This window comes from Hymenobacter sedentarius (genome assembly GCF_001507645.1).
GTDB classification, from domain to species: Bacteria; Bacteroidota; Bacteroidia; order Cytophagales; family Hymenobacteraceae; genus Hymenobacter; species Hymenobacter sedentarius.
In genome coordinates this window covers 1892123-2004910 of sequence record NZ_CP013909.1, presented here as the reverse complement: position 1 = coordinate 2004910, position 112788 = coordinate 1892123, and the positions used below count along the sequence as shown (strand labels likewise).

At 59.4% G+C, this 112788-nt stretch carries 110 protein-coding genes and 4 tRNA genes (2 of these 114 only partly in view); 17 read left to right on the top strand and 97 right to left on the bottom strand.

The window, feature by feature from the left end:
* The 5 genes from AUC43_RS08360 to AUC43_RS08340 form a co-directional block, all read right to left on the bottom strand.
* Positions 1–380, bottom strand: the start of a protein-coding gene (locus AUC43_RS08360) for an alpha-amylase family glycosyl hydrolase (RefSeq protein ID WP_199243519.1). 982 nt of this gene lie to the left of the window's left edge; the window shows 380 of its 1362 coding nt (coding positions 1–380); the start codon lies at positions 378–380; its stop codon lies beyond the left edge, outside the window.
* A gap of 55 nt (positions 381–435) precedes the next feature.
* Entirely contained in the window at positions 436–1308 is an 873-nt protein-coding gene (locus AUC43_RS08355) for a cyanophycinase (protein ID WP_068191843.1), read from the bottom strand.
* 97 nt (positions 1309–1405) lie between these two features.
* Positions 1406–2980, bottom strand: coding sequence for an FAD-dependent oxidoreductase (locus tag AUC43_RS08350; protein ID WP_068191841.1), 1575 nt, complete (start codon positions 2978–2980; stop codon positions 1406–1408).
* Positions 2981–3287: 307 nt separating this feature from the next.
* A complete protein-coding gene (locus tag AUC43_RS08345; RefSeq protein ID WP_068191839.1) occupies positions 3288–4241 on the bottom strand; it encodes a bestrophin family protein in 954 nt (317 codons plus the stop codon).
* A gap of 152 nt (positions 4242–4393) precedes the next feature.
* Positions 4394–4816: a RidA family protein gene (locus AUC43_RS08340; RefSeq protein ID WP_068191838.1), complete on the bottom strand. Its 423-nt coding sequence runs from the start codon at positions 4814–4816 to the stop codon at positions 4394–4396.
* Between the two features lie 165 nt (positions 4817–4981).
* Between AUC43_RS08340 and AUC43_RS08335 the strand changes: the two genes are divergently transcribed.
* From AUC43_RS08335 to AUC43_RS08325, 3 genes are all read left to right on the top strand, one after another.
* Positions 4982–5797, top strand: coding sequence for an energy transducer TonB (locus AUC43_RS08335; protein ID WP_068191837.1), 816 nt, complete (start codon positions 4982–4984; stop codon positions 5795–5797).
* Positions 5798–5896: 99 nt separating this feature from the next.
* Complete coding sequence (locus tag AUC43_RS08330) at positions 5897–7420, top strand: DNA integrity scanning protein DisA nucleotide-binding domain protein (RefSeq protein WP_068191836.1); 1524 nt, start codon at positions 5897–5899, stop codon at positions 7418–7420.
* Between the two features lie 329 nt (positions 7421–7749).
* The gene (locus AUC43_RS08325; RefSeq protein ID WP_199243518.1) at positions 7750–8811 is read left to right on the top strand and encodes an alpha/beta fold hydrolase; all 1062 of its coding nucleotides are present in this window, start codon (positions 7750–7752) and stop codon (positions 8809–8811) included.
* A gap of 158 nt (positions 8812–8969) precedes the next feature.
* Here AUC43_RS08325 and AUC43_RS08320 read toward each other — a convergent pair whose 3' ends face one another.
* From AUC43_RS08320 to AUC43_RS08295, 6 genes are all read right to left on the bottom strand, one after another.
* The gene (locus AUC43_RS08320) at positions 8970–10562 is read right to left on the bottom strand and encodes an amidase family protein (protein ID WP_068191834.1); all 1593 of its coding nucleotides are present in this window, start codon (positions 10560–10562) and stop codon (positions 8970–8972) included.
* A gap of 179 nt (positions 10563–10741) precedes the next feature.
* Positions 10742–11236, bottom strand: a complete 495-nt coding sequence (locus tag AUC43_RS08315; RefSeq protein ID WP_068191831.1) for a PaaI family thioesterase — start codon at positions 11234–11236, stop codon at positions 10742–10744.
* A gap of 23 nt (positions 11237–11259) precedes the next feature.
* Entirely contained in the window at positions 11260–11805 is a 546-nt protein-coding gene (locus tag AUC43_RS08310) for a PPC domain-containing DNA-binding protein (RefSeq protein WP_068191829.1), read from the bottom strand.
* A gap of 52 nt (positions 11806–11857) precedes the next feature.
* The gene (locus AUC43_RS08305; RefSeq protein WP_068191828.1) at positions 11858–13135 is read right to left on the bottom strand and encodes a hypothetical protein; all 1278 of its coding nucleotides are present in this window, start codon (positions 13133–13135) and stop codon (positions 11858–11860) included.
* The gene (locus AUC43_RS08300) at positions 13132–13914 is read right to left on the bottom strand and encodes a hypothetical protein (protein WP_068191826.1); all 783 of its coding nucleotides are present in this window, start codon (positions 13912–13914) and stop codon (positions 13132–13134) included. The genes AUC43_RS08305 and AUC43_RS08300 overlap by 4 nt, the downstream gene beginning before the upstream one ends.
* Before the next feature lie 138 nt (positions 13915–14052).
* A complete protein-coding gene (locus AUC43_RS08295) occupies positions 14053–14625 on the bottom strand; it encodes an RNA polymerase sigma factor (protein WP_068191824.1) in 573 nt (190 codons plus the stop codon).
* Between the two features lie 138 nt (positions 14626–14763).
* Between AUC43_RS08295 and AUC43_RS08290 the strand changes: the two genes are divergently transcribed.
* Complete coding sequence (locus AUC43_RS08290; RefSeq protein ID WP_157780991.1) at positions 14764–15303, top strand: hypothetical protein; 540 nt, start codon at positions 14764–14766, stop codon at positions 15301–15303.
* A gap of 107 nt (positions 15304–15410) precedes the next feature.
* Here AUC43_RS08290 and amaB read toward each other — a convergent pair whose 3' ends face one another.
* The 8 genes from amaB to deoC form a co-directional block, all read right to left on the bottom strand.
* A complete protein-coding gene (gene amaB / locus AUC43_RS08285) occupies positions 15411–17018 on the bottom strand; it encodes an L-piperidine-6-carboxylate dehydrogenase (protein ID WP_068191819.1) in 1608 nt (535 codons plus the stop codon).
* 149 nt (positions 17019–17167) lie between these two features.
* Entirely contained in the window at positions 17168–17623 is a 456-nt protein-coding gene (locus AUC43_RS08280) for a hypothetical protein (RefSeq protein WP_157780990.1), read from the bottom strand.
* A 264-nt stretch (positions 17624–17887) separates the two neighbouring features.
* Positions 17888–19390 carry a Do family serine endopeptidase gene (locus AUC43_RS08275; RefSeq protein ID WP_068191816.1) on the bottom strand — a complete coding sequence of 501 codons (1503 nt, stop codon included), beginning with the start codon at positions 19388–19390 and terminating at the stop codon, positions 17888–17890.
* A 236-nt stretch (positions 19391–19626) separates the two neighbouring features.
* The gene (locus AUC43_RS08270) at positions 19627–20148 is read right to left on the bottom strand and encodes an Hsp20/alpha crystallin family protein (protein ID WP_157780989.1); all 522 of its coding nucleotides are present in this window, start codon (positions 20146–20148) and stop codon (positions 19627–19629) included.
* Between the two features lie 243 nt (positions 20149–20391).
* Positions 20392–21243 (bottom strand): hypothetical protein, encoded by an 852-nt coding sequence (locus AUC43_RS08265; RefSeq protein ID WP_068191811.1) that lies wholly within the window; start codon positions 21241–21243, stop codon positions 20392–20394.
* Between the two features lie 30 nt (positions 21244–21273).
* Positions 21274–22464: a M20 metallopeptidase family protein gene (locus tag AUC43_RS08260; protein ID WP_068191809.1), complete on the bottom strand. Its 1191-nt coding sequence runs from the start codon at positions 22462–22464 to the stop codon at positions 21274–21276.
* 198 nt (positions 22465–22662) lie between these two features.
* Positions 22663–23226, bottom strand: a complete 564-nt coding sequence (locus AUC43_RS08255; protein WP_157780988.1) for a hypothetical protein — start codon at positions 23224–23226, stop codon at positions 22663–22665.
* The gene (gene deoC, locus AUC43_RS08250; protein WP_068191806.1) at positions 23207–23875 is read right to left on the bottom strand and encodes a deoxyribose-phosphate aldolase; all 669 of its coding nucleotides are present in this window, start codon (positions 23873–23875) and stop codon (positions 23207–23209) included. The genes AUC43_RS08255 and deoC overlap by 20 nt, the downstream gene beginning before the upstream one ends.
* Positions 23876–24096: 221 nt before the next feature.
* Between deoC and AUC43_RS08245 the strand changes: the two genes are divergently transcribed.
* Positions 24097–24537 (top strand): hypothetical protein, encoded by a 441-nt coding sequence (locus tag AUC43_RS08245; protein ID WP_068191804.1) that lies wholly within the window; start codon positions 24097–24099, stop codon positions 24535–24537.
* A 227-nt stretch (positions 24538–24764) separates the two neighbouring features.
* Here the strand turns inward: AUC43_RS08245 and secA are convergent, their stop codons facing one another.
* The 8 genes from secA to AUC43_RS08205 form a co-directional block, all read right to left on the bottom strand.
* Positions 24765–28166 carry a preprotein translocase subunit SecA gene (gene secA, locus AUC43_RS08240; RefSeq protein WP_068191802.1) on the bottom strand — a complete coding sequence of 1134 codons (3402 nt, stop codon included), beginning with the start codon at positions 28164–28166 and terminating at the stop codon, positions 24765–24767.
* A gap of 158 nt (positions 28167–28324) precedes the next feature.
* Positions 28325–29224 (bottom strand): SDR family oxidoreductase, encoded by a 900-nt coding sequence (locus AUC43_RS20885; protein ID WP_068191800.1) that lies wholly within the window; start codon positions 29222–29224, stop codon positions 28325–28327.
* Positions 29214–30599: a family 1 glycosylhydrolase gene (locus AUC43_RS20880; RefSeq protein WP_071885844.1), complete on the bottom strand. Its 1386-nt coding sequence runs from the start codon at positions 30597–30599 to the stop codon at positions 29214–29216. Before AUC43_RS20880 ends, AUC43_RS20885 begins: the two co-directional genes overlap by 11 nt.
* A gap of 126 nt (positions 30600–30725) precedes the next feature.
* Positions 30726–31904: a UDP-galactopyranose mutase gene (glf, locus tag AUC43_RS08225; RefSeq protein ID WP_068191798.1), complete on the bottom strand. Its 1179-nt coding sequence runs from the start codon at positions 31902–31904 to the stop codon at positions 30726–30728.
* 46 nt (positions 31905–31950) lie between these two features.
* Positions 31951–33246, bottom strand: a complete 1296-nt coding sequence (locus tag AUC43_RS08220; protein WP_082684993.1) for a glycosyltransferase family 1 protein — start codon at positions 33244–33246, stop codon at positions 31951–31953.
* Positions 33247–33438: 192 nt separating this feature from the next.
* On the bottom strand, positions 33439–33984 hold the full coding sequence (locus AUC43_RS08215; protein ID WP_068191796.1) for a GNAT family N-acetyltransferase: 546 nt from the start codon (positions 33982–33984) through the stop codon (positions 33439–33441).
* Between the two features lie 42 nt (positions 33985–34026).
* A complete protein-coding gene (dapF, locus tag AUC43_RS08210) occupies positions 34027–34812 on the bottom strand; it encodes a diaminopimelate epimerase (RefSeq protein WP_068191794.1) in 786 nt (261 codons plus the stop codon).
* A gap of 74 nt (positions 34813–34886) precedes the next feature.
* Positions 34887–36704: a peptidoglycan D,D-transpeptidase FtsI family protein gene (locus tag AUC43_RS08205; protein ID WP_071885843.1), complete on the bottom strand. Its 1818-nt coding sequence runs from the start codon at positions 36702–36704 to the stop codon at positions 34887–34889.
* A gap of 417 nt (positions 36705–37121) precedes the next feature.
* Here AUC43_RS08205 and AUC43_RS08200 point away from each other — a divergent pair, with 417 nt between their 5' ends.
* The 3 genes from AUC43_RS08200 (at position 37122) to AUC43_RS08190 (ending at position 40658) form a co-directional block, all read left to right on the top strand.
* Positions 37122–38006 (top strand): class I SAM-dependent methyltransferase, encoded by an 885-nt coding sequence (locus AUC43_RS08200; RefSeq protein ID WP_068191790.1) that lies wholly within the window; start codon positions 37122–37124, stop codon positions 38004–38006.
* 71 nt (positions 38007–38077) lie between these two features.
* Positions 38078–39586: a GNAT family N-acetyltransferase gene (locus tag AUC43_RS21250; protein WP_199243517.1), complete on the top strand. Its 1509-nt coding sequence runs from the start codon at positions 38078–38080 to the stop codon at positions 39584–39586.
* A 7-nt stretch (positions 39587–39593) separates the two neighbouring features.
* On the top strand, positions 39594–40658 hold the full coding sequence (locus AUC43_RS08190; RefSeq protein WP_068191788.1) for an Ldh family oxidoreductase: 1065 nt from the start codon (positions 39594–39596) through the stop codon (positions 40656–40658).
* Between the two features lie 307 nt (positions 40659–40965).
* On the opposite strand, the gene AUC43_RS08185 is transcribed toward AUC43_RS08190, so the two are convergent.
* Together AUC43_RS08185 and AUC43_RS08180 are read right to left on the bottom strand one after the other, a co-directional pair.
* Positions 40966–41817 carry a murein L,D-transpeptidase catalytic domain family protein gene (locus AUC43_RS08185; protein ID WP_233254133.1) on the bottom strand — a complete coding sequence of 284 codons (852 nt, stop codon included), beginning with the start codon at positions 41815–41817 and terminating at the stop codon, positions 40966–40968.
* 165 nt (positions 41818–41982) lie between these two features.
* Entirely contained in the window at positions 41983–42660 is a 678-nt protein-coding gene (locus AUC43_RS08180; protein WP_068191786.1) for a murein L,D-transpeptidase catalytic domain family protein, read from the bottom strand.
* 543 nt (positions 42661–43203) lie between these two features.
* Here AUC43_RS08180 and AUC43_RS08175 point away from each other — a divergent pair.
* Entirely contained in the window at positions 43204–45585 is a 2382-nt protein-coding gene (locus tag AUC43_RS08175) for an alpha-amylase domain-containing protein (protein ID WP_199243516.1), read from the top strand.
* Between the two features lie 77 nt (positions 45586–45662).
* On the opposite strand, the gene AUC43_RS08170 is transcribed toward AUC43_RS08175, so the two are convergent.
* The 6 genes from AUC43_RS08170 to AUC43_RS08145 form a co-directional block, all read right to left on the bottom strand.
* Positions 45663–47927, bottom strand: a complete 2265-nt coding sequence (locus AUC43_RS08170; protein WP_068191782.1) for a TonB-dependent receptor — start codon at positions 47925–47927, stop codon at positions 45663–45665.
* Positions 47928–48146: 219 nt separating this feature from the next.
* The gene (locus tag AUC43_RS08165; RefSeq protein WP_068191780.1) at positions 48147–48542 is read right to left on the bottom strand and encodes a hypothetical protein; all 396 of its coding nucleotides are present in this window, start codon (positions 48540–48542) and stop codon (positions 48147–48149) included.
* A 69-nt stretch (positions 48543–48611) separates the two neighbouring features.
* Positions 48612–49301 (bottom strand): HupE/UreJ family protein, encoded by a 690-nt coding sequence (locus AUC43_RS08160; protein ID WP_082684989.1) that lies wholly within the window; start codon positions 49299–49301, stop codon positions 48612–48614.
* 1 nt (position 49302) lies between these two features.
* The gene (locus AUC43_RS08155; protein WP_157780987.1) at positions 49303–50631 is read right to left on the bottom strand and encodes a tetratricopeptide repeat protein; all 1329 of its coding nucleotides are present in this window, start codon (positions 50629–50631) and stop codon (positions 49303–49305) included.
* 129 nt (positions 50632–50760) lie between these two features.
* Positions 50761–52974, bottom strand: a complete 2214-nt coding sequence (locus AUC43_RS08150) for a DUF4331 family protein (RefSeq protein WP_068191776.1) — start codon at positions 52972–52974, stop codon at positions 50761–50763.
* A 390-nt stretch (positions 52975–53364) separates the two neighbouring features.
* A complete protein-coding gene (locus AUC43_RS08145) occupies positions 53365–55554 on the bottom strand; it encodes a DUF4331 domain-containing protein (protein WP_068191775.1) in 2190 nt (729 codons plus the stop codon).
* Positions 55555–55927: 373 nt separating this feature from the next.
* On the opposite strand from AUC43_RS08145, the gene hscA reads away from it, so the two are divergent.
* Positions 55928–57802, top strand: coding sequence for a Fe-S protein assembly chaperone HscA (hscA, locus tag AUC43_RS08135; protein ID WP_068191771.1), 1875 nt, complete (start codon positions 55928–55930; stop codon positions 57800–57802).
* Positions 57803–57850: 48 nt separating this feature from the next.
* Positions 57851–59173 carry an O-antigen ligase family protein gene (locus AUC43_RS08130; protein ID WP_082684987.1) on the top strand — a complete coding sequence of 441 codons (1323 nt, stop codon included), beginning with the start codon at positions 57851–57853 and terminating at the stop codon, positions 59171–59173.
* Here the strand turns inward: AUC43_RS08130 and AUC43_RS08125 are convergent.
* From AUC43_RS08125 to AUC43_RS07865, 53 genes are all read right to left on the bottom strand, one after another.
* Positions 59141–59623: a hypothetical protein gene (locus tag AUC43_RS08125; protein ID WP_199243515.1), complete on the bottom strand. Its 483-nt coding sequence runs from the start codon at positions 59621–59623 to the stop codon at positions 59141–59143. The genes AUC43_RS08130 and AUC43_RS08125 overlap by 33 nt on opposite strands.
* Positions 59624–59789: 166 nt before the next feature.
* Positions 59790–60104 carry an FtsB family cell division protein gene (locus AUC43_RS08120; RefSeq protein WP_068191765.1) on the bottom strand — a complete coding sequence of 105 codons (315 nt, stop codon included), beginning with the start codon at positions 60102–60104 and terminating at the stop codon, positions 59790–59792.
* Positions 60105–60151: 47 nt separating this feature from the next.
* The gene (locus tag AUC43_RS08115; protein WP_068191763.1) at positions 60152–61240 is read right to left on the bottom strand and encodes a CARDB domain-containing protein; all 1089 of its coding nucleotides are present in this window, start codon (positions 61238–61240) and stop codon (positions 60152–60154) included.
* A 155-nt stretch (positions 61241–61395) separates the two neighbouring features.
* On the bottom strand, positions 61396–62667 hold the full coding sequence (gene eno, locus AUC43_RS08110) for a phosphopyruvate hydratase (protein WP_068191761.1): 1272 nt from the start codon (positions 62665–62667) through the stop codon (positions 61396–61398).
* 272 nt (positions 62668–62939) lie between these two features.
* Positions 62940–63539 (bottom strand): 50S ribosomal protein L17, encoded by a 600-nt coding sequence (rplQ, locus tag AUC43_RS08105; RefSeq protein ID WP_068191759.1) that lies wholly within the window; start codon positions 63537–63539, stop codon positions 62940–62942.
* Positions 63540–63720: 181 nt separating this feature from the next.
* Positions 63721–64710 (bottom strand): DNA-directed RNA polymerase subunit alpha, encoded by a 990-nt coding sequence (locus tag AUC43_RS08100; protein ID WP_068198387.1) that lies wholly within the window; start codon positions 64708–64710, stop codon positions 63721–63723.
* A 90-nt stretch (positions 64711–64800) separates the two neighbouring features.
* Complete coding sequence (gene rpsD, locus AUC43_RS08095; protein ID WP_068191757.1) at positions 64801–65406, bottom strand: 30S ribosomal protein S4; 606 nt, start codon at positions 65404–65406, stop codon at positions 64801–64803.
* Positions 65407–65432: 26 nt separating this feature from the next.
* Entirely contained in the window at positions 65433–65825 is a 393-nt protein-coding gene (rpsK, locus tag AUC43_RS08090; RefSeq protein ID WP_035567868.1) for a 30S ribosomal protein S11, read from the bottom strand.
* An 87-nt stretch (positions 65826–65912) separates the two neighbouring features.
* Positions 65913–66290, bottom strand: a complete 378-nt coding sequence (gene rpsM / locus AUC43_RS08085; protein ID WP_046246596.1) for a 30S ribosomal protein S13 — start codon at positions 66288–66290, stop codon at positions 65913–65915.
* A gap of 108 nt (positions 66291–66398) precedes the next feature.
* Positions 66399–66515 carry a 50S ribosomal protein L36 gene (gene rpmJ, locus AUC43_RS08080; protein WP_046246595.1) on the bottom strand — a complete coding sequence of 39 codons (117 nt, stop codon included), beginning with the start codon at positions 66513–66515 and terminating at the stop codon, positions 66399–66401.
* Between the two features lie 21 nt (positions 66516–66536).
* Entirely contained in the window at positions 66537–66755 is a 219-nt protein-coding gene (gene infA / locus AUC43_RS08075; protein WP_035567874.1) for a translation initiation factor IF-1, read from the bottom strand.
* Positions 66756–66760: 5 nt separating this feature from the next.
* A complete protein-coding gene (gene map / locus AUC43_RS08070) occupies positions 66761–67543 on the bottom strand; it encodes a type I methionyl aminopeptidase (RefSeq protein ID WP_068191756.1) in 783 nt (260 codons plus the stop codon).
* A gap of 6 nt (positions 67544–67549) precedes the next feature.
* Complete coding sequence (gene secY / locus AUC43_RS08065) at positions 67550–68869, bottom strand: preprotein translocase subunit SecY (protein WP_068191752.1); 1320 nt, start codon at positions 68867–68869, stop codon at positions 67550–67552.
* A 15-nt stretch (positions 68870–68884) separates the two neighbouring features.
* A complete protein-coding gene (gene rplO / locus AUC43_RS08060) occupies positions 68885–69334 on the bottom strand; it encodes a 50S ribosomal protein L15 (RefSeq protein ID WP_068191750.1) in 450 nt (149 codons plus the stop codon).
* A gap of 14 nt (positions 69335–69348) precedes the next feature.
* Complete coding sequence (rpmD, locus tag AUC43_RS08055) at positions 69349–69528, bottom strand: 50S ribosomal protein L30 (protein WP_068191748.1); 180 nt, start codon at positions 69526–69528, stop codon at positions 69349–69351.
* A gap of 5 nt (positions 69529–69533) precedes the next feature.
* Complete coding sequence (gene rpsE / locus AUC43_RS08050) at positions 69534–70025, bottom strand: 30S ribosomal protein S5 (RefSeq protein ID WP_035567955.1); 492 nt, start codon at positions 70023–70025, stop codon at positions 69534–69536.
* A 90-nt stretch (positions 70026–70115) separates the two neighbouring features.
* Positions 70116–70466: a 50S ribosomal protein L18 gene (rplR, locus tag AUC43_RS08045; protein WP_068191746.1), complete on the bottom strand. Its 351-nt coding sequence runs from the start codon at positions 70464–70466 to the stop codon at positions 70116–70118.
* 9 nt (positions 70467–70475) lie between these two features.
* Positions 70476–71030 carry a 50S ribosomal protein L6 gene (gene rplF, locus AUC43_RS08040; protein WP_068191743.1) on the bottom strand — a complete coding sequence of 185 codons (555 nt, stop codon included), beginning with the start codon at positions 71028–71030 and terminating at the stop codon, positions 70476–70478.
* 27 nt (positions 71031–71057) lie between these two features.
* Positions 71058–71456: a 30S ribosomal protein S8 gene (gene rpsH / locus AUC43_RS08035; RefSeq protein ID WP_068191741.1), complete on the bottom strand. Its 399-nt coding sequence runs from the start codon at positions 71454–71456 to the stop codon at positions 71058–71060.
* A gap of 361 nt (positions 71457–71817) precedes the next feature.
* Complete coding sequence (gene rpsN / locus AUC43_RS08030; protein ID WP_035567891.1) at positions 71818–72087, bottom strand: 30S ribosomal protein S14; 270 nt, start codon at positions 72085–72087, stop codon at positions 71818–71820.
* 12 nt (positions 72088–72099) lie between these two features.
* Positions 72100–72648, bottom strand: a complete 549-nt coding sequence (rplE, locus tag AUC43_RS08025; protein WP_068191739.1) for a 50S ribosomal protein L5 — start codon at positions 72646–72648, stop codon at positions 72100–72102.
* Positions 72649–72663: 15 nt separating this feature from the next.
* On the bottom strand, positions 72664–73008 hold the full coding sequence (gene rplX / locus AUC43_RS08020) for a 50S ribosomal protein L24 (protein WP_082684986.1): 345 nt from the start codon (positions 73006–73008) through the stop codon (positions 72664–72666).
* Positions 73009–73011: 3 nt separating this feature from the next.
* Positions 73012–73380 (bottom strand): 50S ribosomal protein L14, encoded by a 369-nt coding sequence (gene rplN, locus AUC43_RS08015; RefSeq protein ID WP_035567895.1) that lies wholly within the window; start codon positions 73378–73380, stop codon positions 73012–73014.
* A 9-nt stretch (positions 73381–73389) separates the two neighbouring features.
* A complete protein-coding gene (gene rpsQ / locus AUC43_RS08010) occupies positions 73390–73686 on the bottom strand; it encodes a 30S ribosomal protein S17 (RefSeq protein ID WP_068191738.1) in 297 nt (98 codons plus the stop codon).
* Positions 73687–73689: 3 nt separating this feature from the next.
* Positions 73690–73905, bottom strand: coding sequence for a 50S ribosomal protein L29 (gene rpmC / locus AUC43_RS08005; protein ID WP_068191736.1), 216 nt, complete (start codon positions 73903–73905; stop codon positions 73690–73692).
* Between the two features lie 3 nt (positions 73906–73908).
* Positions 73909–74334 carry a 50S ribosomal protein L16 gene (gene rplP / locus AUC43_RS08000; protein WP_035567899.1) on the bottom strand — a complete coding sequence of 142 codons (426 nt, stop codon included), beginning with the start codon at positions 74332–74334 and terminating at the stop codon, positions 73909–73911.
* A 103-nt stretch (positions 74335–74437) separates the two neighbouring features.
* On the bottom strand, positions 74438–75325 hold the full coding sequence (gene rpsC / locus AUC43_RS07995) for a 30S ribosomal protein S3 (protein WP_068191734.1): 888 nt from the start codon (positions 75323–75325) through the stop codon (positions 74438–74440).
* Positions 75326–75331: 6 nt separating this feature from the next.
* Entirely contained in the window at positions 75332–75754 is a 423-nt protein-coding gene (rplV, locus tag AUC43_RS07990; RefSeq protein ID WP_068191733.1) for a 50S ribosomal protein L22, read from the bottom strand.
* Position 75755: 1 nt separating this feature from the next.
* On the bottom strand, positions 75756–76034 hold the full coding sequence (rpsS, locus tag AUC43_RS07985) for a 30S ribosomal protein S19 (protein ID WP_068191730.1): 279 nt from the start codon (positions 76032–76034) through the stop codon (positions 75756–75758).
* 3 nt (positions 76035–76037) lie between these two features.
* Positions 76038–76865, bottom strand: coding sequence for a 50S ribosomal protein L2 (gene rplB / locus AUC43_RS07980; RefSeq protein WP_068191726.1), 828 nt, complete (start codon positions 76863–76865; stop codon positions 76038–76040).
* Positions 76866–76918: 53 nt separating this feature from the next.
* Positions 76919–77206, bottom strand: coding sequence for a 50S ribosomal protein L23 (gene rplW / locus AUC43_RS07975; protein WP_068191725.1), 288 nt, complete (start codon positions 77204–77206; stop codon positions 76919–76921).
* Positions 77206–77844, bottom strand: a complete 639-nt coding sequence (gene rplD / locus AUC43_RS07970; RefSeq protein ID WP_068191723.1) for a 50S ribosomal protein L4 — start codon at positions 77842–77844, stop codon at positions 77206–77208. The genes rplW and rplD overlap by 1 nt, the downstream gene beginning before the upstream one ends.
* Before the next feature lie 9 nt (positions 77845–77853).
* Positions 77854–78474, bottom strand: coding sequence for a 50S ribosomal protein L3 (gene rplC, locus AUC43_RS07965; protein ID WP_068191721.1), 621 nt, complete (start codon positions 78472–78474; stop codon positions 77854–77856).
* A 158-nt stretch (positions 78475–78632) separates the two neighbouring features.
* Positions 78633–79901, bottom strand: coding sequence for an O-antigen ligase family protein (locus AUC43_RS07960; protein ID WP_082684985.1), 1269 nt, complete (start codon positions 79899–79901; stop codon positions 78633–78635).
* Positions 79902–79996: 95 nt separating this feature from the next.
* Positions 79997–80302, bottom strand: coding sequence for a 30S ribosomal protein S10 (gene rpsJ, locus AUC43_RS07955; RefSeq protein WP_035567915.1), 306 nt, complete (start codon positions 80300–80302; stop codon positions 79997–79999).
* 39 nt (positions 80303–80341) lie between these two features.
* Positions 80342–82480 carry an elongation factor G gene (gene fusA, locus AUC43_RS07950; protein WP_068191717.1) on the bottom strand — a complete coding sequence of 713 codons (2139 nt, stop codon included), beginning with the start codon at positions 82478–82480 and terminating at the stop codon, positions 80342–80344.
* A gap of 109 nt (positions 82481–82589) precedes the next feature.
* A complete protein-coding gene (gene rpsG, locus AUC43_RS07945) occupies positions 82590–83057 on the bottom strand; it encodes a 30S ribosomal protein S7 (protein ID WP_035567919.1) in 468 nt (155 codons plus the stop codon).
* A 90-nt stretch (positions 83058–83147) separates the two neighbouring features.
* Positions 83148–83579 carry a 30S ribosomal protein S12 gene (gene rpsL, locus AUC43_RS07940; RefSeq protein ID WP_068191715.1) on the bottom strand — a complete coding sequence of 144 codons (432 nt, stop codon included), beginning with the start codon at positions 83577–83579 and terminating at the stop codon, positions 83148–83150.
* Positions 83580–83762: 183 nt separating this feature from the next.
* On the bottom strand, positions 83763–84086 hold the full coding sequence (locus AUC43_RS07935) for a DUF3467 domain-containing protein (RefSeq protein ID WP_068191713.1): 324 nt from the start codon (positions 84084–84086) through the stop codon (positions 83763–83765).
* Between the two features lie 387 nt (positions 84087–84473).
* Positions 84474–88829, bottom strand: a complete 4356-nt coding sequence (gene rpoC, locus AUC43_RS07930; RefSeq protein WP_068191711.1) for a DNA-directed RNA polymerase subunit beta' — start codon at positions 88827–88829, stop codon at positions 84474–84476.
* Between the two features lie 411 nt (positions 88830–89240).
* Positions 89241–93110, bottom strand: coding sequence for a DNA-directed RNA polymerase subunit beta (gene rpoB / locus AUC43_RS07925; protein WP_199243549.1), 3870 nt, complete (start codon positions 93108–93110; stop codon positions 89241–89243).
* A 275-nt stretch (positions 93111–93385) separates the two neighbouring features.
* Positions 93386–93766 carry a 50S ribosomal protein L7/L12 gene (rplL, locus tag AUC43_RS07920; protein WP_068191708.1) on the bottom strand — a complete coding sequence of 127 codons (381 nt, stop codon included), beginning with the start codon at positions 93764–93766 and terminating at the stop codon, positions 93386–93388.
* Between the two features lie 68 nt (positions 93767–93834).
* Complete coding sequence (rplJ, locus tag AUC43_RS07915) at positions 93835–94383, bottom strand: 50S ribosomal protein L10 (protein WP_068191706.1); 549 nt, start codon at positions 94381–94383, stop codon at positions 93835–93837.
* A 15-nt stretch (positions 94384–94398) separates the two neighbouring features.
* Positions 94399–95097 (bottom strand): 50S ribosomal protein L1, encoded by a 699-nt coding sequence (gene rplA / locus AUC43_RS07910; protein ID WP_068191704.1) that lies wholly within the window; start codon positions 95095–95097, stop codon positions 94399–94401.
* A gap of 19 nt (positions 95098–95116) precedes the next feature.
* Entirely contained in the window at positions 95117–95560 is a 444-nt protein-coding gene (rplK, locus tag AUC43_RS07905) for a 50S ribosomal protein L11 (protein WP_068191703.1), read from the bottom strand.
* A 121-nt stretch (positions 95561–95681) separates the two neighbouring features.
* Positions 95682–96248: a transcription termination/antitermination protein NusG gene (nusG, locus tag AUC43_RS07900; protein WP_068191701.1), complete on the bottom strand. Its 567-nt coding sequence runs from the start codon at positions 96246–96248 to the stop codon at positions 95682–95684.
* A gap of 12 nt (positions 96249–96260) precedes the next feature.
* Complete coding sequence (gene secE, locus AUC43_RS07895) at positions 96261–96506, bottom strand: preprotein translocase subunit SecE (protein WP_233254132.1); 246 nt, start codon at positions 96504–96506, stop codon at positions 96261–96263.
* A gap of 13 nt (positions 96507–96519) precedes the next feature.
* Positions 96520–96590, bottom strand: a tRNA-Trp gene (locus tag AUC43_RS07890).
* 150 nt (positions 96591–96740) lie between these two features.
* Positions 96741–97931 (bottom strand): elongation factor Tu, encoded by a 1191-nt coding sequence (gene tuf / locus AUC43_RS07885; RefSeq protein WP_068191696.1) that lies wholly within the window; start codon positions 97929–97931, stop codon positions 96741–96743.
* 167 nt (positions 97932–98098) lie between these two features.
* Positions 98099–98170 (bottom strand) — tRNA-Thr (locus tag AUC43_RS07880).
* A 14-nt stretch (positions 98171–98184) separates the two neighbouring features.
* Positions 98185–98257: transfer RNA gene (locus AUC43_RS07875), tRNA-Gly, on the bottom strand.
* Between the two features lie 17 nt (positions 98258–98274).
* Positions 98275–98357: transfer RNA gene (locus tag AUC43_RS07870), tRNA-Tyr, on the bottom strand.
* Positions 98358–98527: 170 nt separating this feature from the next.
* Positions 98528–101116 carry a M1 family metallopeptidase gene (locus tag AUC43_RS07865; protein ID WP_068191694.1) on the bottom strand — a complete coding sequence of 863 codons (2589 nt, stop codon included), beginning with the start codon at positions 101114–101116 and terminating at the stop codon, positions 98528–98530.
* 98 nt (positions 101117–101214) lie between these two features.
* Here AUC43_RS07865 and AUC43_RS07860 point away from each other — a divergent pair, with 98 nt between their 5' ends.
* From AUC43_RS07860 to frr, 3 genes are all read left to right on the top strand, one after another.
* A complete protein-coding gene (locus AUC43_RS07860; protein ID WP_068191693.1) occupies positions 101215–101718 on the top strand; it encodes an acyl-CoA carboxylase biotin carboxyl carrier protein subunit in 504 nt (167 codons plus the stop codon).
* Between the two features lie 40 nt (positions 101719–101758).
* The gene (gene pyrH / locus AUC43_RS07855; RefSeq protein ID WP_082684984.1) at positions 101759–102559 is read left to right on the top strand and encodes a UMP kinase; all 801 of its coding nucleotides are present in this window, start codon (positions 101759–101761) and stop codon (positions 102557–102559) included.
* A 100-nt stretch (positions 102560–102659) separates the two neighbouring features.
* Positions 102660–103223: a ribosome recycling factor gene (frr, locus tag AUC43_RS07850; RefSeq protein WP_068191691.1), complete on the top strand. Its 564-nt coding sequence runs from the start codon at positions 102660–102662 to the stop codon at positions 103221–103223.
* A gap of 109 nt (positions 103224–103332) precedes the next feature.
* Here frr and nadD read toward each other — a convergent pair whose 3' ends face one another.
* From nadD to AUC43_RS07820, 6 genes are all read right to left on the bottom strand, one after another.
* Positions 103333–103917 (bottom strand): nicotinate (nicotinamide) nucleotide adenylyltransferase, encoded by a 585-nt coding sequence (gene nadD / locus AUC43_RS07845; RefSeq protein ID WP_068191689.1) that lies wholly within the window; start codon positions 103915–103917, stop codon positions 103333–103335.
* Positions 103914–104498 (bottom strand): guanylate kinase, encoded by a 585-nt coding sequence (gmk, locus tag AUC43_RS07840; RefSeq protein ID WP_068191687.1) that lies wholly within the window; start codon positions 104496–104498, stop codon positions 103914–103916. Before gmk ends, nadD begins: the two co-directional genes overlap by 4 nt.
* Before the next feature lie 28 nt (positions 104499–104526).
* On the bottom strand, positions 104527–104826 hold the full coding sequence (locus AUC43_RS07835) for a hypothetical protein (RefSeq protein ID WP_068191685.1): 300 nt from the start codon (positions 104824–104826) through the stop codon (positions 104527–104529).
* 78 nt (positions 104827–104904) lie between these two features.
* Positions 104905–105549 carry a sigma-70 family RNA polymerase sigma factor gene (locus tag AUC43_RS07830; RefSeq protein ID WP_068191683.1) on the bottom strand — a complete coding sequence of 215 codons (645 nt, stop codon included), beginning with the start codon at positions 105547–105549 and terminating at the stop codon, positions 104905–104907.
* A 309-nt stretch (positions 105550–105858) separates the two neighbouring features.
* Entirely contained in the window at positions 105859–106902 is a 1044-nt protein-coding gene (locus tag AUC43_RS07825) for a glycosyltransferase family 9 protein (RefSeq protein WP_068191682.1), read from the bottom strand.
* On the bottom strand, positions 106899–107663 hold the full coding sequence (locus AUC43_RS07820) for a glycosyltransferase family 2 protein (RefSeq protein WP_068191680.1): 765 nt from the start codon (positions 107661–107663) through the stop codon (positions 106899–106901). The genes AUC43_RS07825 and AUC43_RS07820 overlap by 4 nt, the downstream gene beginning before the upstream one ends.
* 218 nt (positions 107664–107881) lie before the next feature.
* Here AUC43_RS07820 and AUC43_RS07815 point away from each other — a divergent pair, with 218 nt between their 5' ends.
* Positions 107882–108112 (top strand): hypothetical protein, encoded by a 231-nt coding sequence (locus AUC43_RS07815; protein WP_068191678.1) that lies wholly within the window; start codon positions 107882–107884, stop codon positions 108110–108112.
* A gap of 164 nt (positions 108113–108276) precedes the next feature.
* Entirely contained in the window at positions 108277–108804 is a 528-nt protein-coding gene (locus tag AUC43_RS07810) for a GNAT family N-acetyltransferase (RefSeq protein ID WP_068198384.1), read from the top strand.
* Between the two features lie 31 nt (positions 108805–108835).
* Here the strand turns inward: AUC43_RS07810 and AUC43_RS07805 are convergent, their stop codons facing one another.
* From AUC43_RS07805 to AUC43_RS07795, 3 genes are all read right to left on the bottom strand, one after another.
* Positions 108836–110950 carry a T9SS type A sorting domain-containing protein gene (locus AUC43_RS07805; protein WP_082684983.1) on the bottom strand — a complete coding sequence of 705 codons (2115 nt, stop codon included), beginning with the start codon at positions 110948–110950 and terminating at the stop codon, positions 108836–108838.
* Between the two features lie 162 nt (positions 110951–111112).
* Entirely contained in the window at positions 111113–112090 is a 978-nt protein-coding gene (locus tag AUC43_RS07800) for a glycoside hydrolase family 43 protein (RefSeq protein WP_068191674.1), read from the bottom strand.
* A 58-nt stretch (positions 112091–112148) separates the two neighbouring features.
* Positions 112149–112562 (bottom strand): hypothetical protein, encoded by a 414-nt coding sequence (locus AUC43_RS07795; protein ID WP_068191671.1) that lies wholly within the window; start codon positions 112560–112562, stop codon positions 112149–112151.
* 220 nt (positions 112563–112782) lie between these two features.
* Here AUC43_RS07795 and AUC43_RS07790 point away from each other — a divergent pair, with 220 nt between their 5' ends.
* A protein-coding gene (locus tag AUC43_RS07790) for a S1/P1 nuclease (protein ID WP_068191669.1) crosses the window boundary here: on the top strand, positions 112783–112788 show its beginning. 786 nt of this gene lie beyond the right edge of the window; only the first 6 of its 792 coding nucleotides appear in the window; it begins with the start codon at positions 112783–112785; its stop codon lies beyond the right edge, outside the window.

Sequence of the window (112788 nt, the reverse complement as noted above, 5' to 3'; positions counted from 1 at the left end):
GCGGCCGCCACCAGCCGGTCGAAGGCCGCCATATCGCCAAATTCGCGGTTCACGGCCCCGTAGTCGTCCACGGCATAAGGCGAGCCGTGGGTGGGGTGCAGGGGCATCAGCCAGAGCGTGTTCACCCCCAGGGCCTTCAGCGAATCGAGCCGGGGCAGCATCCCATCGAGGGTGCCGGCCGCACTGAAATCGGCGATAAATACTTCGTAGAGCACCACATCCTGCGCTGCCAAGGCAGGCAGCGGACTGATGCTAGTCGGCTGAGGAGCCGGGGCTTCTTCCCCGCCGGCCCGGCACCCGGCCAGGCTCGCCAGCACCACCAGCGCCATTCCCAGCCAGGCCCTTGCAGCGAATAAAGCCGGCCGCGAAGCGTCTTTCATGCCCGAAGCTACGGCGGGCCGGCTCTTCCCCATAGCTTTTGGAAGCGCCCGCAGCTTAGCGGTGCAGGCTCTCCTGCGTGGGCAAGGTGTAGCGCTCGCCGCTGCTGAGGATGTGCACCCGCAGGCCGCGAATGGTGAAGGGGGCGCCCGGCTCGATGAGGTGAATGTTGGTGGCCGTCACGTCCTGGCCTTCCACCACCGTCACCACGCCACTGCCGATGATTTCCACCTCCCGGCCCTGGGTTACCACCACGCCGGTGTCTTCCTCCAGCCCCAGGCCGATGCAGCCGGGGTTGGTGGCAATAATCTGGGCCATGCGGATGATGCGCCCGCGGGCCACGAAGTGCGTGTCGATGGCTACGTCGTGCATCAGCTGCAGGCCCGTGGTGATGTGGATTTCGTCCTTGAGCATGCCCTGGTTGTCGCGGCCCTGGTAAATCATGGGCGTGCTCATGGCGGCGGCCCCGGCACTGGTGCCGGCTATCACGATGTCGTCGTAGGCGTACCGCTCCTTAAGGCGCCGCAGCCAAGAGGTGCCGCCCAGCAGGGCCGTGAGCCGGAGCTGGTCGCCGCCCGTGAACATGACGCCCGAGGCCTCATCGAGCAGCTTCAGCGCGTCCTCGCTCTCGGCGTCGGCGCGCTCCTTCGCATTAAACACCTCCACCTGCTTCACCCCCAACGACTCAAAAACCTCGACGTAGTCCTGGGCCGCAGTCTCGGGCTCTTCCGAGGCCACGGGCACCACCACCACGGGGCCCTTGCCGTGCAACTCTTGCACAAAGCGGCGTAGAATCACATCCGGGGCGTATTCGGCTTCGGCGTCCTGGCCGGGCTTGGGGTCTTTTTCCTCGTGGCCGCCAATGGCGATGAGGGTGCCCCGGGGCCTGGGACAGTCGCTGTTGGGATTCGTTTTTTTGCGGGTTGGCATGATGATGTGGAAACAAGGTTTGGGGCGTTTTCAGCCCACTCGAAGCCAGCAGCACGGGCAGCGCCGGGCCGGTTCTTCCTTTGGGTATGGCGCGGGCTTAGGCGGGCGCCAGGCCGGTATTGGCCGGGCCGCTCAGCAGCTCGCCCAGGGCCGTGAAGCGCGAGCCGTGGCAGGGGCAGTCCCAGCTTTTTTCCAAGCCATTCCAATGCACCACGCAGTGTAGGTGCGGGCAGATGGCCGAGCATTCGTGCACGGCACCTTTTTCGTCTTTGTACACGGCCACTTTGGTGATGCCGCGCCGCATCACCGCGCCCGAGCCGTTGGGGATTTCCTCCACGGTGCTCACGTCGCCGCCCGTGAGCAAGTCGGTGTACTCAATGGCCACGTTCAGGTTTTCCTTGAGGTATTCCTGGGCGCTTTCCCGCTTGAGGGTGATGCGGCCGGGGTCGTAGAGCTTGGCCCAGGCGTTGTCGCGGCCGGCGAGCAGGTCGGCCACCACCATGGGCCCGAGCGTGCCGTGCGTCATGCCATGCCCCGAATCGCCGGTGATGATGAAGACATTGTCGGCGTCGAGCGGGTTGCGGCCGGCGTAGCCCAGGCCGTCGGTGGGCTCCATCACCTGGCCCGACCAGCGGTATTCGAAGTCCCTCACCATCGGGAACCGGTCGCGCGTCCATTCCTCCAGGCAGCGCAGGTGGGCGCTCGGGTCGTCGGCCTGGCCGGTTTTGTGGTCTTCGCCGCCCACAATCAGCAGATCGTAATCGGTTTGGCCACCGCGGGGCCCAGCGGACACTTCCTGCAGGCGCACGTAGTGGTAGGGGTCGGCCATGTCCCAGTACAGCGCCTTGGTCACCGAGCCCTTGGGCACGCGGGCGCCCACCACGTAGGTACGGTACGGGTGCTGCTTGGTGTGCATCACCACGCGGTCGTTGAAGGGTGTGTTGGTGGCCACCACAATGGCCCGTTTGGCCCGGGCCACGGTGCCGTCTTCGGTTACGATGTGGGCGTGCGGGCCGCCGTGCACCTCGCTCACGTGGGTGCGGGTGCAGATGCGGCCGCCCTGCAGCACAATGGCCTGGGTGAGGCCCGCCAGGTATTTGAGAATGTGGAACTGCCCCTGGCCCGGCCAGCGCAGGCACTCCCCGGGCTCGAAGCCCGTGGTGCCGGCGTTGGGCAGCCATTCTACGGCCGGCAGCCCGGCGCGGTGGGCGGCGTCGCGCTCTTCCATCAGCTCCTGGTGCGTGCCGTCGGCGTGCAGGAACAGGAAGCCGTCGAGCCGGGTAAAGTCGCAGTCGATTTGTTCGGCCTGCACAATCTGCTCAATCTTGTCGATGGCCGACGCGTGGCTTTCGGCCGCCAGCTGGGCGCCTTCTCGGCCAAAGAGGTTTTCGAGCGTGGCGTACCGGTCGTCGAGGGCATACGAGAGGTGCGCGGTAGTGCGGCCCGACTCCCCGCTGGCCAGCTCCCCGTCTTCCAGCAGCAGCACTTTGTGCCCTTCCTTGCTGAGCAGATACGCGGTGGTCAGGCCCGCGATTCCGCCCCCCACTATTACCACATCCGTGGTCGTATCCTCAGCCAGTGGCTCAAAGGGTGGCAGGGCAGGTGCCGTACCAAACCACGACGAAATAGTAGCACCAGAAGTACGCGCGGGATTGGGGATTTTTGTGGGCATAGGAAGGGAAACAGGATGTGGATTTCCTGCTTACGCCCGCTCCCTGCTCCGCGTTTGGTTGAGCTTACTTTTTGCCAGCACTTCCCGCCAAGCAGAACAAAAAACTCCCCTCATTTTCAAGGAGGGAATGTTCGAGCCGAAGGCGAGAACGGGGGTGGTTGACTCGTTGCACGTGGGCGAACGATTATAGCGCGAGTCGTTCGGGTATCGTGCGACGATCCAACCACCCCAGCTGGCGCGTCGCGCCAGCGTCCCCTCCTTGGTAAGGAGGGGAGTTTGAGGTTCTTTCGGCTCCGTGTTGAGCTAACTAGAACAGCACATCTTTCACGGGCTCGGTTTTGGGCGGCAATTCAGTTTCGCCCAGCAGCTCGCGCAGGTCGATTTCGATGCTGCGGCAAATGGCCGTCATCGGCACGTCGTTCATTTGGTTTTCGAAGGGGTTTTCGCTGGTGTGGCCCACCAGCTCAATGGTGTTGAACACGCCCGACACCAGCACGGCAAAGGGCACCATGAGCCAGATGTGGCCGGGGCCCATTTTGGCAAACTCGGCCACCAGGCCCAGCGGCAGCACGGCGGCAAACACCCACACAAAGACGAAGCTAAAAAACGCGTACTGCCGCGGAAACGGCGTGTTTTTGATGCGCTCGCAGCCGCCCTGGGCGTTGAACATGTCCTGGATGGTGTCCATCATCGCCACGTGGCGGAACTCGGTGAGCAGCCCGCGCTGGTGCAGCTGGCGCAGCTCGTCGCTTTGCTGGCGCAGCAGGTGGGTGGGCGGGTTGCTCATGCGGCGCACGTCGGCGTCTTCGGCGGGGTCGAGAAAGGGCGCCACTTCGGCGTCCCAGAGTTCGACGGTTTCGCGGCGCAGGTGCAGGCGCAGGGCGTTTACCCAGGCTATCTGGCGGTAGAGCAGGCGCTGGTGCAGGTCGCGTACGTCTTCGGAATCGGGCAGGCGGTCGCCGGCCATGGGCTCCACAAAATGAAATACCCGAATGGACCAGGTGCGGCTCACGTTCACGATGGTGCCCCACAGCTGCCGCCCCTCCCAGAACCGGTCATAGCTGCCGTTGCTCTTGAAGCCGATGTAGAAGGCCACGGCCGTGCCCAGCGTGGCCACCGGCGACCACGGAATGTCAATCCAGCGCACGCCCCCGTACTCGTACAGCAGGCAAATGGCCGAGTCGTACAAAGTGAACAGAAGCAGGCTGCGCCACGACAGGCTCCAGACCACCCCGAAGCGAATATTTTTACGAACGTACATGGGGACTAATAAGAATAAGAAACGTCATGCTGAGCTTGTCGAAGCATCTCTACTGCGCTTGTAAAATGAATTACTGGCGCGGCAGAGATGCTTCGACAAGCTCAGCATGACGTTCTACCTTCATTCCCTACCAACTGTTCAGTATTGCTTGCTTATTGTTTGTCCTTAAGCGCGGCGATGCATTTCAACTCAATGGCAATGGGCGTGGGCAGGCAGTTGATTTCGAGCGTGGTGCGGCAGGGCTGGGCCGTGGCGAAGTACTCGGCGTAGAGGCGGTTGTACACCGGAAAGTCGTCCTGCATGTTGGTCAGGAACACGGTCACGTCCACCAGGTCGTCCCACTCGGCGCCGGCTTCTTCCAGGATGTAGCGCACGTTCTGAAACACGGCGTGGCACTGGCGCTCAAAGTCGTACTTGAGAATGTTGCCGTCCTCATCCACTTCCACCCCGGGCACGTTGGGCTCGCCCCGCTGGCGCGGCCCCACGCCCGAGAGAAACAGCAAATTGCCCACGCGGCGGGTGTACGGATACGCCCCGACGGGCTCGGGGGCGCGGGACGGTTGCTGCTCACTCATAAGAAAAACGGGGCTGACGGTAAAAGTAAAGGCCCTCAAATTACGTTAGCCCACCCGATACCGGCCGCGCGTCCTGGCAAGGTTTTTAGGGCGCTCCGTTCTGGTTAGCGTTATTTGCAAATCCAGTCCTTGTCCTGTCCAATTCCTCTCCGCTCCTTATCCCGCATGAAATCCCCGCTGCTCCTACTGTTTAGCTGCCTCTGCTGCTTTGGCATGAGTGCCCAGGCCCAGAAGCGCAAGATGCCGCCCAAGCCGTCGGCCTCGGAAGTGTACGACTCGGTGGCCCAACCCGCCGTGCCCATCGGGGGCACCGAGCGCTACGCCCAGTTTCTGGCCTCCCACCAAAAATACCCCACCAACGCCATGCTCAAAGGCATTCAGGGCACGGTGAAGGTCAGCTTTATCGTAGAGAAAACCGGCACCGTAAACGACGTAAAAGTGGAAACGCCGGTGTCGCCGGAGCTCGACGCCGAAGCCATTCGCCTCATTAAAAGCGGCCCCAAATGGACGCCCGCCAAGCACCTGCGCAGCCAGGTGGTGCGGCAGCGCGTGGTGGTGCCGGTTTCGTTTGTGATGTCGCCGGGCAGCGAAGTGGTGCGCACCACGGCCAAGGAGCGCCCCATCACTACCTCGGCCGCCGACATTGCCGCCTCCGCCCACCCCGACCGCCCCGCCGTGGTGGCGCCCGACCGGCCCACGCAGCCCGTGGGCGGCAACCAGGCCTTTTTCGACTGGATTGAGAAAAACCAGAAATACCCGCTGCTGGCCCGCCAGCGCAAAATTCAGGGCAAGGTCATGGTCGAGTTTGTGGTGCAGACCGATGGCAGCCTGACCGATGCCCGCGTGGTAAAGCGAATGGGCTCCGGCCTCGACGACGAAGCATTGCGCCTCATCAAGGCCGCACCGAAGTGGGAGCCGGCCATTTATCAGGGCAAGCCGATAAAGCAAAAGATGGTGTTGCCGGTTCTATTCCAATTGTAGCCGGGGCGCGGGGCGGCGCCTTGCTTTTTACCGGGCACTGGGCACAATCCCACCGTATTCTTGTTCATTGACGCAAAGGCCTGCTTTGCGCCGACGCCTATGTCTTCCCTCGCTCTCGCTCCCGCTCCCGCGCCCACCCTGCTCTGGCCCCACCAAACGCGCTACCACAAAGCCGCGCAGGCCCTGGCGCAGGACCTGTTCGATGCCCTCGACGACGACCTGAAGCCGCAGGTGGTGCTGCTGGCCCTGCCCACCGACCCCACCCTGCCCGCCCGCTGCCTCGAGCCGGAAGACTGCGGCCTGCCCGCCGCGCCCTTTGCCGATGCCGTGGCTCGCGGCCGGGTTTTCCAGCGCACCACGCCCCGCCCCTACCCCGAGCGCGACGACGCAACCCCGGCCATGATTCGGCGCAAGCACGAGGGCCTGGGCGTGCGCGACGCAGTACAGGAAACCCTCGACGCCCTCGACGAGCACGCCACCCACCAGCACTTTGCCGGCTGGCCGGTTGAAATCCGCGGCCACTTTGTGGTCACGGTGCTGCGCCTGCAGCGCAAGCCGCTGCGGGCCTATCCGTCGCTGCGGCCCCACCGCTTCTATACCGACGGCCGGCCGCTGGCCCCCTCGCTGCTGGTAGCGGCCATGTACCGCTTCAACGAGGAAGGCGTGAAGGCGCTGAGCGAGGCCGAGCCGGGCGCCAGCATTTTCATTCGCCCCCGCGAAAGCGAGGAGCTGCTGCGCGGCGCCGGCAAAACCCTGCTCGACACGCCCGCCCAGGCCCTGGGCCTCGACCCGGCCACCACCAAGCTGTTTGCTACCTGCAACACCATCAGCAGCCTGCGCTACGAGGGCGCCGAGGGCGTGGGCAAGATGCTGCTGGCCCGCCGCGGCCACCCCAACGTGGAGGAAATCTTCGCCCTCACCTGCCCCACCGAGCTAACGGATTACCGCGCCGTGCGCAAGCTGCTGGAGATGACCACGCCCGACGTGCACCTGCTCGCCGACGGCGACAACGTGTACGCCCTGGGCCGCCAGATTGGGCAGTACGACGCCGTACGTGAGGATTTGTTCGTCGTCAATTTCGTCACGCATTATTCCTGGGAGCTGCAACACGCCGGCCACGTGCTGCTGCGCTCGCACTACGGCCTGCCCGGCCTGCCCCGCACCCGCCTCAGCCGCACCAGCTTCCGGCGCGCCCTCAAGCACACCTTCGGCCTTACCGACGCCCCCAAAGTGGAGCGCCTCTGGGACGTGGTGCTCGAAGCCAGCCGCCAGAAGCACGGCACCTTGTTGGTCATCACCACCGAGGCGCTGGCCGAAGCCGACCGGCTCAAGCTGCAATGCACGCTCATTGAGCCGGTGCCGCTCACGCCGCTCATCACCCGTTTGGTCACCAGCATCGACGGCGCCGTGCTGCTCGACCCCGAAGGCTACTGCTACTCCATCGGCGTCATCCTCGACGGCCGCGCCTCGGGCCGCGGCGACAGCACCCGCGGGGCCCGCTACAACTCGGCCCTGCGTTACGTGGAAAGCTCCGATTACCCCTGCCTGGCCGTGGTGGTGAGCGAAGACGGGCTGGTGGATGTAATTACAAGCGAGCGGGAGCCTAAGGAGATAAAATTGTAGCGGGGCTTCATCCCCGGCAGAACCTCACCCCCCACCCCTCTCCAAAAGAGAGGGGAGCCTGTCGTTAACCATTCAACAAAAAGTCCCGGCCCAATATTGAGCCGGGGCTTTTTGTTAGGAATTGAGCTAACTCTTGTGCCGTGGCTCCCCTCTCTTTTGGAGAGGGGCGGGGGGTGAGGTGCCACAGGAGAAAAGTATCGCATTTAGAATTCGGGTTTTCTGCGCGTCATTTGAGTGCATTTAGCTCAATTTTGCGCTATCGCCATTTCGCTTATAGCAGTACTGCCATGGTCTTTTCCCGACTCGGTTTTCTTCTCACTTTCTGCCTAGTGCTACTGCAGGTGCCCGGCTACGCCGAAACCCGCTACCCGGCTCCAGTAGAGGGCGATTTTGTGCTGCCTCAGTTTCGGTTTGTGAGCGGCGAAACGTTACCCGCACTGAACGTACACTACACCACGGTGGGCCAGCCGCGCAAAGACCGCAGCGGCAAAGTGGTGAACGCCGTGGTGATAATGCACGGCACCACCGGCGCGGGCAATAACTTTCTGAGCGAGCAGTTTGCCGGCCGCCTGTTTGGGCCGGGGCAGCTGCTGGATGCGGCCAAATACTACATCATCCTGCCCGATGCCATTGGCCACGGCAAGTCCAGCAAACCCAGTAACGGGCTGCGCATGCAGTTCCCGAAGTACACCTACGACGACATGGTACTGGCCGACTACCGGTTGCTCACCGAAAAGCTGGGCGTGGGGCACGCCCGACTGATAATGGGCACGTCCATGGGCGGCATGGAAACCTGGGTATGGGGCTACAAATACCCCGATTTCATGGATGCGCTGATGCCGCTGGCCAGCCTGCCGGCAGAAATAGCCGGCCGCAACCGCATGCTCCGCAAAATGGCCATCGACCTGATTGAGATGGACCCCGAATGGAAAGGCGGCGCCTACACCGCCCAGCCCAAAACCGGCCTCACCGGGGCCATTTCGTCGCTGATTTTCATGACCAGCAGCCCCAAGCAAATGCAGAAGGCGGCACCCACCCGCGAGCTGGCCGAAGCCGCCCTGGCCAAAACCGAGGCGCGCTTTTTCAGCTCATTGGATGCCAACGACATGATTTATCAGTTTGATGCTTCCCGCGACTACAACCCCGCCCCGCACCTGGCCGCTATCAAGGCGCCGCTATTCGCCATCAATTCCGCCGACGACCAAGTGAATCCGCCCGAGCTAGGCATCCTGGAAGTCGAAATCAAGAAGGTGCCGAAAGGCCGCTACATCCTGCTGCCCATCACCGACCTCACCACCGGCCACGGCACCCACTCCAACCCCGCCATCTGGGGCAGCTACCTCCAGGAGCTTTTGGTGCTAATGGAGAAAGGCAAGAACGTTTCCAACTAGCTCAATATCCTGGAGTCATTTTAATCGTCTGTCATGCAGAGCGCAGCGAAGCATCTTCTCACGCCTCAACGAGTCGTTCGAACCTGATAAGATGCTTCGCTGCGCTCTGCATGACAGGCGATGCGTACGTGAGACAGTTGAGCCACTTGAGCTAAACGTTACTGCGCAGCCGTGGCCGCCTTCGGCAGCGCCGGGAACCTAGCAGGTGCCTTGCGGTGATGCGTCGCCTGCTCGTAGGCATAGACATACTTTATCAGCGTGGCCTCATCGAAGGAGCGGCCCAGGAACTGCAGCCCGGCGGGCAGGCTGTCGTAGGTAAAGCCCATGGGCACGGTGAAGGCGGGCTGGCCGGTGTGCGGGGCAATAAGCTGGCTGTTGTCGCCGCGGTAGCCTTTGAAATCACCCACTTTAGCGGGCGGGTTGTTCCAGGTTGGGTACACCAGGGCACCGACCTTGTTTTGGTCCATTACGGCGGTCACGGCATTGCGGAAGGCAATTCGGCGCGGGTCGTTGTAGGCCTCGCCGCAGCCGGCGGCACTTGGGCTGGGCACCACGCCGTGGGCCAGCTCGTCCTTCAGGTTTTCTTTGATATAATCCGAGTACTTGCCCGAGGCCAGCACTTCATCGATGTTCTTGACCGGGGCACCGGGGCCCAGCTCGGCCAGGTACTGGTTGATGTCGTGCTTGAAAACCGAGCACCACTGGTTCTTGCTCACTTTGTCGAAATCCGGTATTTCAACGTCCACCACTACGGCGCCGGCTTTGCGGAGGTCGGCCACGGCCTGCTCAAAAACGGCCTTCACCTGTGGGTCGGGGCTGCGCTCGCTCAGGGTGCGCAATACGCCAATGCGGGCCCCTTGCAGGCCGTTTTTATCCAGAAACTGCCGGTAGCCGCCCGGCGGGACCTTGCCAGCGCTGTAGGAAGTAAGCGGGTCGGCGGGGTCGGGGCCGGCCAATATTTCGAGCAGGCGGGTGGCGTCGGCCACGGTGCGGCACATGGGGCCACCAGTGTCGTTGCGCAGGTAGAGCGGCGCAATGCCGGCCCGGCTCAGCAGCCCCAGCGTGGGCCGGAAGCCCACCAGGGCATTGTGCGACGACGGCCCTCGGATGGAGTTGCCCGTGTCGGTACCCAGCCCCACGGCGCCCAGGCTGGCGGCCACGGCCGCCGCGGTGCCGCCGCTCGAGCCGGCAGGCACGTGCTCCAGGTTGTACGGGTTGCGGGTTTCGCCCGCAATGGAGCTAATGGTGACCATGGGGCTGAAGGCCCATTCGGCCATGTTGGACTTGGCCAGCACGATGGCGCCCGCCGCTTTCAGGGCCTGCACCATCGAGGCATCTTTGCTCGGCGCAAAGCCTTTGAGGGCCAGCGAACCCGCCGTGGTTTGCAAGCCGGCGGTGTTGTAGTTGTCCTTCACTATCACCGGAATGCAGTGCAGCGGCCGCATCTGGCCCGTGCGGCGGTACTCCGCATCCAGCTGCCGGGCCGTTTCCAATGCCGCCGGATTGGTTACCACAATGGCATTGAGCCGGGTGGGCTGGTCGTAGGCCGCGATGCGGGCCAGGTAGGCGCCCACCACTTGCTCGCAGTTGCAGTCGCCACGCTTTATGGCCCCTTGAATGTCGTCGATGGAGGCTTCGGTCACTTCAAAAGACTGAGCTTTGGCATTGGGCTGGCGCTGGGAACGGCCGCAGCCACTGCCCAGGAAGGTGCATAGCACCAGCAGCAGAAGGGCGCTGATTTTATGGAGCATACGAATCGGGAAAAAGTAACGGCCGGCGCTGGGAACAAAGCGTCCCAGCGCCGGCCGAAAGTAAAACCTATTTATTCAGATTTCCCGGGTTTTTGCACCATTTTGTGTTTGGGTGTTTGTGCCTTGCGGAGTCAGGCTCAGAATGAGGTTTTCAGCCCAACCCAGCAGCGCTCAATGCCCTAGCACTTCGCCCGAAATGACCAGGTGAGGCGGAAAATGGCCACCACGTCGCCAGCCTCGTCTACGCCGGTGCTGGTGCACACCACGGTGCGGCCTTCACCGGTGGCGCAGCTCTCGGCTACAGCCTGGGCGATAAGCGGGCCATCGGGGCAGGTAAAGGCAATCAGCCCCACGGCTTTCTTGGTGAAGTCGCCCTCCAGCTTCACCACCAGCATCGACACCGGGCCGCCGGCCTGCACATGCATCATGGCCTGAATGCCGCTGGCAAACTCGGCCGCCATAGCCAGGCAGGCGAAATAGATGCTGCGAAACGGGTTTTGCGTCAGAAACTTAAAGCGGATGGTCACCACGGCCTGCTCCGGCGTGAGCTGCCGGAGGCGCAGTCCCGCCAGCCAGGCCATGGGCAGCTTCTGCATCAGAAACAACCGCAGCTTCAGGGGGATGAGGACCTGCCGACGAAAGGCAGCGGCTTGGGGAGTATCGGCAACGGTCATAAACGGCTCGTAATCGGTTGGGCTCACTTCTTCTTTTGCTGCACTACTTTCCCTGGTGCGGGCGCCGGGTGCACCACCAACTCCTGATAGCCAAATGTGGGGTCGGGCTCACGCCGAAAATCCAGCTCAGGCAGCTCCCCCAGCACAATTTCGGCGGTGGTGTATATGCGGCAGCCATCCAGCAAGTGCCCGCCGATGGTGCGGCCGGTGCTGTCGGATACGGCCAGGTGCAGATGCGAGCCGTTGGTGGAGAGCGTGCCGACCAAGGAAACGATTTCGAAATGGCCCCGGTACTCGGTGGGGCCCTCCTGGTTGGCCAGCCGCAGCGTGGTTACCGTGAGGCTGCCCACGCAGGTGAGCATGGTGCCGGCCACAATGTGGTGCGCCTGCACAAAAGCCGTGAGCTGCTGGCGCAGGTCATCGCCGGGATGCAGGCGCAGGGCATACGTTCGAAGAACTGACGGTTGGGCCACGGGCACGGCAGAAGCGGTTTTGGGTTTGCCGGCATTGGGCTGGGCCACCAAGGGGTGCGCACCCAGCAAAAGCAGCGGAAAAAGCAGGCGAATCATGGCCGAAGGTAAGCGGACGCTCCGCTTCAGCTCGGGCTTCTGCCCTCCCCTCTTACTTGCTAAACCGCACGGTGCCGTAGCGCACCTTGATGTTGACATTGCCAGCGTTGCGGCCGGGCGCTGCCCCGCCGTATACCCCCAGCACGTCGCTGGTCTGTGGGCCGTTTTCCTGCGACAGCACCCGGACCATGTTTTTATCCACCAGCATCTGGCCCTGCTCGGTGCTCACATCGAACCGGAAACTGGGGGCCTCGGCAAAGCCCAGGCGAATGGTGCTGAAGCCGCCGTCGAGGTTCACCTGGCGGAAATTGGCGCCCATGTCGCGCACCACAAAATCGGGGCAGTAGCGCAAGGCCATGTCAATGCCCTGGTCGAGCCGGTCGATGGTAAACCGGGAGTAGCCCGACGAGCCGCGCAGGTTGCGCACCGTGCCCAGGGCCACGTCGCCGTACTTGCTGTGCACGGTCAGGTCCTGCACGGTGCCCATGTCCACGTCGGAGTGGTTGTTGCGCAGGTCCACGGTGGTGCCTTCGTCGAGGCGCAGGCGGGCGTAGCTGGCGTCGATGCTGGCGCGGCCGGCGTAGGCTATGCTGCAGTCGCCGTTGCCGATGTGCACAAAGTTTTGCTGGCCTTCGAGGCGGCCGGTGCGCAGGGCGCCGTATTCCACGGCCAGCTCCGTGGGGCCAGTTAAGTCGCCGGCCACTTTCACTTCGCCGAAGCTGTTGAAAACGTGCAGCGCCGTGGTGCGGGGCAGCCACACGGTGTAGTTCACTTCGTAGCGGCAGCCCCCGGCCCGCCCACGCAGCACCGGGCCGAACTTGGTGCTCACGGCCACGCCGCCGGTGCGTGCATCGTAGTCCAGCCACTCCACGCCCAGCGCATCGAGCACCTGGCGGGCGCCGGCTTCGGTTTCGGAGCGGGCCACGAGTTCGGCTTCTACCTTGATTTCCTTTTTATTCCAGGGGTTGATTTGCACCCGGCCGTAGCGCGTGTTGAGCGAGAAAGCCCGGCCCGCTTTCGGCACGGCGTAGCTGCGGCTCAGGCGCCGGCGCTGCTCGGCCTGCAGGTTTAGGCCGTCCTGGTCGCGGGTCTGTTCGGGCTGAGAGCAGCTTGGCTGCGGACCGTCTGGCTGCGAATTCTGCGGCGAGCCAGACAAGTAGTCATCGCTGACAAATGCCTGTATGGCCAGGGACTGGGCGGACAAGCAGGTGCCCACTGGCACCCACTGGCGGGGCCTGGCCGTACCCGCCGTGGGGTTCAGCAGCCCGGCCACGACCAGTGCCGCCAGCCCAACTACCCGCCAAAATGCAAGAGGCAGATGCTTTTTCATCGCGATGAATGCTGGCTATCGGCCAGTACAAAGGAGCCGGTGCTACGTTCTTCTTCCTGCGGGGCCGTGCCTATGTACAGCTGCTGGTCCAGGATATCGAGCCGAATTTGCAGGTTGCGGTTCATCGCCGTGAGCACGGCATCGGGCTGCGGATGGTGGAGCAGCTCCACCTTCAGCTTGCGGTAGCTCGAGTCGAGCGACACCAATTCGCGCTGCCAGTCCGCGTTCATGCCGGCTACGCCGGGCCCTTTCAGCTCGCGCAGTTCGCTTTGGCGGCGCGCCAGCTGGGTGGTGTAGTACGCTTCCATGCCGCGCACGGCGCGCACCAGCTGGCTATCGGCGCCGATGGTGCGGTCGGTGGCAGCCATGGCCACGGGGTTGCCGCCTTGGTAGAGGGCTGCATCTGGGACTTCCGAAGCGCTGGTTAAGCTGGTCGGGCTGGTGGCTGCGGTCAACTCCGCGGGAGCGGCGTGTTTCGTTTTCCAGGCCTCACTGGCCCCGGCCGCAAACACCAGCAGCGCCAGCGCGGCGGCCACGCCGTAGCGCTGCAACCAACTAGCAGGTCGAATTGGGCCAGCTGTGGCAACGGCCACGGCCTGGGGAGCCGACTGGCCGGCATCGGCCCGGCGCATGGCCGGCGGCGCGGAGGGCGCGGCAGCTGGGTCGGCCAACTTTTGCTCCAGCGCGGCCCACAGGTCGGGGCGCGGCTCGTGCGTGTCGAAATCGGCACGGTGCCGCTCGACGAAGTTTTCCAATGAATTATTCTTTTTAGTGTCCATGAATGAAAAGCAGACGCACGGTTCTTCCAGGTTCAGAATGGGTAGCGAGGATATCTAAGAACCGCGACCGAGCGAAAAAGGATGAAGGGTAGTGAAAGGTTATGCGATTAATTATAACGATAGATAGGCATTTATTAGTTAACTGAGCCCGCGCTGCGCGGCCAGCTCCCTGAGCCGAACCCGCGCCCGGCTGTATTGGGACTTGGAGGTGGATTCGGAAATGCCCAGAATGCCGGCAATTTCGAGGTGGTCGTAGCCTTCCAGCAGGTAGAGGCTCAGCACCACCCGGTAGCCGTCGGGCAGCTCCTGTATGCAGCGGCGCAGCACGTCGGCGCGGTAATGGGTTTCGGCTTCTTCTTCGTAGGAAGCGCCGGCGGGCTCCGCTGGTTCCTCGTGGTGCTGCTCGCCCAGCGGCACCAGCGCCAGCCGCCGCTGCCGCAGGCAATTGATGCTTTTGTTGACCACGATGCGTTTGAGCCACGCCCCAAACGAGGAGTCACCCTTGTAACCGCTCAGCTCCCGAAAAGCGCTCAGGAACGACTCCTGCAGCACGTCTTCGGCTTCGGCATAGTCGCCGGTGATGCGCAGGGCCGCGTTGAACATGGCCTTGGCGTAGCGCCGGTAAATCTCGGCCTGGGCCTGGCGGTCGTTCAGGCGGCAGCGCTCCACCAGGGGCGCATTGATGTCAACGTAAGCAACGGCAGCTTCCATGCAGATAGGTGGATTAAGAGGCTTAAGCAAGCAAAGGACTGTGCAGCGGGCGTAAGGGTTGCACCCGTATTGCTCGCGCGTAACTTGCTTGCAAATTACTGTTCTACCATGGTAAAGCCTATACTTGCTTTCATTCGTTTGCCCTTGCTACTCCTAGTGTCGGCGGTGCTTTTTAGCAGCTGTTCCAAGAAGGAAACCGAGCCCACTATTGACTTCGGGGCCGATGAAGGCATTTCGTACCGCGATGCCAGCAACATGCCCAACGGCCCGCAGGACCCGACCGACTGGACCTCGGACGCCACCTGGAACGCGCAGGAGCGCGCCCTGTTCCCCGAAGTAAACTTTGACCTGAATGGGCCTCAACAGCCAGCACTCGTCGGCGCCCGCCAGGCTTTCCCCAACCCCGCGCCCGCCGGCCAGGCCAACTGGACCCTGCAAACGCAGCGAGGCCCCGGCGGGGGCGCCGCCACCTACACCCTGCGCGTCGTTTTTGTCAACCGCAAGTACCAGGTGCTGCAACGGCTTGAGCCAGTCAACTTAATTCTGAGCCAGTCCTACGCGTTCGATTACGCCAAAATGGGCGCTCCCGCGAAAGAGGTGTTCCGCCTTTATTATGTCGTCAACAACGCCGATGGCCTCGTGTACAAAGGCCACGGCGACGTCCGCTATGGTCAGTAACCACTATTGCAGGAGCTACTTCACATGCTACCTGCCACTACAAAAAGGCCCGCCTGCAGTAGCAGGCGGGCCTTTTTCAGTGTTAGACAATGCGAAAGACGCAGCCGCTAGATATCGAACTTAATACCCTGCGCGAGCGGCAGCTCAGCGGAGTAGTTGATGGTATTGGTCTGGCGGCGCATGTAGACTTTCCAGGCATCGGAGCCGGACTCGCGGCCGCCGCCGGTTTCTTTCTCGCCGCCGAACGCGCCGCCGATTTCCGCGCCGCTCGTGCCAATATTCACGTTGGCAATGCCGCAGTCGGAGCCGGTAGCGGCCAGGAAGGCTTCGGCTTCGCGCATGTTCAGGGTGAAGATGCTGCTCGACAGGCCCTGGCGCACGTCGTTTTGCAGTTCAATGGCGTTCTGCACGTCGCCACTGTACTTGATGAGGTACAGAATGGGCGCGAAAGTTTCTTCCTGCACCGTGTGGTAGTGGTTTTCCACTTCCACCAGCGCGGGCTGCACGTAGTGGCCGCCGTGCAGCTCGGCGCCACTCAGCACCTGGCCGCCGGTGAGCAGCTTGCCCCCTTCGGCCTGCACTTTGGTGAGGGCGTCCTCGAACATCTTCACCGCGTCGGCGTCAATCAGCGGGCCCACCAGGGTGCCTTCCTGCAAGGGGTGGCCGATGGGCAGCTTGGGGTAAATGGCCAGGAGGCGGTTTTTCACCTCCTCAAACACGCTGTCTTCGATGATGACGCGGCGCGTGCTGGTGCAGCGCTGCCCGGCCGTGCCCACGGCCCCAAACACAATGGCGCGGATGGCAATGTCGAGGTCGGCGTTTTTGGTGACGATGATGGCGTTGTTGCCGCCCAGCTCCAGCAGGGCGCGGCCCAGGCGGGCGCCTACCACATCCCCTACTTTGCGGCCCATGCGGGTACTGCCCGTGGCCGATACCAGCGGCACGCGCTTGTCGGCGGCCATGGCGGCTCCAACGTCGGCCCCACCGATAACGAGGTTGAATACGCCCTCGGGGATGTCGTTGTCGGCCAGCACGTCGCGGATTATGTGCTGCACGGCCACGGCCGTGAGCGGAGTTTTCTCCGAGGGCTTCCAGATGCTCACGTCGCCGCACACGGCAGCCAGCATCGCGTTCCAGCTCCACACGGCCACCGGGAAATTGAAGGCCGAAATAATGCCCACAATGCCCAGCGGGTGGTACTGCTCGTACATGCGGTGCGCCGGGCGCTCCGAGTGCATGGTGAGGCCGTGCAGCTGGCGCGAGAGGCCCACGGCAAAGTCGCAGATGTCAATCATCTCCTGCACTTCGCCGAGGCCTTCCTGCAGGATTTTGCCCATTTCGGCGCTCACCAGCTTGCCCAGGGGCTCCTTGTATTCGCGCAGCTTATTGCCAATCTGGCGCACAATTTCGCCGCGCTTGGGGGCCGGCACCAGGCGCCAGGTCTTGAATGCCTCCTGGGCAGTTTTCACGACCGTATCGTAGTCGTCGGGCGTAGCGAAGGCTACGCTGGCAATGCGGTGGCCATCGGCGGGGGCTAGCACTGTGCGGCGGCTGGCGGTGGCGTGGCCGCCCCAGCTGCGGCCGGTGCAGTAGGCGGCGTTGTCGGCGTCGATGTGCAACTGGCGCAATACGTCCTGAATGCCGTGGGGGTCGGTGTGCGGGTGCGCAACGGTTACGTCGGCGGCCGAGGTGGCTTCTTCGAGGGCTAGCTTCATGAGGAAAGGGCGGGAATACGATGAAAGGATGCTCCCACAAATCTACGGAAAGCCAACGCCCGCCACCAACCGCGGCCGTAACCGCCCGCATTGGTTCATTATCCACCCATTCTGGCTCAATTTCCCCGGGCACCGCCCTTTCACCCCGGTTAGCTCAACCGGCTCTTTTCGCGTACGCGTACGCCGGCCCGCTCCTGCTGGTCGGTGAGCCAAGTCATGGCCTCGGCTTCGTCGTCGTAGAACAGCGGGTACGAATCGAGGGTGGCCGCGTGGCGCAGGTGCAGCTCCATTTCGGCGCTTTCGGCGGCCACGCGCTGGTGCGGCCCAGCCAGGTAGGCCGTAAACAGCGGCCCGCCCAGCGCCGAGGCTATCTGGGGCGAGAACTGGTCGCGAAACCATTCGTTCAGGTCGGGGCCGGCCAGCGGGCGCCGGCGCAGGTCCAGCAGCCAGAAGCGGCAGTTGCCGTTGGCTTTGGCCGCGGCGAGCATGGCCTCGTAGGTGCCCTGCAGTTCGGGCGGAGGCAAGGCCTGCAACCACCGGCCGATTAGGATGCCTAAATCGGGGCGGTACTCGAGCGAAAAGGCGCTGGTTGGAAATGTCGGCACGGACACGGCAAGTAAGCTATTCTGGGTAGCTATACGGGCCCATTAAACCCAGGTTTTCCTATGTTAGGCCGCACGGCCAAGTTGAGCTAACATGATTAGGAGTTGTCCTGCAGAAGCTTTTGGCATATTCGGCTCAGGTTATATAGTGCGGCTACTGCCTGAGCGGGGCAAGCGGGAGGGCGGCCTTTACTCCCACGCACACAAAAAAGCCCCTGCCGAATCCGGCAGGGGCTTTTTTTCTGATTCACGGCCACATCAGCTGGATTACTGCTGGCCGATGGGGTAGTACGCCTTGCGCCCGTCGGGGTACACGCCTTCTACCAGCGCGCCCGATTTGTCGCGGGCCTCGTCCAGGTACTTCTTCACGTCGGCGGGCTTGGTCACCTGGTTCTTGTCGATGCGGGTGATGATGAAGCCGTCGCCCATGCCCGTCTCGCGGAAGTTGCTGCCCTTGATGCCGCTGATTTTGGCACCGCCTTCCAGGCCCAGCTTGGCTTGCTCCCGGGCGGGCACTGCCGCAATGGTAGCGCCCTCATACTTAATGGCGGCCAACGCCGGCTCTTCCCGCACCACCGACGTAGTGCCGGTGGCGTTGCGCAGAACGGCCGTTACCTCGCTGGGCGTGTTGCCGCGCACGTAGTTCACTTTAATCTTGTCGCCGGGGCGGAACCGCGCCACCTGCTCCTGCAGCTGCGAGGAAGTGTTCACGACCACGTCGTTGATTTTGGTGATGATGTCGCCCATCTTCAGGCCGGCTGCGGCGGCGGCACTGCTCTCGCTCAGGCCCTGCACGTACACGCCGTTCAGGGTATTGAGCTTCTTCTCGGAAGCCAGCTTGGCGTCCACTTCCTGAATCTGCACGCCGAGCAGGGCGCGCTGCACCACTTTGTACTTCAGCAGGTCGTCGACCACTTTGCTGGCCAGCGAGCTGGGAATGGCAAAGGCATAGCCCTCAAACGAGCCCGTGTGCGAGGCAATGGCCGAGTTGATGCCAATCAGGTCGCCGTTCAGGTTCACGAGGGCGCCGCCCGAGTTGCCGGGGTTCACCACGGCATCGGTCTGGATAAACGACTCGATGCCCATGTTGTCTTTGCGGCGCAGGATGTCAATGTTCCGGCCCTTGGCCGAAACGATGCCGGCCGTCACGGTCGAGTTCAGGTTGAAGGGGTTGCCCACGGCGAGCACCCACTGGCCCACTTTCACATCGTCGGAGTTGCCGTACTTCACAAAGGGCAGGTTGTCGGCTTTCACTTTCAGCACGGCCAGGTCGGTGTTGGGGTCGGCCCCCACCAGCTCGGCCTCGAACTTGCGCTTGTCGTCGAGCACCACCTCAATCTTGGAGGCTTTGTCGATGACGTGGTTGTTGGTCACGATGTAGCCGTTGGCGGCGATAATCACGCCCGAGCCCGAACCCTGGCCGCCGCCCTGGGGCTGCTGGCCGTGAAACTGCTCAAGCTGGTCGCCAAAAAACTGGCGCAAAAACGGGTCCATCTGCTGCTGGCGCTGGTCAACGGCCGGCGCGGCGTATTCGGTCATCACGTGTACTACGGCCGGGGTCACGGCGGCCGCGGCCGCTACGAAGTTCAGTCCTTCGGGTACGGCGTAGGTGCTGCTCCGCATTTCGGAGGTATAACGTACCTGGGGGTCAGCAGCTACGGCTTGGGGCACCACGGGGACTGGCTCCAACAGCTTGTATCCCCCCACGGCCACGCCTCCGCCAAGAATGGCAGAACCGAGCAGGCCGAGCATCATTTGTTTTGCTTGCATGGGTAAGGAAAAATGAAAGGGTGATTTGGGGTAATGAAGAACCTAATTTAGGGAACCACGGATGAAAACCGAATGAGCAAAACGCATTCTTTTTCGGTAACGTCTCAAGGATTCGCTTTCGTGTCTCAGGGTTGCTTTCTAGCAGAAAATGGGCCAATTGGAGCAACTATGCCCACAACACCGACAGGAGCAAAAAAGGCACCCCGCAGAGCGCCTTTCTTGCAAAACCGGTCGCATCAGCGGATTTCGATGTGCTGCTTTATTGCTTTCTCGGTGTCGAATGGCAGGGTCAGGCGCAGGATGCCATCGGTGAGCTCCGCGCCGATGCCTTTCACGTTTACCGTTTCGGGCAGGCGGAAGCGGCGGGAGAACGCGCCATACTGGGTTTCCACGCGGCGGAGTTTGGGAGCGGCGGGGACTTCCGGAGTTACCACGGCTGGTTTGGTTTCGTCAGCGGCAGTGGTTTCGGTGGCGGTAGCAGCCGCTTCCTTGGCAGCAGCAGCCGGGTTAGGCCGGGCGCCGGATATCACCAGTTCGCCTGCGAGAAATTCAATCGTTACCGCTTCCTTCTTCACGCCGGGCAGGGCCAACTGTAGCTCAAAGCCTTCGGCCGTTTCCAGAATGTCAGCGGCGGGGGTAAAAGCGGGCGTGGATTGCGCAGTGGTAGTCTGCGGGTCGCGTAGCATGTCGGCGAGCATGACGCTCAAGGCACGGCTGGGACGCAACGAAGGGCGGGGGTTATAGAGCAAAGTGGCCATGTAAATGGTAAGAAGAATTAAGGTTTGCAGAAAAGACGTGCCGTGCATCGGCACACCTCTCTTTCCTTAAAATCTATACCAATTGAGCCACCATACGAAATGAAGACATTTTGTCCTTATTCAATAAATCATCCTGACGATTTCACACCAGGCAATAATCAAAAATGTCATTCCAAGTATACCAACCCGCTTTTAAGCACAGCGCCTACACAGCCATTATGGCATAATTCGACTACAAGCAAGCTAGTGCTGGGTGGGCAGCTGCTGTCTTTCAAACACCGTCTTGCCCTGGAACAGCGTGAACCGGGCATCAATCCCAATGACCGGCGTCGCCAAATTGAGCCGGCCGGCGGGAATGGTCACGTTGCCATTGACATCCGTTTGGGCGAGGGTGAAGCTGTAGCGCGTTTGGGACGCCACCCACGGCGTAATGTCGAAATGGTCGCTGACCCGGCAGCCCAATTCGGCGCGGGCGCTGGTGAAGTCAATGCTCCGCTGCTTGGCATCGGTGTTGGACTTGAGCAGGCGGATGCGGGTAGCTGCTTCGTAGCTCAGGCGGGGGCGCAGGGCAAAGCCGCCGCTGCCCACGGGCACCAGCTTCTCCAGGTCGACGCGCAGGCGGGCCCAGTTTTGCCCATCGGGGCCGGGGCCGCCCACGTAGCCGGCGTTGTTGGGCAGAGTGCGCTCCAGGCTCAGGCGCTGCCCAAAGGTGAGGCCCGCCAGGCTGCTGCGGTGCCGCAGCAGCGCTTCGGGCACCAGCACCAGCCGCTTGTAGCCCAGGGCCTCGAGCCGCAGCGTGCCGCCCCCGCTCCAATGCTCGCTCCAGAAATGCTCGTACCCCAGCGTGACGCGCCGCTCGTCGAAGCCCAGCCGCCGGGCGTCGCCGTTGTAGCTGGCCGACTCCACGTCACGCTGGCCGCGCAGACCCAGGAAGAGGTAATCGCCGTTTTTTAGCGCCAGCTCGGCCTGTAGTTCGGGCCAGAGCTGCAGGTCCAGGGTAGCGCGGCGGGTTTGAGCAGCGGCGGGTTGGGCCAGGAGCAGGCCACTGGCCAGCACGGCCGCGCCCCAGCGGGCAAAAGAATACCAGTAGTTCATAATTGCAAGGTAACGCCCGGCCAGCATGGCCTATTTCGTGGCCAACTCTTTGATGGCCAGCCACGCCATCAGGCCCGGACCGGTAGCCAGGGCTTTTTCGTCGATGTCGAAGGTAGGGGTGTGCACGGAGGAAGCAAAGCGGCCGTCTTCGTGCCGGGTGCCGAGGCGGTAGAAGCAGGCCGGCGCCGCCTGGGAGAAGTAGGCGAAGTCTTCGGCGGCCATCCATTGGTCCAGCTCCACCACGTTTTCGGGGCCCAGGAATTCTTCGGCGGCTGCTTTTACGCGGGCCGTGAGCACCGGCTCGTTTTCGAGGTACGGGTAGCCGTGGCGGATTTCCAGCTCGCATACGGCACCCATGCTCTCGGCCAGGCCTTCACAGAGGCGGCGCAAGTGCTGGTGAGCCTCGGCACGCCACTCCTCGTTGAGGGTGCGGAACGTGCCTTCGATGTACACTTCGTTGGGAATAACGTTGGTGGCGCCGTTGGCGATGATCTTGCCGAAGCTGAGCACCGACGGGATTTTGGGGCTGGCGCGGCGGCTCACAATCTGCTGCGCGGCCACAATAATGTGGGCTGCTACCAGCACGGGGTCGAGGTTCATTTCGGGCATGGCGCCGTGGCCGCCCTTGCCCCGCACGGTCAGATATAGCTCGTCGGTGCTGGCCATGTAGCGGCCCGAGCGGATGCCCACTTTGCCGGCGGGCAGGTGCGGAAACACGTGCTGCCCGAGCACACTCGTCACCTTGGGGTTTTCCAGCACGCCCTCCTTTATCATCAGCGAGGCGCCGCCCGGCAGCCGCTCTTCCCCGGGCTGAAACATCAGCTTGATGGTGCCCCGAAACTCGCCCTTCAGGTCGTTGAGAATGCGAGCCGCACCCAGCAGCGAGGCCGTGTGCACGTCGTGCCCGCAGGCGTGCATCACGCCGGGGTTGGTGGACTTGTACGGCACGTCGTTGGTTTCCTGGATGGGCAAGGCATCCATATCGGCCCGCAGGGCAATGGTGGGGCCGCCGGGCTGGCCTTCAATCAGAGCCAGTACGCCGGTATTGGCAATGGGCCGGGGGCTGAGGCCCATTTTTTCCAGCTCCCGCGTCACGAAGGCGGCGGTTTGGGTTTCTTCAAACGACAGCTCGGGGTGGGCATGCAGGTGGTGGCGAATGGCTACGGTATCGGCTGCGTACTGAGCGGCGAGGCGCTGGATTCGGGGAAGAAGCTCGGTCATGGCTAGGGAATTAAACGGCTACTCCCCTCCTTAGCAAGGAGGGGATGTTCGAGCCAACGGCTCGGAAGGGGGTGGTTGAGCCGTTGCACGACACCCGAACGATTCTAACGCGAGTCGTTCAACGATTCAACCACCCCAGCTGACGCGTCGCGCCAGCGTCCCCTCCTTGGCAAGGAGGGGAGTTTTGTTCTGCTAAGGCTAGGGATTCTTATTCAGCAGCACCTGCGTGGATTCCAGCTCCAGCTTCGGGGCCAGGCCGCGCAGCTTAGCAAGGCCGCGGGCGGCCTCGAGTTTGGTGAGGTAGTCACCGATATACAGGCGGTAAACCGGCGACTTGAACGTGATGTAGTCGGTTTCATCGGGGTAGCGGCCGATGATGTTGCGGCGAATGGCCATGACTTTATCCCGCTCCAGGCCCAGGTACACCAGAATGCGGTAGCCCTGGGCATACTTCACGTTCTGGTTGGTGTAGGCCTGGTCGCGCAGCCGCTGCTCAATCTGCGCATTCACGTGGTTGGTGGGCGCTACTGTGGTTTTGACGGGAGCCGTAGCCGGTCCGGCTTTGGGCATGCTGAACACGGGCCGGTACTTTGTCACGTCCTCCGCTGGCATCGTAGCCGGGGTAGCGGTAGTGCCGGCCGACCTCTTCAGCGTGGTATCGGCCGGGGAGCTGGCACGCGGGGATTTCGGGGCGGTGCTACCGCAAGCTGCCAAGGTCAGCAGCAGGGAGGCCAATAGCATCTTAGGCAGCAGTTGTTTCATTGTTTTCAGCAATCAGGGCCACACTATTGGACGAGCCGATGCGGTCGGCGCCAGCCGCAATCATTGCCTGTGCCGCGGCACGGGTGCGAATGCCTCCAGCGGCTTTTATGCGTACGTTTTCGGGCAATACGCGGCGCATTAGCGTCACGTCTTCTACCGAAGCACCGCGGCTGGCGAAGCCGGTGGAGGTTTTCACAAAATCGGCTTCGCCACCCACACACAGCTGGCAGGCCAGCTCAATTTCGGCTTCCGAAAGCAAAGCGGTTTCGATGATGACCTTGAGCAAGGCCTGGTGCACGTGGCACAAATCGGCCAGGTCCAGGATTTCGGCCTGCACCATGTCCACTTTGCCCGATTTCAGCGCCCCGATGTTAATGACCATGTCCAGTTCAGTGGCCCCGTCGTACAGGGCCACTTCGGCTTCCTTGAACTTCACACTGGAAGTGGAATAGCCCAATGGGAAGCCAATCACCGTGCAAACTGCCACTGCCGTGCCGGCCAGCTTTTCGGTGGCCAGGGCTACGTAGCACGGCGGCACGCACACACTGGCGAAGCCATGCGCAACGGCCTCTTCGCATAGCTGTAATATCTGCGCCTCGGTAGCATCGGGGCGTAGCAGGGTGTGGTCAATTCGGGCAGCGAGCGTCATGAGGCAAAGGTAGGGGGAAGGGACTGTGCATACGGCGCGGTTTACAGTACGGACGGCTCGCCTCCTATTGCTGAAACCGATACTTACGGCACGCGGCACGCGCAGTAGCGCTTGCCCTTACGGTTAAGCTAAGCATGCGCTGCTCCTTTTGAATGGTGGCAGGCCGCTTTTCGAATAGGCAGCATACTAGCGCTACATTTACTCTCTTTATTATCAAACCCATGCCCACGTCATTTTCCGATGTCTTTGCGCTGAACTACGAGTCTCAGCCCAACTTGCTGGTGGGCCGCTGGCTGAGCAACGTGCCCGACCACACCCTGCATCCGCCTCAGCAAGAGCTGCTGAGTGCAGCAATTAAACACAATCGCTGCCGCTTCTGGCTGCTCGATATGCGCAGCCAGGACCAGTACTCTCCTGCCCTACTGGACTGGCTCAAAGAACTGCTGGCCGAACAGGTGGTAATGGTGCTGGGCTCGCCGGTGTTTCTGGCCTGCGTGGCCAGCGAAAGCCACCGCGAGGAAATTGGGAGCATCGCCACCGAAACGCTGCTGCGCCAACAGGCCCAGCACGAGTTCTACCCCTACTTCTTCAACGACGAAGCCGCGGCCCGCGAGTGGCTGGCCGATAGCCAAGTGTATAGCCACCGCCAGCCCCAGCGCTAACTTCCGTCTTACTCTCCAGAAGCCTAGTTGCCACGCCCGATTGCCATTTTGAGGCCTACGCGTAGGTCGCTGGTACGGTACAAGTAGCAACAGCAGCGACCCGAGTAGGCGGTATGGTAGCGCAAAAACAGCCAAGGCCTTCCGTTGGGCAAGAATTATTCCTATAAAAAGAAACGCCCCGACCAACTGGCCGGGGCGTTTCTTTTTATTGAGCTAAAAATCGGCCTCTAGTCGACCAACACGCAGCGGTTTTCCAGCACGTCCTGCTCCACGGTCTTGTACTTCACGTCGCGCACCACGCGGCCGTCCATGTACTGCACGCTCACTTTGTCGTTGCGGTTGGCCACTTTCTGGCTGCGCACGGGCGTCTGCTTCACGGCGGGCTGGTCGTTGGGGCCCATGTCTTCGGGGCCGGCACCCAGGGTGTCGAGCATCGATTCGTGCTCCACGGTGAGCTGGGGCTGGGGCTCTTCGTCTTCGAGGTAGTACTCGGGCTCGGCGTTGGTGCCCACCATGCCTTGCTGCACCGGCACATCGGCGTGGAACAGGAACGAAGTCGTCTCCTCGTTTACCTTGCCAATCATGCGCTTAAACAGCTCAAACGACTCAAACTTATACACCAACAGCGGGTCTTTCTGCTCGTACACCGCGTTTTGCACCACTTGCTTCAGGTCGTCCATCTGGCGCAGGTGCTGGGTCCAAGCCGTGTCAATCACGGACAGCACCACTACTTTCTCCATCTGGCGCAGAATGTCGTGGCCGCCGGTGGCTTGGGCTTTGCGCAGGTTAGCAATGGCCTGTACCTGCTTCTTGCCGTCGGTGAAGGGCACCGCGATGTTCTCGTAGGGCGCGCCGTTGCTCAGCAGGTCGTTTACCAGCGGCAGGGCATTGGAGGCAATGTGCTCGTTCTTGCTCTGGAAGTAGCCCAGGGCTTCTTCGTAGAGCTTTTGGGTGAGCTGCGGCAGCTGCAGGCCGGTAAGGTCCTGCTGGGTGAGGTAGGTATCGTAGCCAAACACCCGGATGATGGCCAGCTTGAAGTCTTCGAAGTCTCCCGTGATTTTGTGACCGGCGGCGATGTCTTCGCTCACGTCATAAATCATGTTGAGGATATCCACCTCCATGCGGTCGCCGTGCAGGGCGTTGCGGCGGCGCTTGTACACCACTTCGCGCTGGGCGTTCATCACGTCGTCGTACTCCAGCAGGCGCTTGCGCGTGCCAAAGTTGTTTTCTTCCACTTTCTTCTGCGCCCGCTCGATGGAGTTGGTAATCATCGAGTGCTGAATCACCTCACCCTCTTCCATGCCCATGCGGTCCATCAGTTTCGCAATCCGGTCGGAGCCGAACAGGCGCATCAGGTTGTCTTCCAAAGACACGAAGAACTGCGAAGTGCCCGGGTCGCCCTGGCGGCCGGCACGGCCCCGCAGCTGGCGGTCAACGCGGCGGCTTTCGTGGCGCTCCGTGCCGATGATGGCCAGGCCACCCGACTCGCGCGAGGTCTCGCGCAGCTTGATGTCGGTACCACGGCCGGCCATGTTGGTGGCAATGGTCACGGTGCCGGGGAAACCAGCAGCGGCCACAATTTCGGCCTCGCGCTGGTTCTGCTTGGCGTTCAAAACCTGGTGCTGGATGCCGCGCAGCTTCAGCATGCGCGATACCAGCTCAGAAATTTCTACCGAGGTGGTACCCACTAGCACCGGGCGGCCGGCTTCGACCAGCTTCTGGATTTCCAGGGCCACGGCGTTGTATTTCTCACGCACCGTCTTGTACACCTGGTCGTCGGAGTCTTTGCGGCTGATGGCGCGGTTGGTAGGAATCACCACCACGTCGAGCTTGTAGATTTCCCAGAACTCGCCCGCTTCGGTTTCGGCCGTGCCGGTCATGCCGCACAGCTTGTGGTACATGCGGAAGTAGTTCTGCAGCGTCACCGTGGCGTAGGTCTGGGTGGCGTCTTCCACGCGCACGTTTTCCTTGGCCTCGATGGCCTGGTGCAGGCCGTCGGAGTAGCGACGGCCTTCCATCACACGGCCGGTTTGCTCGTCCACGATTTTCACCTTGCCGTCTTCGGTCAGGATGTACTGGTCGTCCTTCTCAAACAGCGTGTAGGCCTTCAGGAGTTGGTTTACGGTGTGCACCCGCTCGCTTTTTTCCTGGTAGTCGCTCATCAGCTTTTCTTTCTGATGCAGCTTCTCTTCGGCCGTAAGCGTGGCGTTTTTCTCGATGTCGGCAATGGCGGCACCGATGTCGGGCATGATGAACAGCTTGGGGTCTTCGCCCTGGGCCGTAATCAAGTCGATGCCTTTCTCGGTCAGCTCAATTTGGTTGTTCTTCTCGTCGATGGTGAAGTACAGCGGCTCGTCGGCCTTGGGCATCTGCCGGGAGTTGTCCTGCAGGTAGTGGTTCTCGGTGGCCTGGAGCACGGCCCGAATGCCGCTTTCCGAGAGAAACTTGATGAGGGGCTTGCTCTTGGGCAGACCGCGGTGGGCGCGGAACAGCATGAGGCCGCCCTCGCCGTTTTTGTCGCCTTCCTCCGCGCCGGTTTTGCCTTCGGCGATGAGCTTGCGGGCCTGCACGAGGTAGTTTTGCACCACTTTCTTCTGCTCGTCGACCAGGCGCTGAATGCGCGGCTTGAGCTGGTAGAACTCGTGCACGTCGCCGCGGGGCACCGGGCCGGAAATGATGAGCGGCGTCCGCGCATCGTCAATCAGCACGGAGTCTACTTCGTCGACCATGGCGAAGTGATGCTTGCGCTGCACGAGCTCCTCGGGGTCGCGCGCCATGTTGTCGCGCAGGTAGTCGAAGCCGAATTCGTTGTTGGTGCCGTAGGTGATGTCGGCCTGGTAAGCGGCGCGGCGCTCCGGCGTGTTGGGCTGGTGCTTGTCGATGCAGTCCACGGTGATGCCGTGGAACTCGAACAGCGGCGCGTTCCATTCGGAGTCGCGCTTGGCCAGGTAGTCGTTGACGGTTACGAGGTGCACGCCGCGCTTCGACAGCGCGTTGAGGAACGACGGCAAGGTCGAAACCAGCGTTTTGCCTTCGCCCGTGGCCATTTCGGCAATTTTGCCCTGGTGCAACACCACGCCGCCAATCAGCTGCACGTCGTAGTGCACCATGTCCCAGGTGATTTCGGCACCGCCGGCCAGCCACTTATTGCTCCAGATGGCCTGGTCGCCCTGAATGGTGCAGTTGGGGTGAGTGGCGGCGTATTCGCGGTCGTGTTCGTTGGCCGTAACCACCAGCTGGCCGTTTTCCTTGTAGCGGCGAGCCGTTTCCTTCACAATGGCGAAGGCCTGCGGCAACACTTCCAGCAGCACGGCTTCGAGGTCCTTGTTGCGCTGCTTTTCCAGCACGTCAATTTGCTCGAACAGTACCTCTTTCTGCGCCACATCGAGCTGGGGCTGGCTGTCGATTTGCTGGTGCAAGCCGGCAATCTGCCCGTCGAGGCCGGCGAGGCGCTTGTCGATGCGGGCCCGGACACTATGGGTCTGCTCGCGCAGCTGGTCATCGGTCAAGCCGGCCAGTTTGGCATATTCGGCATTAATCAGCGCCACGTAGGGCACGATTTCCTTTAAATCGCGCTCCGACTTGGAGCCAAATATTTTGGCGACGGTCTTGCCTAGGAATTCAAACATCAGGTAGTTTTTTAGCGAATAGCGCCGGGGCGCACCCCAAATTTACGGAGCCTTCCGCTAAAACCGTCCCAAAACAAAAATTACGACACCTTGGCAGAAGAGTGAGAGGTATAACAGCCCTCCGAACAGCGTAGTTCGCAGCGCGGCGTTGGTCGCGTTTAGCCAGCCACCAGCGGGTGGTGTTCCATCTCCCGCACGCAGCGGCTTAGGGCGTGCTCTAGCGAAGGCAGCACAATGCCTTGCTCGCTCACCAGCACGGTTTGCCGGGGCCGGGCCGCGGCCAAGCCGAAAGCGGCCATGGGACGCGGCACCACATAATCGGGCGACAACCCGGCGTGCTGCGCCGTCATGCGGGCCAGGTCGGCCCAGGTGCAGGCCCCGTTGTTGGTGACGTGCCAGATGCCGGCGGCTTCGTCCAGCAGCAAATCCAGCGAGGCATTCACCAGGTCGGGCACGTAGGTTGGCGAAATGCGCACGTCGTCGGCGGCTTCGAAGCGCTGGCCCCTGCGAGCCGCTTGCAGGGCAAAGTGCACGAAGTTGAATTCGTCCCAGGCGTTGAAAAAAGCACTGGTGCGCACCACCAAGGCCCGGGGGTGAACTGCCAACACGCGCTGCTCGGCGGCCAGCTTGCTGCGGCCGTACACATTCAGCGGGTTGGCCACCGACGATTCGGTGTAGGCCGCTTCCTGCTCCCCGTCAAACACCAAATCGGACGAAAACGTGAGAAACGGCAAGTCGCGCTGGGCGCAGGCCGTGGCCAGCACCGACGGGCCGGTGGCGTTTTCGCTAAAGCACTTCCCGGCCTCGGCCTCGGCCGCATCCACCCGCACGTAGCCGGCCGCGTTGAGCACCGCCCAGGGCCGAACGGTGTTCAGCACGCTTTCCACCGAAGTGGGGCTGGTCACGTCCAGCTCGGCCCGGCCCAGGGCCACGGCCACCAAGCCGCGGGTGTGGCAGATGCGCTCCACGGCCCGCCCCAGCGTGCCGTGGGCGCCAGCAATCAGCAGGGGCCGAATGGCCCGCTCGGCAATGTGGTCAGCAACGAAATCAGGCCGCATATTCTAGGTCTTCGCGTTCGTTGAGGCGCGCGGCAGGGCGCGACAGCTTGCGTTGCTTTACGGCTTTGAGCACGGGTGGTTGAGTGGGCGCCACGCTGGGCTGGAAGTCGAATCGGCCGGGGCGCTGCCACCAGCCCAGGCTTTGCATCACCGGGTGCTCGAACGGCTGGCCTTGGGCCAGGTGGCGCACCAGCTTCGCGAGCAGCGTGGGGCGCAGCCGGCCGCTGCGCACGTCAAACACGCCGGTTTCGTAGCTGTTGGCTTGGCGGGTGAGCAGGCTGTCCCAGTCGAAGGTGCCGAAAAGCGACCACACGGTGACGGCGCGCACGTCGGCCCCCTGCGCCCGGGCTCGTTGGGCCTCGTCCCACACGTAGTGCAGCCAGCGCACCTGCTCCTCGCGGGTGCAGTTGAGGTGCACTTCGGTGATGGCCACCGGCAGCTGGTAGCGCTGCCAGGCTTGCAGCAGCAGGCTCGCCACGCCGGCCAGCGGCACGTTGGCCACGCGCACGGCTTCCACGTCGGCGTAGCGTTGGCGGCCGTTGTCGGCCTCGTGGCAGGGCCAGTAGTTGCCCAGCGCTTCGTCCAGAAACCGCTCGCTGGTGAGGTAGTGGTTCAGGCCCAGCACCTGGGGCGGGCAGGGGTCGTCGAGCCAGCTTTGCAGCTCGGCTTCGCTGGCGCCGTGCTCCGTTAAGTAGCCCCAGAACAAGTGCTCGGGCGTGACGCGGCCGCACAATACGTCGAAGGTGAGCCAGCGGCGCAGGTTTTCAAAGTCGGCTTGGTACTGCATGGCCGGCGTGCTGTGCACCTGGGCCAAGTCTTCGGTTTGCACCAGTTGGGCCTTAGGAATGATTTCCCGAATGGCCTTCATGGAGAGGCGCGTCGCTTCGAGCTGGTTGAGCAGGGCGCGCACGAAGGTGCGGTTGCAGCTGGTGTGCGGGTACCAGTGGCCGTAGAGCGTGCTGAAGCGGGCCGTGGTCAGGGGCTCGTTTACGGGCGTGAAGTGCGTGAGCCAGGGGTAGCGCTGGGCCACGTTGGCCGCGTGCTGGGCCAGGCCGGTGGCAAAGCTGTCTTCGTGCAGGGCGGTGTAGCGCGGGCCGCTGCCGTGGTGCACGAGGCCAATGATGGGGTTGATGCCCAACTCCTGCAGGCGTGGCAGGCGCTCGTCGGGCCAGGTCCAGTCGCAGGCATCGGGGGTATCGGGGCTGGTATGCTCCCAGAGCACGGGGTAGCGCAGGGTTTTGAGGCCGAGGTCGGCCAGTGCGTCCAAGTCGTCGAGCCGGTGCCAGTGGCCGTTGCGGGTGAGCTGGTCAGAATAGGTGTCGCCCACGCGGCAGTGGCTGCATTCGATGCCGCCCCAGATATCTAGTTGGTTCATAGCAAAGGTGGTCGGTGGAACAATGGTCCAGCCCAGAGTTCAGCTTGGGCCAGACATAAATCAAACTGCCACCCCAACGCAGGCGCGCAGGGGTGGCAGCTGAATATGGGTACGTGAAGTACTACGTTATTCCTGCTTGGGCGAACGGCTCACCAGCTTTTCGACCAGGGCCGTGCTGCCCGAAATAGCGGGCCGGGCGGGCTTGGCGGCGGTTTCCTTTTCCGTCAGCTTCTTGTAGAGCGTCAGGGCCTGGGCCACTACCTGGTCCATGTTGTAGTACTTGTAGGTGGCGAGTCGGCCCACAAAGTGCACGTTGGGCGTTTCGTCGGCCAACTTCTTGTACTTGTTGTACAGCTCGGCGTTCTCGGCCATCGGAATGGGGTAGTACGGGTCGCCCTCGGCCTGCGGGTACTCGTACACGATGGCCGTTTTGGGGTGGTCCTGGCCGGTGAGGGCCTTAAACTCGGTGATGCGCGTGTAGGGGTGCTCGTTGGGGTAGTTCACCACGGGCGCGGCCAGGTGCTTTTCCTTGTTCAGCGTTTCGTGCTTGAACTCCAGCGAGCGGTAGGGCAGCTTGCCGAATTGGTGGTCGAAGTACTCATCCACGGGCCCGGTGAAAATCATTTCCTTGAAGGGAATGAAGTCGATGACTTCGTGGTAATCGGTGTTGAGCATCACCTTGATGTTGGGGTGGTCGAGCATCTTCTCAAACATCCGGGTGTAGCCGTGCAGGGGCATGGCCTGGTAGGTATCGGTGAAGTAACGGTCGTCGCGGTTGGTGCGGGTGGGCACGCGGCTGGTCACTGACTTGTCGAGCTGCGAGGGGTCGAGGCCCCACTGCTTGCGGGTGTAGTTCTTGAAGAACTTCTCGTAGAGCTCGCGGCCCACTTTGCTCACCACCACGTCTTCCGACGTCTTGATGACGGGCACTTCTTCGGCCACGGAAGCAAAAAACTGGTCCAGCTCAAAGCTGGTCAGGTTCAGGCCGTAGAGTTTGTTAATAGTGTCGAGGTTGATGGGCATGGGCACGTGCTGGCCGTCTACCGAGGCCAGGACGCGGTGCTCGTAGGGACGCCAGTCGGTGAAGTTGCCGAGGTAGTCGAATACATCTTTCGAATTGGTATGGAAGATGTGCGGGCCATACTTGTGCACCAGAATGCCGTCCTCATTATAATGGTCGTAGGCGTTGCCAGCAATGTGGTTGCGCTTATCGATAACGAGGACCTTCTTATTGCTGCGGGTGGCCAGCCGTTCGGCTAGCACGCTGCCGGCAAAGCCGGCCCCAACGATGAGGTAATCGAACATGGTGCGGAGGGGTATGGGCGTGGAAAGGCTAATGAAAATAATTGGGCTAAAAGCGCGGAGCCGCTGCCGGAGGCGTCACCTCCGAAACCTTTACGGCCAGTGGGGTGCCTGCGGCCGTGGCCGCATCAGGGGTTTTCGCAGCGAGGCGCTGCTGCATCAGGTCCACCATGTCCTGCCAGGTTTGGTCCCAGGAAATGGTGGCCAGGTAATCGTCGGTGCGCTGGCGCCAGTCGGCGTCGGTGCGCTGGGTCAGGGCCTTCTCAATGGCCGCGCCGAAGTCCTGGGCGTTTTCGGCGATGTGTACCAGTTTCAGGTCGCCGTAGGGCCGCACCACATCGCGAATCGGGGTGCTCACTACCGGGTTGCCGGCCGCCAGATACTCCGGCGTCTTGGTGGGCGAGATAAACTTAGTGCTTTCGTTATCAGCGAATAGCAGCGTTGCTACATCCCAACCCTTCAGGTAAGCTGGGAGTTCCTTGTAGTCCTTGCCGCCCAGGTAATGCACGTTGGGCGTGCGGGGCAGCACAGCCGGGTCAATCTTGACCACGGGCCCGATGATGACGAACTGCCACTGCGGGTGGTTCTGAGCCAGCTCGCGCAGCAGCTCAATATCCAGCCGCTCGTCGACGACCCCAAAGAAGCCCACCCGCGGGTGGGGAATGGCCGCCTGGTCGGCGGGCTCGGCCAGCGGGCCGCGGGCCAAGCCAAAGTGGGCCTTGTCGATGCTGCTCGGGAAGGCATGGGCATCGGGGTGCTGCTCCCGCTTGGCTTCGTACAGGGTGTGGCCGCCCGTGAACACGAGGTCGGCTTTCTGAAAAAGCTCCTGCTCGCGTTTCTTCAGCTCGGGGTGGGCAAACTTGAAGTTGGCCAGCTCGTCCATGCAATCGTACACGGTGAGCAAGGGCTGGAAGTGGCGCGACTTGCCCAGGGCCATGGGCGTGTAGTACCAGAAACTATATTTTGTAACGCTTTGCTCGCTAAAGAACTGGCTGAGGAGTTCAAACTGGGCCTGGTCACTGGCGGTTTCGTCGAGGCGCAGGCGCTGCGGCAAATGCGCCACTACCACCTTCACGCCGTTGTCGCGCTCTTTTATTTCGATGTGCGGCTCAACCAAATCGTCGGCGTGGTAGAAGGCGTCTTCTACATAAAAAACCCGCCCGTACTGAGCAAAGCGGGAAAGCAAATGCTGGGGACGCTGCCACACAAAGTCCCAGTGCAAATGCGCAAAGCAAACTAAGTCGGGCAGGGTATAATCAGAAGTGGTTTCGGCAGCTGATTCGCTGGGCCGGGCAGCGGTGGCGGAGGCACGCAGGGGTACTTCCACCGTCGACGATGGTGGCATGTATAACGGCAAGAAGATAATGTTTCGCGCCGCACCGGACCAACACACGATAGACGACCGGGGCGCTTGCCACCCTATACGGTGCCAGCTCCAGTAAGGATATGGTTCAGCTTGCTTTGCTAAATATTTCCGTCAGGCGCATTGCAGACCATTAATATAGAAGCGTATTGATGGGGCGGCAGGCGCAGCCATCTACAGCAGGCACTGCCATTCCACGGCATCGGCCCAGCCGGTGGGCGTGCGCAGCCACCTCAGCCGGGTGCCCACCCGCCGGAACCCAGCCGCGCGAAACAACCTCATACTGCCGCTGTTATCGGCGCCAACAGTGGCATACACCTGGTGCAAACGCAGGGCCTGGCGGGCGTGGTTTTTCAGCTGCTCGAGGGCCTGCCGGGCGTAGCCGTGGCGGCGCTCGGCGGCCAGTATCGTGATGCCCACCCCGGCCCGCTGGTGCAGGGGGTCGTAGTCAAAAAGGTCTACTACGCCCACTGGCACGCTGCTAATTTCAGTAGTCACCACAAGCCTTAGCTGGCGCACTACGTAGAAATCCGCAGTGGCCTGCGTTAAGTACTCACGGAGGGCATGCCGCGACACCGGCGCCAGCGTATCGGATACGGCCCAGATGTCCGGGTCATTCTCGAGCGCAAACAAAAAGTCCAGGTCTTCGGGCTCAAGGGCCCGCAGGCGCACGGCGGCGGGAGCAGCAGAAGCCTTGGGGGCTGGAACGGGCTGTGTCATGGTGTGTGGTGGGGCTGGCCAGGCAAACCTACCGCGCGCCGCTTACTCTTCTACTTCCCCGCTAAATACGCGCACGGCCGGGCCACTCAGCCACACGTTCTCGAATCCGCCATCGGGCCGCTGCTCAAAGGCCACTTCCAGCTGGCCGCCCGGCGTGCGCAGGCGCACCGGCGAGGTAGCCCCGCGGGCGCTGGCGGCCAGGGCCACGGCCGTCACGCCCGTGCCGCAGCTCAGGGTTTCGTCTTCCACGCCGCGCTCGTAGGTGCGCACGGGCCAGGTATGGGCGGGGTCGGCGGGCAGCTCCACGAAGTTGATGTTGGCGCCGGCCGCGCCGTAGGGCTCGCCGTAGCGCAGGGCCCGGCCTTCGGCGAAGACGTTCAGCTCGTCGAGCCCGGTGGGCAGAAAGCGGATGTGGTGCGGCGAGCCGGTGTTAAGGAAGGTATCGTGGGGGCCGGCGGCCTGGGGCGGGTCCACGTCCTGCATTTTCAGGCGCACGGTGCCGTCGGATTCCACGCGGGCCTCGTGGGGCCCGTCCACGGCCAGGAACTGCGCCGTGTCCTGAATCACGCCCAGGAATTTGGCAAAGGCCACGAGGCAGCGGCCGCCGTTGCCGCACATGGAACTGGGCCGGCCGTCGGCGTTGAAGTACACCATCTCAAAATCGTAGCCGGCCAGGTTGCGCAGCAGCATCAGCCCATCGGCCCCGATGCCGAAGCGGCGGTGGCACAGGTGGGCAATGCGGGCGTGGTTGGTTTCGTCAAACTGCCGGTTCCGGTCGTCGATGATAACAAAGTCGTTGCCGGTGCCGTGGTATTTGTGGAAGGTCATAAGCGGGAGGGCGCGTCAGGCGCCCGGTACAAAATCTATTTTGCAAAGAAACCGTTCCGCCGGCTCAATTCGCTTCAGTGCCCTTGCTCGGCCAGGTTGCCGCAGCGCAGCCACCCCTCCCAGCGCTTGCGCTTGGGCGCGATTTTGCCGCGCAGGTATTTTTCCATGATGAGGGCCGCGCACGGAGCCGCCGACAGCCCGCCGTAGCCCGCGTTTTCGATGTACACGGCCACCACAATTTTCGGCTTATTGGCCGGGGCAAAGCCGGCGAAGGTGGCGTGGTCGTCTCCCTCGTCGTTTTGCACGGTACCGGTTTTGCCGGCCACGCTGATGCCCACATCGGCCAGATTGGCCAGGTCGGCAGTGCCGCCGTGGCCGAGCGCGGCCACCATGCCCGGAATGAGTGCGGCAAAGTGGACGCTGTCGACCAGGGTCCGGTGCTTTTCCCGAAACTTCGGCAACGGCACGCCCGACGCCCCCACGGCCCGCACAAAGTGCGGCGTGATGTACCAGCCCCGGTTGGCGATGGTGGCCAGCACATTGGCCGTTTGCAGGCCGGTGAGGTTGATTTCGCCTTGGCCCACGCTGAGCGAGTAGATGTTGCGGTAGGTCCAGTTGCAGGCCCCGAGGCGGCGGTCGTAGTAAGCGGCCGTGGGAATGAAGCCAGGGCTCTCGCGGGCCACGTCCACACCGAGCAGGGTGTCGAGGCCAAAGGACTTCACGTACCGCGTCCAGGTGACCACATTTAGGTGGCGCACGGCGCAGGTATCGGCGGGTTGGGCTACGGAGTCGGGCACCTGCTCCACCACGGTTTGCAGCACCCGGTAGAAATAGGGGTTGCAGCTGTACTTCAGCGCCTGGGTCAGGTTGCGGGCGTTGGGGTGGTGGTGCACGCAATTGATAAGCGACTGGTCGCAGGGAAACGCGGCGTTGGCCGTGATGGCGCCCAGCTGCATGGCCACGGCTGCATTCACCAGCTTAAACACTGAGCCCGGTGGGTTAGCCATGGTAGCGGGCCGATTGAGCAACGGCATGTCGGGGCTGAGCAGCAGCGCACGGCGCGCCCGGCCACCGCTGGGCGCCATTATTACGGCAGGGTCGTAGGTGGGGGCCGATACGTAGCACAGGATTTCGCCGGTGGCGGGCTCCAGGGCCACAATGTAGCCGCGGCGTTCGGCCAGGATGCGCTCGGCATAGGCTTGCAGTTCGGTATCGAGGCTGAGGTGGAGGTCCTGGCCGGGGCGGTACACGGTATCGGGCGCCCAGGAGCCGTGGGGGCGGCCCAGCGCGTCGACCAGCGGGTGGTATGCCCCGCGGCGGCCCGTGAGTAGCCCGTTGTAGTAGCTTTCCACGCCGCCGTTGTGCAGGCGGTAGAAGCGGCCGCGGGCCAGCCGCTGCGCCTGGTACAGAAACGGCTGAGCGGCCGCGTAGGCATAGCCCAGCACCGGGGCGGCCACGGGCACGGTGAAGGTGCGGGCCGTGTACTCGCGCACCGTGAGGTAGGGCCACTCGTGTCGGCGCCGGCGCACGGTGTCGGCCTCAGAAGAAGTTAGCTCAATTTGCATAGGCAATTCCCGGCGCCGGATATCGACCACTCGGGCCTGCAGCGCGCTGTCCGGCCAGCCCAACAGCCGGTTGAAACGGGCCGAATCGAGAGGATGGCGCGGTGAGAAGCTGAGCAGGAATCGCCTTTCAGTATAAGCCAGTAGCGAGTCTTTCCGGTCAAACACCCGCCCGCGGTGGGGCCGCCTCACCTCGCGGTGCTGGGTGTAAGTTTCGGGCAGAAGAGCCGGGCGCGACGCAGGTGTGCGGGGCCACCAGAGAAAGAGGGCCAGCCCGGCTAGGAGCACTCCCATCAAGCCCACCCACTTCTTCCGGTTTGCAGTAAGCATCCGGTAAAGCTAGGCGTTAGCCATCGGCTTAGCTGGCATTCCTCGATGAACGGCGTTTTACCGCGGCCTTAAGGCCTTTAATCGTCAGGAATTCATACTAATGGAGCTGACACTTGCGCCTTGAGCTGCTCTAGTAATCGCTGCACCTTACTACAATGGCGGCCACAACGGCCACGGCCAACAGCGAGCCTATGCGCAGCGCCAGAAATACCCACGCCGGTAATTCGGGGTCTTTGGGAATTTTGAACATCTTTCTTTCTACGAAAAGCGCTTCCCAAGTGCCGTTGAGCTGAATGAGAAGGTGGGCTAAAACTGTGGAATTGCAGTGGTGGCCAGCCCGGCACATGAGGCTCCAAAGGCCAAAAACCACAGGCCGGAGCCCAGCCAAATCGGCCCTCCCCTACCTTTGCCCTTTCTATGTACGATTTCCTGACCACGAGCCCCTGGCCTGACTACGAGCTCATCGACTGCGGCAACTTCCAAAAGCTGGAACGCTTCGGCAAGTACGTATTGGCGCGCCCCGAGCCCCAAGCCATTTGGGACCCGCACCTGCCCCTGAAAGAATGGGAGAAAGCCGATGCCGCGTTTGCCCGCGCCGCCGGCTCCACCGAAAAAGGCCAGTGGCGCCTCAAGCCCGCCATGCCCGAGCAGTGGCTCATTGCCTACGAGCGGCCCGATGGACTCAAGCTCAAGTTCCGGCTGGGGTTGTCGTCGTTCAAGCACGTGGGGCTGTTTCCGGAGCAGGACCCCAACTGGCAGTTCATCTACAACCAGACCAAGCGGCGCCGCGCCGCGCAGCCGCGCGTGCTCAACCTGTTTGCCTACACCGGAGCTGCCACGCTGGCCGCCCGCGCCGCCGGGGCCGACGTCACGCACCTCGACTCGGTGAAGCAGGTCAACTTCTGGGCCCGCGACAACATGGAAGCCAGCCAGCTTGACGGCGTGCGCTGGCTGGTGGAAGACGCCATGAAATACGTGCGCCGCGAAGTGAAGCGCGGCAGCAAGTACCAAGGCCTTATCCTGGACCCGCCCGCCTACGGCCGCGGCCCCAACGGCGAAAAATGGCAGCTCGAAGACGAGCTCAACGAGCTGCTCAAACTCAGCCAGCAGCTGCTCGACCCCGCCGACCACTTCTTCGTAGTGAACCTGTACTCGCTGGGCTTCTCCGCGCTGATTCTCGACAACCTGGTAACCGAGATTTTTACCGGCGAGAAAAGCGTGCGCGAGCTGGGCGAAATTTACTTGCACGACGCCGGCCAGCGCAAGCTCCCGCTGGGCACGTTTTGCCGGTTCGCCAACTAGGGAAGCGAGCTGTAGCGTGCTCCGACGCCCGCTTTTTCGTTATACCGTCAGCTGCTTTACGTCTTTTAGCCATGCCCTATTCCATTCGTATGGCCACTCTGGGCGATGTACCGGCGCTCACGGCCCTCATCGAAGCCTCGGTGCGTCGGCTCAGCATAGGCTACTACACGCCGCGGCAAATTGAGAGTGCCCTGCAGTACGTGTTTGGCGTAGACACCCAGCTCATTAGCGACGGCACGTACTACGTGGCCGAAGCCGAGGGCCAGCTGGTGGGCTGCGGGGGCTGGAGCAAACGCAGCACGCTCTTTGGCGGCGACCAGACCAAAGCCGCCGAGGACCCATTGCTGGACCCGGCGCAGCACCCCGGGCGAATTCGGGCGTTTTTTGTGCTGCCGCAGTGGGCGCGGCGCGGCATTGGCCGGGCCATCATTCATTTCTGCGAAAAAGCGGCATACGAGGCCGGTTTTCGGCAACTGGAGCTGGCGGCCACGTTGCCCGGCGAGCCCTTGTACCGGGGCCTGGGCTACCTGGCCGACGAACATTTCGCCCTTACTTTTCCCAACGGGGAGCGCCTGCCCCTCATCCGAATGCACAAAGACCTCACCGCGGCCGTGCGCACCTCCTCTTACATGACCCAAATCCCCCATCGCCGCCTCGCGCTTATCGACCTCGGCACCAACACCTTCCACCTGCTTATTGTGGAAATGCCCGCCGTGGCCGGCGACAAGCCGCTGACCCTGCTGCGCACCAAAGCCGGCGTGCGCCTCGGGGAGGGCGGCATCAGCCAGGGCATTATCGCCCCCGAAGCGTATGCCCGCGCCCTGCACACGCTGGCCGGCTTCAAGGAGGAAATTGAGCTGCACGAAGTCAAGGAAATTCGCGCCACGGCCACCAGCGCCATGCGCGTAACCCGCAACGGGCCCGACCTGGTGCGCGACATTTTCGAGCAAACCGGCATCCAGGTCGATGTCATCCCCGGCGAGCGGGAGGCCGAGTTGATTTGTGCCGGCGTGCGCCAGGCCGTGGACCTGGGCGCCGACCCCAGCCTCATCATGGACATTGGCGGCGGCTCGGTGGAATTCATCGTGGCCAACCACAGCACCATTTTCTGGAAGCAAAGCTTTGAAATTGGGGCGCAGCGCCTGCTCGACCTCTTTTTCCCAGACCCCAGCGGCATTTTCCCGGCCGCCGCCGTCGAGGCCGAGCAGGAATATCTGAGCTCCGTGCTCACTCCGCTCGTTGAAGCGGTGCATCGCTACAAGCCCGTGAGCCTGGTGGGCGCCTCCGGCAGCTTCGACAGCCTGGCCGACATGCAGCTTGGGCGCTTGCGCACGGAATCGGAGCTGCCGCCCTGCACCGAGCTGGAAGTGGGCAGCTTCCAGGCTAGCCACCGCCACCTGCTCAGCGGCAACCACGAGCAGCGCCTGGCCCTGCCCGGCATTTTGCCCATGCGGGCCGACATGCTGGTGGTGGCGTCGGTGCTCATCGACTTTGTACTGGGCATCTCGGAAATCACCCGCATTCGCACCTCGGCTTATGCCCTCAAAGAAGGCCTGTTGGCAGAAATGCTCGCGGCCTAGCCTCCTCATGACCTTTTCCTACAACCAGCTTTTCGCGTTCACCGAAGCCATTTTCCGCAGCATCGGCTGCCCTGAGGCGGACGCCACCCTGGCCACCGAAACGCTGCTCTCGGCCGACCTGCGCGGCATCGACTCACACGGCGTGGCCCGGCTGGTGGGCTACGTGCGGCTCTGGGAAGCCGGGCGCATAAACCCCACGCCCCGGGTGGGTGTGACGTACGAAACGCCCAGCACGGCCGTAGTAGACGGCGACGGCGGCCTCGGCCTCGTGGTGGGCCCCAAGGCCATGCGGGTGGCCATCGAAAAAGCCCAACTGGTGGGCACCGGCTGGGTTTCGGTCAAAAACTCCAACCACTTCGGCATTGCCGGCTACCATGCCATGCTGCCCCTCGCGCACGACATGATAGGCGTGGCCATGACCAACGCCTCTCCCCTGGTCGCGCCCACTTTCTCCCTCGACCGCCTCCTGGGCACCAACCCCATTGCCGTGGCCGTGCCCGCCGGCGAGCAACCGGATTTCGTGGCCGACCTGGCCACCACCACCGCCGCCAACGGCAAGCTCGAAATAGCCCAACGCAAGCAGCTGCCAGTGCCCGAAGGCTGGGTGCAAAACGCCGACGGCAGCGGCTCGACCGACGCCAACGCGGTGAAGAATGGCGGCGCGCTGCTGCCGCTGGGCGGCGCCACGGGCTCGCACAAGGGCTATGCCCTGGGCAGTATCGTGGATATCTTCTCTGCCGTGCTCTCTGGTGCGAACTACGGGCCGTGGGTGCCGCCGTTCGTGGCCTTTCTGCAGCCCCCCACCGACCCGGTGGGTCAAGGGCTGGGGCATTTCTTTGGGGCCATGCGCGTGGATGCTTTTAGGCCCGCCGACGAGTTCAAGGCCCACATGGACAACTGGATTTCAACCTTCCGCAATGCCCACGCCGTGGAAGGCAAGAAGGTGCTGATTCCGGGCGACCCGGAGCGCGAAATGGCAGCCCACCGCATCTTGGAAGGCATTCCCCTCCTCGATGCCGTGGTGCAGGACCTGGAAGGCGTCGGCAAGAAGTTCGGCGTTAAGCTGCAGTAAGCCGTTGGGCTAAAATGCGACGGCAGCGGAGAAATTACTTTGAACCGCCCGCCTTTAATCGTGCATAAGTAACTGTAGTACGGTCATGCTGAGCGGAGCCGAAGCATCTCGCCCGCTTCGTTGAGCTAGCATTGATTACTACTGCGGTAGAGATGCTTCGGCTCCGCTCAGCATGACCGCCTTTTTCTAAACGCTTAATTGTGCGTGAGTTCTTATTTAGCTCAATTCGGCAAGACTACCAACTGAAAAAGAAAAGGCCCCGAATGGAAATCCATTCGGGGCCTTTTCATATGTTGGAATCTAAAATCTAGCTATGGTTAGCAGCCGTCGACGCGGTAGAAACCAATGCGGTGATGGCGGCGTCCTCGTTCAGGTATTTAGAGTTGTAGCTGGCGTCCGACCTGTTAATGAACAGGCAGGTGCCACCATGCACGGCGTCGATAATCTGGGCGTACTGGTCGAGCGGCAACGCCGGGCAGCCCAGGCTACGGCCCAGACGGCCGTTCTGCTTGATAAACTCTTCGCTCACGTAGTCGGCCCCGTGCATCACCACTGAACGGCTGGCCGCGTTGGTGTTGAAGCCTTCGTCGAGTCCTTCCAGGCGCAGGCTGCGGCCGTGCTTGCCTTCGTATTCCTTGCTGGTAGCGTAGAAACCGAGGCTGCTCATGTTGCTTTGGTCGGTGTTGGAGAAGTTGGTGGCTTCGTTCTCGCCGGAATTATGGCCGTGGGCTACCAGGGTATGAAACAAGGTTTTGTTGCTGCCCAAATCGAATACCCACAGGCGCTTCTCGGTAGAAGGCAAGTCGAAGTCGACCACCGTCAGCAGCTGCTTGTCGTCGGCGAGGCGGCCGGCCTGGCGCAGGTTGAGGTAGCCGGTCATGGCTTTCTCGAAGGTTTCGAAGCGCAGACCCTGCTGCTCCGCCCCAAGGGCGTCGTACGTAGCCCGCAGTTTTTGGTCGTACACTGCTGCGGCCGAAAAAGCTTTGCTCGGCAGGTGCAGCTCGTTGCGCGTACCGGCCATCGACTTCGATACCGGGCCGGCTAAGGGCGTGGCCAGAAACAGCGAAGCCAGAAAAGGCATCACCCGGCGCGCCAGACGGGCCCGCCGTTGCGACTTGCGTTTACGCTGTACTACGCTGGGCTGGTGCATAATTTTCATGGGTTAGCTGGTGTCTTGTAGAACCCGCAGCCGCACAAACAGCTACTGGCTCACCACCTTCTACGTGAGAACGCAGGTCGGTGGCTGGTTTACAACCTGTGAGGTGCCCAAAAGATTCCGCTTATGGGCCCGGGCGCCAGCTCAACGGCCCTGCCGATAGGTGCTTTATTCCCAGCCCCGCGCCAAAAAGCGCCGCCCGGCAGCCCGCCCATCTAGCCAGCGCGAGGTCAGCCTCGGGCCGCTTATCAGCAGCAGGCTGCCCACCCGCACCGAGGCAATAATGGCCTTGAACTGCTCGGGCGGCAGGGCCGGGCAGCCGCGGCTGTAGCCCAGGTGGCCGTGCTGCCGGATGTAGTTGGGGCTGGCATAGTCGGCGGCGTGCAGCACCACGTACCGGTCGTAGGCATTGGCGTTCTGGCCCTTGTCGAGCCCTTCGATGCGGCGCGAATAGCCGTGGATGCCGTCGTAAGTATCGGCGGTACGGTAGAAGCCCAGCGAAGTACAGGCCGATTTCTCCTCGTTCGAAAACCGGGTAGCCCGCACAGCTCCCGACCCTTCGCCGTGCGCCACCAGGCTGCGGTGCAGCACCTTCGCATGGCGCAAATCGAGCACCCAGAGGCGCTCCGTGGTATTGGGCAGGTCCATATCGGCCACGGCCAGCAAGCCGCCGCGCTCGATGCGCCCGGTGGGGTGCAGGGTGAGGTAGCCCACGCAGGCCTGTTCCAGCACGGCGGGGCGCAAGGCTGCCGCCGCGGGGCCCAGGGCCGCGTGAAGCTGCCGGATGGCCTGGCGCAAGGTGTCGGGCACGTTGGGCAGCGGGGCGATGGGCGTAAGCGCGAGCAAATCAGGCAGGGTCTCGTCAGCAGGAGTTGAAACTGCGGCTGGCCTGGTCGCCAGCAATGCGGCCTGAACTGAGCTTGGTAGCGCAGGGGCTTCGTCGGCGCGCACCTGGCAACTGCCTAGCCCCGCAACCACTACTGCAACCAAAAAGCAACGCCCCCAAGCCGACCACTTGGAAACAGCCCGAGTAGCACACAATTCAACCGATACAACCATTACTTGAAGGTACTGCTGGGAAAGAAACAGCCCAATATTTTCCTTGAAAAAAGGAGCATTTAAAATCTTTTGCCAGGGCCGCCGCGCTACTGCCCCTGCCCACTATATCGCAAAAATGGCTCTTCGTGGCAGGCACATAAACCCTTAATAATTATAAATAAATAAAATAAATATTTATTAAGGCAACGATTAAAAATATATGCCGTTTATTGGCAACTCCTGCGCGGAAATTCACCTTTTAATCTTAAAAATCAGAAGGATAGGCAAGCCATGCTTCGCCTAATACCATACAGTTTTTTCTTCATTTTTCACAACCAAAATTCCCACACAATGCCAAAATCTACTCCTCAAAATTTCATTCCCCGCGCGGCTCGGCTCCTGCTGATGCTGGCACTACTGCTTGGGCTGGACAACCAGGCGGCCCGGGCTCAAAAGGTGGTGCTGCAAGCCTTCTGGTGGGACTACTGGAACAGCAACTACCCCAATGGCTGGGCCAACTACCTGGCCGACCTGGCCCCCCGCCTGAAAACCATGGGCGTGGACGCCATCTGGATTCCGCCCACCATCAAAAACGGCAACCAGGGCAACGGCTACTCGCCTTTCGATAACTACGACCTAGGCGACAAGTGGCAGAAGGGCTTTTTGGCCACCCGCATGGGCACCAAAGACGAGCTGCTGCGCGCCGTGGCCGTGCTGCACGCCAACGGCATTGAGGTGATTCAGGACATTGTGCTCAACCACAACGACGGGGCCGGGTCTTCGTCGGGCGCCGGCGGCCAGGACCCGGCGGCCTACGACGACGGCACCACCAACCGCTACAAGAACTTCCGCTACGTGAGCTACGGCAAGCCGGCCGGCGACGAAAGCGCCGCCGACTACCTCTCGCGCAGCGGCCGGTTTTCCAAGAACTGGCAGAACTTCAACCCCAACCCCGGCAACAACACTACTTCGGGCGACTGGAACGCGCCCTACTTCGGCCCCGACATCAGCTACTACCCGGGCTCCAACGGCCTGAGCTCCAACGCCACCTACAACCCGGCCCAGGCCTCGGACTACATGCGCACCGGCAACCGTGACTGGCTGGTGTGGTACAAAAAGCAAGTAGGCTTCGATGGCGTGCGCCTCGACGCGGTGAAGCACTTCCCGGATTTTGCGAGCGAAGACTTCCTCTACAACCTGCAAAGCAACGCCGGCTGGGCGTCGGGCGGCGCCACCATGTACGCCGTGGGCGAATGGGTGGGCTCCTCAACGCAAATGGACCAGTGGTGCACCAACGTGAACAACCGCTCGGGCACGTTTGACTTCTCGCTGCGCAACGGCCTCTACAACATCGTGAGCCAGGGCGGCAGCTTTGACCTGGGCACCTTGCCCGGCTACCAGCAGGGCACGCGCGTGGTGCTCACCAACGGCACCTACGTGCACCGCACCGTGCCCTTCGTGAACAACCACGACACCATGCGGCCCCAGCTCGATGCCAACGGCAACTACATCGGCTGGAACACGGGCTCGGAGCTGGCGCCCCACATCGACCCGTTCGACCCGCGCTTGTCAGCTGCCTATGCTGCGGCCCTGGCCATGGACGGCTCGCCCATGCTCTTCTTCGAAGACCTGTTCAACGTGGGCAATACCAGCAAGCGCTACGCCCACAGCCCCAAAAGTACCGTGGACCTGCCCACCCGCGACGATTTGGTGAACTTGGTGTGGTGCCACCAGAACCTGCACTTCAAGGACGGCGCCTACAAAGTGCGCTACCAGGCCGCCGACCACCTCGTGATTGAGCGCAGCACCAAGGCCATCATCGGCATCAACGACAGCTACGCCACTTGGCAGAACAACACCGTGAGTTGCGACTTCCCCGCGGGCACCGTGCTCAAGGACTACTCGGGCGCCAATGGCACCGCCACCGTCACGGTGAGCGGCTCGCAAACGGTAGCCATCAACACGCCGCCGTGCAACGGCACGGCCGCCAGTGGCCGCCGCGGCTATTCCGTATGGGCACCCGTGAATGCCACCACCGGCTACACCCGGCCCGCGCTCACCACCAGCCAGGAATGGGAGTTGGCCGATGACCTCGGCGACCGCGACGCCCGCTCGCTGGGCCAGGGCGGCCAACTGCCCGCCGCTTCCACCGCCACGCGCAAAGCCGGCCGCATCTACGTGGCTTCTGGCAAGGCGATTACCTACAACCTCTACCCCACCGATGCCACCCGCAGCCTGAAGGTAGACGTGGTGAACAGCGCCGGCAGCATCGTGAGCAGCCTCACGGGCACGGGCACCCTCACCGGCTCCTACACCGTGCCGGCCGAGGGCTGGTACACGCTGCAGGCCAGCAACGCCTCTACCGCCAACCCCGCCCAGCGCTGCTTCGTGAAAGCCACCTACACCGCCCCCACCGTGGTAACGGGCGCCATGACCGGTCGCCGCGACGCAGCCGCACTGGCCGCCACACCCGATGCGCCTGCCGCCGAGATGAGCGTGTACCCCAACCCCACTTCTTCCGACCGCATCGACCTGGTGCTGCAAACCAACCGCGAGCAAACCGTCACCATCCGCATGTTCGACCTCACCGGCCGCCTCGTGCACGAGCAAGCCGCCCGCCTCTACACCGGCTCGAACGAGCTGCGCTTGTCCATCAGCAAGCCGCTGCCTTCCGGCATCTACCAGCTGGCGGTACCCGAGTTTAAAATCAGCCAGAAAGTCGCGCTTTACTAACCCCGACCGGGGCACCCACAAAAAGCCGCCCCGGGTAACTGGAGCGGCTTTTTTGTGGGTGCCCCGGTCGGGCGCAATTAGAAAAACATGCTCGCATTCACTTTCACATAGAATGGCGTTCCGGGGGTAAAGTGCAACTCATCCACCGCATTGGGCTCGTTGGGCAGGCGGGTGAGGGTGGCAAACTGGGCCTGGTTCCACGCTACGTTGAGCAGGTTTTCGGCGGTGGCGCCGACTTGGAAGCGTGGCGTGGTGTAGGCCACCACGGCATCGAGCAGGAAATAGCCGCGGGCCCGGATGCTGCCGTCGTCGTTGGCTGGGCGGCTATCAATATGGCGGTAGCGCAGGCTGCCGCTCAGGCCCCGCGCGTCCTTGTAGGTCAGGCCGCCGATGGTGGTGAAGGTGGGCGCCAGCGGGATGTAGTCGGCGCCGGGCGGCGCGTTCGTCTGGCGGCCGTGGTTGTAGTTCAGGTCGGTATCCAGGAACAGGCGGCGGCTGAGCTGGTAGCGCACGGCCAGGTCCAGGCCGTAGCGCTGGGTGGGGCCGGTGCGCTCCGTCACGCCCTCATCGCCGACGTACACCAGCTCGTCCTGCAGGTGCAGGCCCCACAGCGCGGCGTTCACCACCAGGCTGGGCACGGGCTTGAAGGTGCTGCCCACCTCGTAGCCGGTAGCGCGGGGCAGCACGCTGGCGGTAGCATCCCGAATCACGGCGCGGGCATCGTTGGAATGAAAGCCCAAGCCGGAGCGCGCAAACAGCTGCACAGCGGGCGACAGCTGGTAGTACACGTTTAGCTTGGGCGACACGCGGGCGTGCATAACCCGGCCCCGCAGCGGCTCCGGCGCCTGGCTGTTGTCGTTGGCCAGCAAGCCCCGGAAATCAAACGTAAAAACGTCGGCCCGCACGGCCGCGTTCACGGTGAGGCGGTCGGTAAGAGTCAGAGTTTCGTCGAGGTAGGCGTTCAGGTTTTGCTCGAAAAGGCGGCCCGTGGTGGTGGTATCGGTAATCACCCGGCGCACGGCGTGGCGCAGGTCCACCCGGGAAAAATCGTTGCGGGTGCCCAGGCCCGCCGTGGTGTGCAGGGTACGTCTGCCCACCCGCGTATCCCGGTCGTAGGTGCCGGTGTAGCCGAACAGGTGGCGGTCATCGGCCTGGTTGATTTCGTCGCCGTTCACCGGGTCGTGCAGAAAGAAGGTGAAGTTGGAATACAAACTGAAATCGTACTTGGAATAGTATACCTGCTGGCGCAGTACGGCATCGTGGCGCAGGGCAGTGGTGAGCACGGCCGAGGCGTTGGTGCGGCTGGTGCGGCCGCCTTCGCTGGGGTCGATGCTGCCGTAGCGCGAGATAAGGCCGTCGCGCACGCCGCGCTCCGGAATCTGGCCGCTGGCGTTCCACGTGGAGCTGAAGCGTGAGCCCAGCACTGTGAGCGAGGTATTGTCGGAGAGCCGGCCGGTGTATTTCAGCAGGCCGTTGAAGCGCTTGAAGTGCTGTTTGGCGTCGAAATACGAATTAGTGAAGTAGTACTCCGAGGCCACGTAGGCGCTTTCCGGCTGCCGGCTGAGCAAATGATGGCCGGCCCCGAGCAAGTCCACCATCACCAGGGCGCGGCGCGTGTCAAACTGCCCCACTTCGAGCTTGGCCTGGCTGTGCTCCAGCCGGGTTTTGGTCACAAAGTCGCCGGCGCCCGAAGTAGCAAAATCGCCGAAGCGGGCGGTGTAGGGGCCTTTGTATACTTTCAGTTGCTCCACCGTTTCGGGTATCACAAAATGAAAATCGGCGTAGCCCTGCCCGTGGGCGTGGCTCACCATGTTCACCGGCAGGCCGTCGATGCTCACGGCGAAGTCGGTGCCGTGGTCGCAGTCGAAGCCGCGCAAAAAAATCTGTTCGGCCTTGCCGCCGCCCGCGTGCTGGGCAATAAACAGGCCCGGCACCAGCCGCAGCAGGTCCTGGGCCGAACTCAGGGGCCGCAGTACCTGGTCGATATGGCTGATGGCGGCCAGGCTTTGGTTGGGGTCGCGCGGCTGGTTCACGGTCACTTCGCTCAGGTTGAGCGCGGCCGTGGGCAGGGCCACCGCCACCCGTTTGGTTTCGCCCGCGGCCAGGGTCACGGACAGGGCCTGCGCCCGGTAGCCGAGGGCGCCCACCCGCAGCGTGTAGGTACCGGCCGCGATGCCGCCGAGGTGGAAGTTGCCCCGGGCATCGCTGGTGGTGCCGCCTGGACGGCCGTCCAGGCCCACGCTCACGCCCTCCAGGGGCTGGCTGGAAGCGGAGTCGGCCACGGTACCGCGCAGCGTAGCCGGGCCTTGAGCAAACGATACCTGGGAGAAAAAGAAGGCCATTACCAATAGGCCCAGGCCACGCACTGCCGGTCTAAAGCGGCAGGCTTTCAGTAAAGTATTAGAAATCATAGAGACGGAAAAGCGACACCGGCCGGGCACTATCAGCCTGGCTTAAAGGTGTTCGTTTAAGGATAAGTGAAGGCGATGCCTGGCTTGGCAGCAAGGACATCTGGTGGCCCCGGCGGGTGGGAATTCCCCCTGACGGAAGCCGCAATCAACTTATCCCCAGCGGGGCGGTGGGTAATCGCGGCCCGCGAACCCAGCAACCAGGACGGCCCCTTTTTCGACCGGCTGGCCAGCCCCTGCCGGTGGAAATACCCGCTGCGGGTGCTGGACCTCCTGCGCCAGGGCACAATGCACGTCCAGGCCTTTCAGCTGCGCGAGAAAGTGCAGGCCTGTGCCCGTAGGCACTTTCGTTTTCACTGCCTGCTGGTGGCCGTTGCACTGCTCAAAGCAGTCGAGGCGCAGGTAGTTCTGCTGCTGGCAGTTCTGGCTGTGCACGTAGGGATGCGCCGCCGAAAAAGCCGGCGCCGCCGGCCGGCCCACCACCAGCCCCGCCCCCACCACCAGCAGGTAGTTGGCCAAAAGCAGCAAGGCGAGCAGCGTACGCAGCATAGCAATTAAAAAATCGATAGAAATAACTACCAAATAACGGCGTATTCGAATGGTTGGGCCGGGAGGTTCTCAGGTAAAAAATACCCGCTCCACCGTCCAGTAAGCCGCCACCAAGCCGATGGCCACCGACACGGGCACCACCACGCGGCGCTTGTACCAGCTTTTATCGGCCGCCCAGCGCCCCACCACGGCCCAGGCCAGCAGAATCACGGAGACCTGGCCCAATTCCACGCCCACGTTGAAGGAAATGAGCGAGCCGAAATAGTCCTTGGCCGGCAGCCCCAGCCCGGTTAGCGCGCTGGCGAAGCCCATGCCGTGCACCAGCCCAAAGCCAAACACGATGGCCACCCGCCACGGATTGAGCCGGTCGGTGATGATGTTCTCGATGGCCACAAACAGGATGGACAGCGCAATAACTGGCTCAATAATCGCGGCGGGCGGCCGGATAAAGCCGTACATGGCCAGCCCCAGCGTGATGGAGTGCGCCACGGTGAACGCCGTGGCCTGCAGCAGCACGGGCTTGAGCCGCGGCTCGAGCAGGTAGAGGCTGATGATAAACAGAATGTGGTCGAACCCCAGCGGAATGATGTGGGTGAAGCCCAGCCGCAGGTAGGTCCAGAAAATCTCGGTGCGCGAAAGCTTGCTCAGGTCCACATCGAGCACGTGGGCCGCCGCGGGGTGGGCCAGCAAAGCGAAGGCCAGCACGACCAGCCCGGCCGGAACCGCGCGCTTGGGCGAGTTGAGCAGCACAGCACGCATCTTACCGGGCCGCTATTAGGGCTTTGCCTTCGGCCGCCAGCTCGGGGTTGAGGTAAGGCGCCGTGCGCAGGGACTTCTCCAGCAGGGCCTGGCCTTCTGCCACTTTGCCCAGCTTGGTCAGGATGAGGCCGGCCCGGCCCAGCAGCACCGGGTTTTGCGAATGGGTGCGCCGCGCCACTTGCATGTACTTTTGGGCTTCGGCGTACTGGCCCCGCTTGAAATACACCCAGGCCAGGGTTTCGTTCACGTCGATGTTGTCGGGGCGGCGCGCGTACTCAATTTTGGCGTGCTCCAAGGCCCTGTCCAGCTCGTTGGTTTTGAGGTAGGCATAGGCCAGCTCGCGGTCGGCGTAGTGGCCCAACTCCTCGTCTTCGTCGGCCTGTTTGGCGGCATTGGCCAGCATTTCAATGGATTCCTTGGCCATAGCATTGGCTTTGCCCGACTGCCCGCTTTGGCGGTACAGGTCCACCAATTCGTCGGAAAACGCGTAATCCTTCACCATGGCGCGGGCCTGCTGCAGGTCCTTGATGGCGGCGGGGTAGTTCTGGCGGGCGGCCGCCACCCGGCCCCGGCCAGCCAAGGCATAGGCATAGCCCGGCCGCACCAGCAACGACGTTTCGTAGCACCCCTCAGCCCGGGCAAGGTCGCCGCTGATTTCGTACAGGTGGCCCAGGGCCACGCGCGTCCACTCGGTTTGCTCCATGCCGCTGAGGCCGGCCTTCACGGCCATGGTCATGGCCTCAATGGCTCCGGGCACGTCGCCGTAAATCTCGCGCAGGTAGCTCACCCGGGCGTACGCCGACAGGTCGGGGCGCACCTGGTTCATCTTGTCGGCCATTTTGATGGCCTCGTCGTACTGGCCCAGCTCCACGTGGGCGTCGGTCAGCAGCCCGTACACAAACCCGCTGTTGGGATTGAGCTGCTGGGCCTGTTGGGCCAGGGCCAGGCCCTGGGAAAAGTGGTGCTGGGTGAGGCACAGCGTGGCCTTGCAGGCCATGGCCTCAAAGTTTTCGGGCTCGGCGCGCAGCACGGCGTCCAGCAGCTTCATGGCCGCGGCGTCGTAGTAGGCATGGTCGCCGGTTACGCGGCCTTCCTGCATGTAGGCCTGGGCCAGCAGCAGGCGGCTTTTGTAGTCGTCGGGGTTGCGGCGCAGCTTGGCCAATAAGCCGCGCACGGCCTCTTTGGTATTGAGCCATTCGCCGCCGGCGGCCAGGTCGCCGTGCCGCTCTTTTAGGGCCGGCATGCGGGCATCGGGTTTTTTAAAGACGAAGATGGCCAGCACCAGCACGCCAAAAACCAGAAGCAAAGACGGGTATAGGTACTTTCTCAAAGCAGTGCAGGAAAAAGAGTTAGCCCAACGCGGGGAATACGGTAAACTTAAAATAAATAAGAGCCGCCGCCGGCCCCTACAGGACCAACCGGCGGCTCTTATTTCAGTAGCAACGGCTCACGCAGCGGGTTAGTGCCGCTCGAGGCGCACCGACTGAATCATGGTTTTGCCGCTATACAGCGTGGCAATGTACTGGCCGGCGGTTACCTCGCTGCCGGGCTTCCAGGTGATTTCGTGCTCACCGGCGCCGTAGCTCTTGTTCGTCATCACGGTTGCCACCTTGCGGCCCGTCACGTCGCTCACCACGATGCTCAGGTTTGAGGCCATGGCCAGGTCAAAATGGAAGGTGGTGCTGCCCACGAAGGGATTGGGGTAGCCCTCTATGCTGGCCAGCCGCGGCTGCATGCCCAGGCCCGAGGTACGCTGCGAAAGCACCTGCTTTTGGGCAGTGGTGCCGCTCCAGGGCGTTTGCGAGTACGGGAAAGCCGCCTTGAAGGTGGTATCGTTCTTCTCAACGTTGGTGCTAAAGCCCAGCACGTTGCCCAGCTGAGCCGTGACGGGGCTCGGGGCCGGCGTGGCGGCGGGGTTGTAGTCGTCGTACCACAGGCCGATGGCGGCCAGCACCACGCCGCCCACGGCCTGCAGCTCGATGCGGGTCACGTCGTCTTCCAGGCGGCGCCCGTTGGGGAAGCCGTCCATGTTCGGAATCAGCTGCAGCGTGTTATTGGCGTTGTAGCGCGGGTCCGTCAGGCCCAGCTTGGCCGCGGCCAGCAAGCCTTCGGAGCTGAAATCCGCCGAATTGCGGTCCGTGGGGGGCACGGCCATGTTCAGGCGCAGCATGTCGCCAAAGGTGGGCAGGAAGTTGTTGATAAACGGCTTGCCGGCCGCCAGCGGGTTGCCGTTTTTGCCGGTGGCCAGCTGGTAGGGAATCAGGTTGGGCACGCCCGTGTGGAAAATGGGCAGCAAGTCCACCGAGCGCGGCTTGCCCATGCCGGGGCCCGACTGCGGCCGCAGCAAGTACTCGCCAAAGCCACCGCCGGCGATGGGCGCCAGCGCGGTGCCGTTGAGGGCCGCGTTGCCGACCAGGCCCGCCAGGCCATTGGCCCCGTTGCGGAAGTCAAAGCCGGCAGCCGGCAGGCCAGCGGCACCGGCCAGCGACTTGGACTGGATGCGCAGGGGGCGCAGGCCGGGCACGGCCTCGCCGTAGTAGGTCTGGCCGGTGGGCTTGGCCGCCGCGCCGTTCACCGGCGTGTTATCGGCCAGGTACAGGCCCAGCTCGGGGTTCATCAGGTTCTCGTCGAAGCGGAACTGCTGGGAGCCGGCCGCGGGCAGTGGCGTGCCAAAGGGCGTGGCCGAGTTCCATTCGTCTTTCAGCCCAATGGGCTGCACCACTTCGTTGGTGAGCGGCATGCCCAGGCGCGACACCTGCACGAAGTTGCCCGTATGCGTCCGGGTGCCGTCGGCGTTGATGGTGCGCAGCGACTGGCGGCTGGCCGAAGCCCACACGCCGATGATGTAGTTGGAATCCAGAATGTTGGTAGCGGCCGTCAAATCGGCGCCGGTTTTGGCCAACAGGCGCACCGGGATTTGCAGGGCAATGGCGTGGGTGTTCTTGCGGGCCAGGCCGTCGCGGGCCGTGCCGTTGTTGTTACCGGTGGGCGTTTGCGGGCCGCGCACCCCACCCAAATCGAAGATGGCGCCCAGGTCCGTAAAGAAAGGGTCGTCCGTAGGCCCGCAAAACACTTTCATGCCGTTGCTGAGCGTCTGCACGGCGCTGGCCATGTAGGCCGTGTAGCCGGTTGTTTTGTTGAGCCCCGCTGCGCCTTCAATAGAGCGGGGGCCAATGTTTGGCGCGGGCACCGTGCCCGCCAGCACCAGGTTGGTGGTGTTGCCGCCCCGGATTACATCCAGGCGGTAAGTCGTCTTCTGGTTTTCCTTGCCCAAGCGCACCCGAAAGAAAGTGGAGCCGTCTTCGTTGGTGCGGGTGAAGGTAAAGCGGTAGATGATGTCGTCGCCGGTGGTAGTGGCGTCGTTCTTAACGTGGATATCGTACTGGATATTCTCGCCGAACGTATTGTAAATAGGTCCGCCCTGGGGCAGCTCCAACGGGATGTAGTTGGCGATAATGGTGACCGTGGCGTTGGCGTCGTTGGCCGCCGCGTCGGGGCTGCGGAAGGCGTAGAGGTCGGTATTATCAGCCAGCGGGTCGTCGGCGATAAGGGGGGCTTCGCGGTGGCTCGAGGCCTCCAGCGTGTTGTGCTGGCCACTCCAGGCGAGCATTCCCCCTATCGACGTTGCGAGCAGCGCAACGTGGAAGAGAGGACGAGTAAACAGGTTTTTCATAAATACGAAAAGGGCTGTAGGTGAAAAAAGAAGAACAAAACAGAGCGATGCGGGCAGCACGCCGGAAATCAGCTAGAATTCTTGGCTTGCAACGAGATAGCGCCCTCTTTACTTACCTACGAATATTCCCTTTGACCAGTTTTTAAACTTGTCAATAATTTTATAATAATGTCAACGCATTCATGAAAATCAGTCATCAAAAACGCTGCAATAGTGCCATTATCCCAAAGTACTTCAGCTTTTGCTGCAACATTATCATCGCGGCGAGCTATGCAGTGGGCCTATTGAACCAGCCCCATTGTATATGGTGCAGCAGCCTCTGAAAGACGCCGCCCGCCGGTGCAGTCCCAGACCGGCGGACGGCTTCTTTAGATAACTCAATGCTTGTTCTTATTGCCGCTCAATTCGCACCGAGGCCAGCGCAGTATTGCCGCTGTACAGCGTCACATTGTATTGGCCGGGGCGAACGTTGTTGCCCGGCTGCCATACTACCTGGTTGGTGCCGGCGGCGCAGCTTGTGCCCGCAACCACGGTAGCTACTTGGTGGCCCGATATCACGTCGGTCACGACGATGGTCACGTTGGTAGCAAACGCCAGGTTAAAGAAGAACGTCGTGCGGTCTGCGAAGGGGTTGGGGTAGCAATTCACCACAATCAGGCTGGGCTGCATGTTTAAGCCGCCGGCCCCGTTGCCGTTGCCCAGATAGCCCGGGTTTCGCCGGGCGATGTCGCCGCCCTCCAACCCGTTCCACGGAATGGGCAGGTAGGGGAAAGCCCCACGAAAGGCCTTATCGTTCTGCTCCACATTGGTGGTAAAATTCAGCACCCGCAGCAATTGCGGGGTGAGCGGGCTCGGGCTGCGGCCCACCACGTAGTCGTCGTACCACAGGCCAATGGCGGCCAGCACCACTCCGCCCACGGCCTGCAGTTCGATGCGGGTCACGTCGTCCTCCAGGCGGCGCCCGTTGGGGAAGCCGTCCATGTTCGGAATAAACTGCAGCGCCGCGCTGCTATTGAAACGCGGGTCGGTCAGGCCCAGCACCGCCGCGGCCAGCAAACCTTCCGAGCTGAAGTCGGGCGAGTTGCGGGGCGTGGGGGGCACGGCCATGTTCAGGCGCAGCATGTCGCCAAAGGTGGGCAGGAAGTTGTTGATAAACGGCTTGCCGGCCGCCAGCGGGTTGCCGTTTTTGCCGGTGGCCAGCTGGTAGGGAATCAGGTTGGGCACACCGGTGTGGAAGAGGGGCAGCAAGTCCACCGAGCGCGGCTTGCCCGGGCGCAGCAGAAACTCGCCAAACCCGCCGGCCGCAATCGGGGCCAGCGCCGTGCCCGCCACCGCCGAAGAGCCAGCCAGCCCCGCCAGGCCGTTGGCCCCGTTGCGGAAGTCGAACCCATTGGGCACCGAAGGCAGCAGCCCCGCCAGCGACCGGGTTTGCACGCGCAGGGGGCTGAGCCCGGGCACGGCCTCGCCGAAATAGGTCTGCCCGGCTGGTTTGGGAGCAGCCCCGTTTCTGGGCGTGTTATCAGCCACGTACAGGCCCAGTTCCGGGTTCATCAGGTTCTCGTCGAAGCGGAACTGCTGGGAGCCGGCCGCGGGCAGCGGCGTGCCAAAGGGCGTGGCCGAGTTCCATTCGTCTTTCAGCCCAATCGGCTGGATTACTTCGTTGGTGAGCGGCATGCCCAGGCGCGACACCTGCACAAAATTGCCCGACTGCACATCCGACCCGTTGACGATGGTGCGCAGCGCCTGCCGATTGGCCGAAGCCCACACGCCGATGATGTAGTTGGAATCCAGAATGTTGGTGGCCGCCGTCAGATTGGCGCCGGTTCTGGCCAGCAGCCGCACCGGGATTTGCATCGCAATGGCGTGGGTGTTGAAGCGGGCCAGGCCGTCGCGGGCTTTGCCGCGGCCCCGCACGCTGCCCAGGTCAAAAATGGCCCCGATGTCGGTGAAAAAGGGGTCGTCGGTCTGGCCACAAAACACTTTCATGCCGTTGCCAAGCTGCTGAATGTGCCGCCGCTGGTAAGCTGCGTAGCCATTGGTTTGGTTCAGCCCAACCGGCGACTCAATGGAGCGGGGCCCGATGTTGGGGGCCGGCACGGGCACCGAACTCAGCAGCCGGGTGGTAGCACCGCCCCGAATTTCATCCAACGAGTAGAAGGTCCGCAGATTTTCTTTGCCCAACCGCACGCGGAAGAAGGTGGAAGGGTCCTCGTTGGTGCGGGTGAAGGTGAAGCGGTAGATAATGTCGTCCCCGGTAGTAGTCGGGTTGTTCTTGACGTGGATATCGTACTGAATATTTTCACCGAACGTGTAATAGGTGGGGCCGCCCTGCGGCAGTTCAAAGGGAATGTAATCGGCGATGATGGTGACCGTGGCGTTGGCGTCGTTGGCCGGCGCGTCAGGGCTGCGGAAGGCGTAGACATCGGTATTATCAGCCAGCGGGTCGTCGGCAATGCGCGGGGCTTCGCGGTGGCTCGAGGCCTCCAGCGTGTTGTGCTGGCCACTCCAGGCAAGCATTCCCCCTACCGAGGTTGCAAAAAACGCAATCTGCAACAGGGGGTTGGTAAGCAGGTTCTTCATAGAAATATGGTTAAGTGAGAAAATAGGGATAGCGCGTTAAGCAGCGGGCAGAAACTGAAATATTCAAAGACTGCTACGTGTAGGAGGTGCGCGTTCGCCCAACCCGGTGTTACAGCTGTGGTTATATATGTATCTCATTACCATAAATTTACGGGTTTATAAAAAGGTCGGATTTGAATTTGTTTATAAATTTTATTTATAAAATTTTGTCCTTTATCGATAATCTCAGCAGTTGTATCCACCAGCGCCCCGGCTACCCTTCGCTCCTGCCCAAGGCTGTTTATAAACTACTTTTGTACATCCTTTTTAGGCAAGCATTTGCCAATTACCTGTTACTTATGGGGGCTTGCGAAATCGTTGGCTCCGTGCAACTATGGCTACTGTAGCTATCAACCTTGCCACCGGCACGTTCCAGCAAGAAGAAATCATCGTCGGCATCGACCTGGGCACCACCAACAGCCTGGTGGCCTACGTGCACCCCGATACCCGCCAGCCCGTGGCCATCAACGACCAAGGGCGCGGCACCATCGTGCCCTCGGTGGTGCACTTCCCCGCCGATGGCGGCGAGCCCGTGGTGGGCACCGAGGCTCGCGAATTCCTGCTCACCGACCCCCAGCATACCATTTACTCGGTGAAGCGCCTACTGGGCAAAAGCTACCGCGACCTCGGCAACCACGCCGAGCAATTGGGCTACAAGGTCATCGACGACAACTCCGAAGGCTTAGTCAAAATCCGGGTCGACGACCGGTTTTACTCCCCCATCGAGCTGTCGGCCGATATCCTGAAGGAGCTGCGCGCCCGCGCCGAGCACGCCCTCAAAACGCCTGTGAACCGCGCCGTGATTACGGTACCGGCGTATTTCAACGATTCGCAGCGCCAGGCCACCCGCGACGCCGGCCGCCTGGCCGGGCTGGAGGTGCTGCGCATCGTGAACGAGCCGACCGCGGCCGCCCTAGCCTACGGCATCGGCCTCGACCCCAGCGACGAGAAAACGGTGGCCGTGTACGACCTGGGCGGTGGCACCTTCGACATCAGCATTCTGCGCATTCAGCAGGGCATTTTTGAAGTGCTGAGCACCAACGGCGACACCTACCTCGGCGGCGACGACTTGGACCGGGTAGTGGCCGAGTACTGGACCACCACCTTCCAGCTGCCCGCCACCTTCCAAACCAACCCGCACCTGCAGCAACAGCTGCGCCTGGCCGCCGAAATGGCCAAGAAGTACCTCAGTCAGCACGATGATTTCACGACCCAGCTCACCGACGAAGCCGGGCAGGTATTCCCCGTCACGCTCATCCGCGCGCAGTTCAACGACCTGATTCGCCCGCTGGTAGACCGCACCATCGCCGCCTGCCGCCAGGCGCTTGCAGATTCGACCCTGGCCGCCTCTGACCTCGACGCCGTGCTGCTGGTGGGCGGCTCCACGCGCGTGCCGTTGGTGTACGACGCCGTATCGGAATTCTTTGGCCAGCCGGCCAACAATTCCCTCAACCCGGACGAAGTAGTAGCACTGGGTGCCGCCATTCAAGCCGACATCCTGGCCGGCAACCGGCGCGACGTGCTCCTGCTCGACGTCACGCCGCTCACCTTGGGCATCGAAACGCTGGGCGGCCTGCTCGACCCCATCATTCCCCGCAATTCCAAAATCCCCACCAAAGCCGGCCGCCAGTACACCACCAGCGTGGATGGCCAAGTCAACCTTAAAATCGCTGTGTACCAGGGAGAGCGCGACCTGGTGAGCCAGAACCGCAAGCTTGGTGAGTTCACCTTGCGCGGCATTCCAGCCATGCCTGCTGGCCTGCCCAAAGTAGACGTCAACTTCCTGCTCAACGCCGACGGCATTCTGCAGGTGGAAGCCATTGAGCTGCGTTCCAACACGCGCCAGCAGGTCGAAATCAAGCCGCAGTACGGCCTGACCGACGAGCAGGTGGAGCAAATGCTGATGGACTCGCTGGTGCATGCCAAGGAAGACGTGTCGGCCCGCCTGCTCATCGAGGCCCGCACCGCTGCCGAGCAGCTGCTGTACCAGGTGGGCAATTTCACCAAGAAGAACCGCCAGCACCTCACCGAAGAGGAGCTGACCGCTACCGAAGCCCAGGTCGAGCGCCTGCGCACCGCCCTGGCCGGGACCGAGCGCGACCCCATCCTCAAGGCGATGGACGAGCTCGACGAACTCACCCGTCCCTACGCCGAGCGGGTGATGAACATCTCCATTCAGCAAGCCATGGCCGGCAAAAAAATCGGTTAACGGCTTGCCTGCGTACGCCTTGTGTAGGCGTGTCCTCTACCCTTCTGCATGAATCCTTCCCCTTTCCGTTCACGGCTGTTGCTGCTGTTTTACGGCGCGCTGTTTAGCGTGCCGTTGTCCGTAAACTGGCTTTCGGAGCAGTGGCATTTTGGGATGCTCATGGTTTCCGAACCCCTGATGCTGCTCACCGTGGGCGTGCTCGGGGCAGGTCTGCTCAGCGGCCGCCTGCCCGTGCCCCGGAAAACCCAGAAACTCGACAAGCTCATTGGGCTGCATTTTGGCGCGTTGCTGCTGGCCACAGTGTTTTCGGATGCGCCCATTGTATCAGCCAAGTACCTGGCCACCATGGTGCTCTACGTGGCCTTTGGCTATGGCGTGCCCCGGGTGCTGGGCCTGCAGCGCAGCGAATGGATGCGGGCGGTGGGCGCTATTGCAGCGGGCACGGTGGTGTTGGTAGCGTATGTGCTCACCCAGCAGGCGTTGCAGGGCATTTCCTACCAGCTTTCCTACACCATTGCCCAGCCTTTCCTGGAGCACGCCCACACCAACCTCACGGTGATGCTGGAGCCGCTGGTGCTGCTGCTCAACCTGGCGCTGCTGTACCATCCGTTCGTGCAGCGCACGCGGGTCCGCGTGCTGACCACGGCCGTGCTCACCGGCGTGCTCATGGTGGTGGCCTTTTCGTATTCGCGCGCGTCTTATGTATCGCTTTCAGCCCAGGCCCTGCTCTTGCTCGCCAATGCCGGCTGGGCGATAGGGCGCCGAATCCTGCTCCCTTGGGCCGTTTCGGGCCTGTTTATTCTGGCCGCCTGGCAGGTGGTGGAAGGCGTGCACCCCAACGCCTCCCAGCCCTCCGACCCCAAGCTGCTGCACGAGCTGAGCTCCGTAAGCGACTTTTCGCCGGCCAACGAATCCAATGCGGAGCGCAAGAGCCGCTGGCTGTTCAGCATTGACCTCTACCAGCAGGAGCCGGTGGTGGGCGTAGGCCCCGGCACCTTCCCCGACCGCTACCTCGATTTTGTCCGGCATTCGCCATCCCACCCCACGTATTACACCACCCTGCGGCGCATGAACGCCCACAATCTGTACCTGGACTGGCTCGTGGAGGCCGGCGCGCTGGGCTTTGCCACGGGCGTGATGCTGCTGGGGTATCTGGTGTGGCGGCAGCTGCGGTGGGCGTTCCGCTGGAGCCGCACCCCCGGCCGCGTGGGCTTCACCGTGTATTTCTTGTTCTTCCTGCTGCACTCCCTCACCCAGGATTTCTGGCAGGAACCTCGCGTGATGGTGGCATTTTGGCTCGCTGTGGGCCTGCAGCGCTTCTACGAGAAGTCGCGCGTGTCAGCGGCTTCGGCTGCTGCCGTGGCGGCCTGATGGCGTGCGTGGACGTTTGGGGGCGGCCTGTGGCGCTATGCGCTGGGCAAATCCTAATACAGCGCGCGCCGTGGTATCCCGAAAAGTGACCTCCAGCACGGCGGCGGGTGATTTCGCGGCCGAATCCGACGCGAACGTAAACGCATAAAACATGCGCGAGGAACCGCCCGCGCCGAGCCTTACCCCGAGCTTATACAGCTCAATTTGCTGCCCGCGCCGCTGCCCGGTTTTCCAGATGGGCCGCGCCGCTGCTTCGAAGCGTTCGAGGCTCACAGCTTGGTGCACTTCCGGCGCCAGCCGCGCATAAGCGGCCGTGTAGTTAGCCCGCAGTACTGCGCGCAGAAACTGCCACGCTACCTGCCCTTGGCTCAACTTCGCGGTCTTTGGTGCCGGGGCCGGCTGTTGGGCAGCGCTCCCCCCAACAATCAGCACCCATGTTGCCAGCGCCAAGCCCAATGCTTTCAGCCGCGGATGTTGGGCTCGTAGAAATCCTGGTTCTGGCCCGCGACTGACAAACTCTTGCATGGCCAAAATTAAGCGGCAGCAGTTCAAGCAGCTCAGTCACCGCTGCATTGGGCAAGCACTGAGCAGCTGCGTGCGGCCAGGTCGAGCTGCTTTATTCTGCCGTCGCGGGCACCAGCACAAATACGTCCTCTCCGGGGCGCTTCATCAGGTACTTTTCCCGCGCAAATTTTTCAAGCAGAGCCGGCGAGCTCATCAGCTCTGCCCGCTCCCGCTTCACTACTTCAATGTTGTCGAGGTAGTACTGCTTCTCGTTGCGCAGCTCCTTCCACTTCTGGTAGATGTCAAACTGCTTGCCCAAATCGTTGGCGTCGAAAACCAACATCCAGACCAAAAAGCCCATGCCCGTGAGGAAATAAAAGCTGCGGACAACGCGCAGAACCGGACTAACAAAAGAAGGTAGTTGCATTAGGGTAAAGATACTGGACTAGCACGCTTAGTGCTCACAAAATGCCTTTACTCGACCACCAAACGGCGCGTGGTGTGTAGCGTTGCGCTAGTCAGGTGCAGCAAGTATATGCCAACCGGCAGCTCTTGGGTAGCAAGGTGCGCGACCTGATTAGGTTGAGCTACCGCCTCACGCACCACTTGCCGCCCTAATGCATCATACACCCGTATTTGTACCGGCTGGTTTCCGCCTGCTCCGGCCAGCTTCACCCTGAGCACTGAGCCGCGGGAAATTGGGTTGGGGTACACGTCCCCTTCTTTCTCAAATGGAGAGGTAGCCGCCGTTACCGCCCCCGTTACCCGCAAGGGCAAGGCCCGGGAGTTATTATTCTCATTCGACTCCACGATGACGTTGCGCGGGTCCGCCATCAGCACCAGAAAATAGTTGCCCGGCGCCGTGGTAGCGGGCACCGTTAGCACCGGTGCCGAATGGATAGTGCCGCTGGGCGTGGACAAACCTCCACCCGTTACAAGCCCCAAAAACACGTCCGTACCGGCCGAAAAAACAGTATCAGCCGATAGATAGTAGCCGATTTCGTAGCTCCCTGCGCTCCCAGGCCCGCGGTTGAAGATGAACGTAAACGCTCCCGTGCTTCCGCCGGGCGGCACCGCGTCAAACGAAAGCGAAGGCCGCCACAATTCTAAATCCGGTAAAGCCGCTCCGCCGGTGGCTACTGTCAACGCAAAGCTCACCACGTTATTGGTCTCATCCGATTCCTGCTCGGCATTCAAGGGGTCGGCTACTAGCAACAAACGGTAGCTGCCCGGGGGCGTCAGGATTGATATCGTCCCCATAATACTGCACGTACCCGACTGTCCCGGATACATCAGGCTCTGGCAGCTTGACCCGAGGTAAGCATCCGTGGCATCCCAGACGTTATCATTTGATAGGTAATAGCCAATGCAATTGAACTGTGACCCATTGCTTCCCTGGTTTTTAATCACTGCCGACATGGTATAGGGTGCACCACCCAGTACCGTAGTTGGCACCACAAAAGGCGCAACAATAACCAAGTCAGGCCTATTCTGTGCCTTAGCCCAAGCAGGCAGCCAGCACAAGAGCAGCAGGAAAAGCACACGAAAACCAATCTTCTTCATAAGGAATAATTGATGCAGCCCGTCTTATAAAGAGCTCCCGGCGCATTCAAATTTAAAGGGTTGAATGCTAGTGCGAGGGTTTGGTCATAAAAAAAGCTCGTCCGATAATACCGAACGAGCTTTTTGCACCTGTAGAACTCACTGCTGCGAGTTTATTACATATTCTTTCCGGGAAAGTAAGCTACCTCGCCCAGCTCTTCCTCAATGCGGAGCAACTGGTTGTACTTAGCCATCCGGTCCGAGCGCGAAGCCGAGCCCGTCTTAATCTGGCCAGTATTCAGCGCCACGGCCAAGTCGGCAATGGTGCTGTCCTCGGTTTCGCCCGAGCGGTGGCTCATGATACTCTTGTAGCCATTGCGACGGCCCAAATTCACGGCTGCAATGGTCTCCGTCAAGGTGCCAATCTGGTTCACCTTAATGAGAATGGAATTGGCAATGCCCTCATCAATGCCGCGCTGCAAGCGGTCTACGTTGGTCACAAACAAGTCGTCGCCCACTAGCTGCGTCTGCTTGCCCAGCCGCTCTGTGAGCGCCTTCCAGCCGCTCCAGTCGTCTTCGTCCATGCCATCCTCCAGGCTGATGATGGGATATTTCTTCACCCAATCGGCCCAGTAATCCACCATTTGCGACGAAGTCAGCTTGTCGCCGGTGCTTTTCTTGAAGTGGTACATGCCATCCTCATAGAACTCCGAAACCGCAGCGTCCATGGCAATAAATACATCTTCGCCCGGGCGGTAGCCAGCCGTCTCGATGGCTTGCAACACAATCTGGATAGCTTCTTCGTTGGATTTGATGTTCGGCGCAAAGCCACCTTCATCGCCCACATTCGTGCTGAAGCCTTGCTTCTTGAGCACACTTTTCAGGTGATGGAAAATCTCTGTGCCCCAACGCAGTGCTTCTGAAAAGGACGAAGCGCCAGTAGGCATAATCATGAACTCCTGGAAATCGATAGAGTTGTCGGCATGCGAGCCACCGTTCAGGATGTTCATCATCGGCACCGGCAGTGTCGAAGCTCCTACCCCGCCCACGTAGCGGTACAGCGGCATGTTGGCGTCCAAAGCCGCAGCCCGTGCGGCAGCTAGGCTTACGCCCAGAATGGCATTAGCCCCCAGATTGGCTTTATTGGGCGTGCCATCCATTTCGAGCATAATCTTGTCGAGCAGCGCCTGCTCGTATACCGAGAAGCCCACTAGTTCCTCCGCAATGCGCGAATTCACATTGTCTACTGCCTTCAGTACACCCTTGCCCATGTACTTCGAATTATCCTCGTCGCGCAGCTCCACCGCCTCATGTTTGCCTGTGCTAGCGCCCGAAGGCACAGCGGCACGACCCATTACCCCAGAATCAAGGGTCACGTCGACCTCGACGGTCGGATTACCACGGGAATCAAAAATTTGGCGGGCGTGAATTTGCGAAATGAAGCTCATAATAGGTCGTCTTTAAAACAGTTGAATGAGCTACAAACCTACGCGAATCAGCCGGCATAAGCACAACCTCACCATTAAACACCGTCCTACCGCCGAACGAAGCGGACCTAAACCTGGCGTAGCTAATTAACTCGCGTGCGTTGCTGAACACTTGGACTATGGACTCCATTTGATTCTTTGTTCGGGGCATATCACGTTTTTCGGTAAGTACCAAAACGAAAAAGGGACGCACCTAATGGCACGTCCCTTTCAATCGTAACAGTTAATGCTAATTAAGCACCCGCCTCGTCAGCCTTAGCTTCATCACGGCTTTCGCCTTCTTTAACGGTTTCAGTAGCGGTATCAGCCGGAGCCGACGTCTCTACTACAGCAGCGGGAGCAACCGCTTCGCTTTTCACTTCGGTAGCCGAAGTAGCAGCGTCGCCAGCAGCTTTCTTACCACCACGGCTGCGCGAACGACGGGTCGTGGTCGTCTTATCAGCAGCAGCCGATTTTGCTTCGAGCAGGGTCTCGTTGAAGTCAACCAGCTCAATGATGCACATCTCGGCGTTGTCGCCCAGACGGGTATCGCTCAGCTTCAGGATGCGGGTGTAGCCACCGGGACGGGTAGCAATCTTGCTCGAAATGTTACCGAACAACTCCTTGATGGATTCTTTGTCCTGCAACGCGGCAAATACCATCCGACGCGAGTGCGTGGTGTCTTCCTTCGACTTGGTCAGCATAGGCTCCACATACTTGCGCAGGGCTTTGGCTTTAGCAACCGTAGTCGTGATGCGCTTGTGGAGGATGAGCGACGAAGCCATGTTCGACAGCATCGCGTGACGGTGGGCGGTAGTCCGGCCCAGGTGGTTGATTTTTCTTCCGTGTCTCATTGGACGTTTGAAAAGATGTGCGCTTGCGGGCGGCGACCACGGCGGGCCTTGAAGGCCTCATTAGAACCGCTGCCCCTGGGGCGCACTGGTAAAAAATAAAGGTTTATTAAAAAAGCGAATGGCTGAACCGTTAGCTGCCGACTGCAACACAGTCAACTTTCCAACGGTTCAGCCATGACGTCTAGTCTTCTTCGAGGCGGTACTTGCCCAAGTCCATGCCGAACTCCAGGCCGCGCTCCTCAACGAGGTTCTCCAACTCGGTCAAGCTCTTCTTACCGAAGTTGCGGAACTTCATCATGTCAGCGATTTCGAGCTGTACCAATTCACCCATCGTTTTGATGTCGGCAGCCTTGAGGCAGTTCTTGGCGCGTACGCTGAGCTCCATGTCCTCCAGGGGAGTCTTGAGCATCTTGCGCATCTGCATGGTTTCCTCATCAATCGGCTCGTCTTCGGTCACGCGAGGACCTTCGAGGGTCATCGTGTTATCCGAGAACAGCATAAAGTGCTGAATGAGGATGTTGGCCGCACCTTTTAGTGCTTCCTCCGGATGAATTGAACCGTCGGTCTGAATCTCAATAACGAGCTTCTCATAGTCGGTCTTTTGCTCCACACGGGTGTTCTCAATGCTGTACTTCACGTTCTTAATAGGCGTGTAGATAGCATCGATAGCAATTTGACCGAAAACCTGGTCAGCTGGCTTGTTCTCGTCGGCGGGTACATAGCCACGGCCACGGGCAATTGTCAACTCAAACTCCAACTCTTTGCTGGGGTCGATGTGCGCAATCACGTGGTCGGGGTTGAGCACCTCGAAGCCGCTGGCAAACTTGCCAATGTCGCTGCCCGAGAAGGTCTCCTGACCTTTCACGCGCACCGTAATTTTATCAGCAATGGCGTCGCTGGTCTTCTTGAAGCGGACCATTTTCAGGTTCAGGATGATTTCGGACATGTCCTCAATCACACCTTCGATGGTCGAAAACTCATGCAACACGCTGTTCGTGCGAACCGACGTGATGGCGAAACCCTCCAGCGACGACAACAGAATGCGACGCAGCGCATTACCGATGGTGACGCCGTAGCCCTTCTCGAGCGGCTTAAATTCAAACGTCCCGGTGAAGTCGTCGGATTTCTCCATCACCACTTTCTCCGGCATCTGAAAAGCTAAGATTGACATATGTGGGGCGTAAAAAATTTGAAAAAAGTTGGTGAAGTATAAGCACAAGTGCGGCCCGACAAATTGCCGGGCCGCTACCAGTAGCGTTAATTACTTCGAATACAATTCGACGATGAGCTGCTCCGTGATTTTCTCCGGAATCAGCTCGCGAGCCGGGGCGTTGATGAACTTACCAACCATCTCCTTGCCGTCCCACTCCAACCAGGAGAACTGGCGCGAGTTGCGAACCGACAGGCTCGTGTTGATAGCTTCCAAGGACTTCGACTTCTCGCGAACACCCACTACGTCGCCAGCCCGGAGGTGGTACGAAGGAATGTTGACAACTTCGCCGTTAACGGTGATGTGCTTGTGGCCCACCAGCTGGCGGGCAGCGCGACGCGTTGAGGCAATGCCCAAACGGTACACGGCGTTGTCCAGACGGGCTTCCAGCAGAGCGAGCAGGTTGTCACCGGTGATGCCGGGCATGGTCGCTGCTTTGTGGAACAGGTTTTCGAATTGCTTTTCCAACATGCCGTACATGTACTTCACCTTCTGCTTCTCCATCAGCTGGACAGCGTACTCCGACTGCTTCTTGCGGCGGCCGCGGCCGTGCTGGCCCGGAGGATAGGCTTTCTTGTTGAGCGCTTTGTCAGGGCCGAAAATCGGCTCGTTGAAGCGACGGGCAATTTTTGAGGTAGGGCCGGTATAACGTGCCATCTTAATCTAATATCAGAAGTGAAAAACTAAACGCGACGACGCTTGGGAGGGCGGCAGCCGTTGTGCGGCAGCGGCGTTACGTCGCGGATGGTGGTCACCTCAATACCCACGTTGCCGAGGGCGCGGATGGCCGACTCACGGCCCGAACCCGGACCTTTAACGAATACTTCAGCTTTGCGCATGCCCAGGTCGTGGGCTACTTTACCGCAGTCGCTCATCGCCATTTGGGCGGCGTAGGGCGTGTTTTTCTTCGAACCACGGAAGCCCATTTTGCCGGCCGAAGCCCACGAAATAACTTGACCGTTGTTATTGGTAATGGAGATGATGATGTTGTTGAACGAGGCACGGATATGTACCTGGCCAACCTGCTCCACCACGACAACGCGCTTCTTGGCTTTGTCTTTTCTTTTTTGTGCCATTTGGTTATCGCAAAAAATGCAGGAGGTGTTGGCGCTAGCAGCGCAAGTACATTACTCGCAGCCACCAGCGCCGATTCCCGGATGAGATTATTTGGTTGCCTTCTTCTTGCCAGCTACCGTCTTCCGCTTGCCCTTGCGGGTACGCGAGTTGTTCTTGGTGCGCTGACCACGAACCGGCAGACCTTTGCGGTGACGCAAGCCACGATAGCAACCAATATCCATCAAACGCTTGATGTTGGTGGTTACTTCCGAGCGTAGAACGCCTTCCGTCTTGTGCTCAGCTGCAATGATGGCACGGATAGCGCCCGACTCCTCGTCGGTCCAGTCCTTTACCTTCTTGTTGATGTCAACCCCGGCTTTCACCAGAATCTTCTGAGAATTGCTCCGGCCAATGCCGAAGATGTAAGTCAGGGCGATTTCGCCGCGCTTGTTGTCCGGGATATCAACCCCTGCGATACGAGCCATTTTGTGTGGTTATGTGTTTGCGGACAGAAACCCGGCAACTACTTGGAAGGCGGGAAGTAGGGTAAACCAACTCCTCAGTACCCAAGGTTCCGGGATTCTAAAATAGGATTAACCCTGGCGCTGCTTGAAGCGGGGGTTTTTCTTGTTGATGACGTAGAGCTTGCCATTACGGCGGACCAATTTGCAGTCCACACTACGCTTTTTCACCGAGGTTTTTACTTTCATGACCTGTGAAGGGAAACGGGTTTATTTATAACGATACTTTATCCGGCCCTTCGACAAGTCGTAGGGAGACATTTCCAGCTTTACCTTGTCGCCAGGCAGAATCTTGATGTAGTGCATCCGCATCTTGCCTGAAATGTGGGCAATCAGTTGGTGACCGTTCTCCAACTCCACGCGAAACATGGCGTTAGAGAGGGCTTCCAGGATGGTTCCGTCCTGCTCAATCGAGGCTTGTTTGGCCATAAGGGCTACTGCAGTGCTTTTTCTATGTACTCAAAGGTGGTAAGAATCTCCGCCTTATCTTTTCTGACTACTATGGTATGCTCAAAGTGGGCGGAAGGCTTGCGGTCTTTGGTACGGATAGTCCAGCCATCCGCCTCCTGTACCACGTCCTTTTTGCCTAAGTTTACCATTGGCTCAATTGCCAATACCAAACCCGTTTGCAGCAACGGTCCAGAACCCCGCTTGCCATAATTTGGCACTTCGGGCTTCTCATGTAACTTCGCGCCAACTCCATGACCAACCAGCTCTCTCACCACACCGTAGCCCAACGGGGCTACATGGTTCTGGATAGCGTAGCTGATATCGCCCACGCGGTTGCCACTCACGGCTTGCTCAATGCCTTTGTACAGTGACGCTTTGGTTTCAGCCAGCAACGTCAATACTTCAGGTGCCACCTCCCCTATTGGGTAAGTGTAAGCACTGTCTGAATGGAAGCCATTCAGGAAAACCCCACAGTCTACCGATAAAATATCGCCGCTTTTCAGCGGCTGGTCGGTAGCAAACCCGTGCACTACTACCGAGTTCGGTGAGAGGCACAAGCTGTAGGGAAACTTATTGTAGCCTTTGAAGGAAGGAACGCCACCATGGTCTCGGATGAATTCCTCCGCGCGCTTATCAAGCTGCCGCGTTGTCACCCCTTCCTTCACCATACCAGCGACTTCGCCGTGGGCCTTCGCCAGCACTAGCGAACTGGCACGGATGAGGTCGATTTCTTCTTCGGTTCTATATTGAATGCTACCGCTGGCCATTTTTGCTTACGAGGCTATCGAAATGGGCTGGGCTGTGCGACCACGAAGCTTGCCCGATTTCATCATCCCATCGTAATGCTGCATCAGCAAGTAACTCTGAACTTGATTCACGGTATCTAGAACTACACCTACCATGATGATAAGTGATGTACCACCGTAGAATGCCGAGAACGGACGTGTTACGCCGAGTAGCAAGGCGATAGCCGGGAAAATGGCAATCAATGCAAGCGCTACTGCACCAGGAAGCGTCACGCGGGTTAGGATTTCATCGATAAATTCCGACGTATCCCGACCTGGCTTTACGCCTGGCACAAAACCACCGCTACGCTTTAAGTCATCCGCAATCTGGTTAGGGTTGACGCTGATAGCAGTATAGAAGTAAGTGAAGATGATGATAAGCAGCCCAAAGGTCAAATTGTACTGCCATGAGGTGTAGTCCGAGAACTTCACCCCAATGTAACTAGCAGTATCACTCTGGTTCTGCCATACCGAAGCCACAATAGCCGGCACAAACATCAGCGATTGCGCAAAGATGATGGGCATTACACCAGCAGCATTCACCTTAAGGGGAATAAACTGACGCTGTGCATCGAGCTGCGTGGTGCCACCTACCTGCTTAGCATACTGTACTGCAATGCGGCGAACCGCCTGCGTAAGTACAATAACCGCCATTACAACGAGGAACAGCACCACCATTTCCAACAGGAAAATCAGGGACTTATTAACCCCCTTGGCAGCTGCCTCACCGATGATAGCACCAGGAAGACGCGAAACGATACCAATCATAATAATCATGGAGATACCGTTGCCAATGCCTTTGTCCGTAATCTTCTCACCCAACCACATGCAGAACAATGTTCCAGCCGTGATGATAATCATGGTCGAAACGGTGAAGAATGTGCCAGGATTGATTATGGCTTCGGCGTTGATCGTAGCAATAAAGCCAACCGACTGGGCCAGTACAATTGGAATCGTAAGAATCCGAGTGTATTGGTTAATCTTCTTACGGCCAGACTCGCCTTCTTTTTGGAGCTTCTGAAAATAAGGAACAGCTATTGTAAGCAACTGCAGTACGATTGATGCAGATATGTAAGGCATAATGCCCAACGCGAAAATTGACGCGTGGCTGAATGCACCACCAAGTAGCGTATCCAAGATGCCAAACAAGCCTTGAGCACCGGTCTTGAGGCGTGTCGGGTCTACACCCGGCAACACCACGTAAACGCCGAGGCGATAGATGGCAATGAAGAAAAGCGTATTGAGGATCCGCGTACGCAGATCCTCAATCGCAAAAATGTTCTTTATCGACGTGATAAACTTATTCATTGCCGAAGGTAGGCTTTAGAGCGTTACGGCTTTGCCGCCGGCCTTCTCGATGGCTTCAACGGCCGACTTCGAGAATGCGTGAGCATGAACCTCCAAGGCAGTGGATACTTCGCCACGACCGAGGATTTTTATTTTGGCGTTTTTCGACACCAAACCGTTGGCTACGAAGTAAGCGGCATCCATGGTGGTAGCGCTGTTCTTCTCCAAAAGGGTAGCAAGGGCATCAAGGTTGATGGCTTTGTACTCTACGCGGTTAATGTTGGTGAAACCAAACTTAGGCACACGGCGCTGGAGTGGCATTTGGCCACCTTCAAAGCCGGATTTGCGCTTGTAGCCCGAACGCGACTTGGCGCCTTTGTGACCACGGGTCGACGTGCCACCGCGCGTGGAGCCTTCGCCCCGGCCAATCCGCTTCTCGTTTTTAGTCGAGCCGTAGGCTGGCGATAGATTGCTGAGATTAAGCATGACGATATATGGTCTTACAGTTCGGTTACTTCTAGCAGGTGCTTCACGCTGTTCACCATGCCCATGATGGACGGGTTTACTTCGTGCTGCGCGGTGCTGTTCATTTTGTTCAGCCCCAAGGACTGAACGGTGCGCTTCTGACGCTCGGGGCGGTCAATTGCGCTGCGCACGAGCTTTACTTTAATTTGTGCCATGTCAATTAACCGTTAAAAACGCGGGCAAGAGAGATACCACGTGCCTGTGCAATTTGCAAAGGGTCACGCATCTTGGCCAAGGCAGCAAAGGTAGCCTTTACCACGTTGTGAGGGTTCGACGAGCCTTTCGACTTCGCCAACACATCCTTGATACCGGCGCTCTCGAACACGGCGCGCATAGCACCACCTGCGATTACACCCGTACCAGCCGCTGCCGGTTGGATGAGCACGAAACCACCACCGTAGCGGCCTTCCATGAGGTGAGGAACCGTGTGCTTGTACATCGGTACTTTCACTACGTTCTTCTTAGCGTCGTCAATGCCTTTAGCAATGGCGTCGGTTACTTCGTTGGCTTTGCCTAGGCCGTAGCCCACGTTGCCATTGCCGTCGCCTACTACCACGATGGCAGAGAAGCTAAAGCGGCGACCACCCTTCACCACCTTCGCTACGCGGTTGATGGCTACTACTTTTTCTTTGAAGTCGGAGTCAGCACCCATGCGGGAGTTGTCCTTGTTCCGGTCGCGGTCGTTGCTGCGCTGACGGTCTCCGCCAGGACGATTGTTGTCGCGTTCTTGCGCCATGATAGTTTAGAAATTGAGGCCGCCTTCGCGGGCTCCTTCAGCCAATGATTTTACGCGACCGTGGTAGAGGTAACCGGAGCGGTCAAACACCACTTTCGTGATGCCTTTCTCCTGGGCGACGGCGGCAATCTGCCGACCTACGGCGGCGGCCAAAGCCACACCGTTGCCACCCTCGGCGGTTACTTTTTTCGACGTAGCAGCTGCCAGCGTACGGCCGGTAGTGTCGTCGATAATCTGAGCGTAGATGCCCGTGTTGCTACGGAACACCGAGAGCCGCGGCCGCTCGGACGTGCCAGCCACCTTGGTACGGATGATGCGCTGAATCCGCTTGCGGCGTTGTGCCTTATCAAATGCCATGATGCGAACTTATTTAGAGGCCGTTTTACCAGCTTTGCGACGGATGATTTCGCCCACGAAGCGTACACCTTTGCCTTTGTAAGGCTCGACTTTACGCAATGAACGAATTTTAGCGGCCACCTGGCCCAACAGTTGATTGTCGATGCTGGTGAGCGTAACAATCGGGTTTTTACCTTTTTCGGTAACAGCCGTTGCAGTTACTTCTTTCGGTAACGCGATGAACACGTTGTGCGAGTAACCCAAAGCTAATTCCAGCGTGGTGCCGGCCAAGGAGGCTTTATAGCCTACGCCTACCAGCTCCAACTGCTTGGTGAAGCCGTTGCTCACGCCTTCTACCATGTTGTTGATGAGCGAGCGGTACAGGCCGTGCATGGCCTTGTGACGCTTCTGCTCCGTGGGACGGGATACCGTGAGGGTACCGTCTTCAATGGCAACGTTGATGTCGCGGTCCACTTGCGTGGTTAGCGTGCCCTTAGGACCTTTCACCGTTACCACGTTGTCTTTCTCAACCGAGATAGCGACCCCGGCGGGGACGGAAATCGGCAGTTTACCAATACGTGACATAATTGAGTTAGCTAAAGCGGTTCCGGATTAGTACACGTAGCACAGCACCTCGCCGCCCACGTTCTCGGTTTTGCACTCTTTCTCCGTCATCACGCCTTTCGAGGTCGAGATGATGGCGACACCTAGGCCGCTGAGGACGCGGGGCAGGTTGTCGGCAGCCACGTACTGACGCAAGCCGGGCGTCGAAACGCGCTGCAGCTTGGTGATGGCGGGAGCCTTGGTGGTCGGGTTGTACTTCAGGGCAATTTTGATGGTGCCCTGAACCGATGAATCATCAAAACGGTACGACTGAATGTAGCCCTTGTGGTAGAGCACCTTCGTGATTTCCTTTTTGATGTTGCTGGCCGGGATTTCTACCACCCGGTGGTTCGCCTTGATGGCGTTGCGTACCCGGGTCAGGTAGTCGGCAATGGGGTCAGTATTCATTGAGTATTAAATGCGTCCGCTTTTTTCGGAGCGCAAAGATAAGAAAATTTCGCCGGGTGCCCAACGGGACCAACGAAATTTCGGTTAAGACTACTTGGCTTGCCCGGCGACGGTGCAGCCAATGGTTTCTTTTGGCAACCTGCCAAATGGTTTGAGGCCTTCCCCAAGTTTTCGGAGTGCAAAGGTAACGGAAAACGTGACACTTATGCAAGTGGACTGCATAAATGTCATTGAATCTTTGTGTCTTTTGCTCTTCACTCCTAGCAATAAACGGCATTAAGTGGGGTGCACTGTGTCACCTTTCATAAAAAAAGCCCCCAATAACTTGGGGGCTTTTCAATTCGGCGAAAGCCAGACTGTACTACCAGCTCGACTTGGTCACACCAGGAATCTTCCCGGCCAGAGCCATTTCGCGGAAACGCACGCGGCTGATGCCAAACTTGCGCATGTAGCCGCGGGGGCGGCCGTCAATCATGTCGCGGTTATGCAAGCGCACGGGCGAAGCGTTTTTGGGCAGCTTGTCGAGACCTTCGTAGTCGCCGGCAGCTTTCAGAGCCTTGCGCTTCTCAGCGTAGCGGGCCACGGTGGCAATGCGCTTGCGCTCCCGTGCTTTGATGGATTCTTTAGCCATGAGTCAGGGAGATTATTTGTTAGCGTTTGCGAAAGGCATACCGAAAGCTTTTAGCAGCTCGTAGCTCTGCTCATCGTTCTCGGCAGTGGTCACGAACGTGATGTCCATGCCCGAGATGCCTTTGATTTTGTCAATCGAGATTTCGGGGAAGATGATTTGCTCCTTCACGCCAAGCGTGTAGTTGCCACGACCATCGAACCCTTTGTCGTTGATGCCTTTGAAGTCACGTACGCGGGGCAGGGCCACCGTCAGAAGACGGTCCATGAACTCGTACATGCGCTCGCCGCGCAACGTCACTTTAGCACCGATGGGCATACCTTCCCGGAGCTTAAAGTTCGACACCGAACGCTTGGCAATGGTTGGAACGGCTTTCTGACCGGTAATGGTCGTGAGCTCTTCCACACCGTTATCGACCAATTTCTTATCGGCGACAGCAGCACCAATACCGCGGTTAATGCAGATTTTGGTGATGCGTGGTACCTGCATGATGCTCTTGAACTGGAATTTCTCCTGGAGCGCCGGTACTACGTCTTTGTTATAAATGTCTTTGAGACGGGCCATGATGCAGGGGGCGGATTAAGCCGTTTTGGCAGTGGCACGCTTGGCTTTTGCAGGAGCAGCAGCCGAAGCTGCTGCGGCTGCGGCGCCTTTGCGCACACGCTCACCGGTGGTGGGGTTGATAGCCTGCACATTGCTCACGTGCATGGGCGCCTCCATCTTGGTGATGCCGCCCTGGGGCGATTTGGCGCTCGGCTTGTTGTGTTTCGTCACCAGGTTCAGACCTTCAACGGTTACGCGCTGGGTCACCCGGTTTACCGACTTGATAACGCCGGTCTTGCCGCGCTCGTCGCCAGCAATCACCTTTACGGTGTCGCCCGACTTCACGTGCAGTTGTACGGGGGCTGCTTTTTTGATAGCCATAGCTTACAGTACTTCGGGGGCCAGCGATACAATTTTCATGAACTGACGCTCACGCAGCTCCCGGGCCACTGGGCCAAAGATGCGCGTGCCGCGGGGCTCGTCGTTGTTGTTGAGCAACACAGCAGCGTTGTCGTCGAAGCGAATGTACGACCCGTCTTTGCGGCGTACTTCTTTCTTCACACGAACTACTACGGCTTTGCTCACGGTGCCTTTCTTGGCGTTGCCGGAAGGGATAGCCGACTTAATAGCTACCACAATCTTGTCGCCAACGCTGGCGTATTTCTTGCCCGTGCCACCCAAAACGCGGATGCAGAGGACTTCCTTAGCGCCGCTGTTATCGGCCACCGTCAGGCGGGATTCTTGCTGTATCATCGAATTAGATTATTTAGCGCGTTCAATAATTTCCACCAGGCGCCACCGCTTGGTTTTGCTCAGGGGACGGGTGCTCATGATGCGCACCGTATCACCTTCGCCACACTCGTTGTTCTCGTCGTGGGCGTGGAATTTCGTGGTTTTGGTCACGAACTTGCCGTACATGGGGTGCTTTTGTTTCTGCACCACAGCCACGGTGATGGACTTGTCCATCTTCGAGCTCGTTACCGTGCCGGTGATTTCCTTGCGCATGTTGCGCGAGTCTTCAGCTACGGCTTGGTCTTGGGTTGTTACGTCGGTTGCCATCGGTTATTGAGCGGGGTTAGTGGCCTGCTCGTTATTCCGACGAGTCTGCTCGGTGAGCAAGCGGGCGACGTTTTTACGGTTGGCCTTGAGACGGGCAGGGTTCTCCAGGGGCGAAATCGCGTGCGCGAAACGCAGTTGCTGGCCCTGGGCCTTCTCGGCGGTGAGTTGCTCTTTCAGCGCTTCGGCGGAAAGGCCTTTGAGGTCGGTCTTGTTCTTCATGACTTAAGCAGCGTCGGTATAGTCGCGGCGAACCACGAATGAAGTCCGTACGGGCAGCTTCTGAGCCGCCAGACGCAGCGACTCCTTGGCTACTTCCAGCGAAACACCGTCCGACTCGAACATGATTTGACCCGGCTTTACGCAGGCCACCCAATACTCGGGAGAGCCTTTGCCCTTACCCATCCGCACTTCAGCAGGCTTCTTGGTAATTGGCTTGTCGGGGAAAATGCGAATCCATACTTGCCCTTCGCGTTTCATGGCGCGGGTCATGGCGATACGAGCTGCCTCAATCTGGCGAGCCGTAATCCAAGAAACCTCAAGCGACTTGATGGCGAACGAACCGAAGTCTATGGAGCTGCCGCGGTAGGCGAGGCCTGTTACGCGACCCTTTTGCATCTTGCGATACTTGGTCCTTTTCGGTTGTAACATTTGATTTTAATAAAAGAGAGTGTTCTGTAAGAAAGGGGCGAACAGTCGAACATTTCACTTCGTTCACCCTATGGCAAACGAAGTGAAATTCCTTTGACTTGTTCTAGCGACGCGGGCCGCGAGCAGCACCACCGGCTCCACCACCAGCGGCGGGACCATTGCGACGAGGACCGGCGTTGTCGCCGCGGGGAGCACCACCGCCGGCGTTACCGCCACGGTCTGCACCACCACGGCCACCACGGTCGCCGTCACGACGAGGACCACGGTCACCGTCACGACGCTCGCCACGAGGGCCACGATCGTCACGACGTCCACCGGCGTCGCCACCGGGGTTGGTGAGCTGCTGGTTGGGCGATAGGTCGGGCTTGCCGAACACCTCACCACGCATTACCCACACCTTGATGCCGATTTTGCCATATACGGTTTGAGCTTCTGACAAAGCGTAGTCGATGTCAGCGCGCAGCGTGTGCAGCGGCGTACGACCTTCTTTGTACTGCTCCGAACGGGCAATTTCAGCACCGCCGAGACGGCCACCGCACTGAATCTTGATGCCTTCAGCGCCAACCCGCATGGCGGCTTGGATAGACATTTTCATGGCGCGACGGAAGGAGATACGAGCAGCCAACTGCTGGGCGATGCTCTCGCCTACCAGCTTGGCATCCAACTCCGGACGCTTGATTTCGAAGATGTTGATTTGAACGTCTTTGCTGGTGATTTGCTTCAGCTCGTCCTTAATCTTGTCCACTTCCTGGCCGCCTTTACCAATTACCACACCCGGACGAGCCGTGTTGATGGTGATGGTGATGCGCTTCAGGGTGCGCTCAATCACAATGCGGCTGATGCCGCCTTTCTGAATGCGAGCGTTGATGTACTTGCGGATTTTCTCGTCCTCCACCAATTTCTCGGCGAAGTCCTTGCCGCCGTACCAGTTGGAGTCCCAGCCTTTGATTACTCCCAAGCGGAAGCCAACCGGATTTACTTTCTGTCCCATATTGAATTAGGATTTGGCGTCGGCCTTAGGGTTATCGGTAGTACCAACTTGCTTAGCGTGCTCGGTGGTTTTCTTGCCGAGCTTCTCCACTTTCGTGTCGATTTTCAGCGTCACGTGGTTGCTACGCTTGCGGATGCGGTGGCCACGGCCCTGGGGGGCGGGGCGCAGGCGCTTCAGCTGGCGTCCTTCGTCCACGAAGATTTCGCTGATGTAGAGGTTTGCGTCCTCAATCCGCTCTTCTTCGTTGTGCTGCTGCCAGTTGGCCAAAGCCGAAAGGAGCAGTTTCTCAATCTTCTCGGCGCCGATGTTGGCTTCGAAGCGCAACAGGCCGAGGGCCTGGGTCACTTTCTTGCCGCGCACGAGGTCGGCCACCAAACGCATCTTGCGAGGCGAGGTCGGCACATTGCGGAGTTTTGCTACTGCTTCCATCTTAGCGCTTGCCTTTATCTTTTTTGGCGACGTGACCACGGAAGTTGCGCGTCGGGGCAAATTCGCCCAACTTGTGCCCTACCATGTTCTCGGTCACATACACCGGGATGAACTTATTGCCGTTGTGAACAGCGAACGTGTGGCCAACGAAATCCGGGGAAATCATCGAGCGGCGCGACCAGGTCTTCACCACCGACTTTTTACCAGCCGTTTCGAGTGCCGTGACTTTCTTTTCCAGCCGGAAGTCAATGTACGGCCCTTTTTTGAGTGAACGTGCCATATATTACTTCTTGCCTTTACGGCTCACAATCAGGTTCTCCGAATACTTGTTCTTGTTGCGGGTCTTCTGGCCCTTAGCCAAAATACCATTGCGGCTACGTGGGTGACCACCCGACGATTTGCCTTCACCACCACCCATGGGGTGGTCGACAGGGTTCATGGCTACACCACGAACGCGGGGACGACGACCAGCCCACCGGTTACGGCCTGCCTTACCCATCCGGGTGTTCATGTGGTCGCCGTTAGAAACGGTACCAACCGTGGCCATGCAAGTCACGAGGACCATGCGCATTTCGCCGGAAGGCAATTTCAAGGTTGCGTAACGCTCTTCGCGAGCCACCAGCTGGGCGTACGTGCCGGCCGAACGGGCCATGGCCGCACCCTGGCCGGGCTGCAGCTCAATGTTGTGGAGGATGGTACCGAGGGGAATCTCACGGAGCGGCAAGGTATTGCCAACTTCGGGAGCTACGCCCGTGCCCGATACGACCGTCGTACCTACCGTCATGCCGGCGGGCGCGATGATGTAGCGCTTCTCGCCGTCAGCGTAGCTGAGCAGAGCGATGCGGGCGGTACGGTTGGGGTCGTACTCGATGGTCTTCACGGTAGCCGGAACACCGGCTTTGTCGCGCTTGAAGTCCACGATACGGTACTGGGTTTTATGACCACCGCCGATGTAGCGGTTGGACATTTTACCGGAAGAGTTCCGGCCACCCGATTTGGGGAGGGAAGTCATCAGCGACTTCTCCGGGGTCGACGTGGTAATCTCGTCGAACGCCGGCGCAACGCGGAAACGTTGCCCTGGGCTGGTTGGTCTGAGTTTTTTAAGTGCCATTACTAGCTAGTTGTGCTTTTGCGGCGGAAAAATTAGGAGGCGAAGCTGGCGGCCTAGAGGTTGCCGTAGAAGTCGATTACATCGCCTTCTTTCACGGTAACGATTGCTTTTTTGCCATGGGCCCGACGGCCGGTCACTTGACCGCCTTTGGTACCTTTCGACTTCATTTTGCCAATGGTGCGCATCGTGTTAATCTCGGTCACAGTCACGCCGTACAGCGTTTCGATGTCCTTCTTGATTTGCACTTTGTTGGCCGTGCGCTCCACTTCAAAAGTGTAGCGACCTTTTTCGTTGAGGCCGGTGGCCTTTTCGGTCACGATGGGGCGTTTCAGCGTGCTCATTATTCGGCGGTGCTATAGAGTTCAACCAATGAAGCCATGCCGTCTTCCGAAATCAGCAGCGTGTCCGTGTTTAGCAGGTCGTGGGTGTTGAGGCCGATTGGCGTCGACACTTTCACTTTCTGCAGGTTGCGGGCGCTGAGAACAACGTTCTTGTTTACCTCACCGGTAACAAGCATGGTCTTTTTGCCATTGTTCAGCTTGAGGCCGTCCAAGATGGCGACGAAGTCCTTGGTGCGGGGAGCATCCATGGCGATGTTCTCCACGAGGGAGATTTTGCCATCCTTCGCCAGGCTCGAAAGAGCTGAGAGACGAGCTACGCGCTTGGTCTTCTTGTTCAGCTTGAAGCTGTAGTCGCGGGGCTGAGGACCGAACATCCGGCCACCACCTACGAACACACCCGACTTCATGCTGCCGGCGCGGGCACCGCCCGTACCTTTTTGTTTCTTGAGCTTCTTCGTGGTGCCGTGCACCTCGTTGCGCTGCTTGGACTTGTGCGTGCCCTGGCGCTGGTTGGCCAAGTACTGTTTCACGTCCAGGTACATCACGTGCTCGTTTACTTCGAGACCGAAGATGGCGTCAGACAGGGTCACTTTGCGGCCGGTGTCTTCGCCTTTGAGGTTATATACTGCGAGTTCCATCGTACTAGTCTATTTCTCGATTACCACGTAAGAATTCTTCGCGCCGGGAATCGAGCCGCTCACCAGAATCAGGTTCTTGTCGCCTACTACGCGCATCACCTTTAGGTTCTGCACTTTCACGCGGTCATTGCCCATCCGGCCACCCATACGCATTCCTTTGAATACGCGCGAAGGCCAGGAGCAAGCACCGATAGAACCGGGGTGACGCAGGCGGTTGTGCTGACCGTGGGTCTGGCCACCAACACCCTGGAAGTTGTAACGCTTTACAACGCCCTGGAAACCCTTGCCTTTGGAAGTACCCACCACGTCCACAAACTCGCCCTCTTCGAAAAGAGTAGCATCGATGGTGGCGCCGGCGGCATAGGTCGATTCGGCGTCGAGGCGGAATTCAACCAATTTTTTCTTGGGGGTAGTACCAGCTTTAGCGAAGTGACCAACCAATGCTTTGGTCGTGTTCTTGGCTTTTTTCTCGCCGTACCCAATTTGAATGGCGGTGTAGCCGTCATTCGCGATAGTCTTAACCTGCGTCACTACGCACGGACCCGCTTCGATGAGCGTGCAGGGAATGTTTTTCCCATCCGGAGTGAAGAGGCTTGTCATACCGATTTTCTTACCGATGATGCCAGGCATTCTATTAATGATTAAATGACACAAAAAGAAAACGGCCGAGTGCCGTTTTCGCTAAGGGAGTGCAAAGATAGAAAAAAAGCCTCGGTAATCACAACCACAGGTAGAAATATTTTCTAGATGAGGCTGTTAGCTGACTTTATGGCTCAATCTGCAACAGTTTAAGCAGGTCGCCATTGGGTGTCATTTTCCGTAGCGGGCAGAGAGCCCTGCAAGGCCAGAAACAAGAAGAACACTACATACGCTAACCCAACCTGCGTTTCCAAGGTGTATTCGACCAAGAACGAGAGAGCAATGCTAATGTATTGCGCCAACAACAAAGGAGCATATTTCCGGCGGGCCCACCACGCCGGGTAGAAGATGCCCACACAGAATACTAATAGCCCCAGTAAACCGTAGGCAGCTAGATTGTATAAGTATTGGTTGTGGGGCTGTATATAATACTCAGGAGTTAGCTCAGGATATAAAATGGCGTAGCGCTTTGCCATCTCCGTTTTGAGGTCTGGTTTCCCGACTCCAATTAACATATTCTCGTTCCAAACCGCTAAGGCCACTTTGTAAGAGTATACACGCGAGGAAATGGAATATGTCTTCCCAACCGAGCTGCGGTTAACACTGCTTACATCATCCTGTGTATTAAATATCTTATTGCGGAAAGTCGGTAAAGCGATAAAGCTAACTGCGGGCAGCAGCAGGAGCACTGCCGCTAGCGTCGCTGCTTGTTTCCACTGCTTGGCCCGACTTATAAGACGCACCACAGCTAGTGCTCCTAGAACGTAAAATGTCATTTCCCCGCTTCGTACTGCCAACAAATGGAGAAAGAGAGCGAGAAACATCAGGCCTCCGATTAGCCAAGGGCGCCAATGGGAATGAATGGCCTTGTGTACCAATAGAAGAACTCCCGCTGCTATTGCCAATGTAATAATCAAGCTGAAGCGGATATGGTCCGGCTCGGTTGGCATCACCTTCGAGTGCAGATACATCTCGTTTATTTCGCCAACATTCATTAGATAATTGACTGTAGCCCCAAGGGCTGCTATTAGTGTTATCGCTATTAGGATAAGCCAAAGCGCCCGCAGGTACCGTGCGGGCAGTGCCGGCAACAACCAAAACCCTACCACCAAAGCCAAGAAAGGCAACTGCAGCACAATGTCTTTCCCGTACTCATAGTAATTGGCAGCATCAGTATTCAATCCCTGAACTAGGTGTAACATGAACACTAAGAACAGGCTTCCGAATACCGGCCATTCGTTCCAATTAGCGATTCGGCGGTATACCCCAGCATATATTAAACCGGTAAGGGCAATGCCTGCCATCCCGATACTGGGCAAGACACGAAACCAGTGGGCAATGAAAATGCCAACGATAATGCAAACGCAGAAGAACATAGCTGCCCGGTGCAAGCGAGCAAGAGTGAAAACAGATTGCATGTAGGGATTGTAGTGCTGCCGCAAGTTCCAAAGAAAAAGCCCCACCGCGACGAATCACAGTGGGGCTTATCTCAATTAAGACTGAAATCGAATCCTCAGACTTTGATTTCTACGTCAACGCCGCTGGGCAATTCCAGCTTCATCAGGGCATCTACGGTCTTCGACGAAGTCGAGAAGATGTCCACGAGGCGCTTGTAGGTGCAAAGCTGGAACTGCTCCCGGCTCTTCTTGTTCACGTGGGGCGAGCGCAGCACGGTGAACTTCTCTTTTTGGGTCGGCAAAGGAATCGGACCGCTCACGATGGCACCGGTGGCCTTCACTGCTTTCACGATTTTCTCGGCCGATTTGTCTACGAGGTTGTGGTCGTAGGACTTCAGCTTAATGCGGATTTTCTGGTTCATTGAGGGTTTTGGTCCGATTGACCAAGTTAGTGACCGGTGTTATTTACTTCCTTTTACTTTAGCAATGATGCCTTCGGCCAAGTTGCTGGGCACTTGCTCGTAGTGCGAGAACGTGAGCGAAGCCGAAGCGCGACCCGACGAAATCGTACGCAGGGCAGTTACGTAACCGAACAGCTCCGACAGCGGAACGTCGGCCTTGATAACCTGGGCACCACCTTTCGTGTCCATGCCTTTCATCAGACCACGACGACGGTTCAAGTCACCGGTTACGGGACCCGTGTATTCGTCGGGGCAAACCACTTCAACAGCCATGATGGGCTCGAGCAATTTCGGACCAGCCTGACGCGCAGCTTCGCGGAAACCACCGCGGGCAGCAAGTTCGAACGACAGCGCGTCCGAGTCAACGTCGTGGTAAGAGCCGTGGAACAGGCGCACTTTCATGCCCTCAACCGGGAAGCCGGCCAACGGACCCTGACGCATAGCTTCTTCGAAACCTTTCTGAATCGGCTGGATGAATTCGCGGGGAATAACACCGCCAACAATGGCGTTGTCAAACTCGAAGCCAGGCTTTTCGGGCTCGGTCTCTTTCGGGCCGAGTTCAAACACGATGTCGCCGAATTTACCGCGGCCACCGGTCTGCTTCTTGTAGGTTTCGCGGTGCTCTACCTTCTTAGTCAGAATCTCCTTGTAGGCTACCATCGGGGCACCCTGGTTGATTTCCACTTTGAATTCACGACGCATGCGGTCGATGATGATTTCCAAGTGCAGCTCGCCCATACCACGCAACACGGTCTGGCCGGTCTCTGGGTCGGTGTTTACCTTCAGGGTAGGATCTTCCTCGATGAGCTTGGCAATGGCCATGCCCATTTTGTCAACGTCAGCCTGGGTTTTTGGCTCGATGGCGTAACCGATTACGGGCTCGGGGAAGCTCATCGACTCGAGAACGATGGGGTTCTTCTCGTCGGTTAGCGTATCGCCGGTTTTGATGTCTTTGAAACCAACACCTGCTGCAATGTCACCCGCTTGGATTTTGTCAATCGGGTTCTGCTTGTTGGAGTGCATCTGCATGAGGCGCGAGATACGCTCCTTCTTGCCGGTGCGGTTGTTGAGCACATACGAACCAGCATCCAACACACCGCTGTAGCAGCGGAAGAAGCACAGACGGCCTACGAATGGGTCGGTAGCAATTTTGAAAGCCAGAGCGGTGAAAGGCTCCGAGTTGTCGGGGTGACGCTCAATCTCAACGCCGCTCTCGGGATGGGTACCGATGATAGCGGGCATATCGAGCGGCGACGGAAGGTACGCCATAACGGCGTCCAGCATCGTCTGCACACCCTTGTTTTTGAAGGCCGAGCCGCACAATACGGGCGAGAATTTCATGTCGATTACCGCTTGGCGGATAACGACCATCATTTCTTCGCGAGTAATGGAATCGGGGTTTTCGAAGAACTTCTCCAGCAACGCGTCATCATACTCAGCAACACTCTCAACGAGCTTCTGACGCCACTCGGCTACGGTCTCCACCAAATCCTCGGGAACGGGGATTTCGCTGTACGACTTGCCTTCGGTAGCATCATCCCATACAATGGCTTTGCCGGTTAGCAAGTCCACAGCACCTTTGAAGGTGTCTTCAGCACCAATCGGAATCTGCAACGGCACTGGGTTAGCACCCAATTTGTCTTTGATTTCGGCAACCGCCTTGAAGAAGTCAGCGCCGGCACGGTCCATCTTGTTGACGAAGCAAATGCGGGGCACTTTGTATTTGTCAGCCTGACGCCATACCGTCTCCGACTGCGGCTCAACACCCGACACGGCGCAGAACAGGGCCACGGCACCGTCCAGTACGCGCAGCGAACGTTCCACTTCCACCGTGAAGTCCACGTGGCCAGGGGTGTCAATCAGGTTGATTTTATATTGCTTGGTTTCCGACGTAGGGTCACCTTTTACGTCGGTGGGGTAGTTCCAGAAGGTAGTAGTGGCAGCCGAGGTAATCGTGATGCCGCGCTCCTGCTCCTGCTCCATCCAGTCCATCGTGGCGGCACCATCGTGCACTTCCCCGATTTTGTGGGTTTTACCCGTGTAGTACAGAATACGCTCCGAAGTCGTGGTCTTACCGGCGTCGATGTGCGCCATAATCCCGATGTTCCGGAGGTATTGTAGGTCTTTGTTAACGGCCATGATTATGTTGAAGGCTTAGAAATTTGGGGTCTCAGGTTCTTGGTCGTTTAACAGAACAATCCGTCAAATAAGTCCAAGTCCCTAAGACCCCAAATAACAATTAACCAGTTTAGAAACGGAAGTGCGAGAAGGCCTTGTTAGCCTCTGCCATGCGGTGGGTGTCGTCTTTCTTCTTAACGGCAGCACCTTCGCCTTTGGCGGCAGCGATGATTTCGCCGGCCAGCTTGTCCTTCATGGTCTTCTCACCACGACGACGAGCATACTGAATCATCCATTTAGCACCTACCGAAATGCGGCGGTCAGCACGCACTTCAATCGGAACTTGGAAGGTAGCACCACCTACGCGGCGGCTCTTTACTTCCACGGTGGGCATCACGTTATTCAACGCTTTGCGCCACATTTCGAGGCCGCTCTCCTTGGTGCGCTGCTCCACGAGGTCGCAAGCGTCATAGAAGATGGTGTACGCCAGGTTTTTCTTCCCGTCGTACATCATATAGTTCACAAAGCGGGTTACCAGCGTCTCCTTGTATTTAGGGTCCGGCAGCAAGATGCGCTTCTTTGGTTTAGACTTTCTCATGATAGGTAGTTGATGTTGAGTAGTCAGTATCAAGGATGCGCGGCTCCATTTCTGGTGCCACGCATCACTGACTACTCACTACTAGCTGATTTATTTCTTTTTAGCTGGTGCGCCTTTGCCACCCTTGCCAGCTGCTGCTGCGGGTTGACCGGGCTTCGGACGCTTAGCACCATACTTAGAACGACGCTGGGTCCGGCCGCTTACACCGGCGGTGTCCAGGGCGCCACGGATGATGTGGTAGCGAACACCTGGCAAGTCTTTAACCCGGCCACCACGAATCAGCACGATGCTGTGTTCCTGGAGGTTGTGGCCTTCACCGGGGATGTATGCGTTTACTTCCTTACCGTTGGTAAGGCGCACACGGGCCACTTTGCGCATAGCCGAGTTCGGCTTCTTAGGCGTGGTGGTGTACACACGGGTGCACACGCCCCGACGCTGCGGGCACGAATCAAGGGCGGGCGACTTCGACTTGGTAGTCAAAGCCTCACGGCCTTTCCGTACTAACTGATTGATGGTTGGCATTTAGCGAATGGTTTGTTTGGAGCCGTTTGCCCCTAAAATTTGGCTTGCAAAGGTAAGATTATTTCGCCGCAATAGCAAACAGAGTGAGGATGTTAATTTTTGGGCACCTTGATATTATCTAAAAAGAAAAGCGCCTCCACTAGAAAATGGAGACGCTTTCATAGCTAGTGTTTCTGGTTAAGCTTACGCCTCCCCTACTGCGCCTCCAAAGTTCATCGGATAACTCGGGGCTTCATTCTGCATTTTAATAGCGCCAAAGGCCGCTTCAAAACGCTCGATGTTTTCTGTTAGGGCCTGTAAAAGCCTCTTGGCATGCTCCGGTGTAACGACAATGCGCGCCTTCACCTTAGCCTTAGGCAAGCCGGGCATCATGCGGATGAAGTCAATTACGAACTCGCTGTTGCTATGTGCAATCATGGCGAGGTTGGCGTATTCGCCCTCAGCCATGGCTTCGGAAAGCTCAATGTTGATGGCGTTGGGGTCCGGGTTTTGGTCGTTTGGCTGCATGATTCTAAGTTGTTATGAAAGAGCGAACAGTGATGTCATTACTCGCTAGGTCTAGTTTTTGGGAAGAAAATCAACGTATAAATCCCAATCAGCATTGGAACTGGAATAAGCAGGATAAACCATCCCATTGCATCACCAATTATTGGTGGACCTGCGATAGCCAATATCAATGCTACTAATGCACCTCTTTTCCTTGTAGAAGATGACTTTCTGTTTAACACCATTATTAGTGCTACTATAAACAGTAATCCAATTACAATCCAGAAAATCCAAGGCATCAATTTTAAAATTTGGGTAGCAGTATGTAAAGAGGTCTGGCGTAAAGTAAAATAGAAAAAGCCGACCGGGATACCCCAGTCGGCTTTTCCATTACAAACCTACGGCAGATTACTCAGCCGATACTTCACGCTTGCCAGCGCGGCTGGGCCGCTTGGCAGGTACAACCTCCTCGGCGGCCTTGGCGGCTAGTTGAGCAGCCTCCATTTCCTCTTTCGAGCCTACTACCTGACGCGTGTACTCGCGCAAGCCAGTACCGGCCGGGATGAGGTGACCAACGATTACGTTCTCCTTTAAGCCCAGGAGCTGGTCGGCCTTGCCACGGATGGCGGCTTCACTCAGCACCTTGGTCGTCTCCTGGAAGGATGCGGCCGAGATGAACGAGGCCGTACCCAACGAAGCCTGCGTGATGCCTTGCAGGGTCGGACGCGAAACGGCAGGTTGGGCATCGCGCACCTGCACCAGGGCAAGGTCACGGCGCTTCAGGCTGCTGTTCTCGTCGCGAAGCTTGCGGGCGTTCACAATCTGACCGGGCTTCATGTTCGTCGAATCACCGGCTTCGGTCACGACTTTCATGTCGATAATCATGTCGTTCTCGGCCATGAAGATGATTTTATCAATCACCTGGTTTTCGAGGAACGAAGTGTCACCGGCATCCAGAATCACAACTTTCTGCATCATCTGGCGAACTACCACCTCGATGTGCTTATCGTTGATTTTCACACCCTGCAAGCGGTATACTTCCTGAATCTCGTTCACGAGGTATTCCTGCACGGCGCCGGGGCCCTGAATGCTCAGGATGTCCGAAGGCGTGATGGCGCCATCCGACAGCGGCATGCCGGCGCGGATAAAGTCGTTGTCCTGCACCAGAATGTGCTTCGACAGCGGCACCATGTACTTCTTCTTGACACCGTCTTTCGACTCCACGTAGATTTCACGGTTACCGCGTTTCACGGTGCCGTAGGTTACTACGCCGTCGATTTCCGATACCACGGCGGGGTTCGACGGGTTCCGGGCTTCGAAGAGTTCGGTAACACGCGGCAGACCACCGGTGATGTCACGTGTTTTGCCAACGGAGCGAGGAATCTTAGCCAGGATGTGACCCGCCTTGATTTTGTCGTTGTTTTCCACGTTCAAGTGCGAACCTACGGGGATGCTGTAGGCCTTCTGGCCTTCGGCATCGCCCTTTTTGCCGGGGCGCACAATGATGGACGGGTTCTGGTCTTTAGCCTTCGATTCGATGATTACCTTCTCGCGGTGACCGGTCTGTTCGTCCGATTCCTCACGATACGTAATGCCTTCGGTGATGGCGTCGAACTGAACGGTACCGTCGAACTCGGCCAAAATAACGGCGTTGTACGGGTCCCAGTTGTTCAGCTCCTGGCCTTTCTCCACTTCCTGACCTTCCTCTACCAGCATGAAAGAGCCGTAGGGAACGTGGTTGGTGGTGAATACTTTGCCAGTGCCTTTCTCCACGATGCGAATCTCGCCCGAGCGACCCATTACCACAGCACCCTTCACGCCTTCCGGCGTGGTGGTAGCCACGGTACGTACGTCTTCGAACTCAACCACACCAGCGAACTTCGACTTGATGTTGGCTTCCACCGCAATGTTGGAAGCCGTACCACCTACGTGGAAGGTACGCAGGGTCAGTTGCGTGCCGGGCTCACCAATCGACTGAGCGGCGATAACACCAACGGCCTCGCCACGCTGCACCATGCGGCCCGAAGCCAGGTTACGGCCGTAGCACTTGGCGCAGATACCGCGCTTGCTTTCGCAAGTCAGTACCGAGCGAATCTCTACCGACTCGATGCCGGTAGCATCGATGCGACGGGTTGTGTCTTCCTTGATTTCCGAACCGGAAGCCAAGATAACTTCGTCCGTGATGGGGTCCACGATGTCGTGAACCGTTACGCGGCCGAGGATACGCTCCGACAGTGGCTCAACGATGTCCTCGTTGTCTTTCAACGCGAAGGTTTCGATGCCACGCAGGGTACCGCAGTCCGGCTCGTTCACGATTACGTCCTGCGAAACGTCTACCAGACGACGGGTCAGGTAGCCGGCGTCAGCCGTCTTCAGAGCCGTGTCAGCCAGACCTTTCCGGGCACCGTGGGTCGAGATGAAGTACTCGATTACGTCCAGGCCTTCTTTGAAGTTAGACAGAATCGGGTTTTCGATAATCTCACCAATAGAACCCTGCAGCGACTTCTGCGGCTTGGCCATCAGACCACGCATACCGCCCAGCTGACGAATCTGCTCGCGCGAGCCACGGGCTCCCGAGTGCATCATCATGTAGATGGAGTTGAAGCCCTGGTTTTCGCGCTCCAAACGACCCATCAGCGTTTCCGTGATTTGGTTGTTGATACGCGTCCAGATGTCGATAACCTGGTTGTAACGCTCGTTGTCGGTAATCAGACCCATCTGGTAGTTCTGGGTCACGGCCTTCACGTCGTTCTGCGCTTGCAGTACTAGCTCGTCTTTCTCTTTCGGAATCTGGATGTCACCCAGACCCATGCTCAAGCCGCCTTTGTAGGCCGACTGGAAACCGAGGGTCTTGATATCATCGAGGAATTGAGCCGTACGAGCCATGCCCGTGCGCTTGAACACCGTCGAGATGATTTGCTGCAGCTTCTTCTTGGTCAGCAGCTCATCTACGAAACCAACTTCCTTAGGCACGAGCTGGTTGAACAGCACGCGGCCGGCTACGGTCTCAACTACCTTGGTAACCAAGTCGTCGTTCTCGTCGCGAATCTGCGTCCGCACCTTAATGTAGGCGTGCTTCGAGAGCTGGCCTTCATTGAGGGCAATCACAACCTCTTCATCCGAGTAGAACACACGGCCTTCGCCCTGAATCGTCTCGTCGTCGGTGCTGCGCTTGCCTTTGGTAACGTAGTACAGACCCAGAACCATGTCCTGCGACGGTACCGCGATGGGCGCGCCGTTGGCGGGATTTAGGATGTTGTGCGAGGCCAGCATGAGCATGGAGGCTTCCAGGATAGCGGCCGGTCCGAGGGGAACGTGCACAGCCATCTGGTCACCGTCAAAGTCAGCGTTGAAGGCCGTACAAACGAGGGGGTGCAGCTGGATAGCCTTGCCCTCGATGAGGCGCGGCTGGAACGCCTGGATACCCAAGCGGTGCAGCGTAGGAGCACGGTTGAGCAACACCGGGTGGCCTTTCAGCACGTTCTCCAGGATGTCCCAAACCACGGCGTCCTTACGGTCCACGATTTTCTTAGCCGATTTCACCGTCTTCACAATGCCACGCTCGATGAGCTTGCGGATGATGAACGGCTTGAACAGCTCGGCCGCCATGTTCTTGGGCAGACCGCACTCGTGCAGTTTCAGCTCAGGACCTACAACGATTACCGAACGACCGGAGTAGTCAACACGCTTACCAAGCAGGTTCTGACGGAAACGGCCCTGCTTGCCTTTCAGCATATCGGACAGCGACTTCAGAGCGCGGTTGCCTTCGGCACGCACGGCGTTCACCTTACGCGAGTTGTCGAACAAGGAGTCAACAGCCTCCTGCAGCATGCGCTTCTCGTTCCGCAGAATCACCTCGGGCGCTTTGATTTCAATCAGGCGCTTGAGGCGGTTGTTACGAATGATAACGCGACGGTACAGGTCGTTCAAGTCGGAAGTGGCGAAACGGCCACCGTCGAGCGGAACGAGGGGACGCAATTCCGGCGGAATCACCGGCACCATGCGGATTACCATCCACTCGGGGCGGTTTTCCACGCGGGTAGCGGCGTCACGGAAGGCTTCCACTACGCGCAGACGCTTCAACGCCTCAGCCTTACGCTGCTGCGAAGTCTCGTGGGCAGCGGAGTCACGCAGTGAGTAGCTCAACTCGTCCAAGTTGATGCGCTCCAGCAGCATATGCAGGGCATCGGCACCCATGCGGGCGATGAACTTGTTGGGGTCCTCATTGGGCAGCATCTGGTTCTCCCGGGGGAGTTTGTCGATGATGTCCAGGTACTCGTCTTCGGTGAGGAAGTCGAGAATCTGCACGCCCTCTTCAGCCAAGGCACCGGGCTGAACCACGACGTACCGCTCGTAATAGATAATCTGGTCGAGCTTCTTGGTGGGCAGGCCCAGCAGGTAGCCGATTTTGTTAGGCAGCGACTTGAAGTACCAGATGTGAGCAACCGGCACAACGAGTTCGATGTGGCCCATGCGCTCACGACGCACTTTCTTCTCGGTCACCTCCACGCCGCAACGGTCGCAGATGATGCCCTTGTAGCGAATGCGCTTGTATTTGCCGCAATGGCATTCCCAGTCCTTAACCGGACCGAAAATCCGCTCACAGAACAAGCCACCCATCTCGGGCTTGTAGGTGCGGTAATTGATGGTTTCAGGCTTCACTACTTCGCCAGTGCTCCGCTCCAGAATTGCTTCGGGCGAGGCCAGGGAAATGGTGACTTTGGAGAAGTCCTGTACCAGTTTCTTGTTTTTTGCGAAAGCCATTTGATTGGTTTTAAGCTGTTAGCTGTTGGCTTTGAGCTGTTGGGCGCTTCATCCTTCGCCAGAAGAATGCAAGAGTTCCAAACAGTTTGACTCTTAGAAAAGTGCCGGTACGGACCAGATAGGTATGATGCGCAAAAGCCTTTTAGAAGGTCTGGTAATCTAGTTGCCAGGCCAGCGGACGGGTGGGAAGGCCTTCGATTAGGAAACTCAGAGAGTGAATTGCTGTCCTGACCATATCTCGGAACAACCTCTCCTTTATCTGTCACCGAAGCGTTTTCGCACCCTTCGTTACATGAGCTGCTCAAGTAGCAGCTCGTATGGCTTGCCGGCAATGTTGTAGTGATTAATGATGAACGGTCAGTGGTCAAATTCAAACTAACCACTAACTGTTTACCATTAATCACTACTAAACTATTCCAGGGTAATTTCCAGTGCCAGACCACGGAGTTCGTGGAGCAACACGTTGAACGACTCGGGGATATTTGGCTTGGGCAGAACGTCGCCTTTTACAATGGCTTCGTACGCTTTGGCACGACCTACCACGTCGTCCGATTTCACCGTCAGGATTTCCTGGAGAACGTTGGAAGCACCGAAGGCCTCCAATGCCCACACCTCCATCTCGCCGAAGCGCTGGCCACCGAACTGTGCTTTACCACCCAGCGGCTGCTGCGTGATGAGCGAGTACGGCCCGATGGAACGAGCGTGCATCTTGTCGTCAACCAAGTGACCCAGCTTGAGCATGTAAATCACGCCCACGGTTACCGGCTGGTCGAAACGGTCGCCCGTCAAGCCATCGTGCAGGTAAGCACGGCCCCAATCGGGCAAGCCAGCCTCGGTCAGCTCACGAGCAACTTCGTCTTCGGTAGCACCGTCGAAAATTGGGGTAGCATAGGTGCGACCCATTTTCAGACCAGCCCAACCAAGTACGGTCTCGTAAATCTGACCGATGTTCATACGGCTTGGTACACCGAGCGGGTTCAGCACGATGTCCATTGGCGTGCCGTCGGGCAGGAAAGGCATGTCCTCATCGCGCACGATGCGGGCTACCACACCCTTGTTACCGTGGCGGCCGGCCATTTTATCACCGACCTTCAGCTTGCGCTTCTTGGCGATGTAAACTTTGGCAAGCTGCACGATGCCAGCAGGCAGTTCGTCGCCCACTTCTAAGGTGAAGCGCTGACGCTTGAATTTCGCGGTGATGGTGTTGCGGCGCTTGGCGTAGTTACGCACCAGCTCGAGCACCAGGCCATTCACACGGGCATCAGCCGTCCAGCCTTCCAGAATCAGGTCCTTAAACAGGTTCACTTCTTCCGGAACAGCGTAGTTGCTCTCGTCCTTGTAAGGGTTCTTCTCGGGGAACATACCCTCGGTGATGTTCTTGCGGTTGAACTTCACGCCCTTGGCAATCATCTCCTCGCCGAAGCGGTGCTTGATGCCCTGTGACGTTTTGCCTTCCAGCAATTGCACCAGCTTGTCAATCATGACAGCTTTTACACCACGCAGTTCCTGCGCGTAGGTCGACTTCAAGTCCTCCACTTCCTTCTTCGACTTAGCCCGGAGGTTTTTGTCTTTCTTAGGACGCGAGAAGAGCTTGGTGCCGATAACCACACCTTGCAAGGAGGGCGGCGCCTTAAGCGAGGCATCTTTCACATCACCGGCTTTGTCGCCGAAGATGGCGCGGAGCAGCTTCTCTTCCGGAGTGGGGTCCGTCTCGCCCTTCGGCGTGATTTTACCAATCAGAATGTCGCCTTCCTTCACCTCCGCACCGAGGCGGATGATGCCGTTATCGTCAAGGTTGCGAACAGCTTCTTCGCTCACGTTCGGAATTTCCGAAGTCAGCTCTTCTTCGCCGCGCTTGGTCTCGCGCACTTCCAGCTCAAACTCCTCAATGTGAATCGAGGTAAAGATGTCGTCGCGAACCACGCGCTCCGAGATGACGATGGCATCCTCGAAGTTGTAACCCTGCCACGGCATGAAGGCCACCTGCATGTTGCGGCCCAGGGCGAGTTCGCCTTGGTTGGTGCCGTAGCCTTCGCAAAGCGCCTGGCCCTTGGTCACCCGCTCACCGCGCTTCACGAGCGGCGTCAGGTTGAGGCAGGTGTCCTGGTTGGTACGACGGAACTTGATGAGGTCGTAGGTAATGCGCTCCGCGTCGAAGCTTACCATGATGTCGTCCTCCGTGAGGTCGTACTTTACCACGATTTTGTTAGCGTCAACGTAGTCGATTACGCCTTCGCCTTCCGACATAATTAGGGTACGCGAGTCGCTGGCAATGCGGCCTTCCAGACCCGTGCCCACAATCGGAGCCTCAGGACGGAGAAGGGGAACGGCCTGGCGCTGCATGTTCGAGCCCATCAGGGCACGGTTAGCGTCGTCGTGTTCCAGGAACGGAATCAGCGAAGCTGCTACCGATACAATCTGGTTCGGAGCTACGTCCATGTAGGAGTACTCCGAAGGGTTCACCACCGGGAAGTCACCTTCGAAACGGCCCTTTACCAATTCCTGCGTCAGGTTACCGTTGGCATCGAGCAGGGAGTTGGCCTGAGCGATGTGGTGGGTATCTTCTTCCTCAGCAGTCAGGAATTTCACGTTCTCGCTCATGTCCACCTTGCCGCCTTTCACGTCGCGGTAAGGCGTTTCAATAAAGCCCATGGCGTTCACTCGAGCGTGCACGCACAGCGACGAAATCAGACCAATGTTGGGTCCTTCCGGCGTTTCGATGGTGCAAAGACGACCATAGTGGGTGTAGTGAACGTCACGTACTTCGAAACCAGCGCGCTCACGCGACAGACCTCCTGGCCCAAGAGCCGATACGCGACGCTTGTGCGTCACCTCGGCCAGCGGGTTGGTTTGGTCCATGAACTGCGACAACTGGTTCGTACCGAAGAACGAGTTGATAACGCTCGACAGCGTACGGGCATTAATCAGGTCAACCGGCTTGAAGTCCTCGTTGTCGCGCACGTTCATGCGCTCCTTGATGGTACGCGCCATACGGGCCAGACCCACGCCAAACTGAGCGTAGAGCTGCTCCCCTACCGTGCGCACACGACGGTTGCTCAAGTGGTCAATGTCATCGACAATGGCCTTGGAGTTGATGAGACCAATCAGGTACTTTACAATCAGAACAATGTCCTGGTTGGTTAGCACCCGCGACTCTTGCTCCATGCCAATCTGCAGCTTCTTGTTAATCCGGTAGCGGCCCACCTCACCGAGGTCGTAGCGCTTGTCCGAGAAGAACAGCTTCTGGATGATGTCGCGAGCGGTTTCTTCGTCCGGCGCCTCCGTGTTCCGGAGCTGGCGGTAAATCTGCTCAACGGCTTCTTTCTCCGAGTTGGAGTTGTCCTTTTGCAGCGTGTTGTAGATAATTGCGAAGTCCGCAATGTTCACGTTCTCACGGTGCAAGATTACCGACTTGGCGCCGGCCTCCAAAATCACGTCGATATCGGCATCCTCGATGGTGGCATCACGCTCGAGCAACACTTCGTTGCGGTCGATGGATACTACTTCGCCGGTGTCCTCGTCCACGAAGTCTTCCGTCCAGGTGCGCAGCACCCGGGCAGCCAACTTGCGGCCCACGATTTTCTTGAGGTTTTTCTTGTCAGCCTTCACTTCCTCCGACAAACCGAACAGGTCGAGAATGTCTTTGTCGGTGCCGTAGCCGATGGCGCGAAGCAGCGTCGTCACCGGGAATTTCTTCTTCCGGTCGATGTACGCGTACATCACGTTGTTCACGTCCGTGGCAAATTCTATCCACGAACCTTTGAATGGAATGATACGGGCCGAATACAGCTTGGTACCGTTCGTGTGCTTGCTTTGGGCGAAGAATACGCCCGGCGAGCGGTGCAGCTGCGATACGATAACGCGCTCGGCGCCGTTGATAACAAACGAACCCTTCACGGTCATGTAAGGGATGTTTCCGAGAAACACCTCCTGCTCAATCGTCTCGAAGTCCTCGTTGTCCTTATCATTGCAAATCAACCGGAGCTTGGCCTTCAGGGGAACCGAGTAGGTCAAGCCGCGGTCGATGCACTCGTCAACCGAATATTTCGGGGGGTCGACGTGATAATCGATAAAGTTGAGCACGAAATTTTCGCGCGAGTCCGAAATCGGAAAGTTCTCGGCAAACACTTTGAACAATCCTTCGTTAGAACGACGCTCAGCAGCGGTTTCTAACTGAAAGAATTCCTGGAACGAGCGTACTTGCACGTCCAGGAAGTCCGGATATTCAATAACCTTCTTAATCTTGGCGAAATTGATTCGCTCGGCGGCCGTTTTCTTCAGGGCGGCCGTCTTTGCTTTCGGTGTAGCCAATGCGATGGGGATTAAAAGATGGACACAGAAGCGTAAAAAAGGAGGCCGGGGTGGCGGCTGGCCAGCAATGCGGAGCAGAACCCGCACTCCCTAACGCGCACAATAACAGTGGCATTAGCTGACGCAAAGAAGCGCGAACTAGAAAGCTCGCGCTTTTGACACACCACAAACAGGAAAAGACCTGGCTAAGTTGCCAGGTCTAATCCTTATTCGAAGCGGGTCCGGAGATGCTTCAGGAGCAGAAATTACTTAACTTCTACTTCAGCACCGGCTTCCTCGAGCTGCTTCTTCAGCGACTCAGCCTCGTCTTTGGTTACGCCTTCTTTCAGGGGCTTGGGAGCACCGTCAACCAATTCCTTGGCTTCTTTCAAGCCGAGGCCGGTCAGGTCCTTCACCAGCTTAACTACAGCCAGCTTGGCACCACCAGCAGCCTTCAGGATAACGTCGAACGACGTCTTCTCCTCGGGAGCCTCGTCAGCGGCAGCAGCGCCACCACCGGCCATCATTACGGGAGCAGCAGCAGCGGGCTCGATGCCGTACTCGTCCTTCAGGATGGTTGCCAATTCGTTTACTTCTTTCACCGTCAGGTTTACAAGCTGCTCAGCGAATGCTTTCAAATCTGCCATTTCTGTAGATTGTTAAAAAAATGTGTTGTTGAAAATTTATTATTGAAGTCGAAAAAGAAGATTGCCGCTTAGGCAGCCTCTTTTTCGGAAAGCGTTTTGAGGATACCGGCCAATTTGTTGCCACCGCTCTGAAGAGCAGAGATAACATTTTTGGCAGGCGATTGCAGCAGGCCGATGAGTTCACCGAGCAGTTCCTGCTTGCCTTTGATAGTGGTCAAACCTTCGAGCTGGTTCGAGCCGATGTAGATGCTAGCATCCACATAAGCGCCTTTCAGCACGGGCTTGGGCTCAACACCACGGGGATAAGCCTGAGCTTTGTAGAAGTCACGCAGCAGCTTTGCGGGAGCCGAGCCGCTCTCCGTAGAGAACAACACGCCCGAAGAGCCTTTCAGCGCAGCATCCATCTCCGAAGTATCGTGGCCGAGGGTGTCCAGCGCCTTACGGATGAAGGTGTTTTTGTACACCTTGTATTCCATACCGCGGTTGAAGCACAGACGACGGAAATCGTTGATTTTCGCTACCGACATTACCGAAGCATCGACAATGTAGAACGAGTTGTGCGATTGGAATTTTCCGCTCAACTCATCCACGAGGGCTTGTTTTTCTTCCCTGGTCATGTTTGGTTGGGTTAATTAGTTAGCGGAGTTTACTTGGCTGTCCACCGGAACGGCAGGCGACATCGTGCTGCTCAAGGTGATGCTGCGGATGTAGGTACCTTTCGAAGAAGAAGGCTTCAAGCGACCCAACGTCTGGATTACCTCCAGAGCGTTTTCGGCCAGCATCTTCTCGTCGAACGATACTTTACCCACTGAGCAGTGAATGATGCCGGTTTTGTCAACTTTGAAGTCGATTTTACCAGCTTTCACTTCCTGCACAGCCTTGGCTACGTCGGTCGTAACGGTACCAGACTTCGGGTTCGGCATCAGACCACGGGGACCGAGCACACGGCCCAGGCGACCTACCTTAGCCATAACGGCGGGCATGGTGATGATGACGTCGATGTCGGTCCAGCCTTTCTCGATTTTCGCGATATAGTCGTCCAGACCTACGAAGTCGGCGCCGGCGGCCAGAGCTTCGGCCTCCTTATCGGGAGTAACCAGAGCCAGTACACGCACAACTTTACCGGTGCCGTGGGGCAGGGTGGCCACGCCACGAACCATCTGGTCCGCTTTGCGGGGGTCCACGCCGAGGCGAACGTCGATATCTACCGAAGCATCGAATTTAGTGTAGGTAATGTCCTTCACCACTTTGGCAGCCTCCAGGAGGCTGCGCACTTCCGTGAGGTCGTGCTTGGCAAGGGCTTCCTTGCGCTTTTTACTGATTTTTGCCATCTGTCGTTTTTCCTTTTAATTATTCAGCAAAAGGAGAGTCGCCCTTGATGGTAATACCCATGCTGCGGGCCGTACCTGCCACCTGCTTCATAGCTGCTTCCACCTTGAAGGCGTTCAGGTCAGCCATTTTGGTTTCGGCGATGGTGCGGACTTGGTCCCACGTCACGGAGCCTACTTTGTTACGGTTCGGCTCTTTCGAACCGCTCTGCAACTTGGCAGCTTCCATGAGCAACACCGGAGCCGGTGCCGTCTTCACCACGAAGTCAAACGACTTGTCGGTGTACATGGTGATGAGTACAGGACAAACTTGGCCGGCTTTATCTTGGGTGCGAGCATTGAACTGCTTGCAAAACTCCATGATGTTCAAGCCTTTGCTACCAAGTGCAGGTCCTACCGGCGGCGAAGGATTCGCGGCGCCTCCCTTTATCTGCAGACGCAGATAACCTCTGATTTCTTTGGCCATTTGATTGTGTTGGCTGCGGCTCCTGCGTCGTAACTCGCGCTTGCCTCAGTACATATAAACTCCTAGTTGGAAGCCCCGCCGACCCGGAGCAATTAGCCGGCGTGGTATAATCGAGAGAGGGTTACACCTCTTTTTCTACTTGGGTATAGCTGAGCTCTACCGGCTGCGAACGGCCGAAAATTTTTACGACTACGTTGAGCTTCTTGCGCTCTTCGAATACTTCGTCCACGTTGCCGGAGAAACCGTTGAACGGACCATCTACCACTTTCACAAGTTCGCCTACTACATAAGGCTTATCAAGGGTAGCGGTGGTCTGCTGCTCGGCTTCGTCCACGATGCCGAGGATGCGGTTTACTTCGGAGATGTGCAGGGGAACGGGCTTGTTGTTGGCCGCGTCCTTCTTGTCTTTATCGCCGAGGAAACCAATAACGCCAGGGGTGCTGGTGATGATGTGGTCTACCTCACCGTGGCCGAGGTCGGCGTGGATGATGATGTAGCCGGGGTAAAGGTTACGTTCGCGCACGCGCTTCTTGCCGTTGCGCATTTCAAAGACCTTCTCTACCGGAATCAGTACCTGCGGCACCAACTCGGTCAGGTTATGCCGGCCGAGCTCTGTTTCGAGGTAGTTTTTGGCTTTTTTCTCCTGGCCGCTCACTGAGCGCACCACGTACCATTTCAATTCGCCCATCTTGATTGTTGATTAGCGAAACGAGTTATAAAAAGCTTTAAGTACCGTCTCAAAGCTAATGTCCATAACGCCTACCACTACGGCAAACACGAGCGAACCAATCAGCACGAGACCGGCGCTTTTTTGCAATTCCGTCGTCGAAGGCCACGTTACATTGTAGCGCATTTCCTCGATGGTAGTGCGGAAATAATTGCTCAGTTTGTCCATTGGTTGAGAAAAAAACAGCGTTGCCGCTGAAAACGACATGGAGCGGGCCAAGGGGCCCAAATTGCACGAGTGGAGAGATTCGAACTCCCATCAAAGGTTTTGGAGACCTCTATTCTACCCTTGAACTACACTCGTTTATTGGCATTCCCGCTTAGCGCATTTCGCCAAAGGGAGTGCAAAGGTAAGAGAAACAGCGGACAAAACAAATATGCCCTTCTGTTTCAGCGTAAAAAAGCCGCTCCCGAGGATACGAGAGCGGCTTTTTTTTTACTGATAAGCCGGAGCTTAGTCGAGAACTTCCGTTACCTGACCAGCGCCTACCGTGCGGCCACCCTCACGGATAGCAAAGCGGAGGCCTTTCTCCATCGCCACCTTGTTGATGAGCTCAACGGTGATGGTGATGTTGTCGCCGGGCATTACCATTTCAACGCCCTCGGGGAGGGTGATGATGCCGGTAACGTCGGTGGTACGCAGATAGAACTGCGGACGGTAGTTGTTGAAGAACGGAGTGTGACGGCCACCTTCCTCTTTCGAGAGAACGTAAACCTCAGCCTTGAACTTCTGGTGAGGAGTTACCGAACCGGGCTTGCAGATAACCATGCCGCGACGGATGGCTTCTTTTTCAATACCACGGAGGAGCAGACCTACGTTGTCACCAGCTTCGCCACGGTCCAGGATTTTGCGGAACATTTCCACACCCGTTACCGTCGACTTCAGGCCGGGGGCAGCGCCCATACCCAAGATATCAACTTGCTCACCCGAGTTGATGATACCGCGCTCGATACGACCAGTGGCTACGGTGCCACGGCCAGTAATCGAGAACACGTCCTCAACAGGCATCAGGAAGGGCAGGTCGGTCAGACGAGCAGGAATCGGAATGAACGAGTCAACCGCGTCCATCAAATCGTTGATTTTGGGAACCCAGTTGGCATCGCCGTTCAGGCCGCCGAGGGCCGAGCCCTGGATAACCGGAATGTTGTCGCCGTCGAAGTCGTAGAACGAGAGGAGTTCGCGGATTTCCATTTCCACCAGCTCGAGGAGCTCGGGGTCATCCACCATGTCCACTTTGTTCATGAACACCACCAGCTGAGGAACACCTACCTGACGAGCGAGCAGAATGTGCTCACGGGTCTGGGGCATGGGGCCGTCGGTAGCAGCTACTACGAGGATAGCGCCGTCCATCTGGGCAGCACCGGTAACCATGTTCTTCACATAGTCAGCGTGACCGGGGCAGTCAACGTGGGCGTAGTGACGGTTTTTGGTCGAGTACTCTACGTGAGCGGTGTTGATGGTGATACCACGCTCTTTTTCTTCGGGAGCATTGTCAATCGAAGAGAAGTCACGCTTTTCGGCCAGGCCCTGGTTTGCCAACACCATGGTGATAGCAGCGGTCAGGGTCGTTTTGCCGTGGTCGACGTGGCCGATGGTACCGATGTTTACGTGCGGCTTGGACCGGTCGAAATTTTCTTTAGCCATTGTAAAGAGTAAAAAAGAGGTGGTGAAGTGAATTTGAAGATAAAACCGACCCTACAACAAGAAAGCGAGACTCAGCCCCTACGAAATAGAAAACTGTGCGTCGCTTACCTGAGAGAACCGTGCCCGCCGCCCGGTAATATGGGCGGTAGGACTTGTAATGTAATCTGAGCCATTTATGGGATTTGAACCCATGACCTCTTCCTTACCAAGGAAGTGCTCTACCACTGAGCTAAAACGGCTTATGCTAAAAATGAGCGGGAGACGAGGTTCGAACCCGCGACCTGCAGCTTGGAAGGCTGCCGCTCTACCAGCTGAGCTACTCCCGCAGATGGCCTCAAAAAAGTGGGGAGAGAAGGATTCGAACCTTCGAAAGTTTACACTAACAGAGTTACAGTCTGTCCCATTTGGCCGCTCTGGAACCTCCCCAATTTGGAGCTTGCTGGCCGATTGCCAGGAAGCAAATCCCTTTCGTTTTACCGGCTACCGAGGTAGTAGTGTTTCGTAAGGAGTCGCAAAATTAAGGCTTTTCTGACACCAGGCAAGCGGTGAAGCAAAAAAAGGTTCGGTTTTTTTCAGAAAAGTGCTTCTAAGGGCATTTACATGAGGTTATAAAATGCCTTGAGCCGGTCATCCATTTCCTTTTCGCGGATGTTTTGAAGTTTAGCCTTCAATTCAGGAGTGGTGGGCACTAGCAGGGCCAAGCCACGGTAGGCCCCCAGGCGAACGTAGTACTGCGGAGCATTTCGGGCATAATCCTCCAAGACTTTCAAGCCTTTGTCGCGCTCTACGGAGGGGATGTGGGTCATGAGCGTGCCGAAGGACTGGAAGTAAGCGTACAGGTCGCTCTCGGCCACGTCAGGCAGGCGGCGCAAGAACCATGCGTATTGGTCCAAGCCGCCATTGGTGGCATAATAATTTGCCAAGGCCAGCATCAGCGGGCTGCTTGAGGTATTGTCGAGCGCCGCTACCTGTTGGCTGGTGTTTACGTCAGGCTTCTTGGCCAATGCCTCAACGGCGGCGGCGGCGACCAAGGCTGAACTGTCGCCGATGGCGGCGCTGAAAATGGGGCCAAAGGTGCCATCGGGAAGGGTGGCGAGGGTGTTGATGGCCTTGGCCCGGACGCGCGGATTGGCGTCGGCGTTGGCCAGGCGCTGGATATCCTTACGCATGCCTTCCGGCTCAGGGCCCCGATAGCGGCGCAGGTGGCTGAGCGCCGCCTGCCGAACGGCCCAGAACTTATCGTTCAGGGCGTTGCGCAGTAGGCTGCTCACGCTTAGCTCCGTGGTTTTATTATGCAGAAGCTCCATGGCCTCGGCTTTTTGCTGGTAGCCCTGCGCATGGTAGAACTGGAATATCAGCTCGTCCTGCGTGCGCTCCTCGTCAAATTGAGCCAGCAGTTGGCTTTCGTTGTCGAATTTCACCAGGTTGGGCTTCTGGCTGGCGGGCAGGGTGAAGGTCTGATTGGCTTTGGTAACGGTGATGCGGTGTTCGGTGGGCTGGTTGTTATTGGTCCAGACCGCTACGGTGACGGGCAGGCGGAAGACGGGCTGAAACAGGGTATCCTGCACTTGCTGGACGCGCAGAGTCACCTGGCCGTTGGTATACGAGTGGGTGATGCGCAGTTCCGGGTGCCCGCGCTGGAGAAACCACTGGTTAAAAAACCACATTAAATCCTCACCGGTCGTTTCTTCAAAGGCAGTACGCAGCTTGGAGATTTCGACGGGCGTTTGCTTGTTCTGAACGAGGTAATGGTTCAGGGACGTAAAAAAGGCGTCGTCGCCCAGGTACTTGCGCAGCATGTGCAGCACGCGCCCGCCCTTGTCATAGGAGTGGCGGTCGAACATGTCCTCCCGGTTGGTGTAGCGGTAGCGAATAAGCGGCTCGCGCTTGGACTGGGCTTCTTCGAGGTAGTTATTGAGTTTGATTTCCTGCACCAAGCCAGCTTCATCGGCGCCGAACTTGTACTCTGCCCAAAGGAATTCAGAATAGTCGGCAAACGACTCGTTTAGGGGCAGGTTGGCCCAGGATTCGCTCGTAACGTAATCGCCGAACCAATGATGAAATAGCTCGTGGGCGATGGTGGATTCGCCACTTTGGTAATTGGCGTCGATGAGGTCCCGGCGAGTGGCCTGAATGCTGGCGCCGTGGGTGGTAGCGGTGGTGTTTTCCATGGCGCCGCTCACGTAGTCGCGCACGGCCACCTGCGCATACTTTTCCCACGGGTACTCAACGCCCAGCTTTTTGGAGAAGAAATCCAGCATTTGAGGCGTGTGGCCGAACACGGCGCGGGCAGTAGCGGCGTACTGGGGCTCCACATAATAATCGACGGGCTTGCCGTGCCAGGAATCATTCACGACGGCAAAGTCGCCGACGACCATGGTGGCCAGGTAGGGCGCGTGGGGCTCGTTTAGCTTCCAGGTATCGGTGCGGGTGCCATCGGCGTTGGCTTTGGAAGAGACCAGCAAACCGTTGGAAAGCGTTTTGAACTGTTTTTCCACCGTCATTCTGATTTCCTGGGTCATCCGCTGGTTGGGCTTGTCGATGGTAGGAAACCAGCAGGAATTGGATTCTGTCTCGCCCTGGGTCCAGATTTGGCGGGGCTTGTTCTTTTCCAGGCCCAACGGGTTGATGAAGTACAGGCCCTTGTCGGAGGTGATGGCCGCCGAGCCACCCTGGGGCAGCTCGTTGGGCTTGGCCACGTACACGATGCGCACTTGGTAGGCCGTGGTGCGCGGATACGGGTGGTCCAGGGCAATGACGAGCTTGCGCCGGTTGTAGTTATAGTTGAGGCCCTTATTCTTTTTGTCTCCTACCAGCTCAACTTTCTGAATCTCGAAGCCTTTAGCATCGAGCGCGACTTCGGCCTGCGGGTAGAAGTGGGAGCGCAGTGTGAGCACGGCGGTGCCCAGCAGTTGCTGCTTTTTGTAGTCGAAGCGCACATCGAGTTTGGTGTCCACCACATCGGTCAGGACGGTGGCGGCGGGCTGGAGCGGGGCTTCCGCGGGCAGCCAGGAAGGCACCACCAAGCCGGCAGGCGCGGGCGCTGGCGCAACCGCCGGAACAGTCTTTTTACTCGCCGATGCTTTGGTCGCCGGCTTGCGCGCACCCGCCCCCGAAGATTGGGCTACTGCCAGTAAATGAATAAACAACAGCAGGCTGGTGAAGCCTGGGACCAAATACTTCATGCCAACAAGGACGGGCGAAAAACGCCTCAATTTCTGAATTAATTTGAGATTTGGGCTACCTTTAACCCCCCGCTTCCATCCCACCCTATCCGCTTCAGATGCTTCACATCAGCACCAGCCCCGAGCAACTCTGGGAAGTTGACTACCGCGCCGTAGATACTGTTACGCTCAACGGCCAAGCATTTGCCTGGGATATTGCGGATTTGGGCGAAGGCCGGTTTCACGTGCTGCACGAAGGTCGTTCGTATAATGCGGAGGTGGTGTCGGCGGATTACGCTAGCAAGAATATTGTGCTGAAGATAAACGGCCAGCGCATTGAGCTAAACGCCAAAGACCGGTTCGACCTGTTGCTCGAGCGCCTGGGCATGAGCAACGCCGCCGCCGCGAAAGTAAACGAGTTGAAGGCTCCCATGCCCGGCCTCATCGTCGATATCCGGGTGGAGCCCGGCCAGACCGTGCAAAAAGGCGACCCACTGCTAGTGCTGGAGGCCATGAAGATGGAAAATATTCTGAAAGCTCCCGCCGATGGCACCGTTGGCAGCCTCAAAGTGAGCCTGCGCGACAACGTGCAAAAAGGCCAGGTGCTGGTGCAGTTTTCATAGCTCACTGATTAATTATCCCCGCTTACTCAATCCTTTCGACTTGAAATACCACCGCATCCTTCTCAAGCTCAGCGGCGAAGCGCTAATGGGCCAGCAGCAGTACGGCATCGATGCCGAGCGGCTGATGCAATATGCCTCCGAAATTAAATCCGTGGCCGCCACGGGCGTACAAGTGGCCGTCGTGATTGGCGGGGGCAACATTTACCGCGGCGTGGAGGCAGAGGCGTTTGGCCTCGACCGCGTGCAGGGCGACTACATGGGCATGCTCGCTACGGTGATTAACTCCATGGCCCTGCAAAGCGCCCTGGAGAAGCTGGAAGTGAGCACGCGCCTGCTGTCGGGCCTCACCATCCAGCGGGTGTGCGAGCCCTACATCCGCCGGCGCGCCGTGCGGCACCTGGAGAAAGGCCGCGTGGTGATTTTTGGGGCCGGCATTGGCTCGCCTTATTTCACGACCGACTCGGCCGCCTCGCTGCGGGCCATTGAGATTGAGGCCGACGTGGTGCTGAAAGGCACCCGCGTGGACGGCATCTATACCGCCGACCCGGAGAAAGACCCCACGGCCACCCGCTACAACGAAATCACGTTCGATGAGGTGCTGAAAAAGAATCTGAACGTGATGGACATGACGGCCTTCACGCTTTGCAAAGAGAATAACCTGCCCATCATCGTGTTCGACATGAACACGCCCGGCAACCTGCAGCGCTTGCTCGACGGCGAGTCGATGGGCACGCTGGTGAGCCGGGGCGGCACCGGCCCGCGCGATGGCCGCAAGCCGGTGCTGGACCCCAAGCGTACGCTGCTGCAGCCGGTGGTGGGCAACCAGCCGGAGCAGGCGTAATTTTTAGTTGTCAGTTGTTGGTTGTCGGTTGTTAGTTTGCACTGCGAATTGGCTGGCTGTATCTAACAACGGACAACCAACAACTGACAATTAAACCAAAATGGACGAAGAAATTCAGTTTTATCTCGACGACCTCGCTGAGTCAATGAGCAAGGCGCTGGCCCACGTGAACGTGGAAATGAGCCGCATCCGGGCCGGTAAGGCCTCGCCGGCCATGCTCGATGGCCTGCGCGTAGATTACTACGGCTCCCCTACCCCCATCGGCCAGATTGCCACCGTTACGGCGCCGGATGCGCGCTCGCTGCTCATCAAGCCTTGGGAGAAAAACATGGTAAGCGAGGTGGCCAAGGCCATTAAAAACAGCGACCTGGGCCTGAACCCCGTAACCGATGCCGACGGCGTACGCCTCAACATTCCGGCCATGACGGAGGAGCGGCGCCGCGAGCTGGTGAAACAAGCCAAAAACGAATCGGAAGCTGGCAAAGTGCGGGTACGGGGCATCCGCAAGGATGTGAACGAGGCCCTGCGCAAGCTGCTGAAGGAAGGTGCTTCGGAGGATGCCATCAAGAGCGCCGAAGAGAAAGTCCAGAAGACAACCGACACCTACATTGCCGAAGTGGAGCGGACACTCAGCAAGAAGGAAACGGAGATTATGACCATCTGATTTGGTGGGCCAAGAATCAAAAAGCCCCGGCTGCATCAGGCAGTCGGGGCTTTTTGGATTTATAATCTCTTTGCTGGAATCAGCTCAGCTCAATTTCAGGGCGCTGGAGCTACACGGAAGTTTGCAGAGCCAGCAAGGCCGCCTCAACGGCCGGGGGCACTAGGTAGCGGATGCTGTGGCCGGTGCGCAGGCTTTCGCGGATGTAGGTGGCTGAGATATCCAGCAGCGGCGCTGCCATCACCTGAACGCGGGGAAAAGGCGTCAGTTCAGGTAGCTCAACATTGGGGCGCGGGTAGATGTAAATGTCGACCTCGGAAAGCAACCGCGCCGATTCCTGCCAGCGCGGCAGGCCTGGAAGGTTGTCGGCCCCCATCAGCAGCACAAACTCGAGGGAGGGATGGCGCCGGCGCAGGGCATCGAGCGTGGCGATGGTGTAGCTGGGGCGCGGCAGGCTAAACTCAATGTCCTCGGCGCGCAGGTGCGGGTTGCCGGCCAGGGCCAGCTCAACCAGACGCAGGCGCTCCGTATCGGGCAGCAGGTCGGCCACTTCCTTGAAGGGGCTATGCGGGGAGACCACCAGCCAGACTTCGGCCAAATCGGTGCGGGTGGCAAAGTATTCGGCCAGGATGAGGTGGCCGACGTGCACGGGATTGAACGACCCAAACAACAAGCCTATCCGCGCCCGGCCGCTCATACGATGGCGGGCTCGGCGCTAATGAACTGGCGGACCAGCTTTTCGGCCTGGTCGGTGGCGACGTCGAGGTCGTCGTTGACGACGGTTACGTCGAACCGGTCCTCAAACGCCAACTCGAAATTGGCCTTGTAAACCCGCGAAGAGATGCTGGATTGGGAGTCGGTGGCACGGGCCTGCAGGCGCTGCTCAAGGACTTCGATGGACGGGGGGCGGACGAAAATCGCCAGGGCCCGGTCCTTATAAAACTCTTTGATGCTAAGGCCGCCTTTTACGTCGACATCGAGGATGGCGTGTTTGCCGCTGTCCCAGATGCGCTCAATTTCGGACTTTAGCGTGCCGTAGAAGGCACCTTCGTACACTTCCTCCCACTCCACAAATTCGTCGTGACGAATCTTGTCCTGGAAGTCCTGCACGGAAATAAAATAATAGTCTTTGCCATTGGCCTCGGTGCGACCGCGGCGGTCACGGGTGCAAGCCGAGATGGAAAAGCTTAGTTCGGGCAGCCGCTCCATAAGCCGATGCACGATGGTGGTTTTTCCGGCGCCCGAAGGTGCCGAAAACACAATGATTTTGCCTTGCATCGCGCAAAGCTAGCCACCGCAACCGGGATTAGGCCATCTCGGCGTGCACGCGGGCCAAGATTGAATCGTGCAGGTTGGCCGGAATGGGCCGGCGCGACACGCCCTGGTTCAGGAAATTAATGAAGATGTGCTGCTTCTTGATGTCGTCGAAGCAGGGCGAGCAGTCGCTGGCGTGGTCGTAGAGGTAATCCTCGTCTTCCGCCGTCACGGGCTGGCCTTCGATGAGTTGGTCTAGTACAGTATTCACGCGTTCGCAGTCGGGGCCGTTGTCGGGGGCGAGGGCAACGGGAGCCGACGTATTGGTTTTAGTAGTAGCAGATTGGTCCATAATTGAAAATTAGTTTAAGAGCGTGAGTGACAATGGAATGAAATGCAGGGTTGCGGTAGCATCCTCTTGCTGGGGAGGTTAATTATTATCGGGCTCGGTTAGTTCCGCATCGTCGTCTATTCCATCATTGCCATATCCCATTGACTGCGCGTATTTCTCTAGTTTATCCTTGAGAAAATTGCGGGCCCGGTGCAGTCTCGAACGGACGGTACCTATCGGAATATCAAGCACTTTGGCCATTTCCTCATATGTAAATCCCTCTAGGTCGCACAGGATGATTACGGTGCGAAAATCTACCGGCAAAGAATTTAGCGCGCTGGCTACTTCGTCGCCGATTAAATCGCGGGCGGACTGCTGGCGCATATCGGACGACGACGCGCCTACTTCACCCTCGGCCTCTACGTCGTCGGGGTTGTAATAGCCCTCTATCTCGCTGTAATCGACCTTGGCCGGCTGCTTGCTTTTCTTGCGGAAGTCGTTGATGAACGAATTCTTGAGAATGCGAAAAAGCCAGGCCTTGGCGTTGGTGCCCGGCTCGAAGTACTCAAAAAAGCGGTACGCCTTCAGGTAGGTTTCCTGAACCAGGTCGTTGGCATCGTCCTCGTCGAGGGTGAGGCGATAGGCAAAGTTGTAGAGCGGGTCGAGCACAGGCATCAGCTCGGCTTGAAAGCGCCGGTCCTTTTCCTCTTTGCTCAGCTTAACCCGTTCGGGAGAATCGCTCATACAGGTGGGCGGGGGAAATTGTGGGTCGAAACCTACGAAATAATAAGGGATTGGGACAAATTTGGCTCAAACTGCAACTCGGCTGCGGTGGCTGGCCGGGTTGCTTTGCGCCGGCACTACCCTTGCTACGCAACCCCGGCCGGCTGCCCGCCACCGGGCGCCTGCCACCGGCAAACCGCCCAAAAGAGCCGCGCTTTGCACGTGCAGCGCTGCCCGATGTACGGATTACGGCGCCGGGTAGGTTGCGCGCCACGCCGCAGCAACCAAGCAAATGAAGCAGAATATCTATTGTTTGTTTCTTAATGCATTTTATTCATCCTTCAAAAGTAACGGTTGCCACGTCAATACGCGCGCTGCCACCGCCACCGGCTCAATGGCCCGAATGCAGCTACAGGTGGCGGGCTGGGTACGGCAGTCGTCGCAGGTGGGCTTGTCGAAGACCATGAACCCGGCGTGCGGCCCCAGCGGCCCCCAGCGGCCCGGGTGCATAGGCCGAATGGGCGGATACAGCCCCAGCGCGTGCCGGCCCAGTGCGGCGGCCAAGTGCAACGGGCCGGTGCTGCCCGCCACCAGCCCATCGGCGGCAGCAATGAAGGCGATGAACTGGGGCAAGTTGAGCTGGCCGGTGAGGTCGGCGGTGAGGGCGGCCGCGTGCTGGTGCCGCCATTCGCGGAGCTCCTCCCCTTCTGCCGCCGTGCCGGTGAGGAACACACGGTGGCCGGCCTGGTGCAGCAGTTGGGCCAGGTGCCCAAAGTTGTCGAGACCCCATTCGCGGGCGCTGCCCCGGCTGCGCGGGTGCAGGATGACGTTGAGCTGGCCGGGCTGGCGCGCTTGCAGCAACTGCCGAAACGATGCGGGCAGCGGCTCAACCGGCCGCAGCTGCACCAGTTTCGCTACGTCGAGGAGGCTGGGCAAGGGGGCCACGCCCAGGGGCTGGAGCAGCTGGAGGTTGAGCTGGGCTTCGTGCAGGGGCGAATGCCGGCGGCTCAGGGCCACCAGCCGGTTGCAGGTCAGCCAATGTTGCCAACGGTTGCGGGTGCCGATGCGCACGGCGATTTTGGCCTTGAGCGCCAGCCGGGCCAGGGCGCGGTTGGGAAAAACGTGGATGATGGCAGCGGCAGCGTAGCCCCGCAGGGTGGCTACCTGCCGGGGCTCTGGCTGCTGAAGCAAGTCATCCAAGTTCAGAAAATCATCGACCCACGGGCAGGCGGCCGCTACCGGAGCGGTGTAGGTGTGCCCAATAAGCACCACCCGGCAGCCCGGGAAGTGCTGCTTTAGCTGGCCCGCTACCGGCAGGGTCAGCACCACGTCGCCGATGGCGTCGGTGCGGGACACGAGGAAGGTCTGGCTCATGCTTCGGCGCGTTCGGTGCGGGTTTTCAGCTTCGCGAATTTCAGAAAGACGCCCCAGGCCGAGATGCCCGCAATGCAGAGGCCGGCAAACCCATCCAGCAAGCCCAGGCGGAAGAAGTAGCTGTGCACGAATTTCCAGAGCGGCTTGAGCAGCAAGTGAAACAGGGTGACGTTGGTTTTGCCGCGCAGGGCCAGTTCCTGGGCCGTGATGCTGGTGAACTTATTGAGCTGGCTGACGTGCTGCGCAATGGAATGGTAGCTGTAGTGCAGGGCATCGCCAGCGAGCTGTCCCGTGGTATGGCTGGCGGCCACTTCGTAGCGCTCGTGCAGGAGCAGGCCGGTCCAGCGGCCCAGGCGGCGGTCGTAGAGGCGCAGCTTGCGGTCGGGGTACCAGCCGCCGTGGCGCACCCAGTGGCCGCAGTAGTTGGTGAGGCGAGCCAGAGTGTAGGCGGCGTGCTGCCAGTGCTGCTTGGCTGCCCGGATGGACTGGCGCAGCTCCTCGGTCAGCACTTCGTCGGCGTCGAGCTGCAGTACGTGGTCGAACTGGGCCTGGGCGGTGGCGTAGTTTTTCTGCTCCACGTAGCCGGCAAAGGCGTGCTGAATGACGCGGGCGCCGTGCTGCCGGCAGATTTCCACAGTGTCGTCGGTCGAAAACGAGTCTATTACCAGTACTTCGTCGGCCACGTCGCCCACGGCCTGGAGGCAGCGGGCAATATTGGCCGCTTCGTTGAAGGTGATAATGACGACGGAAAGGGAAACCACGCAGAAAAGGCCAACTAGACGGCCAAGTGCGGGCAAAGGTAAGAGCACGGCGAAGCGGAGCTCCGCACTGCGGCCGCGAGGACTCATTCCGCCACTTCAACCGTCCATTTGCTCAGGAGCCCAACGGCAGGGCAAAATTCACCGTACGAAGAGCCCAACTCTTCATGTCGCAAGCCACACTCCGTGCGTAACTTGCGCCCAAATTCGTTTTCCCACACATGAAAAAAACGCTTCTCACCGGCCTGCTGGCCGCAGCTTTGCTTTCCTTCACCTTGCCATCGTGCGGCCCTTCGGAGCCCGAAAGCGCCGATGACATTGCCACCACCCCGCTGCCGCCCCTGCCCGCCGCCCCCGACACCACTAAAGGCGCCAAGCAGCCCGAGCAATACCGGGAGCTGAACTCGGTGAATGCCACCGAAGACATCAAAAAAATGCAGCAGCAGATGTAAATCAACCACTTGTCGAAATTGGGCTGCTTCTAGCTTCGACCAGAAGCGGCATTGGTTTGGCAGGGCTGATTACTTGTTCCTGATACCTGATTTGTTGGGCCGTTGCTGCTGAGGTGGTGGCGGCCCAATTTCTTTTTAGCGCGGCCGACCCGGCGCCTTTTTTTATGGAAAACAACATTGTGCTGCGCCGCGGCGTGGAAGCCGACCTGCCCCAGGTACTCGCCCTTATCCAGGAGCTAGCCGAGTACGAGCGCGCCCCGGACGCCGTCACCAACACCCTGGCCGCCATGCAGCGCGACGGGTTTGGGCCCGCCCCCATTTTCAGCTTTTTCGTGCTCGAAAACAACGCGACCGAAATCATCGGCATCGCCTTGTTCTACACCGCCTATTCGACCTGGAAAGGCCGGATGCTGTACCTGGAAGACCTGGTAGTAACCGAGCCGGCGCGGCGCGGCGGCTTTGGCCGGCTGCTGTTTGATGCCGTGGTGGCCGAAGCCCGCGCTACCGGCGCCGTTCGCCTAAAGTGGCAGGTGCTGGACTGGAACGAGCCCGCCATCGCCTTCTACAAAAAGCTGGGCGCCACCATCGAAGACGAATGGTTCAACGGCAACCTCGACGCAGCCCAACTGGCCAGCTATACCGTGGCACCAGCCGCGGCCGCGGCAGCCACGCCCACGGGGCGCAGCCTCTAGGCACTACTAAGCAACCCCAACGCCCCGTGGCTTACTGCCGCACAAACTTGCGGCTGCCGGTATTGCCCTGGGCATCGCGCCAGCGCAGAACGTAAAAGCCGGGCCTCAGGCCGGCAATGTTCAGGGGCAGGATGTTCAGGCCGGCTACCGTAGCGATGCTGGTGGTGCGTATTCGGCGCCCGACGCTGTCGTAAAACCGGAACACCACGGTCCCTTCCAGGGTGGCCGGGTACTGCACTTGCAGTTGGTCTTCGGTGGCAGGGTTTGGGAAAACCACCACCGCCGCGCTGGTGCCTTCGGTGGAGAGCAAGGTGGGGGCCACGTTGTCGAGCGAGCCATCGGGCCGGGTCAGTCGGAGGCGGTAGTAGAGCAAGCCACCGGGCACCTGCGCATCAAAAAACTGGTACTGGCCGCCCGGCCGGGTAGCCACTACGCCCAGCCGCTTCCAAGAAGTGGTGTCGCTGCCCACGCTGCGCTCCACCACGAAGTTGTTGAGGAAGCACTCGTCGCGCGTGGTCCAGGTTAGGGTAACGCCGGTGGCCTTTTCGTATTTGGCGCTAAAGCTGGTGAGGGGAGCCGGCAGCATGGGCTGGTTGCTGCAGCCCAGGCTCTTGAAGCTGCGCACGCGGAGCACCTGGCGGCCGCCGGCAATGTCGCTGCTGGAGCTGAGGGTGCGCGTGTTCTGGCCCCGGGCAATGGAGTAGTGCATCACCGCGCCGGGCAGGATGAGGTGGCCCAACTGGTGCGCATGGCCCAGCTCGTGCACCGCCACCGTCTCAAAGTCAATCTGGCCGAGCGCGCCAATGGCGAAGGCGGGCCCAAACTGAAAGTTGGCACCATCGTCGAACTGCATGTCCACCTCTTTCACCCAAAACACTACCTCGCCGCCCGGCACCTGGCAGCCGGCGTAATAACTGGTGGTGCGGCCCAGCACGAGGGCGGGCAGCTGGGCACCCGCGTCGAAAGCCACCACGTTCTGGTTATCGTCGGCAATGGTATTGGCCGTGGCCGGGGTGCCTACTTCCCAGTTGATGCCCGTTTGGCAGCGCCAGGTGGCCAGGGCCCGCTGCCAGGCCGCCGCCGCCGCGGCATTGGAAGCGAAATTGGGCCCGAAGTGAAAGGTGACTCCACCGGATGCGTTCTGGGCAATGTGGTTGGGCCGGGCAATGAGGCCGGTGGTGCTTTCCACATTGGTGAGGGCGTATACGACGGTGAGGGTGCCCCCGCTGTCCACGATTTGCTGGTCGCTGGTGGTTACGCGCACGGTGCCGGAACCAGCCGGGCTGCCGCCGATGGCCGATGAGGGCACGCGCACCTCAATGCGGGTATCCGTCCAGGAAACATAGTCTTTGTCGCGGGCCTTCACGCGGGTGGTCCCGCCGTCGTCGGCGTTGCGGAACTCCACAAAGCCACTGCCCCGGGCGCTACCAAACCCCGTTCCGTTGATGGTAAGCAAAGCCCCGGCGCCAGCGGGGATGATTTGGGGACCGAAGTTGGCAACGACGGGGGCCAAGGTGCCACGCTGCATGGTGGCCGGTAATGGGGCTGCCAGGGCCGGGTTGGGCTGCAATACCCGGCGCCCCTGCCCGGTGAGCTGGGTAATGCCTTTGTAGAAGGTAGCATCGAGGGCCGGATACGTCCGAAAAGGCTCGGTGGCGGTGCGCTCGGCCAAGTTGTACGCAATGAAGCCCTGCTCGCTGCCATAGGGCGTCCAGGCGCGGCCGGCAGTAGTGGGCAGGCCGGTCCAAGGCGCGCGGGTCAGGAAGAAAACGCCCTGCTGCCCGGCGGCCAGGCTAAGCGTGTTGGTGAGGATTTGCTGGTCGAAGCCCAGGCGGCCGCCTTCAGTGATGAGCACGAGGCCGGTGGTATCGGCCACTTGGCCCTTAAGCAGGGAAAACACCCGCATGCGGTGCCGGGTAAACAAGCGGTGGTGGTCGGTATCCCAAAAGCTTTGGGCATCGAGCACTTCTGCTTCGACCACCAGCGCCGCCTGCCGGGCCCGGACGGCGGGCTCCATGGGCAGCATCAGGCACTGGGTTTCGGGCACCAGGGCCTGGCCCAACACCGGCTGGGCAAATGCGAGCCCAAGTACCACCACCCACAAGCGACGGCTAACAAAACGGAGAAACGGTACTACAAACGGCATAGACAAGAAACTACTGCGGATACTGCCCAAGATACGGAAAAACAGGGCAGTTGGAGCGCCGTTGAAACGATATTGTATTATTAATATAGTGTACTTGCCACCGCGCACCTACGCAGCACCTTAGAGCCGGGGTTGCCATACATTAACTAATAAGATGGCCAGCTATTGCCCTACGGGCGCGGGCTGGGGCTGCCAGGAGGGCGAGCTGGTGGCCACCATGGGCCAGCCGTTGGCGTAGATGAGCCTATCCAGGAGCAGGATGCGGCGGGAATAGCCTTCGGAATCGTCGATGGCGTCGAAGGTGGGCTGGCGCGGGTCGATGGCGTGGTAGGCCAGCCAGTCCTGCCCGGCGGCATCGGTCACCACGCAGTTGTGGCCCGGGGCGCGCCAGTGGGCGTTGGCCGCGAGCAGGGCCGCGTGCGGGTCGGCGGTGGCGGTGGCGTAGGTTTCGAAGGGCCCGGTGGCGTGGCGGGCGCGGGCCACCAGCACGGCGTAGTGGGCGTTGACGCCGCAGCAGTTATCACCCGAAAAAAACAGGTAGTACCAGCCGTCGCGGTAGTGCACCCAGGCGGCTTCCACGAGGCGGTGGTAGTCGTCGGGGTCGTTGGAAATGGTGGGGTGAAGCACGGCCCGCGCCTCACTGCCCGGCCGGAAACCGAGGCGGTCGTCGGCCAGCTCGCGCACCCAGATGGGGCCAAACCCCGACCCCCAGTAGAGCAGCCGCTGGCCGGTGGCGGGGTCGTCGAACGCCATGGGGTCGATGCAGGTGAAGCCGGGGCCGGGGAGCAACGGGTAGCCAACGTCGACAAACGGGCCGGCGGGGGCATCGGCCACGGCCAGGGCCAGGCTGAAGTAATCGGTGCCGTCGGGCCGGGTGGAGTAGTACAGGTAATAGCGGCCGCCGTGCTCGCTCACGTGCGGGGCCCAGATTTTCTGGCTGGCGGTGGCCCACCGCGGCTTGTGGGGCAGCCCCTCGCCCAGGTGCTCCCAGTTAATTAGGTTGCGGGAGCGGGCCACCTGCAGGTTGAGGATGACGCCGTGGCGCTTGGTTTGGGTGCCGTAGGCGTAGTACCAGCCATCGGCGGCGCGGATGATGGTGGGGTCCGGGAAGTTTTCGTCGAGGACGGGGTTGCAGTACATGGGCGCGGCAGGAATTGGGGCTGGCACACGGCCCGCGGGTCTTACATCAGCTCAATATTCAGCTCAACTGCGGTTCGGGCTGCTGTTGCTGCAGCCATACGTAGGCCGAAGCCACGTCGTCGAAGGTGCCCACGCGGGGCGCGTCAATGGCATGCACCACGGTTTCGACGGCTTGCCGGGCCAGCAAGCTGCGCGGCAGCACCCAGGCAATGTATTGCAAGCCGGCGGTGCGCATTTCGTTCAGCCACCACGCGCCCCACAGGGTGAGCTGCACGGTGGTGCTGGTAATGCCGGAGTTGTCGTTGAGGATTTTGTGGCAGGGCCAGGCCCGCAGGCTCTCGAGCATCAGCAGGCAGGCGGCCTGCGACGATTCCTGGTCGTGCTCCCCTTTCCAGTCAACATAAAGCCATTGATTATCCGTGTCGTGGCCAATAAATAGCTCGGGGGAATCGGTAATAACGTGCAGCTGCATGCGGTGCTCGGGATAGGTCCTCGGGAGGAAGGAAAATGAGCAGCCAAATTTAGTAAGCTAAACAGTAGATTCGAACACCTTTAGCGGGTGAAATTCAATGACCGACCCGTTCGTGCAAGGGTAGCAACGGGAAGCTTCCAGCACTAGCTTTGTGGTCCTACCCCTTGGCCGCAGGCCGGATTTTCCGAAAACCGATTTGCTCATCTGTTATTCCTGCCCGATGTTT

Excerpts from the sequence above, each read along its gene's own strand:
- AUC43_RS07795 (WP_068191671.1), bottom strand. The coding sequence starts at position 112,562 with ATGCAGCTGCACGTTATTACCGATTCCCCCGAGCTATTTATTGGCCAC.
- rpsG (WP_035567919.1), bottom strand. The coding sequence starts at position 83,057 with ATGAGAAAGTCTAAACCAAAGAAGCGCATCTTGCTGCCGGACCCTAAA.
- tuf (WP_068191696.1), bottom strand. The coding sequence starts at position 97,931 with ATGGCTAAAGAAAATTTCGACCGGTCCAAGCCGCACGTAAACATCGGT.
- AUC43_RS08320 (WP_068191834.1), bottom strand. The coding sequence starts at position 10,562 with ATGCTCCATAAAATCAGCGCCCTTCTGCTGCTGGTGCTATGCACCTTC.
- nusG (WP_068191701.1), bottom strand. The coding sequence starts at position 96,248 with ATGGGCGAATTGAAATGGTACGTGGTGCGCTCAGTGAGCGGCCAGGAG.
- rplK (WP_068191703.1), bottom strand. The coding sequence starts at position 95,560 with ATGGCCAAAGAAATCAGAGGTTATCTGCGTCTGCAGATAAAGGGAGGC.
- rplB (WP_068191726.1), bottom strand. The coding sequence starts at position 76,865 with ATGGCACTTAAAAAACTCAGACCAACCAGCCCAGGGCAACGTTTCCGC.
- rpsC (WP_068191734.1), bottom strand. The coding sequence starts at position 75,325 with ATGGGACAGAAAGTAAATCCGGTTGGCTTCCGCTTGGGAGTAATCAAA.
- AUC43_RS07835 (WP_068191685.1), bottom strand. The coding sequence starts at position 104,826 with ATGGACCAATCTGCTACTACTAAAACCAATACGTCGGCTCCCGTTGCC.
- rplQ (WP_068191759.1), bottom strand. The coding sequence starts at position 63,539 with ATGAGACACGGAAGAAAAATCAACCACCTGGGCCGGACTACCGCCCAC.
- AUC43_RS08170 (WP_068191782.1), bottom strand. The coding sequence starts at position 47,927 with ATGGCCTTCTTTTTCTCCCAGGTATCGTTTGCTCAAGGCCCGGCTACG.
- rpsN (WP_035567891.1), bottom strand. The coding sequence starts at position 72,087 with ATGGCTAAAGAATCCATCAAAGCACGGGAGCGCAAGCGCATTGCCACC.
- map (WP_068191756.1), bottom strand. The coding sequence starts at position 67,543 with ATGGCCAGCGGTAGCATTCAATATAGAACCGAAGAAGAAATCGACCTC.
- AUC43_RS07810 (WP_068198384.1), top strand. The coding sequence starts at position 108,277 with ATGGAAAACAACATTGTGCTGCGCCGCGGCGTGGAAGCCGACCTGCCC.
- AUC43_RS21250 (WP_199243517.1), top strand. The coding sequence starts at position 38,078 with ATGCCCTATTCCATTCGTATGGCCACTCTGGGCGATGTACCGGCGCTC.
- AUC43_RS07805 (WP_082684983.1), bottom strand. The coding sequence starts at position 110,950 with ATGCCGTTTGTAGTACCGTTTCTCCGTTTTGTTAGCCGTCGCTTGTGG.
- rplP (WP_035567899.1), bottom strand. The coding sequence starts at position 74,334 with ATGTTACAACCGAAAAGGACCAAGTATCGCAAGATGCAAAAGGGTCGC.
- rpsM (WP_046246596.1), bottom strand. The coding sequence starts at position 66,290 with ATGGCTCGTATCGCAGGGGTTGATATCCCGGACAACAAGCGCGGCGAA.
- AUC43_RS08345 (WP_068191839.1), bottom strand. The coding sequence starts at position 4,241 with ATGTACGTTCGTAAAAATATTCGCTTCGGGGTGGTCTGGAGCCTGTCG.
- rplN (WP_035567895.1), bottom strand. The coding sequence starts at position 73,380 with ATGATACAGCAAGAATCCCGCCTGACGGTGGCCGATAACAGCGGCGCT.
- frr (WP_068191691.1), top strand. The coding sequence starts at position 102,660 with ATGGACGAAGAAATTCAGTTTTATCTCGACGACCTCGCTGAGTCAATG.
- rplC (WP_068191721.1), bottom strand. The coding sequence starts at position 78,474 with ATGCCTGGCATCATCGGTAAGAAAATCGGTATGACAAGCCTCTTCACT.
- infA (WP_035567874.1), bottom strand. The coding sequence starts at position 66,755 with ATGGCCAAACAAGCCTCGATTGAGCAGGACGGAACCATCCTGGAAGCC.
- rpsJ (WP_035567915.1), bottom strand. The coding sequence starts at position 80,302 with ATGAACCAGAAAATCCGCATTAAGCTGAAGTCCTACGACCACAACCTC.
- rplF (WP_068191743.1), bottom strand. The coding sequence starts at position 71,030 with ATGTCACGTATTGGTAAACTGCCGATTTCCGTCCCCGCCGGGGTCGCT.
- rplD (WP_068191723.1), bottom strand. The coding sequence starts at position 77,844 with ATGGAACTCGCAGTATATAACCTCAAAGGCGAAGACACCGGCCGCAAA.
- AUC43_RS08120 (WP_068191765.1), bottom strand. The coding sequence starts at position 60,104 with ATGCAACTACCTTCTTTTGTTAGTCCGGTTCTGCGCGTTGTCCGCAGC.
- rplR (WP_068191746.1), bottom strand. The coding sequence starts at position 70,466 with ATGGCATTTGATAAGGCACAACGCCGCAAGCGGATTCAGCGCATCATC.
- rplA (WP_068191704.1), bottom strand. The coding sequence starts at position 95,097 with ATGGCAAAAATCAGTAAAAAGCGCAAGGAAGCCCTTGCCAAGCACGAC.
- rplO (WP_068191750.1), bottom strand. The coding sequence starts at position 69,334 with ATGCTTAATCTCAGCAATCTATCGCCAGCCTACGGCTCGACTAAAAAC.
- dapF (WP_068191794.1), bottom strand. The coding sequence starts at position 34,812 with ATGACCTTCCACAAATACCACGGCACCGGCAACGACTTTGTTATCATC.
- rplX (WP_082684986.1), bottom strand. The coding sequence starts at position 73,008 with ATGGCTATCAAAAAAGCAGCCCCCGTACAACTGCACGTGAAGTCGGGC.
- AUC43_RS07860 (WP_068191693.1), top strand. The coding sequence starts at position 101,215 with ATGCTTCACATCAGCACCAGCCCCGAGCAACTCTGGGAAGTTGACTAC.
- rplJ (WP_068191706.1), bottom strand. The coding sequence starts at position 94,383 with ATGACCAGGGAAGAAAAACAAGCCCTCGTGGATGAGTTGAGCGGAAAA.
- AUC43_RS08350 (WP_068191841.1), bottom strand. The coding sequence starts at position 2,980 with ATGCCCACAAAAATCCCCAATCCCGCGCGTACTTCTGGTGCTACTATT.
- AUC43_RS08185 (WP_233254133.1), bottom strand. The coding sequence starts at position 41,817 with ATGAAAATTATGCACCAGCCCAGCGTAGTACAGCGTAAACGCAAGTCG.
- AUC43_RS08215 (WP_068191796.1), bottom strand. The coding sequence starts at position 33,984 with ATGACACAGCCCGTTCCAGCCCCCAAGGCTTCTGCTGCTCCCGCCGCC.
- rpsL (WP_068191715.1), bottom strand. The coding sequence starts at position 83,579 with ATGCCAACCATCAATCAGTTAGTACGGAAAGGCCGTGAGGCTTTGACT.
- AUC43_RS08315 (WP_068191831.1), bottom strand. The coding sequence starts at position 11,236 with ATGACCGTTGCCGATACTCCCCAAGCCGCTGCCTTTCGTCGGCAGGTC.
- rpsH (WP_068191741.1), bottom strand. The coding sequence starts at position 71,456 with ATGAATACTGACCCCATTGCCGACTACCTGACCCGGGTACGCAACGCC.
- AUC43_RS08245 (WP_068191804.1), top strand. The coding sequence starts at position 24,097 with ATGCCCACGTCATTTTCCGATGTCTTTGCGCTGAACTACGAGTCTCAG.
- rpsS (WP_068191730.1), bottom strand. The coding sequence starts at position 76,034 with ATGGCACGTTCACTCAAAAAAGGGCCGTACATTGACTTCCGGCTGGAA.
- AUC43_RS08305 (WP_068191828.1), bottom strand. The coding sequence starts at position 13,135 with ATGAAAAAGCATCTGCCTCTTGCATTTTGGCGGGTAGTTGGGCTGGCG.
- AUC43_RS08335 (WP_068191837.1), top strand. The coding sequence starts at position 4,982 with ATGAAATCCCCGCTGCTCCTACTGTTTAGCTGCCTCTGCTGCTTTGGC.
- rpsD (WP_068191757.1), bottom strand. The coding sequence starts at position 65,406 with ATGGCACGTTATACCGGCCCTACCTCAAAAATTGCCCGTCGCTTCAAC.
- AUC43_RS08200 (WP_068191790.1), top strand. The coding sequence starts at position 37,122 with ATGTACGATTTCCTGACCACGAGCCCCTGGCCTGACTACGAGCTCATC.
- secY (WP_068191752.1), bottom strand. The coding sequence starts at position 68,869 with ATGAATAAGTTTATCACGTCGATAAAGAACATTTTTGCGATTGAGGAT.
- AUC43_RS08220 (WP_082684993.1), bottom strand. The coding sequence starts at position 33,246 with ATGCCACCATCGTCGACGGTGGAAGTACCCCTGCGTGCCTCCGCCACC.
- hscA (WP_068191771.1), top strand. The coding sequence starts at position 55,928 with ATGGCTACTGTAGCTATCAACCTTGCCACCGGCACGTTCCAGCAAGAA.
- secA (WP_068191802.1), bottom strand. The coding sequence starts at position 28,166 with ATGTTTGAATTCCTAGGCAAGACCGTCGCCAAAATATTTGGCTCCAAG.
- AUC43_RS08145 (WP_068191775.1), bottom strand. The coding sequence starts at position 55,554 with ATGAAGAACCTGCTTACCAACCCCCTGTTGCAGATTGCGTTTTTTGCA.
- rpsK (WP_035567868.1), bottom strand. The coding sequence starts at position 65,825 with ATGGCACAAAAAAGAAAAGACAAAGCCAAGAAGCGCGTTGTCGTGGTG.
- AUC43_RS08270 (WP_157780989.1), bottom strand. The coding sequence starts at position 20,148 with ATGGCCACTTTGCTCTATAACCCCCGCCCTTCGTTGCGTCCCAGCCGT.
- AUC43_RS08165 (WP_068191780.1), bottom strand. The coding sequence starts at position 48,542 with ATGCTGCGTACGCTGCTCGCCTTGCTGCTTTTGGCCAACTACCTGCTG.
- rpsQ (WP_068191738.1), bottom strand. The coding sequence starts at position 73,686 with ATGGCAACCGACGTAACAACCCAAGACCAAGCCGTAGCTGAAGACTCG.
- AUC43_RS08330 (WP_068191836.1), top strand. The coding sequence starts at position 5,897 with ATGTCTTCCCTCGCTCTCGCTCCCGCTCCCGCGCCCACCCTGCTCTGG.
- AUC43_RS08295 (WP_068191824.1), bottom strand. The coding sequence starts at position 14,625 with ATGGAAGCTGCCGTTGCTTACGTTGACATCAATGCGCCCCTGGTGGAG.
- AUC43_RS08130 (WP_082684987.1), top strand. The coding sequence starts at position 57,851 with ATGAATCCTTCCCCTTTCCGTTCACGGCTGTTGCTGCTGTTTTACGGC.
- AUC43_RS08175 (WP_199243516.1), top strand. The coding sequence starts at position 43,204 with ATGCCAAAATCTACTCCTCAAAATTTCATTCCCCGCGCGGCTCGGCTC.
- deoC (WP_068191806.1), bottom strand. The coding sequence starts at position 23,875 with ATGACGCTCGCTGCCCGAATTGACCACACCCTGCTACGCCCCGATGCT.
- rpmC (WP_068191736.1), bottom strand. The coding sequence starts at position 73,905 with ATGAAGAACAAGACCGACCTCAAAGGCCTTTCCGCCGAAGCGCTGAAA.
- AUC43_RS08300 (WP_068191826.1), bottom strand. The coding sequence starts at position 13,914 with ATGGACACTAAAAAGAATAATTCATTGGAAAACTTCGTCGAGCGGCAC.
- AUC43_RS08255 (WP_157780988.1), bottom strand. The coding sequence starts at position 23,226 with ATGAAACAACTGCTGCCTAAGATGCTATTGGCCTCCCTGCTGCTGACC.
- fusA (WP_068191717.1), bottom strand. The coding sequence starts at position 82,480 with ATGGCCGTTAACAAAGACCTACAATACCTCCGGAACATCGGGATTATG.
- rpoC (WP_068191711.1), bottom strand. The coding sequence starts at position 88,829 with ATGGCTTTCGCAAAAAACAAGAAACTGGTACAGGACTTCTCCAAAGTC.
- AUC43_RS08100 (WP_068198387.1), bottom strand. The coding sequence starts at position 64,710 with ATGTCAATCTTAGCTTTTCAGATGCCGGAGAAAGTGGTGATGGAGAAA.
- AUC43_RS20880 (WP_071885844.1), bottom strand. The coding sequence starts at position 30,599 with ATGAACCAACTAGATATCTGGGGCGGCATCGAATGCAGCCACTGCCGC.
- nadD (WP_068191689.1), bottom strand. The coding sequence starts at position 103,917 with ATGAGCGGCCGGGCGCGGATAGGCTTGTTGTTTGGGTCGTTCAATCCC.
- amaB (WP_068191819.1), bottom strand. The coding sequence starts at position 17,018 with ATGAAGCTAGCCCTCGAAGAAGCCACCTCGGCCGCCGACGTAACCGTT.
- rpsE (WP_035567955.1), bottom strand. The coding sequence starts at position 70,025 with ATGGGTGCTGACTCCGACTTCAAAGAAAAAGTAGTAGCCATCAACCGC.
- AUC43_RS20885 (WP_068191800.1), bottom strand. The coding sequence starts at position 29,224 with ATGCGGCCTGATTTCGTTGCTGACCACATTGCCGAGCGGGCCATTCGG.
- AUC43_RS08355 (WP_068191843.1), bottom strand. The coding sequence starts at position 1,308 with ATGCCAACCCGCAAAAAAACGAATCCCAACAGCGACTGTCCCAGGCCC.
- AUC43_RS08275 (WP_068191816.1), bottom strand. The coding sequence starts at position 19,390 with ATGCAAGCAAAACAAATGATGCTCGGCCTGCTCGGTTCTGCCATTCTT.
- rpmD (WP_068191748.1), bottom strand. The coding sequence starts at position 69,528 with ATGGCACAAATTAAAGTAAAGCTCGTGCGCAGCGCAATTGACCGCCCC.
- rplE (WP_068191739.1), bottom strand. The coding sequence starts at position 72,648 with ATGGCCCGTCTCAAAGACATTTATAACAAAGACGTAGTACCGGCGCTC.
- AUC43_RS08190 (WP_068191788.1), top strand. The coding sequence starts at position 39,594 with ATGACCTTTTCCTACAACCAGCTTTTCGCGTTCACCGAAGCCATTTTC.
- AUC43_RS07830 (WP_068191683.1), bottom strand. The coding sequence starts at position 105,549 with ATGAGCGATTCTCCCGAACGGGTTAAGCTGAGCAAAGAGGAAAAGGAC.
- AUC43_RS08205 (WP_071885843.1), bottom strand. The coding sequence starts at position 36,704 with ATGCTTACTGCAAACCGGAAGAAGTGGGTGGGCTTGATGGGAGTGCTC.
- rplL (WP_068191708.1), bottom strand. The coding sequence starts at position 93,766 with ATGGCAGATTTGAAAGCATTCGCTGAGCAGCTTGTAAACCTGACGGTG.
- glf (WP_068191798.1), bottom strand. The coding sequence starts at position 31,904 with ATGTTCGATTACCTCATCGTTGGGGCCGGCTTTGCCGGCAGCGTGCTA.
- rpmJ (WP_046246595.1), bottom strand. The coding sequence starts at position 66,515 with ATGAAAGTAAAAACCTCGGTGAAAAAGCGTAGTGTGGACTGCAAATTG.
- AUC43_RS07935 (WP_068191713.1), bottom strand. The coding sequence starts at position 84,086 with ATGCAGCCAAACGACCAAAACCCGGACCCCAACGCCATCAACATTGAG.
- AUC43_RS08265 (WP_068191811.1), bottom strand. The coding sequence starts at position 21,243 with ATGAACTACTGGTATTCTTTTGCCCGCTGGGGCGCGGCCGTGCTGGCC.
- rplW (WP_068191725.1), bottom strand. The coding sequence starts at position 77,206 with ATGAGCACGCTGAAACGCCCCATCGTGACCGAAAAGGCCACCGGCCTC.
- AUC43_RS08340 (WP_068191838.1), bottom strand. The coding sequence starts at position 4,816 with ATGAGTGAGCAGCAACCGTCCCGCGCCCCCGAGCCCGTCGGGGCGTAT.
- gmk (WP_068191687.1), bottom strand. The coding sequence starts at position 104,498 with ATGCAAGGCAAAATCATTGTGTTTTCGGCACCTTCGGGCGCCGGAAAA.
- AUC43_RS08150 (WP_068191776.1), bottom strand. The coding sequence starts at position 52,974 with ATGAAAAACCTGTTTACTCGTCCTCTCTTCCACGTTGCGCTGCTCGCA.
- AUC43_RS08160 (WP_082684989.1), bottom strand. The coding sequence starts at position 49,301 with ATGCGTGCTGTGCTGCTCAACTCGCCCAAGCGCGCGGTTCCGGCCGGG.
- AUC43_RS07825 (WP_068191682.1), bottom strand. The coding sequence starts at position 106,902 with ATGAGCCAGACCTTCCTCGTGTCCCGCACCGACGCCATCGGCGACGTG.
- AUC43_RS07800 (WP_068191674.1), bottom strand. The coding sequence starts at position 112,090 with ATGTACTGCAACCCCGTCCTCGACGAAAACTTCCCGGACCCCACCATC.
- AUC43_RS07815 (WP_068191678.1), top strand. The coding sequence starts at position 107,882 with ATGAAAAAAACGCTTCTCACCGGCCTGCTGGCCGCAGCTTTGCTTTCC.
- AUC43_RS07960 (WP_082684985.1), bottom strand. The coding sequence starts at position 79,901 with ATGCAATCTGTTTTCACTCTTGCTCGCTTGCACCGGGCAGCTATGTTC.
- eno (WP_068191761.1), bottom strand. The coding sequence starts at position 62,667 with ATGAGCTTCATTTCGCAAATTCACGCCCGCCAAATTTTTGATTCCCGT.
- AUC43_RS08310 (WP_068191829.1), bottom strand. The coding sequence starts at position 11,805 with ATGATTCGCCTGCTTTTTCCGCTGCTTTTGCTGGGTGCGCACCCCTTG.
- AUC43_RS08260 (WP_068191809.1), bottom strand. The coding sequence starts at position 22,464 with ATGACCGAGCTTCTTCCCCGAATCCAGCGCCTCGCCGCTCAGTACGCA.
- AUC43_RS07865 (WP_068191694.1), bottom strand. The coding sequence starts at position 101,116 with ATGAAGTATTTGGTCCCAGGCTTCACCAGCCTGCTGTTGTTTATTCAT.
- AUC43_RS08115 (WP_068191763.1), bottom strand. The coding sequence starts at position 61,240 with ATGAAGAAGATTGGTTTTCGTGTGCTTTTCCTGCTGCTCTTGTGCTGG.
- rplV (WP_068191733.1), bottom strand. The coding sequence starts at position 75,754 with ATGGAAGCAGTAGCAAAACTCCGCAATGTGCCGACCTCGCCTCGCAAG.